Annotated in this window: 106 protein-coding genes and 23 pseudogenes (2 of these 129 running past the window's edge); 82 read left to right on the forward strand and 47 right to left on the reverse strand. The window is 67.3% G+C overall.

The features are described from left to right. Positions 1-40: pseudogene (locus OG395_RS55665) on the forward strand (tautomerase enzyme); it begins 389 nt to the left of the window's first position. A 79-nt stretch (positions 41-119) separates the two neighbouring features. On the opposite strand, the pseudogene OG395_RS55670 reads toward OG395_RS55665, so the two are convergent. After that, positions 120-649, reverse strand: a pseudogene (locus tag OG395_RS55670) (TetR/AcrR family transcriptional regulator). 99 nt (positions 650-748) lie between these two features. On the opposite strand from OG395_RS55670, the pseudogene OG395_RS55675 reads away from it, so the two are divergent. Together OG395_RS55675 and OG395_RS55680 are read left to right on the forward strand one after the other, a co-directional pair. Beyond that, positions 749-1,179 (forward strand): annotated as a pseudogene (locus OG395_RS55675) (tautomerase family protein). After that, positions 1,172-2,190, forward strand: a pseudogene (locus OG395_RS55680) (zinc-dependent alcohol dehydrogenase). Before OG395_RS55675 ends, OG395_RS55680 begins: the two co-directional pseudogenes overlap by 8 nt. A 78-nt stretch (positions 2,191-2,268) precedes the next feature. Here the strand turns inward: OG395_RS55680 and OG395_RS55685 are convergent. After that, on the reverse strand, positions 2,269-2,436 hold the full coding sequence (locus OG395_RS55685) for a hypothetical protein (protein WP_327249838.1): 168 nt from the start codon (positions 2,434-2,436) through the stop codon (positions 2,269-2,271). Positions 2,437-2,552: 116 nt separating this feature from the next. Between OG395_RS55685 and OG395_RS55690 the strand changes: the two genes are divergently transcribed. Further along, a complete protein-coding gene (locus tag OG395_RS55690) occupies positions 2,553-3,818 on the forward strand; it encodes an ISL3 family transposase (protein WP_327241578.1) in 1,266 nt (421 codons plus the stop codon). Positions 3,819-4,247: 429 nt separating this feature from the next. On the opposite strand, the pseudogene OG395_RS58975 reads toward OG395_RS55690, so the two are convergent. Further along, positions 4,248-4,340: pseudogene (locus tag OG395_RS58975) on the reverse strand (PadR family transcriptional regulator); the annotation flags it as partial. Positions 4,341-4,460: 120 nt separating this feature from the next. Here OG395_RS58975 and OG395_RS55695 point away from each other — a divergent pair. The 14 genes from OG395_RS55695 (at position 4,461) to OG395_RS55760 (ending at position 19,900) form a co-directional block, all read left to right on the forward strand. Next, on the forward strand, positions 4,461-5,108 hold the full coding sequence (locus OG395_RS55695; protein WP_327249839.1) for a Mu transposase domain-containing protein: 648 nt from the start codon (positions 4,461-4,463) through the stop codon (positions 5,106-5,108). Beyond that, entirely contained in the window at positions 5,105-5,878 is a 774-nt protein-coding gene (istB, locus tag OG395_RS55700; protein WP_327242966.1) for an IS21-like element helper ATPase IstB, read from the forward strand. Before OG395_RS55695 ends, istB begins: the two co-directional genes overlap by 4 nt. A 333-nt stretch (positions 5,879-6,211) precedes the next feature. Beyond that, positions 6,212-7,453 (forward strand): ParA family protein, encoded by a 1,242-nt coding sequence (locus OG395_RS55705; protein ID WP_442818817.1) that lies wholly within the window; start codon positions 6,212-6,214, stop codon positions 7,451-7,453. Then, entirely contained in the window at positions 7,450-8,628 is a 1,179-nt protein-coding gene (locus tag OG395_RS55710) for a ParB/RepB/Spo0J family partition protein (protein WP_327249840.1), read from the forward strand. The genes OG395_RS55705 and OG395_RS55710 overlap by 4 nt, the downstream gene beginning before the upstream one ends. Before the next feature lie 154 nt (positions 8,629-8,782). Beyond that, positions 8,783-9,232 carry a hypothetical protein gene (locus OG395_RS55715; RefSeq protein ID WP_327249841.1) on the forward strand — a complete coding sequence of 150 codons (450 nt, stop codon included), beginning with the start codon at positions 8,783-8,785 and terminating at the stop codon, positions 9,230-9,232. A 475-nt stretch (positions 9,233-9,707) separates the two neighbouring features. Beyond that, on the forward strand, positions 9,708-10,607 hold the full coding sequence (locus OG395_RS55720) for a hypothetical protein (protein ID WP_327249842.1): 900 nt from the start codon (positions 9,708-9,710) through the stop codon (positions 10,605-10,607). 53 nt (positions 10,608-10,660) lie between these two features. After that, on the forward strand, positions 10,661-10,927 hold the full coding sequence (locus OG395_RS55725) for a hypothetical protein (RefSeq protein ID WP_327249843.1): 267 nt from the start codon (positions 10,661-10,663) through the stop codon (positions 10,925-10,927). Beyond that, the gene (locus OG395_RS55730; protein WP_327249844.1) at positions 10,924-12,090 is read left to right on the forward strand and encodes a conjugal transfer protein; all 1,167 of its coding nucleotides are present in this window, start codon (positions 10,924-10,926) and stop codon (positions 12,088-12,090) included. The genes OG395_RS55725 and OG395_RS55730 overlap by 4 nt, the downstream gene beginning before the upstream one ends. 13 nt (positions 12,091-12,103) lie before the next feature. After that, entirely contained in the window at positions 12,104-12,391 is a 288-nt protein-coding gene (locus tag OG395_RS55735) for a hypothetical protein (protein WP_327249845.1), read from the forward strand. Next, positions 12,388-12,999: a hypothetical protein gene (locus tag OG395_RS55740; protein WP_327249846.1), complete on the forward strand. Its 612-nt coding sequence runs from the start codon at positions 12,388-12,390 to the stop codon at positions 12,997-12,999. Before OG395_RS55735 ends, OG395_RS55740 begins: the two co-directional genes overlap by 4 nt. 1 nt (position 13,000) lies before the next feature. Next, on the forward strand, positions 13,001-15,544 hold the full coding sequence (locus OG395_RS55745; RefSeq protein ID WP_327249847.1) for an ATP-binding protein: 2,544 nt from the start codon (positions 13,001-13,003) through the stop codon (positions 15,542-15,544). Further along, on the forward strand, positions 15,541-17,859 hold the full coding sequence (locus tag OG395_RS55750) for a hypothetical protein (RefSeq protein WP_327249848.1): 2,319 nt from the start codon (positions 15,541-15,543) through the stop codon (positions 17,857-17,859). Before OG395_RS55745 ends, OG395_RS55750 begins: the two co-directional genes overlap by 4 nt. Beyond that, a complete protein-coding gene (locus OG395_RS55755) occupies positions 17,856-19,010 on the forward strand; it encodes a C40 family peptidase (protein WP_327249849.1) in 1,155 nt (384 codons plus the stop codon). Before OG395_RS55750 ends, OG395_RS55755 begins: the two co-directional genes overlap by 4 nt. Before the next feature lie 536 nt (positions 19,011-19,546). Continuing rightward, complete coding sequence (locus OG395_RS55760) at positions 19,547-19,900, forward strand: SH3 domain-containing protein (protein ID WP_327249850.1); 354 nt, start codon at positions 19,547-19,549, stop codon at positions 19,898-19,900. A gap of 210 nt (positions 19,901-20,110) precedes the next feature. Here the strand turns inward: OG395_RS55760 and OG395_RS55765 are convergent, their stop codons facing one another. Next, a complete protein-coding gene (locus OG395_RS55765; RefSeq protein ID WP_327249851.1) occupies positions 20,111-21,121 on the reverse strand; it encodes a metallophosphoesterase in 1,011 nt (336 codons plus the stop codon). A 206-nt stretch (positions 21,122-21,327) separates the two neighbouring features. On the opposite strand from OG395_RS55765, the gene OG395_RS55770 reads away from it, so the two are divergent. The 8 genes from OG395_RS55770 to OG395_RS55805 all read left to right on the forward strand — a co-directional run bounded on the left by OG395_RS55770 (position 21,328) and on the right by OG395_RS55805 (position 30,070). Next, complete coding sequence (locus OG395_RS55770; RefSeq protein WP_327249852.1) at positions 21,328-21,576, forward strand: integrase core domain-containing protein; 249 nt, start codon at positions 21,328-21,330, stop codon at positions 21,574-21,576. A 1,300-nt stretch (positions 21,577-22,876) separates the two neighbouring features. Next, entirely contained in the window at positions 22,877-23,335 is a 459-nt protein-coding gene (locus OG395_RS55775) for a hypothetical protein (RefSeq protein ID WP_327249853.1), read from the forward strand. Beyond that, positions 23,332-25,509 (forward strand): ATP/GTP-binding protein, encoded by a 2,178-nt coding sequence (locus OG395_RS55780; protein WP_327249854.1) that lies wholly within the window; start codon positions 23,332-23,334, stop codon positions 25,507-25,509. Before OG395_RS55775 ends, OG395_RS55780 begins: the two co-directional genes overlap by 4 nt. Positions 25,510-25,523: 14 nt before the next feature. Beyond that, positions 25,524-26,468 carry a replication-relaxation family protein gene (locus OG395_RS55785; RefSeq protein ID WP_327249855.1) on the forward strand — a complete coding sequence of 315 codons (945 nt, stop codon included), beginning with the start codon at positions 25,524-25,526 and terminating at the stop codon, positions 26,466-26,468. Between the two features lie 27 nt (positions 26,469-26,495). Next, entirely contained in the window at positions 26,496-27,017 is a 522-nt protein-coding gene (locus tag OG395_RS55790) for a hypothetical protein (protein ID WP_327249856.1), read from the forward strand. 810 nt (positions 27,018-27,827) lie between these two features. Further along, on the forward strand, positions 27,828-28,349 hold the full coding sequence (locus OG395_RS55795; protein ID WP_327249857.1) for a hypothetical protein: 522 nt from the start codon (positions 27,828-27,830) through the stop codon (positions 28,347-28,349). Between the two features lie 45 nt (positions 28,350-28,394). Continuing rightward, on the forward strand, positions 28,395-28,808 hold the full coding sequence (locus OG395_RS55800) for a hypothetical protein (protein ID WP_327249858.1): 414 nt from the start codon (positions 28,395-28,397) through the stop codon (positions 28,806-28,808). A 272-nt stretch (positions 28,809-29,080) separates the two neighbouring features. Further along, complete coding sequence (locus tag OG395_RS55805) at positions 29,081-30,070, forward strand: pentapeptide repeat-containing protein (RefSeq protein ID WP_327249859.1); 990 nt, start codon at positions 29,081-29,083, stop codon at positions 30,068-30,070. Here OG395_RS55805 and OG395_RS55810 read toward each other — a convergent pair. Further along, entirely contained in the window at positions 30,053-30,256 is a 204-nt protein-coding gene (locus OG395_RS55810; RefSeq protein WP_327249860.1) for a hypothetical protein, read from the reverse strand. The two genes, OG395_RS55805 and OG395_RS55810, sit on opposite strands and share 18 nt — an antisense overlap. 161 nt (positions 30,257-30,417) lie before the next feature. Here OG395_RS55810 and OG395_RS55815 point away from each other — a divergent pair, with 161 nt between their 5' ends. The 5 genes and pseudogenes from OG395_RS55815 to OG395_RS58980 form a co-directional block, all read left to right on the forward strand. Further along, positions 30,418-30,867 (forward strand): hypothetical protein, encoded by a 450-nt coding sequence (locus OG395_RS55815; RefSeq protein WP_327249861.1) that lies wholly within the window; start codon positions 30,418-30,420, stop codon positions 30,865-30,867. 672 nt (positions 30,868-31,539) lie between these two features. Then, complete coding sequence (locus OG395_RS55820) at positions 31,540-32,577, forward strand: bifunctional DNA primase/polymerase (protein ID WP_327250147.1); 1,038 nt, start codon at positions 31,540-31,542, stop codon at positions 32,575-32,577. After that, positions 32,574-34,085 carry a DNA primase family protein gene (locus tag OG395_RS55825; RefSeq protein WP_327249862.1) on the forward strand — a complete coding sequence of 504 codons (1,512 nt, stop codon included), beginning with the start codon at positions 32,574-32,576 and terminating at the stop codon, positions 34,083-34,085. Before OG395_RS55820 ends, OG395_RS55825 begins: the two co-directional genes overlap by 4 nt. Before the next feature lie 241 nt (positions 34,086-34,326). Next, the gene (locus tag OG395_RS55830) at positions 34,327-34,713 is read left to right on the forward strand and encodes a DUF6009 family protein (protein WP_327249863.1); all 387 of its coding nucleotides are present in this window, start codon (positions 34,327-34,329) and stop codon (positions 34,711-34,713) included. A gap of 555 nt (positions 34,714-35,268) precedes the next feature. Beyond that, a pseudogene (locus OG395_RS58980) lies at positions 35,269-35,379 on the forward strand (hypothetical protein); the annotation flags it as partial. Here the strand turns inward: OG395_RS58980 and OG395_RS55835 are convergent. Then, the gene (locus tag OG395_RS55835) at positions 35,346-35,474 is read right to left on the reverse strand and encodes a hypothetical protein (protein ID WP_327249864.1); all 129 of its coding nucleotides are present in this window, start codon (positions 35,472-35,474) and stop codon (positions 35,346-35,348) included. The pseudogene OG395_RS58980 and the gene OG395_RS55835 overlap by 34 nt on opposite strands. Positions 35,475-35,962: 488 nt before the next feature. Between OG395_RS55835 and OG395_RS55840 the strand changes: the two genes are divergently transcribed. The 3 genes from OG395_RS55840 to OG395_RS55850 all read left to right on the forward strand — a co-directional run bounded on the left by OG395_RS55840 (position 35,963) and on the right by OG395_RS55850 (position 38,999). After that, a complete protein-coding gene (locus OG395_RS55840; RefSeq protein ID WP_442818818.1) occupies positions 35,963-37,078 on the forward strand; it encodes a bifunctional DNA primase/polymerase in 1,116 nt (371 codons plus the stop codon). Positions 37,079-37,185: 107 nt separating this feature from the next. Then, a complete protein-coding gene (locus tag OG395_RS55845; protein ID WP_327250149.1) occupies positions 37,186-38,601 on the forward strand; it encodes a DNA primase family protein in 1,416 nt (471 codons plus the stop codon). After that, positions 38,598-38,999 (forward strand): DUF6009 family protein, encoded by a 402-nt coding sequence (locus tag OG395_RS55850; protein ID WP_327249865.1) that lies wholly within the window; start codon positions 38,598-38,600, stop codon positions 38,997-38,999. Before OG395_RS55845 ends, OG395_RS55850 begins: the two co-directional genes overlap by 4 nt. Before the next feature lie 389 nt (positions 39,000-39,388). On the opposite strand, the gene OG395_RS55855 is transcribed toward OG395_RS55850, so the two are convergent. The 3 genes and pseudogenes from OG395_RS55855 to OG395_RS55865 all read right to left on the reverse strand — a co-directional run. Beyond that, a complete protein-coding gene (locus OG395_RS55855) occupies positions 39,389-39,862 on the reverse strand; it encodes an NUDIX hydrolase (protein ID WP_327250150.1) in 474 nt (157 codons plus the stop codon). Next, positions 39,859-40,479, reverse strand: coding sequence for a dTMP kinase (gene tmk / locus OG395_RS55860; protein WP_327249866.1), 621 nt, complete (start codon positions 40,477-40,479; stop codon positions 39,859-39,861). The genes OG395_RS55855 and tmk overlap by 4 nt, the downstream gene beginning before the upstream one ends. Then, a pseudogene (locus OG395_RS55865) lies at positions 40,476-40,997 on the reverse strand (B12-binding domain-containing radical SAM protein); the annotation flags it as partial. The gene tmk and the pseudogene OG395_RS55865, both read right to left, overlap by 4 nt. Before the next feature lie 19 nt (positions 40,998-41,016). Between OG395_RS55865 and OG395_RS55870 the strand changes: the two are divergent. Then, complete coding sequence (locus tag OG395_RS55870; RefSeq protein ID WP_327249867.1) at positions 41,017-41,226, forward strand: hypothetical protein; 210 nt, start codon at positions 41,017-41,019, stop codon at positions 41,224-41,226. A 231-nt stretch (positions 41,227-41,457) separates the two neighbouring features. Here OG395_RS55870 and OG395_RS55875 read toward each other — a convergent pair whose 3' ends face one another. Next, a complete protein-coding gene (locus tag OG395_RS55875) occupies positions 41,458-42,108 on the reverse strand; it encodes a hypothetical protein (RefSeq protein WP_327249868.1) in 651 nt (216 codons plus the stop codon). 239 nt (positions 42,109-42,347) lie between these two features. Between OG395_RS55875 and OG395_RS55880 the strand changes: the two genes are divergently transcribed. Further along, entirely contained in the window at positions 42,348-43,568 is a 1,221-nt protein-coding gene (locus OG395_RS55880; protein WP_327249869.1) for an IS110 family transposase, read from the forward strand. Between the two features lie 17 nt (positions 43,569-43,585). Here the strand turns inward: OG395_RS55880 and OG395_RS55885 are convergent, their stop codons facing one another. The 6 genes from OG395_RS55885 to OG395_RS55910 all read right to left on the reverse strand — a co-directional run bounded on the left by OG395_RS55885 (position 43,586) and on the right by OG395_RS55910 (position 46,547). Then, complete coding sequence (locus tag OG395_RS55885) at positions 43,586-43,786, reverse strand: DUF5999 family protein (RefSeq protein WP_327249870.1); 201 nt, start codon at positions 43,784-43,786, stop codon at positions 43,586-43,588. Between the two features lie 56 nt (positions 43,787-43,842). After that, positions 43,843-44,322 carry a DUF6302 family protein gene (locus tag OG395_RS55890; protein ID WP_327249871.1) on the reverse strand — a complete coding sequence of 160 codons (480 nt, stop codon included), beginning with the start codon at positions 44,320-44,322 and terminating at the stop codon, positions 43,843-43,845. Continuing rightward, on the reverse strand, positions 44,322-44,732 hold the full coding sequence (locus OG395_RS55895; RefSeq protein WP_327249872.1) for a DUF6415 family natural product biosynthesis protein: 411 nt from the start codon (positions 44,730-44,732) through the stop codon (positions 44,322-44,324). The genes OG395_RS55890 and OG395_RS55895 overlap by 1 nt, the downstream gene beginning before the upstream one ends. Positions 44,733-45,217: 485 nt before the next feature. Next, positions 45,218-45,703, reverse strand: a complete 486-nt coding sequence (locus OG395_RS55900) for a hypothetical protein (RefSeq protein ID WP_327249873.1) — start codon at positions 45,701-45,703, stop codon at positions 45,218-45,220. Continuing rightward, positions 45,697-46,095 carry an ATP-binding protein gene (locus tag OG395_RS55905; RefSeq protein WP_327249874.1) on the reverse strand — a complete coding sequence of 133 codons (399 nt, stop codon included), beginning with the start codon at positions 46,093-46,095 and terminating at the stop codon, positions 45,697-45,699. Before OG395_RS55905 ends, OG395_RS55900 begins: the two co-directional genes overlap by 7 nt. An 8-nt stretch (positions 46,096-46,103) precedes the next feature. Then, on the reverse strand, positions 46,104-46,547 hold the full coding sequence (locus OG395_RS55910) for a hypothetical protein (RefSeq protein ID WP_327249875.1): 444 nt from the start codon (positions 46,545-46,547) through the stop codon (positions 46,104-46,106). 190 nt (positions 46,548-46,737) lie between these two features. Here OG395_RS55910 and OG395_RS55915 point away from each other — a divergent pair, with 190 nt between their 5' ends. The 5 genes and pseudogenes from OG395_RS55915 to OG395_RS55935 form a co-directional block, all read left to right on the forward strand. Then, on the forward strand, positions 46,738-47,841 hold the full coding sequence (locus tag OG395_RS55915; RefSeq protein ID WP_327249876.1) for a helix-turn-helix domain-containing protein: 1,104 nt from the start codon (positions 46,738-46,740) through the stop codon (positions 47,839-47,841). 15 nt (positions 47,842-47,856) lie between these two features. Then, positions 47,857-48,525, forward strand: coding sequence for a YdcF family protein (locus OG395_RS55920; protein ID WP_327249877.1), 669 nt, complete (start codon positions 47,857-47,859; stop codon positions 48,523-48,525). Positions 48,526-48,544: 19 nt separating this feature from the next. Beyond that, a pseudogene (locus tag OG395_RS55925) lies at positions 48,545-48,730 on the forward strand (WbqC family protein); the annotation flags it as partial. Between the two features lie 143 nt (positions 48,731-48,873). Further along, complete coding sequence (locus tag OG395_RS55930) at positions 48,874-50,025, forward strand: ISAs1 family transposase (protein ID WP_327241110.1); 1,152 nt, start codon at positions 48,874-48,876, stop codon at positions 50,023-50,025. 27 nt (positions 50,026-50,052) lie between these two features. Then, positions 50,053-50,214 (forward strand): annotated as a pseudogene (locus OG395_RS55935) (group II intron reverse transcriptase/maturase); the annotation flags it as partial. A gap of 599 nt (positions 50,215-50,813) precedes the next feature. On the opposite strand, the gene OG395_RS55940 reads toward OG395_RS55935, so the two are convergent. The 5 genes and pseudogenes from OG395_RS55940 to OG395_RS55960 all read right to left on the reverse strand — a co-directional run. Next, positions 50,814-52,037 (reverse strand): IS110 family transposase, encoded by a 1,224-nt coding sequence (locus tag OG395_RS55940; RefSeq protein ID WP_327249878.1) that lies wholly within the window; start codon positions 52,035-52,037, stop codon positions 50,814-50,816. Between the two features lie 476 nt (positions 52,038-52,513). After that, positions 52,514-52,756, reverse strand: a complete 243-nt coding sequence (locus OG395_RS55945; RefSeq protein ID WP_327249879.1) for a hypothetical protein — start codon at positions 52,754-52,756, stop codon at positions 52,514-52,516. A 41-nt stretch (positions 52,757-52,797) separates the two neighbouring features. Further along, a complete protein-coding gene (locus tag OG395_RS55950; RefSeq protein WP_327249880.1) occupies positions 52,798-53,205 on the reverse strand; it encodes a DUF6221 family protein in 408 nt (135 codons plus the stop codon). An 821-nt stretch (positions 53,206-54,026) separates the two neighbouring features. Next, positions 54,027-54,416: pseudogene (locus OG395_RS55955) on the reverse strand (transposase); the annotation flags it as partial. A gap of 5 nt (positions 54,417-54,421) precedes the next feature. Further along, positions 54,422-54,891: pseudogene (locus OG395_RS55960) on the reverse strand (helix-turn-helix domain-containing protein); the annotation flags it as partial. A 111-nt stretch (positions 54,892-55,002) separates the two neighbouring features. Here OG395_RS55960 and OG395_RS55965 point away from each other — a divergent pair. Further along, a pseudogene (locus OG395_RS55965) lies at positions 55,003-55,431 on the forward strand (GNAT family N-acetyltransferase); the annotation flags it as partial. Positions 55,432-55,454: 23 nt separating this feature from the next. Here the strand turns inward: OG395_RS55965 and OG395_RS55970 are convergent. The 5 genes from OG395_RS55970 to OG395_RS55990 form a co-directional block, all read right to left on the reverse strand. Then, entirely contained in the window at positions 55,455-55,835 is a 381-nt protein-coding gene (locus OG395_RS55970; RefSeq protein WP_327249881.1) for a toxin Doc, read from the reverse strand. A gap of 4 nt (positions 55,836-55,839) precedes the next feature. Beyond that, positions 55,840-56,091: an antitoxin MazE7 gene (locus OG395_RS55975; protein ID WP_327249882.1), complete on the reverse strand. Its 252-nt coding sequence runs from the start codon at positions 56,089-56,091 to the stop codon at positions 55,840-55,842. Between the two features lie 88 nt (positions 56,092-56,179). Next, positions 56,180-56,377 (reverse strand): hypothetical protein, encoded by a 198-nt coding sequence (locus tag OG395_RS55980; protein ID WP_327249883.1) that lies wholly within the window; start codon positions 56,375-56,377, stop codon positions 56,180-56,182. Positions 56,378-56,384: 7 nt separating this feature from the next. Continuing rightward, positions 56,385-56,516, reverse strand: a complete 132-nt coding sequence (locus OG395_RS55985) for a hypothetical protein (RefSeq protein WP_327249884.1) — start codon at positions 56,514-56,516, stop codon at positions 56,385-56,387. 292 nt (positions 56,517-56,808) lie between these two features. Next, positions 56,809-57,069, reverse strand: coding sequence for a hypothetical protein (locus tag OG395_RS55990; RefSeq protein ID WP_327249885.1), 261 nt, complete (start codon positions 57,067-57,069; stop codon positions 56,809-56,811). Between the two features lie 405 nt (positions 57,070-57,474). Here OG395_RS55990 and OG395_RS55995 point away from each other — a divergent pair, with 405 nt between their 5' ends. The 13 genes from OG395_RS55995 to OG395_RS56055 all read left to right on the forward strand — a co-directional run bounded on the left by OG395_RS55995 (position 57,475) and on the right by OG395_RS56055 (position 69,297). Beyond that, complete coding sequence (locus OG395_RS55995; protein ID WP_327249886.1) at positions 57,475-58,089, forward strand: hypothetical protein; 615 nt, start codon at positions 57,475-57,477, stop codon at positions 58,087-58,089. Beyond that, positions 58,083-58,976, forward strand: coding sequence for an ATP/GTP-binding protein (locus OG395_RS56000; protein ID WP_327249887.1), 894 nt, complete (start codon positions 58,083-58,085; stop codon positions 58,974-58,976). Before OG395_RS55995 ends, OG395_RS56000 begins: the two co-directional genes overlap by 7 nt. A gap of 38 nt (positions 58,977-59,014) precedes the next feature. Beyond that, complete coding sequence (locus tag OG395_RS56005; RefSeq protein ID WP_327249888.1) at positions 59,015-59,704, forward strand: SAF domain-containing protein; 690 nt, start codon at positions 59,015-59,017, stop codon at positions 59,702-59,704. Between the two features lie 2 nt (positions 59,705-59,706). Then, positions 59,707-60,576 (forward strand): hypothetical protein, encoded by an 870-nt coding sequence (locus OG395_RS56010; protein WP_327249889.1) that lies wholly within the window; start codon positions 59,707-59,709, stop codon positions 60,574-60,576. Continuing rightward, positions 60,569-62,119 (forward strand): CpaF family protein, encoded by a 1,551-nt coding sequence (locus OG395_RS56015; RefSeq protein WP_327249890.1) that lies wholly within the window; start codon positions 60,569-60,571, stop codon positions 62,117-62,119. The genes OG395_RS56010 and OG395_RS56015 overlap by 8 nt, the downstream gene beginning before the upstream one ends. After that, positions 62,116-63,030, forward strand: coding sequence for a type II secretion system F family protein (locus OG395_RS56020; RefSeq protein ID WP_327249891.1), 915 nt, complete (start codon positions 62,116-62,118; stop codon positions 63,028-63,030). The genes OG395_RS56015 and OG395_RS56020 overlap by 4 nt, the downstream gene beginning before the upstream one ends. Beyond that, on the forward strand, positions 63,027-63,920 hold the full coding sequence (locus OG395_RS56025; RefSeq protein WP_327249892.1) for a type II secretion system F family protein: 894 nt from the start codon (positions 63,027-63,029) through the stop codon (positions 63,918-63,920). The genes OG395_RS56020 and OG395_RS56025 overlap by 4 nt, the downstream gene beginning before the upstream one ends. A gap of 17 nt (positions 63,921-63,937) precedes the next feature. Beyond that, positions 63,938-64,126: a hypothetical protein gene (locus tag OG395_RS56030; protein ID WP_327249893.1), complete on the forward strand. Its 189-nt coding sequence runs from the start codon at positions 63,938-63,940 to the stop codon at positions 64,124-64,126. A 34-nt stretch (positions 64,127-64,160) separates the two neighbouring features. Then, entirely contained in the window at positions 64,161-64,574 is a 414-nt protein-coding gene (locus OG395_RS56035) for a TadE/TadG family type IV pilus assembly protein (protein WP_327249894.1), read from the forward strand. Beyond that, on the forward strand, positions 64,571-65,029 hold the full coding sequence (locus OG395_RS56040) for a TadE family protein (RefSeq protein ID WP_327249895.1): 459 nt from the start codon (positions 64,571-64,573) through the stop codon (positions 65,027-65,029). The genes OG395_RS56035 and OG395_RS56040 overlap by 4 nt, the downstream gene beginning before the upstream one ends. 62 nt (positions 65,030-65,091) lie before the next feature. Next, positions 65,092-65,478: a pilus assembly protein TadG-related protein gene (locus tag OG395_RS56045; protein ID WP_327249896.1), complete on the forward strand. Its 387-nt coding sequence runs from the start codon at positions 65,092-65,094 to the stop codon at positions 65,476-65,478. A gap of 8 nt (positions 65,479-65,486) precedes the next feature. Further along, complete coding sequence (locus OG395_RS56050; protein ID WP_327249897.1) at positions 65,487-69,080, forward strand: LysM peptidoglycan-binding domain-containing protein; 3,594 nt, start codon at positions 65,487-65,489, stop codon at positions 69,078-69,080. Between the two features lie 37 nt (positions 69,081-69,117). Next, positions 69,118-69,297 (forward strand): hypothetical protein, encoded by a 180-nt coding sequence (locus tag OG395_RS56055; RefSeq protein WP_327249898.1) that lies wholly within the window; start codon positions 69,118-69,120, stop codon positions 69,295-69,297. Between the two features lie 215 nt (positions 69,298-69,512). On the opposite strand, the gene OG395_RS56060 is transcribed toward OG395_RS56055, so the two are convergent. From OG395_RS56060 to OG395_RS56070, 3 genes are all read right to left on the reverse strand, one after another. Further along, the gene (locus OG395_RS56060; RefSeq protein ID WP_327249899.1) at positions 69,513-69,926 is read right to left on the reverse strand and encodes a VOC family protein; all 414 of its coding nucleotides are present in this window, start codon (positions 69,924-69,926) and stop codon (positions 69,513-69,515) included. 95 nt (positions 69,927-70,021) lie between these two features. Further along, positions 70,022-70,438, reverse strand: a complete 417-nt coding sequence (locus tag OG395_RS56065) for an SgcJ/EcaC family oxidoreductase (protein ID WP_327249900.1) — start codon at positions 70,436-70,438, stop codon at positions 70,022-70,024. A 5-nt stretch (positions 70,439-70,443) separates the two neighbouring features. Then, entirely contained in the window at positions 70,444-71,022 is a 579-nt protein-coding gene (locus tag OG395_RS56070; protein ID WP_327249901.1) for a hypothetical protein, read from the reverse strand. A gap of 1,193 nt (positions 71,023-72,215) precedes the next feature. On the opposite strand from OG395_RS56070, the gene OG395_RS56075 reads away from it, so the two are divergent. From OG395_RS56075 to OG395_RS56100, 6 genes are all read left to right on the forward strand, one after another. Further along, positions 72,216-72,707 (forward strand): hypothetical protein, encoded by a 492-nt coding sequence (locus tag OG395_RS56075; protein ID WP_327249902.1) that lies wholly within the window; start codon positions 72,216-72,218, stop codon positions 72,705-72,707. A 605-nt stretch (positions 72,708-73,312) separates the two neighbouring features. Next, complete coding sequence (locus tag OG395_RS56080) at positions 73,313-74,977, forward strand: sensor histidine kinase (protein WP_327249903.1); 1,665 nt, start codon at positions 73,313-73,315, stop codon at positions 74,975-74,977. Positions 74,978-74,981: 4 nt separating this feature from the next. Beyond that, positions 74,982-75,392, forward strand: coding sequence for a roadblock/LC7 domain-containing protein (locus OG395_RS56085; protein ID WP_327249904.1), 411 nt, complete (start codon positions 74,982-74,984; stop codon positions 75,390-75,392). Then, complete coding sequence (locus tag OG395_RS56090) at positions 75,389-75,760, forward strand: DUF742 domain-containing protein (RefSeq protein ID WP_327249905.1); 372 nt, start codon at positions 75,389-75,391, stop codon at positions 75,758-75,760. The genes OG395_RS56085 and OG395_RS56090 overlap by 4 nt, the downstream gene beginning before the upstream one ends. Then, positions 75,741-76,343 (forward strand): GTP-binding protein, encoded by a 603-nt coding sequence (locus OG395_RS56095; RefSeq protein WP_327249906.1) that lies wholly within the window; start codon positions 75,741-75,743, stop codon positions 76,341-76,343. Before OG395_RS56090 ends, OG395_RS56095 begins: the two co-directional genes overlap by 20 nt. Further along, a complete protein-coding gene (locus OG395_RS56100; RefSeq protein WP_327249907.1) occupies positions 76,340-77,608 on the forward strand; it encodes a cytochrome P450 in 1,269 nt (422 codons plus the stop codon). Before OG395_RS56095 ends, OG395_RS56100 begins: the two co-directional genes overlap by 4 nt. A gap of 69 nt (positions 77,609-77,677) precedes the next feature. Here OG395_RS56100 and OG395_RS56105 read toward each other — a convergent pair whose 3' ends face one another. The 10 genes and pseudogenes from OG395_RS56105 to OG395_RS56150 all read right to left on the reverse strand — a co-directional run bounded on the left by OG395_RS56105 (position 77,678) and on the right by OG395_RS56150 (position 88,224). Beyond that, a complete protein-coding gene (locus OG395_RS56105; protein WP_327249908.1) occupies positions 77,678-78,709 on the reverse strand; it encodes a 7-epi-alpha-eudesmol synthase in 1,032 nt (343 codons plus the stop codon). 511 nt (positions 78,710-79,220) lie between these two features. Then, positions 79,221-79,433 (reverse strand): annotated as a pseudogene (locus OG395_RS56110) (IS630 family transposase); the annotation flags it as partial. 74 nt (positions 79,434-79,507) lie between these two features. Next, positions 79,508-80,539, reverse strand: a complete 1,032-nt coding sequence (locus tag OG395_RS56115; RefSeq protein WP_327249909.1) for a group II intron maturase-specific domain-containing protein — start codon at positions 80,537-80,539, stop codon at positions 79,508-79,510. Between the two features lie 132 nt (positions 80,540-80,671). Beyond that, positions 80,672-82,420 carry a group II intron reverse transcriptase/maturase gene (gene ltrA, locus OG395_RS56120; protein ID WP_327249910.1) on the reverse strand — a complete coding sequence of 583 codons (1,749 nt, stop codon included), beginning with the start codon at positions 82,418-82,420 and terminating at the stop codon, positions 80,672-80,674. Positions 82,421-83,004: 584 nt separating this feature from the next. Continuing rightward, positions 83,005-83,832, reverse strand: coding sequence for a reverse transcriptase N-terminal domain-containing protein (locus OG395_RS56125; protein ID WP_327250151.1), 828 nt, complete (start codon positions 83,830-83,832; stop codon positions 83,005-83,007). A 656-nt stretch (positions 83,833-84,488) separates the two neighbouring features. Further along, positions 84,489-84,773, reverse strand: a complete 285-nt coding sequence (locus OG395_RS56130) for a transposase (protein WP_327249911.1) — start codon at positions 84,771-84,773, stop codon at positions 84,489-84,491. After that, the gene (locus OG395_RS56135) at positions 84,665-85,378 is read right to left on the reverse strand and encodes an IS630 family transposase (protein ID WP_327249912.1); all 714 of its coding nucleotides are present in this window, start codon (positions 85,376-85,378) and stop codon (positions 84,665-84,667) included. The genes OG395_RS56130 and OG395_RS56135 overlap by 109 nt, the downstream gene beginning before the upstream one ends. 253 nt (positions 85,379-85,631) lie before the next feature. Then, on the reverse strand, positions 85,632-86,033 hold the full coding sequence (locus OG395_RS56140) for a DUF6009 family protein (RefSeq protein WP_327249913.1): 402 nt from the start codon (positions 86,031-86,033) through the stop codon (positions 85,632-85,634). Beyond that, a complete protein-coding gene (locus OG395_RS56145) occupies positions 86,030-87,553 on the reverse strand; it encodes a DNA primase family protein (RefSeq protein WP_327249914.1) in 1,524 nt (507 codons plus the stop codon). The genes OG395_RS56140 and OG395_RS56145 overlap by 4 nt, the downstream gene beginning before the upstream one ends. Continuing rightward, positions 87,550-88,224 carry a bifunctional DNA primase/polymerase gene (locus OG395_RS56150; RefSeq protein WP_327249915.1) on the reverse strand — a complete coding sequence of 225 codons (675 nt, stop codon included), beginning with the start codon at positions 88,222-88,224 and terminating at the stop codon, positions 87,550-87,552. The genes OG395_RS56145 and OG395_RS56150 overlap by 4 nt, the downstream gene beginning before the upstream one ends. A gap of 416 nt (positions 88,225-88,640) precedes the next feature. On the opposite strand from OG395_RS56150, the pseudogene OG395_RS56155 reads away from it, so the two are divergent. From OG395_RS56155 to OG395_RS56190, 10 genes and pseudogenes are all read left to right on the forward strand, one after another. Beyond that, positions 88,641-89,411 (forward strand): annotated as a pseudogene (locus OG395_RS56155) (IS256 family transposase); the annotation flags it as partial. 55 nt (positions 89,412-89,466) lie between these two features. Beyond that, positions 89,467-90,819: pseudogene (locus OG395_RS58985) on the forward strand (ISAzo13 family transposase); the annotation flags it as partial. 117 nt (positions 90,820-90,936) lie between these two features. Continuing rightward, positions 90,937-91,548, forward strand: a complete 612-nt coding sequence (locus OG395_RS58990; protein ID WP_442818819.1) for a hypothetical protein — start codon at positions 90,937-90,939, stop codon at positions 91,546-91,548. 7 nt (positions 91,549-91,555) lie between these two features. Further along, positions 91,556-91,765: pseudogene (locus OG395_RS56165) on the forward strand (transposase); the annotation flags it as partial. A 49-nt stretch (positions 91,766-91,814) separates the two neighbouring features. Beyond that, positions 91,815-92,024: a MerR family DNA-binding transcriptional regulator gene (locus tag OG395_RS56170; protein ID WP_327249916.1), complete on the forward strand. Its 210-nt coding sequence runs from the start codon at positions 91,815-91,817 to the stop codon at positions 92,022-92,024. A gap of 101 nt (positions 92,025-92,125) precedes the next feature. Further along, positions 92,126-92,806, forward strand: coding sequence for a response regulator transcription factor (locus OG395_RS56175; protein ID WP_327249917.1), 681 nt, complete (start codon positions 92,126-92,128; stop codon positions 92,804-92,806). A 461-nt stretch (positions 92,807-93,267) separates the two neighbouring features. Beyond that, positions 93,268-93,525: pseudogene (locus tag OG395_RS58995) on the forward strand (IS1380 family transposase); the annotation flags it as partial. A gap of 322 nt (positions 93,526-93,847) precedes the next feature. Further along, a complete protein-coding gene (locus OG395_RS56180) occupies positions 93,848-94,372 on the forward strand; it encodes an amidohydrolase family protein (protein WP_327249918.1) in 525 nt (174 codons plus the stop codon). Positions 94,373-94,447: 75 nt separating this feature from the next. After that, positions 94,448-95,920 carry an IS66 family transposase gene (gene tnpC, locus OG395_RS56185; RefSeq protein WP_327249919.1) on the forward strand — a complete coding sequence of 491 codons (1,473 nt, stop codon included), beginning with the start codon at positions 94,448-94,450 and terminating at the stop codon, positions 95,918-95,920. Between the two features lie 54 nt (positions 95,921-95,974). Next, positions 95,975-96,823, forward strand: a pseudogene (locus tag OG395_RS56190) (phosphotransferase); the annotation flags it as partial. A 398-nt stretch (positions 96,824-97,221) separates the two neighbouring features. Here the strand turns inward: OG395_RS56190 and OG395_RS56195 are convergent. Next, positions 97,222-97,716 (reverse strand): annotated as a pseudogene (locus OG395_RS56195) (IS30 family transposase); the annotation flags it as partial. Between OG395_RS56195 and OG395_RS56200 the strand changes: the two are divergent. The 8 genes and pseudogenes from OG395_RS56200 (at position 97,676) to OG395_RS56235 (ending at position 105,518) form a co-directional block, all read left to right on the forward strand. After that, positions 97,676-97,906 carry a hypothetical protein gene (locus OG395_RS56200; protein WP_327249920.1) on the forward strand — a complete coding sequence of 77 codons (231 nt, stop codon included), beginning with the start codon at positions 97,676-97,678 and terminating at the stop codon, positions 97,904-97,906. The pseudogene OG395_RS56195 and the gene OG395_RS56200 sit on opposite strands and share 41 nt — an antisense overlap. A gap of 349 nt (positions 97,907-98,255) precedes the next feature. Beyond that, positions 98,256-99,584 carry a type III glutamate--ammonia ligase gene (glnT, locus tag OG395_RS56205; protein WP_327249921.1) on the forward strand — a complete coding sequence of 443 codons (1,329 nt, stop codon included), beginning with the start codon at positions 98,256-98,258 and terminating at the stop codon, positions 99,582-99,584. Between the two features lie 49 nt (positions 99,585-99,633). Next, positions 99,634-100,536 carry a glutamine amidotransferase gene (locus tag OG395_RS56210; RefSeq protein WP_327249922.1) on the forward strand — a complete coding sequence of 301 codons (903 nt, stop codon included), beginning with the start codon at positions 99,634-99,636 and terminating at the stop codon, positions 100,534-100,536. A 38-nt stretch (positions 100,537-100,574) separates the two neighbouring features. Further along, entirely contained in the window at positions 100,575-101,264 is a 690-nt protein-coding gene (locus tag OG395_RS56215; RefSeq protein WP_327249923.1) for a glutamate synthase, read from the forward strand. A 53-nt stretch (positions 101,265-101,317) separates the two neighbouring features. Beyond that, entirely contained in the window at positions 101,318-102,652 is a 1,335-nt protein-coding gene (locus OG395_RS56220) for an FMN-binding glutamate synthase family protein (RefSeq protein WP_327249924.1), read from the forward strand. After that, positions 102,642-103,736: an FAD-dependent oxidoreductase gene (locus tag OG395_RS56225; protein ID WP_327249925.1), complete on the forward strand. Its 1,095-nt coding sequence runs from the start codon at positions 102,642-102,644 to the stop codon at positions 103,734-103,736. Before OG395_RS56220 ends, OG395_RS56225 begins: the two co-directional genes overlap by 11 nt. A 43-nt stretch (positions 103,737-103,779) precedes the next feature. Continuing rightward, positions 103,780-104,868, forward strand: coding sequence for an S-(hydroxymethyl)mycothiol dehydrogenase (locus OG395_RS56230; protein ID WP_327249926.1), 1,089 nt, complete (start codon positions 103,780-103,782; stop codon positions 104,866-104,868). Then, positions 104,865-105,518: pseudogene (locus OG395_RS56235) on the forward strand (MBL fold metallo-hydrolase). The gene OG395_RS56230 and the pseudogene OG395_RS56235 overlap by 4 nt, the downstream one beginning before the upstream one ends. Positions 105,519-105,631: 113 nt before the next feature. On the opposite strand, the gene OG395_RS56240 reads toward OG395_RS56235, so the two are convergent. Continuing rightward, positions 105,632-106,288, reverse strand: a complete 657-nt coding sequence (locus OG395_RS56240) for a helix-turn-helix domain-containing protein (protein ID WP_327249927.1) — start codon at positions 106,286-106,288, stop codon at positions 105,632-105,634. A 144-nt stretch (positions 106,289-106,432) separates the two neighbouring features. After that, positions 106,433-106,626, reverse strand: a pseudogene (locus tag OG395_RS56245) (carbohydrate ABC transporter permease); the annotation flags it as partial. Positions 106,627-106,703: 77 nt separating this feature from the next. Here OG395_RS56245 and OG395_RS56250 point away from each other — a divergent pair. Then, positions 106,704-108,398 carry an ISAzo13 family transposase gene (locus OG395_RS56250; RefSeq protein WP_327242656.1) on the forward strand — a complete coding sequence of 565 codons (1,695 nt, stop codon included), beginning with the start codon at positions 106,704-106,706 and terminating at the stop codon, positions 108,396-108,398. A 30-nt stretch (positions 108,399-108,428) separates the two neighbouring features. Here the strand turns inward: OG395_RS56250 and OG395_RS56255 are convergent, their stop codons facing one another. The 4 genes from OG395_RS56255 to OG395_RS56270 all read right to left on the reverse strand — a co-directional run bounded on the left by OG395_RS56255 (position 108,429) and on the right by OG395_RS56270 (position 110,763). After that, positions 108,429-109,259, reverse strand: a complete 831-nt coding sequence (locus tag OG395_RS56255; RefSeq protein WP_327249928.1) for a hypothetical protein — start codon at positions 109,257-109,259, stop codon at positions 108,429-108,431. A gap of 97 nt (positions 109,260-109,356) precedes the next feature. Beyond that, entirely contained in the window at positions 109,357-109,662 is a 306-nt protein-coding gene (locus tag OG395_RS56260) for a transposase (protein ID WP_327249929.1), read from the reverse strand. Between the two features lie 51 nt (positions 109,663-109,713). Continuing rightward, the gene (locus OG395_RS56265; protein ID WP_327249930.1) at positions 109,714-109,950 is read right to left on the reverse strand and encodes a hypothetical protein; all 237 of its coding nucleotides are present in this window, start codon (positions 109,948-109,950) and stop codon (positions 109,714-109,716) included. Between the two features lie 51 nt (positions 109,951-110,001). After that, complete coding sequence (locus OG395_RS56270; protein WP_327249931.1) at positions 110,002-110,763, reverse strand: DeoR/GlpR family DNA-binding transcription regulator; 762 nt, start codon at positions 110,761-110,763, stop codon at positions 110,002-110,004. Between the two features lie 267 nt (positions 110,764-111,030). On the opposite strand from OG395_RS56270, the pseudogene OG395_RS56275 reads away from it, so the two are divergent. Both OG395_RS56275 and OG395_RS56280 read left to right on the forward strand, forming a co-directional pair. Next, a pseudogene (locus OG395_RS56275) lies at positions 111,031-111,677 on the forward strand (transposase); the annotation flags it as partial. A gap of 337 nt (positions 111,678-112,014) precedes the next feature. Beyond that, a complete protein-coding gene (locus OG395_RS56280) occupies positions 112,015-112,905 on the forward strand; it encodes a hypothetical protein (RefSeq protein ID WP_327249932.1) in 891 nt (296 codons plus the stop codon). Between the two features lie 402 nt (positions 112,906-113,307). Here the strand turns inward: OG395_RS56280 and OG395_RS56285 are convergent. Continuing rightward, positions 113,308-113,573: pseudogene (locus OG395_RS56285) on the reverse strand (ISL3 family transposase) (it continues 959 nt past the right edge of the window).

Here is a 113,573-nt window from a genome sequence, read left to right on the forward strand (position 1 = left end):
GGAGAAGGTCAAGGCGATCCGCGCCGCGCTCTGCGCGTGACCCAGGGTCGGGGCGTCCCCCGATCAAATAGGGCGGACGCCCGGGCCAGGCGCGTTCTGCGCGGGCCCTGTCGCCCCGGTCAGCCCCTGGTCGCGGCGGAGATGAGGGCCTGGAGCTGTTCGGCGGCGTGGTCGAGGAGCTGCGTGCTGCGCTTGACGCGGCACATGGCCACCGTGCCCTCGACGGCCGCGACGATCAGTGTCGCGAGCTGCGCAGCCTGCTCGGCGTCGGCGCCGTACTCCCGCAGCGAGTCGGCGAGGAGGCCCTCCCACTGTTCGAAGACCTCGGCGGCGGCCGCCAGGGCGGGCGGGATCTCGTCGGCCGGGGGCTCCTCGATGGCCACGGCCAGGACGGGGCAGCCGGCGTTGAAGTCGCTCTCGACGACAATCCTCCGCCAGAGGTCCAAGAACGCCCTCACGCCCGCGGCCGGTCCCGCCTCAAGCTCCTTGCGCAGACTCCGCGCGACCCACTCGCCCGTGTAGCGGACCGCCTCGGTGGCCAGCTGCTGCTTACCCTCCGAGAAGTAGTGGTACGTCGAACCGAGCGGCGCCTTGGCGTGCTGGCCATCTCCCGAATGCTCGTCGCGCTCAGCTCGCGCCGGCTGATCATGTCCGCGGCGCAGGCCACGATCCGCTCGCGCGGCGGCGTGCTGCTCTTGGGTACCTGCACACTTTCCCTCTGAATATAACGGCCGTCATAGGACCTGCCATGCCCGTGAATCGATTGACCGCCCCAGCCGGTGCCCTCAGCAACCAGCGGCGCGCGACGATCCAGCGCGAACTTTCCGCTGTGCTGCTGCACTGGGAAGGTGCGCCCGACACGGAGTTCTTCCGCGCCCAGGCCTGGAGCTACCTCATCGAGCTGCCAGCGGACGCCCAGACGACCGCCGAGAACGAGGCGCCCCGCTTTCTCGTGGAGGTGACGGTGCCCCAGGGGACACTGTCCGAGCGGCGCAAGGCCGGCCTGATCGAGGAGGCCACGCCACCGTACTCACGGCTGCTGGACTGCCCTCGGCCGAGGCGCTACGCGTATGAGTGCTGGTGCACGAGCAGCCCGATGGCACCTGGGGCGCGGGCGGCTCCGTCGTCCGCTACGCCGGCCTGGTGGCCCTGGCGAAGGGCCACCAGGCCGATGCGTGAACTGACCTACGTCGCACGCCGCACCGTCGAGTGGCGCGAGGTTCCCGACCCCAAGGTCCAGTCCGATCAGGAGGCGATCGTCGCGCCGGTGGCCGCGACCTCCTGCGACGTGGACTCCTCGATCCTCGCCGGGCACGGCTTCATAGAACCGCCGCTCGCGCTCGGCCACGAGTGCGTGGCCCACGTCGGTGACGCGGTGACCGGCGTCGCTCCCGGCAACCTGGTCGTGGTGCCGTGGGCGATCAACTGCGGCACCTGCGCCAACTGCCGCGACGGCTCACCGTCCACTGCTCGTCGGTGCCGTACATGGCCATGTACGGGGCGCCGATTGGCGGCGACTGGGGCGGGCCCCTCTCCGACCTCGTCCGCGTACCGTACGCGGACGCCATGCTGGTCCCGCTGCCGACCGGCCTCGACCCGGTCACCATGGCCTCGGCCAGCGACAACTGGTCCCTGTCCTGACGCCTGGTCGCACCCCACCTGAAGGCCCGGCCGGGTGCGCGCGTCCTGGTCTTCGCCCGAGGCAGCATCGGCCTGTAGGTGTGCGACATAGCCCGCGCCCTTGGTGCCTCCGACGTCCTGTACGTCGACCCCGACCCTGAACACCGCTCCCTCGCCGAGAGCTACGGCGCACGCACCGCTGAGGCGATCGCCCCTGTCCCGCACGGTTTCGACCTCGCCGTCGAGGCCACCAGCCGCGTCGACCAGCTCGACCTCGCCGTCAGGTCCCTCGCTCCCGAGGGCGTCTGCGAGTCTGCCGGTAACCACTTCCGGCCCGGCGAACTGCCGCTCCTCGACATGTACCTCACCGGCGTCACCCTGCGCATCGCCCGCGACAACGTACGCGCCCGCATCCCCGACGCCCTCGACCTCGCCCTCTCGGGCACGGTCGCACCCGAACGCGTCGTCTCCCACGTCTTCGACTGGGAACAACTCCCCGATGCCCTGCCCGAGAGGCACCTCAAGCCCGTCTTCGTCCTCGACAACACCCCGCCCCAGGCCGCACGCTGACGACCGAACCGCGGCCCGCGGCCACACACGCCCGTCGTCGGCGGGGCTCGGACCAGCAGGATGAATACCTCTGCCGTATCACTTGATACCGAGGGCGTCATCCTGCCTGGTTAGGCAGATCAGCAGCGTGTACCGGTCCTCTGCTGCCAACGCGCCGGCCACGGCCGCGTCCAGGCAGGCGCGGTACGCGCATCCTTGACACACCGGAATCTGCCCGTAGAGCGGCATCGAGGTCGGGCTCCCCAATTGGGGCTCTCCTGCCGCATGTGTGGGTGCTGTGACCTGGGCTGATACGTGAAACACGCCGCTTCCTGTGATCCTTGAGGTGTCTAGGCTCAAGTTTGATCAAGCAGAGAAACGGCGTGTCTTTCTTCAGGATATGGAAGCGGACGCTGACGGCCGAACACACGGTGGTCGAGGGCGTCCGGATCGACGAGAACGAACAGTGTGTGGTCGTGTCGGTACGGCCTGACACGAGACGTCGGCAGCGGTGCGGCCGGTGCCGGCGCCCGGCGCCCTGGTTCGACGCCGGGCGGGGCCGACGTCGGTGGCGGGACCTCGACCACGGCGTGATGCGGGTCTTCCTGGAGGCCGACGCGCCGCGGGTGGACTGCCGCCGGCACGGAGTGACGGTGACGGCGGTGCCCTGGGCTCGTCACGCTGCCGGACACACCTACGCCTTCGATCAGCAGGCCGCCTGGATGGCCGCCGAGTGCTCCAAGAGCGCGACCGCACAGTTGATGCGGACTTCCTGGCGCACGGTCGGGGCGATCGTGGAGCGGGTGGTCGCCGACCGCGACCGGGCCGTCGACCGGCTGGCCCGCCTGTGGCGGATCGGCATCGACGAGATCAGCTACCGCAAGGGGCAGAAGTACATGACCGTGGTCGTCGACCACGACACCGCCCGCGTGGTGTGGATGAGCGACGGGCACGGCAAGGACGTCCTGCACCGCTTCTTCGACGCTCTCGGCGCTGAACGGGCCCGCACCCTCACGCACATCTCCGCCGACGGCGCCGGCTGGATCGCCGAGGTCCTCCTCGATCGGGCCCCCGGCGCGATACGGGTGATGGACCCCTTCCACGTCGTCGCCTGGGCCACCGAGGCGCTGGACGCCGAGCGCCGGGCCTCGTGGAACCGGGCCCGCCGCGAGCTCGGCGACCGCGACAGGGCCCGGGCGCTGAAGGACTCCCGCTTCGCGCTGTGGAAGAACGCCGACGATCTGACCGACCGACAGGCCGCCAAGCTCACCTGGATCGCCGCCACCGATCCGCGCCTGCACCGGGCCTGGCGCCTGAAGGAGGCCCTGCGGGCCGTGTTCGCCCTGGCCAAGTCCCGCCCCACCGCCGCCCTGCGGGCCCTGGACCGGTGGATCGGCTGGGCCCGCCGCTGCCGCATCGACGTCTTCGTCGACCTCCAGCGCAAGATCATGCGGCGCTACGAGGCCATCCGCTCCGCGCTGGCCACCGGCCTGTCCAACGGGCTGATCGAGTCCACCAACACCAAGACCCGGCTCATCATCCGACGCGGCTTCGGCTTCCACAGCGCCGACGCCATCATCGCCCTCGTCATGCTCACCCTCGCCGGCCCCCGCCCCACCCTCCCCGGACGCCAACCCGCCACAGAGTGACCCACTCATGCGGCAGGAGAGCCCCAATTGGGGAGTTCACGGCACAGCCCAGTTTCCCCAAGGGTTCTATCCACCCGTCGTCGACGCAGGACGAGTGACGTACAGTCACTCAGCCGTACACCGGCAGAGCCCAGTCCACACGGCTGAGGGGCTCATACGGGGTACGTCCGCCGTTGCGTACCGCCCTGTGACATCAGCTTGTCGTTCCGCCGTGCATCTCACTTCTCGGCCGGGCAGGCTCACGGAGCGGGGTGATATTACGGCGTAATACTTGGTGTCCTGTTCCAGATCAGTGTGGGCAAGCCTCTGGCCTGCAACCCCTGGAGATTTCCGGGACATGGTTTCCGGAATCCCTCCCCGGTAAGCCCGAGGATCTGCGCGTGGGAGGACATGACGCTCTTCGCCGCGTCAGCTCTGCAGTTCTTCGATGCCGCGCTCGGTGAAGTACACGCACAGGAAACTCTCCTCCAGGAGGCGGATCGCCTCATAGCCATGGCGTGGCGCCTCATCCAGGAGCGCCAGCCCGGTCGCCGGTGGCCGCGCTCTCGAACCCCGGGTTCAGCTCGACGGACACCGGCAGGCGATGAGTGGAGAGCCACTCGAAGGTGACCTCCTCCTTGCCGCACCTCTCTCGAGCGTCAGGTGACCATCGTCCGTGATCATGTGCTGGCCGGCCGGGCCTTCTCGGGCCTGGACGATCTGGACGGGGCGTTCATGGCCTGGGTCCCCCAGCGCCGGGCCCGCACCCACCGCACCCACGGCGAAGTGATCGGCGTGCGGGCCGGGCGGGATCATGCCGCGCTGCGGCCGGTGCCCGCTCGCCCCTACGTTGTCGCCGACCGGTTTCTGCGGCACGTGGCCAAGGACTGCCTGGTCGCTTTCGACGCCAACTTGTACTCGGTGCCCGCCGTCAAGGTCCGCCACCGGCAGTTGGTCGAGGTCAGGGCGTCGGCGGCCACGGTCGCACTGCATTCCACGGTGCCCGACGCGCAGGGCATCACGCTGCTGGCTGTCCACCCACGCGCGGTCGGCCGCGGCGCCCGCATCGTGGACGAGGCCCACTGGCAGTGCCTGCCCGACGGACATACCCGCGCCACCACCACCGATCCCGGCACCCCCGCAGCCAGGCCGGCCCGCACGGACACCGAGCCCGGCGGGCTTGTCTCCCTGCTGACCCGGGCCCGGGCCGCACAAGTCCACGTCGGCACCCGGCCGCTGGCGCTCTACGACCAGATCACCGGCACTCGCCCCTTCACCCCCGCCCCCATCGACCCCAAGGACATGCGTTGAGCGAGCTGGTCACCGCCCGGATCCGCACCACCGCCACCAAGCTCGGCCTGCCTCACCTGACCCAGTCGCTGGCCGAGTACGTCGGCCGGGCCGATGCCAGTCAGATGGCCTACCTCGACTTCCTCGACCTCGTCCTGGAAGAAGAACTCGCCGTCCATGAAGAGCGCCGCTTCCGTCATGCCCTGCGGCTTTCCCGGCTGCCGCACTACAAGACGATCGAGGAGTACGACTTCTCCTACCAGCCCGAACTCGACCCCAGGAAGGTCAAGGACCTGGCCACCCTCGCGTTCGTCGAGGCCAAGGCCAACGTTGCTCTGCTGGGCCCGCCGGGAGTAGGGAAAACACACCTCGCGGTCGCCCTGGCGGTCGCCGCCTGCCGGGCCGGCTACACGATCTACTTCACCACCCTCGACGACATGGTCCGCCAGCTCAAAGCCGCCGACTCCATCGGCCGCCTGGCCAGCAAACTCCGCACCTACCTGCGGCCAGGCGTCCTCGTGGTCGACGAGGTTGGATACCTCCCGCTGGAGCGTGACGAGGCGAACCTCGTCTTCCAGATGCTCTCCAAGCGCTACGAAAAGGGCTCCACCTTGCTGACATCGAACAAAAGTTTCAGCGAGTGGGGGCAGGTCTTCGGCGACGACGTCCTGGCCACCGCCATCATTGACCGCCTCCTCCACCACTGCGAGATCCTCGCGATCAACGGCGCCAGCTACCGGCTGAAGAACCGCCTCACCGCCATCGAAGGCGGCGTCACCGCCGTCAGCTGACACGGTCTCAAGCTCTGCGCATCAGCCCGTACATACCTCTGCACTACAGCCCGTACGCCGACAACAGGGGTCTCCCGTGTCGGATGGGTGGCACGGTGCGCGTTCACCGCACCCATCCGGCGCTGGAGCAGCTCGAAATTCGGGCGCCCTGCCGGGTCCAGGGCCTCTCAGGGCCCAGAGAGTACTGGGGCTGCCCAGACTTCGCCGGGGGCAGGACACACGTCATTACGCGGCGGGCATGCTCACGGAGCGGGTGGATATTACGGCGTAATACTTGGCAAAGCTACCGTGTTGATGCCGCATCTGATCGCGAACGTTAGTAAGGTACCTGGCATGAGTTTGTCATCTCCAGGTGGCGACCGCGAGAAGGTCGTCTCCAAGATCCCCGCCGCACTACAGCTGGACCTGAAGATCCGGGCCGCCCAGCACGGCATCGACATTCAGCACGCCGTCGAGGCCGGCATCGAGGCCTGGCTCGGGCTCGGGTCCAACCTCGCCCCCATCGACACGTCAGGCGCCAAGTCCTTCTCCACCTTCCTCCCTTCGGGCCAGTGGGACAGGTTCCGTGGCGACTGTGCCTCCCGCGGAGTCTCCATCATCCAAGGCCTCGCGCAGTCGGTGCAGATGTGGCTTGAGACCAATCCGGCTCCCACCGTGGTGCGACCCGAGCACCCCAAGCGGGTCGTCGTCTGCAACCAGAAGGGCGGCGTCGGCAAGACCGCCATCACCGCCGGCACAGGTGAGGCCCTGGCCGAAGACTCCAACCAACTCCACCCCGTGCGGATCTCCAAGCACTTCGCGGCCGCCCTGTCCGAGGACGACACTGACTCGCCCCTCGACTACGAGGACCTGCCGGGCCTCGGCCTGAGGGTGCTCCTGGTCGACTTCGACCCCCAGTGCCACCTCACCAAGCAGCTTGGCCAGGAACCTCTGCCACTCGAGGGCGACAGCCTCACCAAGCACATGGCGGGCGAATCCAAGGGCCAACTGCGTGACCTCATCGTGCCGATAGAAGACCCCCGGTTCGGTGACCGCCTGCACCTCCTGCCCGCGTGCACCGACGCGTTCCTCCTGGACGTCAAGCTCTCCGGTGTCCGCGCCCGAGAGGCCGCACTGGAAAGAGCACTGTCCGCTGTCGAGGACGAGTACGACGCAGTCCTCATCGACTGCCCGCCCAGCCTCGGCCTGAGCATGGACGCCGCCGCGTACTACGGGCGCCGCCGACCCGGAGAGGCACCCGGCAACTCCGGTGTACTGGTCGTTGTCCAAGCCGAGGACAGTTCCGCCGACGCGTACGGACTCCTCACCTCGCAGATCGAGGACCTACGCAACGACATGCACCTCGAACTCGACTACCTCGGCATCGTCGTGAACCACTACGACGCCCGACGCGGATACATCGCCACCTCATCCCTCGGATCATGGATGGACATAAAGGATCCCCGAGTAGTCGGAGTCATCGGAGACCTGAAGGAGCAGAAGGAGGCCGTGCGCGTAAAGCAGCCTCTGCTGGCGTACTCGCCCCGCTGTGACCAGTCCGTCGGAATGCGGGCCCTGGCCCGGGAGATCTCATGAGCAAGGCAGCCAAGCTCGGCGCTGGTGCGTCGTTCGGACAGACGCAGACCATCAGCGCACGCCGCGCCGCCATCAACGCCAACACCAGTGCCCCGACGGAAGGAGCACCGCCCCCCGTCAAATTGCCCGTTGACCTGATCAGCCTGAACCCGGACAACCCGCGGTCCGAGCTCGGTGACCTGACCGACCTCAGCGCCAGCCTCCGCGACCACGGCCAGAAGACCGCGATCAGCATCATGGGCCGGTTCGCCTACCTCGAAGGCAACCCCGGACGCGAAGACGACCTCGAGCAGGACACCAAGTACGTCGTTATCGACGGCAACTCCCGCCTCGCCGCATCACGGGAAGCCGGCCTCACCGAGATCAAGGTCATGCTCGACGACGACCTCGGCAGCAACCCCGACGAAATACTGGAATCGGCCCTCGTCGCCAACATTCACCGCCAGGATCTCGACCACCTCGATGAGGCCAAGGCCCTTGACCAGCTCCTCAAGGTGCACGGCACCCAGGAAGCTCTCGCGACGCGACTGCACCGTTCCCAGGGATGGGTATCACAGCGCCTCGCCCTCCTGACGCTGACACCCGAGCTGAAGGAGAAGCTGCAGTCAGGCGAGGAATCTGCAGCACTGCTCCGCCGGGTCGGCAAGAAGAAGGCCGAGGAGCAGGAAACTCACCTGCGGCGCCTGAAGGAGATGGAAGCCCAGGAGGCTGCTGAGAAGAAGGCCCGCGCCGAGAAGAGGAAGGCTGCCAGCCACAAGCAGCCCGCCGACAAGCCTGCGGAAACAGATCAGGCGGACCGATCTCATTACGGCGTAATAAACGGCGCCCCCCAGTCCCAGAGTGCCGAACCCCGGCCAGCTGCTCTCGAGCAGACCGGCGTCACCACACCAGTACTGCCCGAGCCACGCGTCCAGCCCAGCGCAGCCGACGATGCCGATGTATCCGAGAAGCGCGTTGATCCCCTGGCTCGGCCGCCGGTGAAGATGCCGTGGCACGACGGGGCGGCAGCAATGGAGATCGTCTTCTGGAAGCTCAACGAGGAGCAGCGGCGCCTTGCGATCGGCCGTTACCTCGAGATGGTTGGCAGCCCGGAGGCTGCAGCCGCTGACCTCAGGGCCGCGGCTTCGCCCAAGTACCGGCAGGCGCTCGTCGAGCACCTCAACAGCGACATGTAGCAGCGCCAGACAACGGCCCCGTTGGAGGGGCCGTTGTCACGCTCGGCCGTAACCGGTCAAAAAGCCTTGCTGTACCCATGAAGGTCTCCTCTTGATCAACGGCAAGGCATGGACTGACGCATCTGCGGACAGCCACTCCTTCTCCGGGACTGACTTGACTGAGCCGGCTGACGCCCCGCAGTCGTCCGCGGCCGAGCCGGTCCTGGTCCCGACTGCCTCGGTGGCAGGCGAGAATGTTGTCGGCGGGGGAGTGCCGCAGCAGCCTTCTCGGCATGTCCCGCCGTCGGGTGCGACTCCGCCCGCGACGGGCAACGCGGCCGTGTGGGAGGCCACGGTCTCCGACAGCGGCGAGGCAACTGCGCGGCTGCCCGAGAAGCAGACCCAGGAGGCCGATCTGAATCCCGTGCAGCAGCAGATAGCGACCATTGCCCAGTGGCTCACCGAGGCCGAGGAGGCTGGCCAGAAGCTCTGCGGAGCGGAGGTCGCACGCCGTCTGGAGCTGTCCCCGAAGACCGGTCAGCGGCGGGTCAACGCAGCGGCCGACTACCTGAAGGAGCAGCGGCGGCAGCAGGGCCGCGCGCATCTCCGGTCGGTCAGCAGCTGACCGAACCGCCCTGACGAGTGGCCGATGACCGATCCCGGTCATCGGCCCCAGTCATGTCCGGGCCCTGTCGCGTGACCGATTCCGGGGGCGTGACCGACCGGTGGCAGGTGACCGATGGCGCCGTGACCGATTCCGGCGCCCGTGACCGATGACTGATGGAACCCGGATCGGTCATCGTTCATGACCGGCAGAGTCCTCATCGGTCACCTCGCCGGTGTGCCGACGAGCCTCTCCAGGCGGGCACCGTTCCGCCTCTCCGGCAGGGCTTACCCACTGCCAGTGCGAGTTGCCCGGGGTTGCATCGACCGGTCACCGAGGCTTGCCCAGCCCCTGAGGAGGCTTGCCCAATCGGTCACTGGAGGCTTGCCCGCCACATGGGCAAGCCTCCCACCTGCTGTTTCAGGGAGTTGGGCAAGCCATTGGGCAAGCCGGTCTGAGGAGAGTTCACGGCACGACATCCGAAAGGAGAAGTGCCGTGCCGAACCTGCCGCCGACCGCCCCCACCGCCCGCGGAATCTTTGAACGCCTGGACGCGGAGTGGGAAGTCCTGTGCGCGGACACCTCCGCCCAGGCCGCGGTGACCGACTGGCTGGTGACCGATCGCCTGGCCGACGACGTCGCGGCCGTGACCGATTCCTGGGTGCGCGGTCTCGGCCCCGCCCAGCTGCTCGCCGCCCTTCAGCCGCCCAACGGGGCCGTGACCGATGCGCTGACCGATGCCGTGCTCCGCGCCCTGTTGGGCCGCGCGGCCGGCCGTGACCGATCGGCAACGCTCGCCGCCCGCATCATCGTCCAGGCGATGATCCCGGCCGCGGTCCGCATGACCCGCGGCCAGGTCCGCCCCTTCGGTGGCCGCACCTTCGACGACATCGGTCACATGACCATCGCCGCCCTCTACGTCGTCGCCCGGTCCGGTCGCATCCACACCCGGCCCGGCCGGCCCGCCGCCAACCTCGCTCTGGACACGCTGCATCACATCTGCCGGGAGCTCGCCGCCGACCGCGAAGAACACGGTGAAGACCTGACCGCCGCACAGGACCTGGCCGACAGCACGCCTGGCCCGGCCGAGATGGCCGAAGCACAGACCGTCAGCGCGGCCGCGGCCGCCGCCGGCCTTCAGCCCACTGGGGCCGTCAGTGAAGGCGAAGCCGGCCGCGCCCGCCTGGAGCTACTCGAGCTGGTCCTGGACGCGATGGGCAGCGGCACCCTCTCGCCGGCCGACGGCCGCGCCATCGCCTGGCACTACACCACCGACCCACTCCCCGACACCGTCGCCGCCACTTACACCGGCACGACCGCCACGGCGTGGCAGCGCCGCCGCTCCCGTGCCGTGGCGCGCCTGTCGGCCTCGCTGCAGCTGAGGCCTGCGGCATGACCCCGCCTCGTCCCCCGTCCACCGTCCGCCCACACCCAGAGAAGGACACCCGCATGCCCCAGACCGTCAAGGCGCCCCTGGATGCAGACGAAGAGCGCGTCACCCGCGCCCAGCGTCTGCTCATCCAGCTCGGCGCCGCGCTCGTGTCGCACCCCTTCGACACCCACACCCACGACCGGCTGCGCGCCTTCCTCGCCAAGGACGCCGACGGTGTCCTCGCCTCCCTGGAGACGCTGCAGCAGCGCCCGGAGACCGAGCTGCGCCGGCGGATCGCCGAACTGGCCGGCCACACCCTGCGGCCCTTCGGAGAGTCGGCATGAAGTCCGCATGGAACCGTCGCCCGGCCGAGGAAGCGGCTGTACCGGACACCGAACCGCAGGACTGGGACATCGACGAGGGGCCGCAGGATGTGGCTGGCTGGTCGACCGGCGCCCAGGCAAACACCGCCGCCGCCATCCGCTGGACGGCTTGGGGTCTGCTCGTCCTCGGCCCGCTGCTCGGCGCGTTCGCGTATCTGTCGGCACCGGCACAGGCCGGACCGGCACAGAAGAAGCCGACGCCCGTCGCTCCGGCTGCAACCGGAGCCCAGGGCGCGGCCGGCTTCGCCCAGCTCTTCGTCGCCGCCTTCATCTCGGCGGGGGAGGGCGACCAGGGCGAGCTCGCCGCCTACTACCCGGACGTCACGAGCCTGCGCCTGGAGGGGAATTCGGGCCGACGACACGGCGAGCAGCTCACCGTCGTTCGGTTGCGGCAGACCGACTCCCGGGTTTGGTCCGTCACGGTGGCCGCCCGCATCACCAACACGAAACCGGTCGCGAAGTCGGCCGACGGACATCAGCGTGACGACAAGGACGAAGCCAAGGCCGCGGCCGCGCGGGCCGTGCGGTACTTCCAGGTCCCGGTCGCCACCGCGACCACGGCTGGCGGGGCGAGCGGCTACACGGCGCTGGCCATGCCGGCCGAAGTCGCTGCCCCCGAGCGGATCAAGGCTCCCGGACTCGTCTATGGGCTGATGCGGCCTGCGCTTCCATCGGATCCGCGCACTCAGGCCGTCACCGAGTTCCTGACCGCCTACCTGACCGGCGCCGGCGAACTCGACCGCTACCTCGCGCCGGGAACGCACCTCGCCCCCGTCGCTCCCGCGCCGTACACGGGCATCGCGGTCGACACCCTCGCCATCGAGGGCGAGCAGGGCACCGAGCCGGTGACCACTGTGCCCGACGACGGCACCACGCTGCGGCTGCTGGTCGCGCTGCGCGCCACGGGCCACGACGAGGTCCGTGTCCCGCTCACCTACGCGCTGACTCTCAAGGCCCGGGCCGGCCGCTGGGAGATCGCCAGCCTCGACGGCGCCCCCACGACCGCCACCACTCCCACCGCGTCCGTCGCGCCGGCCGCCCCCAGCGCCGGCACGACCCCCTCGACAGCGCCCAGCACCGCCTCCATCCCCAGCGCCGCTCCCACCCCCACCGCCACCTCCTGAAGGAGAAGACGCCATGGACGACATCACGCTCGCCGCCGGCTGGATCCAGACCGGTACCGGCCTCGGCAATGACATCAAGGCCCTCATCTTCAACGTTGCCATCCCGGTGCTGTGCGGCGCCTTCGTGGTCATTGTCGGCTGGAAGACGAAGGCGCCCGGGCCGACGATCATGGCCGTGATCTTCGCAGCCATCGTCTGGGGCGGCGCCGCGAACATGGACACCCTCAAGGACAAGACAACCGAGGACATCACTCAGTACGACGGCGGCGGCAAGCAACTCACCGGGCCGGGTGACCAGTGACCACCCACCTTGTCGATGCGTCCGAGACCAGCGACGAGCTGGTCGGCCGCTGCTATACCAAGGCCCGTCGTGCCCCGCTGGTTCACGGTGTTATCCGCGACGTCAACGGCGGCCGTGGGATCCGACTGCCGGGCGGCCCGTACACGCTCACTCAGCTCGCGGCGATCGTCGGCACGTTCGTGGCGTTGATCCTGACCCGTGCGGTCTGGGGCGGGCACGGGCTGATGGACGTGGTGGTGCTGCTCGGCCTGCCGTTCGCGGCCGCGTTTGTTCTGCGGCATCTGCACATCGATGGCCGCAACCCTCTCGCCGCTCTGGTCAGCGTCGCCGTGATGGTGACCGGCCCCAGGTGGGGGCGGCTGCATGGCCGGCCTTTCCGCCCGGTCCGACCGGTGAGCGGCGACACGCTCATCACCGTCGCCGCCGAGGGTCCTGTGGCCGACAGCGCCCCCGCAGCGGCACGGCCGGCCGTCGCCGTCACCGACCCTGCGCGGCCGGCGCCGGCCACACCCGCCCCCGATGCGACTGCCGGCGCCCCTGTGGCGTCCGGTGTGCAGGCCCTGCTCGCCCGCCGCGCCGCGTCCGCACGAACCGACCCGGAGGAGTGAGATGCGCCTGCCGATCCGGCACGTTGCCAACAACCTCGTCTTCACCACGCACGGCACCACGTGGGCGATCTGGCAGGTGGCTGCGGCTAACTACTCCCACGCGCCGGCGACCGCGAAGCAGCGGCGGCTGAAGTCGCTTGAGTCGCTGTTCAAGTCGCTGACGGGCGAGCCGATGCTGATGTCGCTGTGCCCGCAGGTCGACCCGATCGCCGTGGTGCGCGCCATGGTCGCCGACGTCGACCTGAAGAAGTCACCGCGCTACGAACGGCTCGGCCACGCCGTGCTGGACCAGCTCGAGGAGATGGAGCTGACCGGCCGCACCGACTGGCTCGCGATCCCGCTGCCGCCGCTGTCCCGCAAGGACGCCGCCCTGTCCGCGTTCGCCGCGGCCAAGGCCGAAGTCGCGCTGCAGCTCGGCCTCATGCCCGCACCTATCACCGCCGGCGAAGTCGAGCGGCGCACTGAGCAGGCCAAGCGGATGCATGCCCAGTGGCCTACCGGGGTGTCGATGAGGCCGGCCACCGAGGCGGAAATCTTGTGGATCTACGGCCACAGCGCGCGCCGCGGGCTGGCGGAGCCGTTCCTGCCCGACGGAACCGAGCGGGGTATCCGCGGCCGCGGCCGTACGGTCGCGGCCCTGGGGGAGGTGCTGCTCGCCGAGGGCGGCGCCGACTTCACCAAGCGCCGCACAGCACCGGGCAACCCGTTCGAGCGGCGCTTCGTTCAGATCTCCTCCGAGTGGGGCGACTCCTACCAGGCAATGCTGGCCCTGTCCGAGATGCCGGAGGCCTTCGCGCTGCCCGGGGCGGCGTACCTGCAGCAGCTGGACGATCTGGCCTACCCCGTGGACTGGACCGCCCGGCTGGTCATCACCCCAGGCACCAAGGCGGAGGCGAAGACCCGCAAGCGCGCCCGGCACCTGAAGGCGCAGGCCGCGGAGTACCAGGGCGACCCGGCCGGCCCGCCGGCAGCGCTCGCGAAGAACGAGGCGGACAACGACGAGTTCCGCGACCGGCTCACCGCCTCGGCCCGCGAGGTCGAGATCCGAGCCATGGTCACCCTGGCGGTCTGGGGGACCACCGCGGACGAAGCCCAGGACCGCGCGGCCGCCCTGTCCAGCGACTTCGGCGCCACCGACTACACGTTCTCCCGCCCGGTGGGGGAGCAGACCAGCCTGTGGCACACGATGCTGCCCGGCTGCCGCACCCCGCGGGTGATGACCGGATACGCCCAGTACCTGCTCGCCCGGGACTTCGCGATGGCCATGCCCTGGTGCGGCTCCCAGCTCGGCGACGAAAGGGGCGGCCTGTTCGGCCTGCAGCTCGCCTCCGGCGGCGCCCGCCCCGTCATGGTCGACCCGGCCCGCGGGCCCCGGGAGAACGCGTCCGCGTCGATGGCGTTCATCGGCGAGCTCGGCGCCGGCAAGTCCGTCGGCCTGAAGTCGGCGGTCTACAACGTCCTGGCCCGCGGCCACCAGCCCGGCAAACCGAACAGCCGCGGGCGCGCCGTCATCGTCGACCGCACCAAGGAAGAGGAATGGGCGAGGTTCGCGCAGGCTTGCCCCGGCACCACCCAGGTCATCCGCATCGACCAGAGTGCCGAAGTCTCCCTCGACCCGCTGCGCCTGTATGTGAAGGACAGCCCCAAGGTCGCGGCCCGCTTCTGCGAGTCGTTCCTGACGCTGCTGCTCGGTGTGAAGCCGATGGACCTGGAAGGCGTTGCACTGTCCGAAGCGGTGCAGGCCGTCCTCGAGCGGCCCAAGCCCTCCATGCGCGCCCTGATGGACGAGCTCGTTGCGCGTGGGGGAGAGGACACCCTCGCCCGGAACCTGGCCCGCAAGCTCAAGGCCGTAGCGCGCAAGGACCTCGCTGCCGTCGTCTTCGACGACACCCTCCCGGTCGTGGACACGGCCCGCGCCGACAGCGTCGTGTTCCTCGTCAACTCCCTCGCCCTGCCCAAGAAGAGCGAGCTCGCCTCCGACCACCGCATCGAGCGCCTGGAGTTCGAGAAGGTTCTGGGCCGCTCGCTGATGTACCTGATCGCCGCCGTGGCGCGCGAGACCGTCATGCGGCACAAGGACGAGTTCGGCGTCGCCGTATTCGACGAATGCTGGTGGCTCACCTCCAGCGACGAGGGCCTGGAGCTGCTGCTCGAGCTCATGCGTGATGGCCGTAAGCACAATGCCGCCGCGTACGTCGGCTCCCATGACCCGGACGACATCGGGCCGGCCGACAGCGAGAAGGGCGCCATCATCCGCGGCCTGATCCCGCACCGGCTCCTCTTCCGCCAGACCACTCGCTCGCTCGCCGAGCGTGGCCTGGAGTTCCTCGGCGTTGATGCCACCGATCCCGAACTGCTGGACCTGGTCACCGCCGGCCTGTCGCCGCTGGACCTGCCCGAGGAAGAGAGGCTCGCCCGGGCGGGGGAGTGCCTGTACCGGGACCTGACCGGCCGCATCGGACTGATGAAGGTCCTCATCCCGATGGACCCGGCCATCATGCGCGTCATCCACACCACCCCCAGCGACTACCGGACCGCAGCATGACCACGCTCCTCACGTGGCGACTACGCCTGCGAGCGCTCGGGGCCGCGCGGCTGCGCCTGGCGCTGCTGTTCGCCGCGCTCGCCGCCACCACCTTCACCCTGCTCACGTCGCTGCCCACTCACGCGGAACCCAACCCCACCCCGTCCCCGACCTCGCCGGCCGCCGGCGCCCAGCGCACCCCGACGCCGCAAGAGATCGAGGCGATCGAGGAGGTCATGCGCGAGCAGGGCGAGAAATTCTCCAAGGCTGCGCAGGAAGCGATGCTCGACACGGAGAAGGAGCGACTGCGCAAGCTGCTTCCCGACGAGGGCGGTGTCCTCGGCGTATTCGACGTCACCGACTCCAACGGCCTGCCGATCAGCGTCTACACCGTCAAGTCGGATACCGGCGGCCTGACGGACTGGGACCTGGGTATCGAGAACCTGCTCACCGAGCTGTGCTTCATGGTCACCAAGTGGCTGATCGCGTTCTGCTGCTGGCTCATCGCCTGGTCCCTGTCCTTCGGCCTGGCCAAACTGCTGCTCGTCCCGGTGCTGTCGGTCGCCGACTCCCTTCACACCCGTGTCATCTTGGAGATGGGCCTGCCCGCGCTGTTCCTGTCGGTGTGCACGGTCATCTGCGTCGCCCGGATCTTCTTCGGTGACAAGGCCAGGGGCTGGGGTGACGCCGCCCTGTCCCTGCTTCTGGCGGCGCTGACCACCACGCTGCTGTCCTCCACCCCGCACACACTCCTCGGGGAACAGGACGGGGCGATCGCGGTGACCCGCGGCCTGGCCCTGGAAGTCGCCGACGTCATCCTGGACGCCAACCCGGCAACGCCGAACGCCAACGACGGCGTCACCACCCCGGCCACCAGCAGCACCCTGTCGCGGCCGCTGACCGACGCGCTCACGGACGCGTTCATCGTCAAACCCGCCATGCTGCTGCAGTACGGCCGCGTCTTCGAAGGCGAGTGCGCCACCGAGTACGCAGACACCCGGCTCGCGCAGCTGGCCTTCGACCGGCAAGTCCACTCCCGCACCAACAAGCTCAAGAAGCTCACCGGCCTCGCCGACTACCTCAGCCCCGTCGGCCTGCCCGTCTCCTCTTGGTACGACACACAGATCGACATGAGCACCCGGTGGGCCGTCGACCACTTCGGCGACCCGCCCATGGAGCGCTTCGAAAAGAACTGCGTGCCCGGCGACGCCGACGCTGCGAAGAAGGCCAGCCTCGACAAGCTCGGCGGCGGACTCTTCCTCCTCATCGCCGCCATCATCATCTGCGTCCTTATCTCCGGCCTCGCCGGCAGCTTCCTGGTCGCCCAGTGCCGCATCGCCTGGGACGCGGTCCGCGGCGAGCCCGCGCTCATTGCCGGCACCATCCCCGGCGCCGGCCGCGCCTTTCTGTGGGACTGGGCCGCCTCCGTGCTCCGCTCCCTGGGCCAGATGCTCACCACCGTCATCGCGCTGGCGGTGTTCGTCCTCATCGTCCAGGCCGTCCTCGACCCGGTGCAGGAAGACTGGGGCAGAGAACTGACACTGCGCTTCCTGGTCGTCGACGTCGTGTGCATCGGCGCGGTCAAGAAGCGCAAGCAGCTGTCCGCCCGCTCCAAGCAGACCGCCGCGAACTTCCGCGCCAAGATGTCCGCCGCCCGCATCGGCGGCACCCACGGCTCCATCTTCAGCGGGCCCGCCACCTCGGCCGTCCCCAAGAACCGCCACATCGTCAGGAAGACCGCCCGCGGCCTGATCCGCGGCGCACTGGCCGGCGTCTCCCTCGCCCAGGGCAACCCGCTCGCCGCCATCGCCTACTCCATGCCACGAACCGTCGGCGCAACCGCCCTGGTGACCCGCATGCAGACCGGCCGCCGACGCGGTCGGCCGCACCGCGCCCGCACCGCCAGCCGCCCCACACGGCGCCCGGGCAACCCGCCTGGTGCACCCGGTGGCCCGGGCACCTCACCACAGGGTCCGCAGCCGAACGGCCCCCAGGGCGGCCCGCCCAGGCCGACGCACCCGCCACGCTCCGCCGGCCCTATGCGTCCGGCCGGCTCGCCGCGCCGGACAGGACCTGCTGCCCGCACCCCTCGCCCGCGGACCGCTCCCGCAGCGGCCTCGTCGACGACGTTCACCACCGGCTTGCCCGCCGCGGACCCGACGAGCCGTCCCCGCCGGCACATCCAGGCCCACCGGGCCGTCTCGCGGCGTACCCAGCAAGCGGCCACCCCACCGAGCCCATCCGTGAGCGGGCCGGGCGGATTCGACGCCTGGCTCGCCGACCAGGAAGAGCGGGAACTGGCCCGCCGACGCAGGCCCCCGCAAGGACCATCGTGACGCAGAAGAACAAAAGGCGGCTGGCCAGCACCGCCGGCCTGATCGTGCTGGCGATCGTCCTCCTGGCGGCGATCGCCGCGCACGTCGCCGGCATCGGGCAGAGCGAAGCCGAAGCCGCGACCGCACGGGCCCAGTGCGCCGCCAACGGGACCGGCGGCATGGACGTGAACACAGCCCAGGTCGCCCAGCAGGTCAAAGCGGTGCTCGCCGGCAGCAGCAGCGACGTCACCGTCGCCGGCCTGCCCTCGCCGAAGGAACAGATCCCCAACGCGAGGGCCATCGTGGCAACCGGCGCACAGATGAACATTCCGGCACGCGGTCAGGTCATCGCGCTCGCCACGGCCCTGCAGGAGTCAGGCCTGCGCAACGTCGACCACGGCGACCGCGACAGCCTCGGCCTGTTCCAGCAGCGCCCTTCCCAGGGTTGGGGGACCCGCGAGCAGATCATGGACCCGGTGTATGCAGCCACAAAGTTCTACAAGGCACTGAAGTCCCTTAAGGACTGGGAGAGCATGCCGATCACCGTCGCCGCCCAGAAGGTTCAGAAGTCCGGCCTGCCCGACGCGTACGCCAAGCACGAAGCGCTCGCCACCGCCCTGCAGCAGGCCATCGCGCCAACGCTCGGCACCGTGGCCGCCATCCCCGGCATCATCCCGGCGGCTGCAGGCTTCGGGGCCGATTGCGTCACCCAGGCCGGCACCGACTACGGCGGCATCCCCGCGGGCACACTGCCCGAGGGATACCAGATCCCCGTCACCGCCCCCATCCAGGCGCGTAACGCGATCCGTTGGGCCCTCGGACAGCTCGGCACCCCGTACCAGTGGGGCGGCACCTGCACCAACCCCCACGGCAACAACGCCCGCAACTGGTGCGACTGCTCCTCCCTGATGCAACGCGCCTACGGGGTGGCCGGCATCGAAATCACCCGGACCACCTACACGCAGATCAAGGACGGGCGGGCGGTGTCGGCCAAGGCTCTACAGCCAGGTGACCTGGTTTTAACTAACGGCACGGCATCCCGACCCGAACATGTCGCCATGTTCATCGGCGACGGGTTGATCGTGCACGCCCCCCGACCAGGCCGAGTCGTAGAAGTGGCTGAGCTCGCGACCCACGGAACTATCCTGGTGGCCCGTCGCATCGCACCCTGAATCTCAGGCGGTCACGGTCTGCGGGGGCGGGCATCACCCAGCTTCGCGCCGCTCAGCGAAACGCGGCCGCGGGTTCCCGCTGAGGAGCCTTCAGATTTCGCGAACTGACGGGGATCTTGGGTTGCCGGTAGGAAACGTGTCATGCGCCCCGAACGGGCGGCTAGGCCGCCTTGCCGCAGCCGTCCGGGGCAGGCCGGCCGTTTGCTTGATGCGTCGCACGTAGCGCGCGAAGGGGCCCCGCGGTACGTGCGACGGACCCGCGGGGCCACATGAGTACCGTCCTGTCAGGGCACCCATACCGACCGTACGGGCAACCAGCACTGACCGCCCGCCGGCACCAGCCGCGAGGCGTTCGCCGAGGACGACGTCGAGGCCCCGCTCGCCGGACTGGCCGCGACTCTGCCCATCGGGCGGCGCCACGCGCTCGTCGCGCTCAGACTGCGTGTCTGACGAGATGTTTCGCGACTGTCGCACATACGGGTGATCAATTGGGGCGGCCCGTGACGAGAGCCTGGCGACGATCGGTTGAGCCGAGCATGCGAAAGCTCCTCCCGTATGCCCTGGCCGTATCCGCGCCACTGTGCACGCTGCTGCCCGCCCCCGCGGCCCATGCCCTGCCAGCCACGGCCTCAACGGCCGTCGTGGCCCGGGACTTCAACTCGTGCGGCTACCAGCCAAAGTCCGCGCTGCGGCTGCGGAGCGGCCCGAGCACGAAACACACGAAGCTCGGGATGCTCTACCCAGCGGACTCGATCAGCGGCGACGGGGCAAAGGGAGCGTGGTATCGGGTGAGCCTGCAAGACCGCTCCAAGTCCGGCCTGAAATCCGGCACCACGGGCTGGGTCGCAAGGTCCGGCCTCAAGCCGCAGGTATGTATGCAGTTGGACTGACCGAAATAGGTGACTCCTGCCCGCCCTGAAGGGCGGGGAGGAGTCACCCGGATCTCGTGCCGCTGAGCCGTGCCGATGAGGGCCGTAACAGGACCCCGTCGCCGCGCCCCGCAGACCACCATGCTGCGCACCCTCGGCGTCCGGCTCACCACCGCCGGGGGGCCACGCATTGGTCCAGCTGCTCCTGCGCGGACCGCGCCTGCTGGTTGGTCAGGAGGTAAAAGGCACCCGGGTCCAGCTCAAGACATTCTTGGACCGGGGGTTGATGGTCACCTTCAGCCAGTTGTCGACGGCGGTTGACCCGTCGATAGTGACCCGGGTCAGATTCGGCGCGGCGGAGGTGACCCCGTAGAAGGAGAGCCACTTGGAGCCGGCGTCCAGCGGCTTGTCGCTGTTGTGGACGTGGCTGTCTCCGTTGAAGAGGTAGACCGGGCCGTGGAACGTGGCCGACTCCTTGGCAATCGCCTCGACGATCGGCTTGAAGGCGGAGTAGTCGGCGAAGGCTGGGTTGGTCACCGTCGGGTCGAACATATCGGCCTGAGTGAGCAGGACAACGGCCTTGTTGCGGTCGTCCTTGGCCGCGTCGAAGGTCTTGTGGATCTCCTGCAGCACGGCGTCGACGCGTCCGGCAACCTCGGCGGCCTGCTCCTTTGTGGGCGCGGTGTTGCCGGTCCACGGGGCGAGGCTGTTGTTGCTGCCGACGATGTGCAGAGCGGCGAATGCCACGTCGGACCGGGTGTACCGGACGTTTTCCGGGTAGCCCTGGTCAGCCTGCGAGGCCACGTGCACACTGTGCTGCCCGAGCGTTCGACCGGGCCGAGGGAAGAAGACCTGCCGGATCGCGGACAGGCGCTCGAGCGGGTTGTACCCACCGTTGTTGGGCCGGTGGCAGTCGGTCCACTCGTTGTCGCCGACGGTGTAGACGAGCGGATCCTTGAACTGGTCGAAGTCCGACTTGATCTGCTGGAAGTAGGTGTCACTACAGACCGTCGAACCGTTCTTGATATCACCGAGGTGATCGACGAACTTCACGTCTGGGTCGGCATTGATCTGGTTGATGACGTTCGGGAAGTCGGTGATCTGGGCGTCGCCGTAGGGGACGTCACCGATCACGGCAAAGGTGAAGGGGTCGTCCTTGGCAGCTGCCGGCCCGGTCGAGAGAGTGATTGCCAGCGCACTGACGGACAGTACGGCGGATGCGGCGCGGCGCCACGATGTCATCGTGAGTCCTCCTGGTCATGGGTGGACCCATCCGAGTGTGAGCGCATGAACTGACGTGCGATGGTCAGGCAGAGAGTGGATGAACATTCGCCACCGTCGCGGTGACCAAGCCGGTTTGACGCCCCCGCCTACCGGCCGCAACCGTGCACCCTGTCGTCGGCGTCTGTCGTGGGCACAAGCGGAAAGTCACTGGCCGGATCACGGGCATGACTTCGAAGACCACCGGCGGCGCTGATTGCCTCCTCGCGTGCCTCGGCGCCACCAACGGCTCGTTCAAGGCTGAGCTGATCGAGCACCAAGGACCCTGGCGGGACGCTGACCGGGTAGAACGTGCCGTCGTCCAGTGGGTCGCCTGGTACAACACCGAGCGCCTGCACTCAGCCCTCGACTGCCTCCCGCCCGAGGAATTCGAGGCCCAGCATTACCGATCCCAGGCGACTACGAACGCCGCCTGAAACCATACAAACCGGCTGCTACGAAACTCGGAACAGCTCACTGTACGGTCGTGGGGACCGTCTGAGCGGTTTGCACACATGGGTGATCTCGCGGGTCTGATGCGTCGGCATGTTAGCTCTGCAAGGCGTCGCTCCAGCGAGAGCAGAGCCAGCAGGGAGCCCTCGACGGCTGAGTTCCATGACAGGGCGCCTGGATTCGTTGGCAAAGGACAAGCAGTGACCGTTCTCACCGAAGTCAGTCGATCGCGGACCGCTGACCAGGGCGGACCAAGTTGGTTGAGATAGGCGTCCTCGGCGCGACCGGACATCAATGTGCGTTTTAAGTCTTTACGAGCCGGAAGGGCTGTCCTTCCCGGTCAGCAATCACGACCCCTGACTGTCCATTGCAGAGCCAGTGCACTCCAACACGCCACGTGACATCTCCTGGCGTGCCGGAGGTCACTCTGAGGAAGAAATGCTCGGGGTCAAGGTGCGAGACCGTGTACGGGAAGTCCGGTACGCCGTGGGCTGGCCTCGGCACGGGCGTCTGGTCGCTGAGGTCCACATGGAAAGTGCGCAATTGCTCCGGTGACATAGGTTCAGCCATCGGAGGTGGCTCGACTTCGTCAATGCGGGGAGGGGCACATCGTGATTCCACGCGTATGTCCAGCTTGCTGAGGATCACTGCACGCTCAACGGTGGCTTCGACAGTCAGGTGCACGACGCTGCTCCCCAGATCTACCCAGCCGGTGGAGTTTCGCCGGGCCTCGAGGTCCTCGGGCACAGGGCCAATGTGCCCACTGAGGCCGGGGGTCTGGTAGGCCATCACGATGAGTGGGGCCGAGGGTGTGGGGGCCAGCACGGCGTCACGGCCACGTGTGATGACCTTGTCGGCACTGCGCGCCACGAGCCCGCCTAGAGCTGAGGCGAGCCCGGCGAGGACCGCTGCCACGATCCATTTGCCAATCCCCGGTACGGCGACAACTACAACGACTGCAGCTAGCAGTAAGACTGCTACGCCAGCCCGCACCATTCGTCGACGAGACCCCACAGCTCCCCCTTCAGCACCTCTCCGAGGTGCCATCATGCCTGCCCCCCAAGTCAGCCGACTGGATTGGATGAGACGGCGGCTGGCTTGGGTGAGAACGGACAAGCAGCCTCGAGAGCCAGACAGTCAGAGGTAAAGGAGAAGCAAAGTCCTGTGGTTGGTGTCTGAATCGGTCTTCCGGCCTGACTTGGTCCAGGTGAAGGGGAGTTCTTCCCGCACCGACCAGGAGGCCACCATGTACGCAGCGCTCCGTGAGACCGCCCGGCGGCCGGTATGAGGATCGACCTGCCAAGAGCCGACGTCTTCTTCGATGCCGTCGACTGGGCCGCCGCCACCCCGTACCTGGCCGCGCTCTCTCCGGTCGCCCTGGCCATCTGGATCTGCGTGGCCGTGCGGCGCGCCCGTCTCGTACGGGACACCCTCGCCGACCGCGTCACCGTGGAAGTCGTTCCCACCAGCACGTTCGACCCGAGCGAAGGCGAGGTCGGCCGCTGGGCGCGCCAGCTCGGCCGGGTCCACCACGCCGCCGACGGGGTACCGGCCCGCGGCTCGGCTGCTCGGCTGCGCTACAGCGCCGAGGATGGCACGATGCGGTGCTTCCTCGAGGGACCGGCCACCGCGGATGCCGTGCTGGCTATGCCCGGCTTCGCCGAGGTCGAAGTCCGAGCCCACCAGGCCCACAAGGACATCCAGCCGGTCCGATTCCCCCAGCAGACCCAGGGGGCGAAGTGACCGCCACCGTCGGCTTCACCAAGGTCGCCACCGGTGACGACCGCCGCCGTCCTTCCTACCGCTATGTGCAGCGCGTCGAGCTGACCCTGGCACTGCCCGACCAGAAGCCGCTCGCTTCCCTCGGCCTGAGCCCAGACCCGCTCCAGCAGCTGGCGGCTGCCATGGCGTCGGTGCGTACCGAGGCGAACGAGCGGGCCGACGTCGTTCTGGACCTGGTCCCCGTCCGCGAGCGACGGCTCGCCCGGCGCCGGCGTCGGTTGCTTGCACAGTCCAAGCGCCGCGGCCCCTCGGCGTATGGCGAGCGGCTGACTGGTGGCCTGGGTGGGGGAGGGGCGTGGGAATCGGTCCTCGCTGGCTGGTCCGGTGGCAAGACCGCCGGTGGCCGTGGCGAGCGGCTGCCTCGCATGACCGACTTGCGTGATGGCGTCGGCAAGTTCGATCCGGGTGCCGGTGCCGTGTTCGCTGTGCAGCTGCTGCTGCGGACTGAGGCCGGGCACCCGCAGGCTGCTCTCGCCCGTATGAATCAGCTGATCGCTGCGTTCTCCGCCACGTCCGGCGAGAATTACCTCAAGCCCCGTCGGCCGCGTACTCGATGGGGCATCGCGTCCTTCGAGAAACGGTTCACCACCGGCGAGTTCGCGCCTCGGAAGCGGCAGTGGCTGACCGTGCCCGAGTTGGCCGGCTTCCTCAAGCCGCCGACCGTCAAGTGCCGTGCCCCTAGCGTTGTGCGCTCTGGCGGCCTGGTCCCGCCGGCACCGTCCGATCTGCCTGTCTACACCGGGCAGCGGGACCTGGTGCCGCTCGGCGCTGTCGTCTACTCCGACGGGCGCGAGCGCATTGGCGCCGCCCGCGTCAACGATCTCCTGTTTGGCCTGCAGTTGGGCAAGTCGGGCCACGGCAAGACCGAGGCCGCGCTGGTGCAGTGCATCGCGATGGCCCACTCCGGGTACGGCACGTGGTTCCTGGACCCGCACGGTGAGGGGTGGGCCCGCGCGAAGCCGTATCTGGCACACCCCGAGATCGCGTCCCGCGTGTGGGAGATCAACCTGGCCAAAGCGGCATCGGACCAGCTGGTCGTTTCCTGGAATCCGCTGTCCATGGAGGGCCGTGCCCTCAGTGACGTCCAGGACGTCGTCCGCTCGGTGACCGAAGGGATTGCCGCCGCCCAGGAGTGGGGCGACAGGGCCCCGCGTGCCCGTACGATCCTGGCCCGCTCAGCCCAGGCCCTGGCCCTGCTCAACCTCCAGGCCGTCCAGGCGGGCGAGCCGGAAGCGCAGTGCACCTTGTTCCAGCTGCGGACCTGGCTGACTGATGAGGACTGGCGCGAGGCCCTGCTGCCCAAGTTGCCGCAGCGGGTGCGTGCCTACTGGGAAATGACATTTCCGAAGCTCGCGTCGGATGCGGTGCCGACCGTCACATACGTCCTGGACCGGCTCGATACGAGCCAGAGCCTGCAGGCGTTCTTCGGCAGCCCGCGCTCGGCATACGACGTCCGCGAGGCGATGGACACCAGCCGTGTGGTCTTCGTCTGCCCCTCCGGCAGTGAGAGTGACGCGCTGGTGTCCTGCTTGTTGATTCACGATCTGCACCGTGCCGGCCTGTCCCGGCAGGACACCCCGCGCGAGGGCCGCGCCACTTTCTGGGCCTGGGGGGACGAGCTGACCGCCCTGGATGCCTCCAGTAAGGGTTTCTTGGCTGCCATCGCCGAACAGTTGAGGAAGTACGAGGTCAGGTTCATCGGCATGACGCAGATGGCGCTGCGCCTGTCCGCGATCACCCGGCAGTCCCTGCTGCAGAACCAGTCCCTGCTCAGCACCTGCGCGGCCGACTATGACGAGGCCGCCTTCGTCGCCCGGCGCTGGAACGGACATGTCACGCCGGAGACCATCACCGAGCTCCCGAAATACCACTACGTGATGTCGATCAGCCTCAACAGCAAGCCGACCAGGCCCTTCCGAGTCCGCGGCCTGCCGGTCGAAGAGATCTTCGCCCACTACGACAACCCCGCCGGCGTCCCCGAGCTGGACCAGGCGATCGACACCAACCTCCAGCGCCGGCCTGTCGCCGAGATCCTCGCCGACCTTGAGGACCTGGATGCCGTCGTCCTCGCCCACCACACCGGCCGCCGCGTCGGCCCGGGCGCTGGAGGCGACCCCATCACCGTCATCGACTGAAACGGAGCACCGTGATGCCGTACCCCCATGCCGGCCCCACGGGCCTGGGCCCGATCGCCCGGCAAGCAGCCCAGGTCATCTACCAGCACCGCCTGGTCTCGACAACGCAGCTGCACCAGCTCATCACCCCGCACCACACCCGCGCTGAGTACCTTCGGCGCCAGCTCCACACCATGCGAGAGACGGGCCTGGCCGAGACCGTTGGCCGGCGCGTCTGCGGCCAGACCGAACTGCTGTGGTGGCTCACCGAGAAGGGAGCCAACGCTGTCGAATCGGTCGGCATGCTTCCCCAGCGCCCCTACCGCATGAGCCCCGAAGCGGCCCTCGGCCCGCTGCAGGAACACACCCTCGCCACCGTGGAGACAGGCCTGGCGTTCGTGGACTGGGCCCGTCGCCTGGACCACGAATGCGGGCCGCTCGACTGGACCCCCGAAACTGCGCACTACTACCGCGACGACTTCCGCCCGGGCGAGGAACTCAGCCTCATCCCGGACGCAGTCCTCAACTACGTCCACACCGACCCCAAAGCCAAACAGCGCGCCCTGCTCACCTTCTTCATCGAGGTCGACCGCACGCAGATGACCATCGCCCGCCTCGCCCAGAAACTCCACGCCTACGCCGCCTACTACGACTTCACCCCGCAGCAGACCTCCGGCCGCGGCGCCAAGACGTCCCGGCGCGCCGGGACAACACCGGCCTGGCGCTACCGCTACCCGGCCTTCCCACGCCTGCTCCTGATCCTCACCGGCGCCTCCGAAGCCCGACTGACCCGGCGTGTCGCCGACCTGCGAAGCCTCGCCGCCAGCGACCCGGCATTCACCACCACCGGGCTACGGGCCGGTGTCACCACGCTCGAAGAACTCCGCGACCGAGGCCCCTTCGAACCGATCTTCACCCCGGTACTCGGCCCCGCCGACCACACCGACGCCTGGCTACGCCCGCAGGCCATCGCTGCCTGACCAACGCCTCAACAGAAGGAAGACATCATGCTCTTCAGATCCAGCCGCCCATTCAAGGAGCCTGCCTCCGTGCCGGACACTGCGGCAATGCCGGGCGACTACCGTGCCTGCGACGAGCTTGGCGCCATCGCCCGGCCGTTCTCGCCACTGGTCAGGGAGCTTCTCGCGCTGTACTGCCACACCCGCCCTATCGGCGCGCTGTCCCAGACCGAAAACTGCCGCGACGAATACCAGATGACGGCTCGCTCGATCATCCACCACATCCTGGAGGGCTGGCAGAACCAGACCGACGGCCGCGGCACGATAGACGATCTCCTTCTCCGGCCGAGAACCACCCGCCTCTTACACCCACAAGAAGCCGCCGCTCGCCGAAAGCCCGACGCGGAGCAATACCGGCATGCCTCCCGACTTGTCCAGGCGACATCACTGAGCAGCACGCTGCCCTTCTGGCAGACCCTCACTGGCCCGCAAGGTGCGGTAGCTCCTCAGCCCTGGCGGGCTTGCGGTGCCCCGCAGGGTGCACGAGGCCGTCCTCGCGCCAACCGTTGACTGAAGGTGCGAAAGACCAAGTACCTGGGCTGGGCGCATTCGTGGTGCAGGTGGCCACTGATCGCCGTCGTAACAGCGACGTTCGTTACGGCTGACTTTCGATGGCACAGGTTTTAGGCACGGTTCGACTTGGGCTGCGAAACGGGGAGAACGTTCGGCCAGTTTCCCGCTGGGGGAAGAACCTCACCCGCGGCCCGGTGGCTCTTGTATAAGAGGCCCAGCCGCGTAAACCCGTTCTGACCTGCGTGTTTGCTGGATGCGTGTTGCCCTGTAGAGCACATTTCGCATGCTGAGATGTCAACCTGGCCGTCACGTTCGGCCCGAAAAATCAAGCAGCGCTTGATCGGTTGGGCTTCGCGAGATGGGCCGCGTCATCCCTGGTCAGCGAGGTGGGATGCGGGGAGCGCGATGCCGTTCCCCGCCGTGACGGTCCAGCAAATGTGCGCTCCATGCGGCACATGAAATCAAGTGACGCTTGATTTCATGGTCCTGTGTGGCATGAGAAACAAGCCTGAGTTGACTTTCTGTGCGACCGGACCGCTGGAGCCGCGAGCTTGACGCCGAAGGCGCGCCGGTGCGCCAAAAGACAAGCCCCCGTTGATTTTTCCGATAGTGTCTGTCACGCCTGAGTACTAAGGAGGTCTTGTGCCATCTGAGCAGCCGGCCCGGCGTCGTCCGGGCGGGCCACGAGCTGTTCCCTCGCGCACGCCTGACGATGCCGCATATGACGACATCCTCAGCGTCCTGGGGAGGCAGCTGGGCGAAGCGGCCCAGACCGCTGACCCTCGCAGCAGCCGCAAGCTGAAGGGCGTGACGTTCGAGTTCGAGAACGACGCGCGCGCCGTACACAACATGGCGGGCAACGCCGGCTACAGCCTGGCCAGCAACTGGTTCACCCAGCTCCTCGCGCAGCTGGCCGTCGCCAACTCCATCACGAAGTCGCAGCTGTGCGTCTTCCTCTTCGTGGCCGGGGGACAGGTCCCGGGCACCGGAATCGCCCAGTACACGCAGCAGGAGATCACCGACGGGCTGAACAAGCTAGCCGAGAAGAAGGGCGGCAAGAAGATCACCCGGTCCACAGTGAACCGCGCCATCGGGGCTCTGTGCGGCTACAAGTGGGTGGAGAGGGCCGGAAACGGCAAGATCCGTCTCAACGTCACCCTCTGGTTCCAGGGCAACAGCACAGCCCAGCACGAAGTGCTCGCAGAGATCGCCTCCGAGCACGACCACGACCCCACCGCCTTCCCTCACGACATCGGCCCCGAGCACCCGCACCAGGAGGAGTTCGACTTTGGGCGGGGCACCTACACCAGGGAGAAGAGAACCGGGTGATACTGCGTACGTACTCTGGCAGCCGACAATGAGGAGGGTGGCCTGATGGCTGAGGTCCTGTCTCCGATCGTCTCCGATCGCATCTGGGCTGTACCCGTCTCCGGGGCAGCTGTGAAGTTTCTCCACTACCTGGTGTTCCGCTCCGAGTTCGGAGGACACCTGCCCGTACGGCAGAAGGACATGGCGAAGGAATACAAGATCACACCACAGGCCGTCAGCCTCCTGATGGCACCACTGTGCGATCTGAACATCGTCCTGCGCCCCTCCAGCGAGGGACGAAAAGGCAACAGCTACCGGCTCCATCCCCTCGCGGCCAAGTACGCGAGCCACGACGACATGGAAGTGGCCTTTCGGCACACCCTGCAGGCCATCAAAGCGGGTGAGCTCCCGAACCTCAGGCTGCCCTCGTACGTCACAGCTCCACCCACTGAGGGCCGCCCGAACCTCCAGGTGGCATGAGGCAAAACAAGGGCCCCGCCAGATCTGGCGGGGCCCTTGTGCCTGAGTAAGAGGTACACCCGCACTATAACCCGCCAGCACTTGCGACGACAGCGGGAGCGGATCCGAGCCGACAGTGGCAACGGCGGCCAGCTACGTGTTCCATCAGGCGCGCCACCCCCTCAGCGCAGGGATCTCAACCTTCACCGCGCACGCCAAGGCCTGCCGCGCCTGATCCAGCGCATTCGTCCAAACGGGTCCTACAGGAAGCCCAGAAACCCCGCGATCAAGACGTGGCAAATACACCCCGGCGGACGAACGAGCCTTCAAGAGGCCGGTACACCCCGAAACTCTGGTCTGTCTGGCTCGTCGCCCCGCTCGCCGTCCTTGTAGTCGGCGCCGCCAGCTACGTGGTGTACCAGGGCGTCGACAGCCTCTTGACGCACGCGGCCGACAGGACGAAGCCGCCAAAGCCCGTCGACGTCAATGACGTCATCAAGATCACCATCACCATCCTGGCCCTGGGCGGCGCCGTCCTCGCCGGCATCTACGCCTACCGCAAACAGCAACTTGCTGAGGGCGATACTCACCGGGTCGGCGCCAGCCAGCTCGCCGAGTGCTACACCACCGCCGCCGATCAACTAGGCCACGACAATCCCGCCGTGCGCCTTGCTGGTGTTTACGCGCTTGCCCGGCTCGCCGACGACTGGGAAGAACAACGGCAGGTCTGCATCGACGTCCTGTGCGCCTACCCACGCATGCCCCACGAGACCGATCCGACGTCGGACAAGTACAAGGAGGGCGAACGCGAAGTCCGCCACACCATCATCCGAGTCATCCGAGACCACCTGCGAGAACCACAAGCACCGACCTTTTGGAGTGTCTGCCATCTCGACTTCAGCGGCGCGGTCTTCGACGGCGGTGAATTCTCAGACAGCCACTTTCACGGCACGACCTCCTTCGCCGGCGCGACGTTCAGTGGCACGGTCGCCTTCATCGACGCGACGTTCAGCGCCGACGTCGTCCGCGCCCTGCTGGGCCAGCGCCCCGCCCCGCCGGGGCAACCGCTCACCGCCTGCAGTCTCCGGGAACGGGTGGAAGACCTCTGGAGGATCTGGCAGACCTCGCCCACGCGCTTCACCGAAGCCGAGGCGGTTCTGCCCCGGCTGATCGACGATGTCGAAGCAACCGTCCGCGCCCGCCGGTACGGCACCGACCCGGCCGAGAGGCATGAGTCGCTGCGGGTAGCCACGGACCTGTACGGGCTACTGCGCTCGTACTGACGCCGTGCCGGCCGTCTCGACCTGTCCCTGATAGGTGCCGACCGTGGCCTGCACGCGGCCGAACACGCCGACGATCCACTGCGTATCGCCGCCGCCCAGTGGAACCTCGGCCACGTCCTTCTCTCCCAAGCCGGCGACGAGAAGGACGCCGCCGACGTCGCGCTGCGCGCCGCCGACGACCTCCACCGCGCGCTCGCCATCCCCGAGGCCGCCGCAGTCCGCGGCGCCCTGGAGCTGGTCGCGGTGGTCGCCGAAGCCCGCACCCGCCGCGCCGCGCCTGGGCCGCCCGCGACCGCCTGACCCAGCGCGTACTCCCCCTCGCCGGCCAGACGGGGGAGGGCAACACCATGTGGACAGAGTTCGGCCCCACCAACACCGAGCTGCACGGCGTGTCCGTGCAGATGCTGGACGGCGACGCCGTCGAAGGGCTGCGCCTGGCCGACCAGGTCGACATCGCCCGGCTGCCCTCGCGGGAGCGCCAGTTCACCTTCCGCCTGGAGGTCGCCCGGTGCTACGACCTGCGCCGTGAGGACACTGCCGTCCTCGTCCACCTCCTGGAACTCGAGGACCTGGCCCCCGAGGACCTGGAACGCAGCCCGCTCGCGCGACCTCGTCGTCTCTCTTGTCCAGCGCTCCCGGCCCACCTACCGCCGGCAGGCCACAGCCCTCGCCGCACGCCTCAGCCGGCCGGTCAGGGGGACTTTCTGCGCTGGGGGATACCCGTCGGAGCGGGAGTGCTTCGCCAATGGAGGACGGGGAGGTATGTACCGGCAGTGCCCCCTGATTTCAGTCCCTGACTTCAGTCCCTGGGTATAACAGCAGGTCAGAGGAGGTTCAGCGCCTGAGTCAGGGACTGAAGGGACTCAAGTTATGCATTATGACGCCACTAGGTGTGCGCGTATGCGCGGGCGTATGAATCTTCCCCAGGCATATGGAGCTAGCCCATAATTAGGGATTTCAGTCCCTTCAGTCCCTGATGAGCTACCTATACGTACTCTGACCTGCGTCTTCTGTCAGGGACTGAAGCCAGGGACCAGCAGGAACCCGCCCCTGGTTCTCAGTCCAAGCACGTTCTGGCTGAGGCCTGCCCGCGCCGCCCCCTGGAGCCTCGCTGCCTCCTGCAGGCTGTGCTCTACCGTCACTACTTCTTTCCTGCAGCCCCTTCAGCCTCTCGCGAAACGTCAGATACTTCGCATTTCACCCAGTGGAAGATCCTTTGCCAGGGACCGAAGGGACTCAAGGGACTCAAAAACTGATAGAACGGCACGCGGGGGAGTTCCCGGGCGGAGGATGACCCGAGCCCTAGACTCATTCCGAAAGACAGTCCCTTCGGTCCCTGAACGTGCAGGCAAGGCCCCCTGTGACCAGCCTTCTTGCCGCAGGGACTGAACCCCTACGACCGGACCGATAAGGACGACTGCGTGCCGCGCCACGGTAAGACGAGCCCGGACACTTCCCCGGCCAGCTCCGTGCCGTCGCTTGCCCTTGCACGCTGGTGCGCAAGCAACGGCTGGCCGGTCCATCCCCTTGCAGCCGGCCGCAAGACACCCGCCGCGAACTGCCCGGACTGCAGGGACCGGCACCACAATCCCAAGACCTGTCCCTGTCTCCCCGCAGGCAGGCCCTGCCATGGCTTCCATGCCGGCACGACGAACCCGTTGCGCATCGAGAAGTGGTGGACCGACAGCCCCCGCTCCGGTGTAGGAGTTGCCTGCGGACCGGCCGGCCTCGTCGTCATCGACATCGACGCCCACTCCGCCCCCGTGCCGGACCGCAGTCGCCTGCTCCCGGGCATCGCCATCCACGAATCCGTCAACCTGGCTGGACTCGCCTCAGGATTTGACACGATGGCACTGCTTGCCGCCTTTCGTCGGCAACCCAACCCTGCCGACGACGAGAACACCCTGCGCGTGCGCACTCCATCGGGCGGCCTCCACGTCTGGTACCGCAACACTGTTGCCGGAACCCGTTTCCGCTCCTCGACAGGCTCGAGCCCGAAGGTCGCGCTCGCCTGGCAGATTGATGTGCGGGCAGAGGGCGGCTACATCATCGCGCCCGCCACCCGCACAACCCAGGGCAGCTACGAGGCAGTCGGCCCCGCTCGTATGCCCGCCCCGTTGCCCGACTGGCTCGTAGCTGAGCTGATCCGCACAGGCCACACGGTCGCCTCAGCAACAGCGACCCCGCCCACCCCGACTTTGCCCCATAGCCGACAGGCGAGCATGCCCAAGTCCGCTCACCGGATCCTGGACCCCCACCTTGCTGAAGCAGCCCAGTGCGCGGCCACACCAGAAGGCGCGGGATTCACCGAGAAACTGAACCGGGCTGCGTTCACCGCAGGCGGCCTGGCCGCCGCAGGACACCTCAGCGAAACCACCGTCCGCGAACTCCTCACCGCCGCCGCGCACCAGGCCCGCCCCTGGCAGATATCCCGCAACGACAAGCTCATCAATGACGGTCTCGCCGCCGGGGCCGCCCGACCGCTCCACCTCAAAGGACGTTCATGAGCAGCGCCGAAAGCACCCGCTTTGACGCAACTGCCGCCGCTCAGCAGATGCTCGACCTCGAAGCCCTGCAGCCCGCCCCGGCCCTCCCTGTGCAGGCCGCTTCCGCGTCCACCTGGTCGGCTCAGAGCCAGCTCCCCAGCACTCTCACCGACCGCGGCAATGCCAAGTTGTTCGTCCGCCTCTACCGCAGCCAGTTCCGGCACGTTGAGGGCCTGGGTTGGTTCGCCTGGGACGGCTACCGGTGGAAGAGGACCGGCGGCGACAAAGCGGCCCTGTGGGCAGCGGGGGAGATGGCCGAGGAAATGCCGGATACCGACCCCCGCGGCATCTTCAGCGACCGCGAGCTCTACATCCACAAGAAGCGCACCCTGTCGACCACTGGCATGAAAGCCTTGCTGACCCAGGCGAAGGCGTCCCCAGACCTGTCCGTCGACCCCGACACCCTGGACGGCGACCCCTACGCCCTCTGCACCCCCGACGGCGTTGTCGACCTCACGACCGGCCGCCTACGCAAGCCCGACCCGACACGCGATTTTCACTCCCGCGCCACGAGCGTTGCCCCCCTGCACATGCCCACCCCTCGCTGGCACCAATTCCTGGCCGAGACCTTCGGCGACGACGCCGAAGGCCGGGAAATGATCGACTTCCTGCACCTGCTGCTCGGCTACTCCATCACCGGCGACGTCGGCGCCCAGGTCCTGCCCTTCCTTCACGGCCAGGGCAAGAACGGCAAGTCCGTTCTTCTCGACGTGATGATTCAGATCCTCGGCGACTACGCGGACGCAGCCCCGCCCGGCTTTCTCATGGACCGAGGCGCATTCTCCGAACACTCCACCGAGCTCACAGAGCTCCACGGCCGACGCCTGATCGTCTGCAGCGAACTCAAGCCGAACGACCGGTTCGACGAAGCCCGTGTTCGTCTTCTTACCGGCGGAGACAAAATCAAGGCTCGCCGCATGCGGCAGGACTACTTCTCCTTCACGCCCACCCACCACCTCTGGCTGCTCGGCAACCACCGCCCCGAAGTCTCCACCGGCGGCTTCGCATTCTGGCGCCGCATCCGCCTGCTGCCCTTCGAGCGGATCGTCCCCGACGAACGGAAGATCGACAACCTCGCCGTGGAACTCGTCGGCGACGAAGGCTCCGGCATCCTGCAGTGGCTCATCGAGGGCGCCCGCCGCTACCTCGCGACCCGCGACAGCCTCGCCGGCCCGGACCGGGTCCGCATCGCCACGAGCGCCTACGCCAACACCGAAGACCACATCGGCCGTTTCCTCGCCGAATGCTGCATCCACGACCTCGAGAAACAGGACCTCCGCGTTGAACAGGGCCTGCTGTACGCCTCCTACAGCACCTGGTGCACCGCCAGCGAAGGCATCCGCCCCGCCACCACCCGCACCTTCGCCACCCGCGTCCGGCAAGAAGTGGGCCTCGCCTCACCCGCCGACATGATCAAATCCAACGGCCGCAAGTTCTACCCCAACCTCGCCCTGGTAGCCGAGCAGTGAACCACACACCCCCGTCCGCCCCCGCTTGCCCCCGGCAACGCCCCCTAGGCCCTCGCCCCCAGCCCGTCTACGATGACGGCAAAGCCCACTGCCACGAGGCACCGCCTCACGCAGTGACATCACGGCCCCCAACAGGAGCCGACAAAAGGCAGGCACGGGACACCACCGCCCACCAGGCACGTGGGGAACAACCCGGGCACCACGCGAATCGGTGCCCTCAAATGAAAGAGAGGTCGCGGCCATGAGCTCGCTCCTGACCGACGGCGATCTCGCCCACGAAGCCAACGTGGTGTGGATTGAGGACCCCGAAAACCTCGACTACGTCCGCCAAGCCCTGGACAAGACCCCCCGTCGCCGCAACAAGCCCCGATACGAACGCGACGGCCGCATGATCGGCTACGTCGAGCTCGACGGCACAGCCGAAGCCGACCCCGACAGCGGCCTCTACCGGCGACGCGTTTTCTTCCTCCTCCCCCACGACCGCGACTCCGCCCCTGAAGGGGTCTACCGGCAAGGAGCACCAGGAGAAGCAGTCGACCCACGAACCATCCGGCCCAATCGAGTGGGGGAGAAGACACCACGCTCCCAGCGAGGGATCGCCTCCGCTATAACCCCGGCCAGCTCGTAGTCCGCCACCCGACTACCTGCGCCCGCTATGGTCGACCGGGCCTTCGCCCCACTACGGGCATCTTCGGGCAGGGCCGACGCTTGATACCGCCGACGATGCGAAGCCAACGACTGCCACGTGGCAGTTCGGAGGAATCTGTTCAACCGAGTCGTCGGCCAGCTCCGCCACTGCCGTCACAAAAAACTAGCTATTCGACGAGCAGTCCGTCTTCCCTGCACGATTCTCGTCGGCAGAGATGGGCCGTTCCTGCGCTGGTGCTGGACACCGGCCGCATGCCGCGCCTGGCCCTAAATACTGCAGGGGAAGGTGCAAAGCCGAATACAGGCGCGCGACTCCGGGTTGAGTATCAGCGGTCAGGTCGCGATCGTCGGCAGGCTCGGCAGTAGGTACACAGGGCATCGATGCGCTGCTCGGTCTTCGTGCGGAAGAAGCCGCGAAAGTCGGCGATGCATGCCACGGCGTCGTTGACAACGATCTTGGCCGCAACAACCCGCGTGTGCGGGTGGCTCGGTGGCCGTGGCGGAACGGGACGCGGACTCAACGTTCACGTGCTGAGAGCGGTTCCTGAACCCTGAGCGCATCACTCCGCCGGATGTCGACTTCGACGACCGCCACCGCGACCGGATGGTCCGCTACGTCGTCGAGAAGTACAGCGACGAGTACACCATGGCGCGCAGCTGGAAATCGCGCTGCGGTTCGTAGGTGGCGCCCCGGCGCAAACGCTCCAGCTCGTCACTGCACCGGCCGGCGACCGTCGTCACAGCGACTCAAGGGACTGGACCTCAGAGGCCCGTTCGCTGGCATCTTCCTTCGGTCGCTTGAGTCGCTGGCCAGTGGAGTCCTGGCCAGCGACTCAAGCCGGGCAGCCCGGAGGAGGCTCGGTCGCTGCCTCGGTATACGTCAAACCTGCAGCTCAGAGGACATCTTTCGACCGGAGCAGCGACTGAAGCGACTCACGGTGCCTGTATATGCCGTCATTCCTGAGTGTGCGTGTGTGTCATATATAGAAGACTTCAGTCGCTTCAGTCGCTTCCTGTCTTCCGGGAGGCTTCTGAACTGCAGTTTTCGGCGAGCGACGAGGTGAGCGACTCAAGCCCGCTGGGTCGCTGGCCATCGTTCTTGGTCGCTGGCCCCGCTGGCCTGCCTCGACACGGAACCTCTCCGTTTCCAGGGGTGTCCGCGCGTTGCCGCGTAATTCGCTAGTGTGTGTCCATTGTTGAGTCGCTTCAGTCGCTGATGGGGGAACCACATGCCTTCTGAGCTGCGGATTTCTCGCAGCGACTCAAGGCAGTCAGTCCCTGAACGTTCAGTCGCTGACTCCTTGATGCTGGCTACGGCCAGGTGGTGTGCCAGCCACGGGTGGCCAGTGCACCCGCTGACGCCTGGACGCAAGACCCCAGTCGGAAACTGCCCTCGGTGCCGTGAAGCAGGGCACTCCCACCACAGGTGCGACTGCCGGGCAGCTGGTCGTTGGTGCCACGGATTTCACGCAGCCACCCTCGACAGAGCCCGAATCGACCAGTGGTGGAGCCACACGCCCGATTTTGGTGTGGGCATCGCGTGCGGACCCGCAGGACTGGTCGTCATCGACGTCGACGCTCACCAGCAGCCGCTCCCGGACCGGGATCAGGTCCTGCCGGGCATCCCGATCCCGGAGGGCGTCGACCTCCGGGGACTGGCCAACGGCTACCACTCTCTTGCCGTCCTGGCCGCTTTGCGCGGCGTAGCGAGTCCCGCCGACGACGTGTCCACCCTGCGCGTGCGGACCCCATCAGGAGGGCTCCACGTCTGGTATCGCGCCACTGACGGACGACGCTGGCAGTGCTCGACCGGATCGAGCGGCGGCCGGGCGCTGGCCTGGCAGGTAGACGTTCGTGCCCACGGCGGTTACATCATTGCCCCCGGCACCACAACGAGTGCAGGAACCTACGCACCGCTCGGAGCAACTCGGGAGCCTGCACCGCTGCCGACGTGGCTTGCCCAAGAACTTGAGCGCACCGGGCACCTTCCGGCACCAAGTGTTCCTGCCCCGCGTCCTGTTCCGCCACGCGCCCGCCAGGCTGTCATTGCGGCCGGCGGCGGCGCCGACCGCGCCAGCCGCACTCTGGCGACCGTCCTGGGCGACGTCGCCGCCTGTTCAGCCGTGGCTGAAGGAGCGGGGTTCTCGGACAAGCTCAACCGTGCCGCCTTCACCGCAGGCGGGCTGGTTGCAGCGGGGCACCTCGCTGAGCAAGCCGCCGCCCAGGCCCTGCAGGAGGTAGCCGACGCGGCCCGCCCCCGCCAGACGCGCCGCATCGAGCAGATCATCCGCAGCGGCATGAATGCCGGCATGCAACATCCATTGGACCCGGGGAGTCGCTCGTGACATCCTCCGCCAGCGACGACGGCTTCCTCTTCAACTTCGATCCGCAGGCCGTAGCCGCCCAGATCCTCGCGCAAGCGCCAACGCCGCTGCCTGCTCAGGCAGGAGAAATGCGCTTGGCGGCGGTGCAGGACAATCCGGCCACGGCCGCCGGCCTGCTACCAGATACGCTCTCAGACCGCGGCAACGCCAAACTGTTCGTGATGTTGTACGCCAACGACTACCGCCACGTTCCCGGCCTCGGCTGGTTCCGGTGGGACGCAACCCGCTGGCAGATAGACGAGGACGACGCCGTCGTCTGGGCAGCCGGCGACCTCGCAGAGAACCTGGCCGTCAGCGACCCCCGGGGCATCTTCACCCCGGCCGCGCTACAGCAGCATCGACGCCGGGCCCTGAGCACGTCGGGCATGAACGCCATGCTCACCCAGGCCAGGTCCGCCCCGGGCATGGTCCTCAACGCCGCGCTCCTGGACGCTGACCCCTACGTCCTGTGCACCCCCGCAGGCGTGGTCGATCTGCGCACCGGCCTGCTGAGAACACCCGACCCGAACAAGGACTTCCACTCCCGCTCGACCTCGACCGGACCGACACACGGCCCTACCCCGCGATGGGACCGCTTCCTTGCCGACACCTTCGGCGACGACGCGGAAGGCACGGAAATGATCGACTTCCTGCACCTGCTGCTGGGCTATTCGATCACTGGCGACGTCGGGGGACAGGTGATGCCGTTCCTGTTCGGATCCGGCAAGAACGGCAAGTCCGTCCTTCTGGATGTGCTGATGAAGCTGTTGGGCGACTACGCCGACGCCGCCCCGCCCGGCTTCCTCATGGCCCGCCCCTACGAGGGCCACCCCACAGACCTCGCTGAACTTCACGGCCGACGCGTCATCGTGTGCTCCGAGGTCAAACCCGGTGACAAGTTCGACGAGGCACGCGTCAAACTCCTGACCGGCGGGGACCGCATCAAAGCCCGCCGGATGAGGCAGGACTTCTTCAGCTTCGCCCCCACCCACAAGCTCTGGCTGCTGGGCAACCACCGACCCGAAGTCGGCACAGGCGGTTTCGCCTTCTGGCGCCGCATGAGGATGATCCCGTTCGAACGCGTTGTCTCCGACGACCGCAAAATCGACAACCTCGCAGACATCCTGGTCGCTGAAGAAGGCCCCGGCATCCTCAACTGGCTCATCGAGGGAGCACGCCGCTACCTCGCAGGCGACAAAGACCTCACTGGCCCCCAACGAGTCCGCATCGCCACCACCGCCTACGCAGAAACCGAAGACCACACCGGACGTTTCTTCGAAGAGTGCTGCGCTCTTAACCCAGGAGACCGAGCCGAGCAGACCAGGCTCTACGCCGCTTACAGGGACTGGTGCCAAAATGAAGGAGCACCTGCCATCTCATCCCGAGCCTTCGCCACCCGGGTACGTGATCTGGTCGGACTCGCGTCGCCAAAGGAAATGAAAGTGTCCAACCAGCGCAAGTACTACCCGGGCATCGGATTGCTCGCCGACGAGGAGACAACGTGAGCTCCCTCATCACAGAGGACGAGATCTGCCACGAGATCGAACTCGTCTGGCTCGAGGACACGACCGACCTCGACTACGTACGCCAGAGCCTCGACCGGTTGCCCACCCGCCGAGCCAGGCCCGCATACCACCGGGACGGCCGCATGGTGGGGTACGCACTCCTTGGCCCCAACGCCAAACCTTCGCGCTCATCAGGCACCTTCCGGCGACGCGTCTTCTGGCTCCTGCCGCACGACCGAGACACCGACGCCGACGGTGTCTACGCCACCGGAGCACCGGCCGAGGCCATTGACCCCCGGACACTCGCTCCTGCAAGCAAGGGATGTAAGACCGAGCGGTCCGAGGGAGGCCCCCCCTCCAGCGCGATGCAAGAACTAGGCATAACACTCCCTCTCTGAAAAGCAGCACCATGCTCGCCATGTCGCAACGGAAGAACAGCCGCTGTCCGGCGAGGGCCGCGGAAGTCGGCGACGCGTGCCCGGATTCGTCGACGACGGTTTCGGCTGCAACAACCCACGTGTGCGGATGCTCGAGAACATTGGTGGAAGGGGACGTGAAGTCAACGGTCATGTGCTCATCTCTCCCATAAAGAACCGGGGCCCGCTCCAACGCCTTGATATTGGGAGAGAGGCGGCAGTACCGGAATCTGTTACGTCAACCCCATACCGGCGGGTCGAGGACGGCCGCCCGCGCAGCCCACGCCAGGACACTTTGCTGCCGCAGGATGTCGGCCCCGGCACGGTGCTTACCGCGAGGCCGGGGCAGACATACGCGTCGTGCTCCGGGACTAGTTCCAGCCGTGCGCTGCCAAAGTGCCGGCCTCTTGCAGATAGCCGAGAAGCCCCTCTTTCGGGTACTCGATGATGTCCTCGGGCAGTTCGTGCACGCTGAACCACTCCAGGCCGAGGCACTTCTCGGGTTCTTTGTTGACGGGCTCCCCCCTCCACTTGGTGGCCTCGAAGAAGAACCCGATCCGTTCCACGGTGTCGCTTTGCTTGTGGTGGACGATGTGCACCAGTCGCAGATGTTCCGGATCGACGGTGACGCCGGTTTCCTCCAGCAGTTCCCGCGCGGCCCCGACGCTCAGGGGCTCGCCCAGGTCGAGCTTGCCGGAGGGCATGTGCCAGCGGCCGTAGCCGTACGGTCCGCCGCGCTGGGAGAACAGCAGTTTGTCGCCCTCGCGGAGGATGGCGTGGGTATCGATGACGGGTTCTGCGAGTGGCGGTGTCGTGGTCCCTGAGAGGTTGTTGGTGGTGTTCAGGCAGCCGACGCTACCGACGAATCGGAGATCGCGTCGGCGATTGTGGCCGCAACCTCCGATGGAGTGGCTTCGCTGGTGTTCGCGACCAGCACCTTCACGTTGGCCGTCATGAGGGTCTGGGCGGTCTCGTCGTAGAGGTCGACTTCGCGGCCGGGCACGGTCGGGTCGAGGTGGAAGCGGTTGCGGGGGCCGCGCACGGCTATCCGTTCGGCGATGAGGCCGGAGGGCGCAGTCAGGATGACCGCCAGGTCCGGCATCAGGACATGCGCGTTGAGGCCGAGCAGGAATTTCAGCGGCACGGCGTCGAGCCGCTGCATGACGAGCGTCGAGGCGAGGTACCGGTCACAGATCACGGTGTCGCTGGCGCTCAGCCAGGGCTCGATCTCGTGCTCGACGTGCTCGTACCGGTCCGCCGCGACCAGGCAGGCCAGGGCGTGGCCGCGGATGTGGCTGAAGTGCGCGCTGATGAAGCGACCGATGTCGCTGGTGGTGGGTTCCAGGGTCTGGCAGACGGAGATGCCCCGTCTGGCCAGTTCGTCGTGCAGGGCCTGGATAGTGGTGGACTTCCCGACGCCGCTGGGGCCGTCGAGCGTAATGAACAGTCCGCGTCCGGTCATGCCGCTGCCTCCTGAGTCTTCTGGTTGCGCTGGTGCTGCTCGCGGGTGAGCGTGGCGAGGGTGGAGTCGCGCTGGCGCATGGACTCGTCGGCGCCGTCTTCGGTGAGGTCGATGTCGCCATAGGCGAGGAGTTCGTCGGGCTTGTGGCCGGCGTCGGTGAGGGTCGTCCAGACGGGTGTTCCGGGGTAGGGGCGGAACTCGAACACACTCGCGCGTACGTCCCCGGGGTTGCTGTCGGCGATGGCCCAGAGGTTGCGGATGTGGCGCACGGTCGCCTCGATGTCCTCGTGGGTCTCGCCGGGGAACCCGAGGATGAAGTAGCCCTTCACCCCGATGCCGTGAGCCACCAGGCGGCGGGCGACGCACGCGGTCATCTCTGCATCGATCCGCTTGTCCATCGCGCTCAGGATGCGGTCGCTGCCGGACTCGATGCCGAGGGCAACTTCCCGCAGACCGTTCTGGACGAGGAGGTCGAGTTCGCTGTCCGAGAGCCAGGCGCAGGTAGATTCCGCGGCCGTCACGAGCCGGAAGCGGCAGATGGGCATACCCGTGAGCCAGGAACGCACCGGCGGGCGCGCCGGGCAAGCCGTGCTCCATCAGGCCGGCCAGGCGGGCGACCAATGGCACGAGCCAGCCATCGGTGTCCGTCGCGAGGATCTTGGGTACGTCGTCCGGTTCTCGGCCCTGGCCGAGCAGCTGCTCGACGAAGGCGGGGAGCGCTACGTCCACAAGGTTCCCTTCAGGTAGTCGGATCGAGGGGAGACCCATCGCCCAGCAACCGGGGGAGGGGAAGCTGCCCGGCGCCGGGAGCTTGGAGCCCGGCCCTCCCACCGAGCCCCTGAGGCGTCGGGGGGAGGGCCGGAAATTGGTCAGCCGGAGCGGCGGGCGCCCGCTCGGCGGCGGCGATGATCAAGGCGATGGCAGCTAGGAAAACTGCTACTTGGCACACGCGACGGAACACGGGCCCCTCCAGGACGTTCAGGCAATCGAGTCGAGCGTCGTGAGGTCGTCCAGGTCGACGACCGTGAAGTCCCTCAATGTGCGGACAAGTTGCGAGGCCAGGAACCACTTCAGGGCCGGGTCTCGGTACGGCACGGGCGTGTCGTCACCGGCCAGCGCGTTGATCCCCTGGGCGGTCCACTCGTACGGCGTCCCAATGACCCCGTAGAGGGGGGCGCTGCGCACCATCAGGGCGGTGTAGCCCCTCTGGAGGTGCGGGCACTGCTCAACTGCGACGCGCATGTGCGCCAGACAGACCGGGGGCTGCGCGGTAGGTTCCCCGGGCCGCGGATCGCCTTCGGCGGCGCTTGCCAGGAATGGGTATCCCTCCGCTGTTCTGGTGGGGCCCGCGCAGATCTGACAGTTGAGCAACGTCATCGTCTCGCGCTGCCTGGCGGGGTGGATCAGCCGCCACTGCGGCTGTCCGGACGGCAACCCGTCAAGACCGATCGACTGCGAGCACCGACCCCACAGCACACCCCGCGGATCGCGGTCCTCTCCGCTCTCGTCCCAGTAGCCCAGAGCGGAGAGGCCGGCGCCGTCGAAGGAAGCGCGCAGGGCAAGGTACGACTCGGGTTCCTCGCCCTCGCGGGCAGTGATGTACGGGACCAGGCGGCTCACAGTGCTCATTAGAGGACCATCCCTTCTGCAGCCCTCTTCGGTAGGGTTGTGACCTCTCGGTCCCGGTGGGTGCATGGCCAGTAGTGCGAGCCGTTCGACGGCCAGCATGAGTTCCGCCAGCCCCGCCGGACCGAGGCCGTCTGATCGGCTTCAGGGACACGCCCCGCAGAGGGCCGATTAATGAGCTCCCGGCAGACGACCTCACCCCCGGGCAGGTGCTCCGTCGAAGTCACAGGAGTACGACCTTCGTGTTCATCGGATGGGACTGGGCGACCGAAACCCATGACGTGACCGTCATGGACGACGCCGGAAAGCACGTGGACCGGTGGGAGTTCGCTCACACCGAGGAGGGATTCGCCAAAACTCTGGCCCGGCTGGGCAAGCAGGGTCTCCCGGCGGATCTGCCCGTGATGATCGAGACCAGCCGCGGGCTGGCCGTGGACCGGCTGTTGGCGGCCGGCCACCCGGTGGTGCCCGTGCACCCCAACGCCTTCCACGCGATGCGCCCGCGCTGGGGCGCCAGCAAGGCCAAGACCGACGCGGGCGACAGCATGAAGCTCGCCGATTACCTGCGCACCGACGGACACCTGCTGCCCCGCCTGGAGCCCACCGAGCAGGCCACCCTCGATCTGCAGGCCCTCACCCGGACCCGCGCCGACCACGTCGAGGCCCGTATCGCCGCGGTCAACCAGCTCGCCGCGCTGCTGGACATGCACTGGCCCGGTGGCAAGGCCGTGTTCGCCAACCTCGACAGCGACATCGCGATGGCGTTCCTTGAGCGATACCCCACCCCGGCCTCTGCCGCCAGGCTCACCGCCGGACGGCTGGAAGCCTGGTGCAAGCGCCACGGCTACTCCGGCAGGAAGCCCGGAGCTGTCCTGATCGAGCATCTGCGGGCGGCTCCGAAGGCGGCCTCCCGCATCAGCGAGGCAGTCGTCGAGCAGCTGATCAGGGTCCAGGTCCAGCTGGTGAAGGGCATACGCACGACCATCCGCACGCTGGACAAAGCCATCGCCGAGGCGGTCGAAACCCACCCTTACGCACCGCTGTTCGCGACGATGCCACGCATCGGCAGGGTCAGCCTCGGCCAGATCATCGGCGAGATCGGCCCGCTTCTGGAACGCGCCCGCACCAGCGAACAGCTCATCGCCGAGGCCGGTGTCGTTCCCGTGACCCGGGCATCGGGCAAGTCCCGCACGGTCGCTTTCCGCTTCGCGACCAACCGCAGAGCCCGCGTCGCCCTGACCGCCTTCGCCGACAACAGCCGGCACAGCAGCGACTGGGCCGCGAAAATCTACAACGACGCCCGCGCCCGCCAGAAACGACACCCCCACGCCATCCGCATCCTCGCCCGCGCCTGGCTGCGTGTCATGTGGGCCTGCTGGCGCGACGGAACCTGCTACGACCCCGCCATCCACCAAGCCAACGGCAAGATCAACACGACCGCCGACACGCCCTTGGCGGCATAGAGGTTGACTCAGGAAACTCATGCGGCTGCTCCCGTCAGCGCGGTGGGGCGGTGCGGGGCAATGATCTGGCCGTCGGGCAGCAGCTCACCGGTGTCGTCGAAGAGCACGACGCCGTTGCACAGCAGGGCCCAGCCCAGGACGTCGTCTTGTGCGACGGTCCTGGCCGCCTCGCGATCGGACGCGTCCCCGGTGGGGCAGGGGGGTTTGTGCTGGCACATGTGCGTCGCTTTTCCTCTCGGGCCGTGCTGTGGTGGGGGGTCCTCTTCGGCGGGATTTACGACACCGCGGGGGACCGGAATCGGACCGCCGAAGAGGGAGATTTGGGGCCGCCGCTCGGGGCGGCATCGGTGTGCAGGCCGATGAACTCGGCTATCGCCGGGTCGCTGTAGCCGTGGAAGCGTCCGCGTTCGACGTCGTCCCACCAGCGCGCCGGCTCTTGCTCGCCCCACTCCACGACGTGGCAGGTGTCCGGGTAGGGCGACCACTTCAAGCGCAGGTTCGGGAAGCCGGGGAGGTCCTGCAGTGCGTCGCGTACCGCCAGGCCGAAGCAGAGACAGGGGACGCAGTAGTAGCCGCCTCGGCGCTTGCCGCCGACCGGTACGGCGAGGAACGGCATCCGCAGGGTGCGTAGGGCGACGCTCTTCTCCAGAAGCCACGCGTCTGCGAGGCGCGTCTCGAAGTAGTCGTAGTCGTCCCTGGCGGGCATCTCGGTGACGACCACGGGCGGATGGTTGAGCGCGTTGGGGGCGCGCATCAGTCGGCGTCCTTGATCTGCCGAGTGGCAATCAGACGTTCGATCAGGTCCGATGTCACCCAGGACAGACGACGGGCGAGCCCGAGAGCCGGCCGATAGCCGCGGGGCATCTGTTCGTCCCGCAGGCTTCGCCCTCGGTCGATGAGCTGCAACGTCGCGGTATCCGCGGGGAACTTCGGGTCGGCTACGGCGATGGCACTGAGCTGCTTGAGCGTGCTGCGTAACCGTTCGGCGAGTTCATCGACTTCGTCCGCTCCTGGCGTCTGGTCCCCTTGGGCCATGTCCAGGTCATCGAAGACGGCCTCGACGACGAGAGGGTCCCAGGCACGTACCCGGTCCAGCAGGCGCACCAGAGCATCCGCGTCGAGCGGGGGAGTCCACTGCGGTTCTGCCGGCCTGCTCGCGCTCACCCCGTTCTCCAAGACCGGAGCGGTAAGGGGCATCACTTGCTCTCAGGGCCGGTGAGGGCGCACCAGGCGGGTGTCCTTGCGAGCAGGGTGCTCATGCCGGCACCGGTCCCGGCATCATGCGTGACAGCCTTGCCGCCAAGCTCGCAGAGGTGCCACGTGAGTGCACCGCCAAGCCGGCCAACTTCCCAGAGGCCGCGGCCTACCTCGCCGGAGGACGCTCGCTCAACGTCCCGGAACTTGGGAAGCGGATCGTGGACTTCGGCTTGGGCAGCACCGCCCGCAGCCTGGAGAGGGAGGCGACCGCGCGGACGAAGCTGGGCCGCTCCGGCAGCAGGTGGGTGACCAGGAACGACGCGGCCTTCTCGTCGGGGGGCGAACTGGGCGGCGATCTTGGCGAAGTAGGCGTCCAGCCGGGCGCATTCGAAGGATTCCATGGCAGTTCCCTCTCATTGGGAGTGCGGGCCGTGCATGGGGCGGCTGGTGGTTCAGGTGGTGCGGGCAAGGCCGAACAGCAGCCGGTCGGCGGCGAGGGTGGTGTCCAGGTAGGCGTCGACGCGGGCGGCGCCGGCGGACTGCGGCAGCGGGTCCAGGCTGAGCAGAAGGACCGCCTGGCCGCTGCTGGTGAGGAGATCGGTCCAGGTCGGGTGGGTCGGCAGCCGCAGACCGTAGCGGGCGCCGTGGAAACGCAGCAGCACCCGGTCGCCGATGACCTGCAGACGCCCGTGAAGGTCCGGGATACGCTCGCGGGCTCCGGCCAGCCCGCCGAGCGATTCGGCGATGTGGCGTATGCGGGCCTCGATCACCTCGGCGGTGTCGTGGCTGGTGCGGCCAGGTGGATGGGCGAGCAGGATGTGCGCAATGCTCTGACCGGCCGGATCGGTGCCGGGCCAGGTCCAGGCCCCCAGCGAGACCAGCAGGCCGGGACCGGGACTGGAGCCGATGGAAGCCAGAGCCGCAGGGCGGGTCAGCACGGCGTCCCCCCGGCCTTGAAACGGGACCAGACGATCTTGCCGAACGGCCGGCGGTCCTCGACGCCCCAGTCGTCGGAGAGCGCCTCGAGGAGCAGAAGGCCCCGCCCGGAGGTCTCCGTGTCGGCCGGGTGCCGGACCGCGGGGCGGCACCCCCGGCTGTCGTGTACTTCTAGGCGTACGAAGTCGTCGTCGGCTTCGATTTTGACCAGGAAGCCGTGCCCGGGATCGGTGCCGTGGGCGAGTGCGTTGGAGGCCAGCTCTGAGACGCAGAGCCGGATATCCTCGGCCCGGGCGGACAGCCCCCAGGAGGACAAGGTGGTCAGGGCGAAGTCGCGGGCTCGTCCGACCGATTCGGGCGTCGTGGCGAAGAACTGCTGCGTGGGGTCGGGCATGGTGAGCCTCACGTCTCGGCGTCCAGGGTGGGAGCGGGCCCCGGGCTTCGGCGCCTGGACGGGCTGCCGGGCGGGCTGGAAGGCCGGTGGCCGGCGAGGCGGGGCTCGTGGGTCCCACGGACCAGCAGCAGCCGGGCCCCGACCGCCTCCAGCTGCCTCTCCCGTTCGGCCGCTATCGCCTTCGGTCCCAGGTGGGAGGCGGCGGGCAGCACGACGCCGTAGGTGTCCGGCAGCGCGAGCACGTCCAACAGCCCGGTGAACGCCGCAGAGGCCGGGCCGCTGGTGGCCGTGCGGTCGGTGAAGACGCCCGACAGCAGCAGCTCGTGCTGACGGCAGTACTCGGCCAGCGATGCAGACAGGGCGATCTCCCGGGGAGAGGAGACGTTCACCAGCCGCAGGAAGCCGTAAACGACCGGGCCGTTGACGCCGCGAGGTTCCGTGAGGGGTTCCATGCTCGTGACCGTCCAAGAAGAGTCGGGGAGGGCGGGGGTGGGGGGCCTCGGCCTGCGGCTTCGACCCCTGCCATTGAGCGTGAAGCAGACTCAACAGTCGGGAAATGACCGGGTGTTGTACTTCCGTTGCACTTGCGTCCCCCGCCTTGCGCGCTCCGTGCTTCCATGACGTCCAGGAAAGGAGCGACGCGTGGCGACCGTGCACCACTGGAGTGGCCTGGAGGCGCATGCGCTGCGTCTCGCGCTGCGGATGAGCGTTCGCGCGTTCGCCGAACACCTCGGCGTCGCCGTCCGCACCGTCTCCAAGTGGGACAAGCTCGCCGCCGCCACCGAACCCCGCCCGGACACCCAGGCCATCCTCGACACCGCGCTCGCCCGCGCGGACGCCGCTGTCCATCTGCGGTTCGAGACGCTGCTGTCCGAGACCGGCAGGTCTCTCGCTCCCGGCCCCGGGCGGCGGGCCAACGCCAGCGGCCCGAGGATGTGGGACTACGAGTCCTGGACGGACGACCTGGAGCGGACTGTGGTCGCGCTCTCCCGCCAGAACTTCACCTTCGCCTCCAGCCTGTTGACCCGGTGGATCAACCGGTGGAGACCGCCGGGGCTGGACGACAAGGGCCTGTACTTGTTCGCCCGCTCCACCGCCCTGCTCGGCGACCTCCAGCGCGACCAGGGTGCCGTCCTTGGGCCGCTGTCGGCCCAGCACTCCTATGCTGGAGCCCGTTCGGTCTTCAACCAGCTCGATATCCCCCGCCGCGTCGCCCAGCTCGACCTGTCCCTCGCGGTGGTCGCGGAGATGTCCGGGAAGCTGGAGATCGCCGCCCGCAACTACGAAACCTTGGCCGTCGACGACCGGCTCTCTCGCCGCGACCGGGCCCGTGCCCGGCTGTGGGTGGGGACCGCGCTGAGCAAGGACGGCAACCACGACTACGCGGCCCGCGTCATGCAGGCGGCGACCCGCGAGTTCGAAGACCTGGCCGAGCCCGACGACTGGTCGGTGGCCCACCAAAAACTTGCCCTCGCCCATCGCGGCGCCGGTGACCTCACCGGGGCCCTGCACTTCATCGACATCGCCCGCAGCAGTGGGACGGCTGACTCACCGATGCAATGTGTGCGACTGGACACCGCCCACGGTCACATCCTGCTCTCCGACCGGGACACCCGCGATGATGGACTGGTCGTCCTCGACCAGGCCGCCAAGGTGGCCGCGCAGTACGGACTCGTGCACCAACTGCGCAGTATCGAGGGCATCAAGGCCATGAGCGAGGGGCTGACCGGGCCTCGGCAACGGTGACCAGGGAGAGAACGCGTGAGCGAAAACCAGCAGGCCCTCACCGAGGACCAGTGGCAGCAGGCAAAGCTGATCTGGGACTACCACCAGATGCACCACGAGCCCCGACCCGCCGACGCGGCGATCGGCCTGGGCAGCCACGACCTCGGGGTGGCGGCGTTCTCCGCCGAGCTGTATCGCGCCGGGCTCTTCCCTCACCTGGTCTTCACCGGCGGCAACAGCCCCACCACCGCCAAGGTGTTCCCGCGCGGGGAGGCCGTGCACTTCCGCGAGCACGCCATCGAACTCGGCGTCCCCGCCTCGGTGATCCTGCTGGAGCCTAACGCCGGGAACACCGGCCAGAACATCACGCTGTCGCGCGACGTGCTAGCCGCCGCCGGGATTACACCGAAGACCGTGCTGCTGGTGTCCAAGCCCTATATGGAGCGGCGATCCTTCGCCACCGCCCGCAAGCTGTGGCCCGAAGTCGAGATCGTCTGTGCCTCGGAGCCACTGGAGTTTGACGACTACCTCAAGACCATCGGTGACGAGAAACTCGTCCTGGACATGCTCGTCGGCGACCTCCAGCGGGTGATCGAGTATCCGAAGCTAGGCTTCGCCATCGCCCAGGACGTCCCGGAGGCCCTGCATGCCGCGTACGAATCTCTCCTTGCCGCCGGCTTCGACAGCCGTCTCCTCAAGCCTTAACCTGCCGCCGGCGGGCGGGCTGTGTGCGATCCACCAGCCCAACCTCTTCCCGCGGCTGACCACGCTGGCCAAGCTGTTCGCGGCGGACTACTGGATCGTCCTGGACGACGTGCAGTTCACCCGCCGCGACTACCAGCACCGCGCCCGCCTGGCGGCCCTCGGCGACCCACTCCAACAACAGTGGCTTTCCATCCCCACCCACCTCAGGGGCGTTTCAAAGTCCCGATGATCAGGTGAGTCTGCAGGTCATGGTGCTGCAGGGTGTCGAGGGCGACCCGTCACGGAAGCAACGAAACTCCGGTTGAACGGGGTGACCTTCCCAAGTCGCCCTGCTTCGCCGGAGTTTCGATGTGTCGTCAGTCTGCCACCGTCTGTCTGGTCAAGCCGCCCACCCTGGCGGGTGTCGCAGTGCTTCCGCTGGTGGAGCGGTTGCGGTTGCTGCCTGATCCCCGGCGCCGGCGCGGTGTGCGTCACCCGTTCGTGGCGGTGCTGCTGGTCGCTGCCTCGGCGGTGGTGGCAGGCGCCCGGTCGTACGCGGCGATCGGGCAGTGGTCCACCAGCGCCCCGCAGCACACGCTGGCCCGGTTGGGCGCCCGGACCGTAGGCGCGCTGGGCGTGCGCGTTCCGCCGAGCGCTGCCACGATCCGACGGGTCCTCGGCCGTGTCTGCCCGGGCGGCCTGGCCGACCTGACCGGCGCCGATCCCGCAGGCGCACAGTCGGTGGCCGTGGACGGCAAGGCCGCCCGCGGGTCGCGTCACGACCAGAGCCCGGCCGCCCATCTCCTGGCCGCGATGACCGACCAGGGGCGGACCGTCACCCAGCTGCGGGTGCCCGACAAGACCAACGAGATCACCTGCTTCGCCGCCCTGCTGGAGCCCTACGACCTGACCGGGGTCACCGTCACGGCCGATGCTCTGCACACCCAGCGCGCCCACGCGCGCTTCCTGGTCGAGGAGAAGAACGCGCACTACCTGCTGGTGGTCAAGGCCAACCAGCCCGGTCTGCACCGACAGGTGCGGTCACTGCCGTGGAAGGACGTCACCGCACGCCGCTACGACCGCGAGAGGGGCCACGGACGCAAGGAGACCCGCGTCACCAGGGTCCTCACGGTCACCGACCTCGGACTCGACTTCCCCCACGCCGTCCAGGCCGTGCGGATCCTGCGCCACCGCACCGACCTCAAGACCGGCGCGTGCACCCGCCAGACCGTCTACGCGATCACCGACCTGACCTCGCATCAAGCCTCGCCCCAACGCCTGGGCCAACTCGCCAGGTCGCAGTGGACCATCGAGAACCGGCTGCACTTCGTCCGCGACACCACCTTCCGCGAGGACGCCTCGAAGGTTCGGACCGGCCACGGGCCCGACAACATGGCGAGCCTGCGGAACTTGGCGATCAACACGCTCCGCGACGCCGGGCACAGCAACATCGCCGCCGGTCTCCGCCACGCTTCCTACGAACCGTTCACCCGCCCACTCGACCTCTTGGGCATCGCCTGACCGGCGCACTCACAAGATCAAGAGACTTTGCAGCGCCCCTGGGTTGCCGGGGTGCTGGAGGCCAAGGCCGAGCCGGTCTTTCATCCCGACTCCTACGGTTACCGTCCTGGGCGGTCGGCGATTGATGCTGTGGGCCGGTGCCGGGAGCGCTGCTGGAAGGCGGACTGGGTCATCGACCTGGATATCCGCGCACGCCGTTCACGGCGGTGCTGGAGGCGCTTGAGGCAGTCGGAGGGGGGTGGTAGTGGGGATCGGCGGGACAACACAACCCGCCGGGAGCGAAGGGTCCCTGTTTCATCGATGCGATTCGCGAACAGGGAGGGATCCGGATGAGTGCCGTATCGGCTGGATCCATCGGCCGGGAGGAAGGCGCCGCGGGACCGGGTGGCCGTCCTTGGGACAAGGTCCGGGCCTTGCAGCGGACGCTCTGCCGGCTGTGCCGAGCAAGAACCCGAACGCCGGTTTCATGCCCTGTATGGCCATGTCCACCGCATGGACGTTCTTCGGCGGGCGTGGGCCGGTGTGTGCGAACCGGGGAACTTCACTCCCGGCGTCGACGGGATGACCGTCGACGCGGTGGCGGCCTCGGGGGGGGGTGCCCCTATCTGTTTCGTCAAGCCTGGCGGGGCTGGTTCGTAGGGGTTGGTCCTGGTTTTCGGGAACGTCCCGCGAAGCGGGATGTTCCCGGCGGATCGGGTGCCTGGTGGGCAGCTCGGTGGCCGGCAGGACGGGGGTGGCCGTGCCGGCGTGCGGACGTGAGGAGGGCTGAAGGGCAGACGGATGGGGTGTCAGGCTGCGAGGTCGACGTCGCTCGGAGTGCGTGGTTCGTAGAGGGCGCCGGTGCGGATCATCGCGTGGATGACGTTCACGCGTTGCCGGGCCAGGCGGAGGACCGCCTGGGTGTGGGTCTTGCCGCGTGCGCGCTGGCGGTCGTAGTAGATCCGGGAGGACGGGTCGCTCTTGCAGCCGATCGCGGCGAACGCGGCCTGGAACAAGGCACGTTTGAGGAGCCGGTTGCCGCGGTGGGGTGCGTGCTCACCGCGGATGGAGGTGCCCGAGGACTTCGTGGCGGGGGCGAGTCCGGCATAGGAGGCGAGGTGTCCGGCGGTGGGGAAGCCGGTGCCGTCACCGATCGCGACGATCACCGCGGCCGTGGTCCTGACGCCCAGACCGGGCAGCGACGTCAGGAGATGGAAAAGAGGGAGGGCCTCCAGCAGGACGGCGATCTCCTGCTCGGTGGCCTGACGCTGGGTATGGGCGGCGGCGAGCTGGGCGGCCAGGCCCGGCACGATCAGCGCGGACGCCTCGGTGCCGGGAACAACCAGGGTCTGCTCGGCAAGCGCGTCGTAGATCTCGGTGGTGAGGTGGTGGGCCTTGCGCGAGCCGTGTGCCTTCAGCAGAGCCTCGCACCGCGTGCGGCCGAGCTTCTTCAGCCTGGCCGGCGAGCCGTGCCTGGCCAGGAGGGCCAGGACGTAGGGGTAGGCCAGGCGCGGGCCGAGCACGCGCTCGAGGGAAGGATGAATCTGGGAGAGCAGACCGCGCAGCCGGTTGGTGGTGCGGTTGACCTCGCCGGCCAGGTCGTTGTCGTAGCCGGTGAGCATCGTCAGCTCCGCCAGCACCTCGTCGTCGCGGTCCACCGCGCGCAGGGTGTGCGGCATGGACCGGGCGGTCTCGGCGATCACGAACGCGTCGCGGGCATCGGTCTTGGCCTCGCCCGGGTGAAGGTCGGCTGCCCGCCGCATCGACAACCCGGGCAGGTAGGCGACCCGGCAGCCCGCCGCGCGGGCCACCGTCAACGGCAACGCGCCGATGTTGGCGACCTGGTCCACGATCACCAGTACGGTGCCGAACTTCGCCACCAGTTTGGTGAACAGCTCCAGCAGCTTCGGCTCGGTGTTGGGCAGCCGTTTGTCGTGCACGGTTCTGCCGTCCGCGGTCCGGCCGTGGGCGTGGTGGAACTCCTTGCCCAGGTCCAGACCGAGGAAGAGATCTGTCGCGGTCGTGTCGACCATGTGCGCGTGCCCCTCGCCTCTCGTCGCCTCAACTCCCAGCCGTCCCTGCGGCACCACACGCCGGCAACCACGTTACGCAGACATCCCCACCCGCAAAGCGGTCCGGCATTGCGCCGGACCAGGCGGTCGTCAGGCCCCTCATCAGCGGTCAAGCGGTGCCCCGAAGCCCGGCGGCAACACCCCCCAGGTCATCGACTTCGACAGGGGGCACACAGCCATACCGGACCCGGGGGCCAGGCACCCCATTGCGGGGCCACGAAAACGGTAACGGGGACGCGTTCCCCAGGACCTGGCGCAGAGACTGCGGACGTATACGTATCGTCCGTCGGTGCCGCGGCGGGTGCGACGATGGCTCTGCCGTAGTAGTCGTGGCCGTGGCGGGTCAGCTTGCCGCGTGGGAGCCGCTTGTGCATGGTGCGGGTTTGACGTTCATGCCGGGCTGGGCTGCTGCGGTGTCAACGAGTCTGCTCATATGTTCAGGATGCTGCTTTCCGTGCGTGGCGTGCTCTGCCGAGGCGGATCGCCAAGCAGATGGTGTCCTCGTCGGGGGTGGTGATGTTGCCCAGTTGTCCAGCCAGGCCAGTGAGGGCTTGCAGGATCTCGGTGAGTGCGGGGTCGGCTCGGTCGATGAGTCGGCCGGCCGGTTTGAGGTTCTCGAGGTCCAGGGGGCCGTTATGTGTGTCGGGGTCCAAGAGGTGACCGGGAGTGTTCTCGTACATGTCGATCTCCTGTGAGGTCCGTGGCGGGACTGACAACGGGGCTACGGCCGCCAGTCGTCGCGGTAGCCAGGGTGGTCGGCATAGGGCAGGGCGAGCATCTTGATCACGACGGCTCCGGCACCCTCGACGAGGAGGTACTCCTGACGGCGTTCCGTCTCAGCGAAGCGGCGCAGCTTCTCGTAGTGGCCGATGGCGGCCCTCTTGGCTTCGACCACGGCCAGGACGCGGGCCGGGTCATGGCGGACGATGTGCAGCGCGTCGGCCGTCGACTCGAATACCGAAGCCTCACCGCCCCAGCATCCACCACAGAGCACCGCAGACTGGTCGGCCCCGTAGACCAGTTTGGCGTAGTCCCCGTTGTCGACCGACCAGGGACCCTCGGAAGCAGTGCCCGACATCTTTTCGTCTTCGTCGAGGCGATCGCGGAGGAACTTCATCAGGTCGTCCACGGGGGTCATCCTCTCGTCAGTGGCTGCGGAGCGGGGCGGTCACGGCCTCTGTATGGGTGGGGTTCCTTCGGGGGAATGGTGGCCCCGCCTCCGGGTGCCTTTTCAGAGGCGGGGCCACCTCGGGCCGCGGGACTGGGGCGCGGCATAAACGTATGCGTGCCCCAACGGCCCGGCCTCGTCTCCGGTCGGGGCCACCGTCAGTTCGTCCTCGATGGGGAGAGGACGAACTGATTCAGGCGGGCGACGGGAGGAAGTTAGCCACCCTTTTTCCTGCCGTCCCCACGGAGTCAGGAGCCTTCACGCTTATTACGGCGGCTGCCTGTGCCGGGTTCAGGCTGTGAGGCTTGATTCCGGTGCCTTGGTGCCGGATTGAGACCGTGGCAGCCCTGAAGCGCTGTCAGTGGCTGAGGGGCGGGTAGTGAGGCAGGGACGGTCGCGACTTCGGTCTGGCCAGAGGCTGCCCTCTCTGTAATAGGGCGGCCCTGCCTCTGCGAGACGTGTCAGAGGCAGGGCCGCCAGGGGCCACCACCGAGTGGCCGCTGGCCTCGGCGGGGAGCGCGAGGACAACTGCAGTCCGACCTATACGTAGGGAGGGTGAACTCAGGCGGGCGGCCGGTGAGATTCGGCCGCTTTCCTGTCGCCGCCCAAGGTCACAGGGCCTACATCGCCTAACCTCGCCGTTTCGGTTGGGCTGAAGCGGCGTTGCCGATCACCAGCTGTGGGGCGGCCGAGGTGAATTTGTTGCCTGGGCATGGCGGAGTCCCGGCGCGGTGGTCGGGTTCTCCGGGGTCCTTCGGTCGTGGGTGGGTGGGGGCGGCTGGTCAGCCAACTGGTCGGGGCAGTGCGGCGAGGCGGTGGAAGGCCGTGACCAGTTCGTGTCTCCAGGGCCAGGTCGCCGATATCCGCAGGCGGAGGCAGCGTCCGCCGCGGGTGATGCGGGCGGCGACGTGCAGCAGTCGGTAGCGGAGTTTCTTGGGTTCGGCAGCGGCGAGTTCGCCGTCCAGCAGGAGGACGCGGGCCCAGGCGAGGAGATCGATTGCCGCGAGGCTGAGTTCGAGCCAGGTGGCGTTGATGGTGAAGTGGCGGGAGGGGAAGCGGCCGAAGCCGGTGCTCTTACCGCACCGGATGTGATCTTCGACGGTGGCGTGTCCGCGGTGGCGGACCTCCAGGAACTGCGCGGAGCCGCCGCTGGAGTAAGGGGTATCGGTAAGGAATACATCCGCGCGGTGATCACCCGGGAATAGCCGGACACCATCACCAGCACCGGCGGGCGCCCGGTCTGCCCGAAACCCAGCGGGATGTCCACCGGCGGGAACCACAGATCGCACTGGGGCAGCTCGCCGGGCTGATACGCCGTCCGCGAGACCGGGTCCGCCGGCAGATACACGGCCGCAGTTCCCGCACCCGCCGCTTCAGCACCGACAACGACCGTTCCCAGCCGATCCGCTCGGCGATCACCGTGGCGGGCATCCGCGGGTACTCCGCCAGCAGTTCGCGGATCGCCGGCTCCACAGCGTCCACGATCGAGCTCTTCGGCGCCCGCCGGTACTTCGGCGGATCGTCGCTGGCCACAGCCCGCCGCACGGTGTTCCGGGCAATCCCCAGATGCCGCGCGATCCCCTTGATCGACATTCCCTCCGCACGGTGGAGCCGCCGGATCTCAGCCCAGTCCTCCACACCGATCACCTCTTCCACCTGACTCCCATGGAGCCAGACTGATCACTCGATCACGGAAGGGGTCACTTTTCATCGACCGATAGGGGGTCACGGTTCACGGAACGGCGACAGTTTGAGCCGCGGACGCGAGCACAGGTAGGCCAGATCGTTGCTCGCTCCGTGGCCTCGGCCAGCGCGTCACCTCGCAGTGAGTACGCCCTCGCAATCGTCGAGCGCAACAGTGACGACCTGATCGGGTTCGGCCGCATAGCCACCGATCCCCACCAGCCCCGCGGCGCTACCTTCGGCTTCGCGCTGCAGTCCAAAGTCCGGGGATACGGATACGGAGTCGAGTCGGTGCGCCTCCTCCTCGGGCTCGGATTCGAGGACCTGCACCTTCACCGTATTTGGGGAGCACGATCGCCTCTCAACGAGGCGTCGGCGAGGACCATGGTTAAGGCAGGCATGTCGGAGGAGGGCATCTTCCGGCAGCACATCGAGAAAGCCGGTAAGTGGCGCGACTCGGTGGTTCACGCGATGCTCGAGGACGAGTGGGCTTCAGCAGCCTAGCCACTCCAGCGCCTCGGCCTCTCTCACAGCCCCATACGCAACGACCGCAGCCGCTCAGCGATGCCGTACGAGTCCACGCGAAGGGCGCGGATGTCGTTGATCAGGGCGCGCCATGGCTCGTACGTGATGTCGAGGGGTTCGCCGGAAGCCTGCAGGTAGGCGATGGCTACGCCGTAGCCGTAGGCCTCGTTGCGGGCGGGAAGCGGGCGCAGCAGTACGCACTCCTCCAGGAACACGGCGGCCCGCCAGAAGGCATCCGGGTCCGCCTGATCCAGGCGCGGGGTGTTCACCCGGTGCCGGGCCGCCATGCCGACGAGTACGGACAGATCATTTACGGTGAGGTCGGTGCGGAGGATGTCTTCCTGGCGGGCCAGGAGCCATCGGTAGTCGACGAGCAGTTCCACAGGTTCAGGCCGCCTGCGGGGTCTCGTGCGCGGCCGGTGCCGGGAGTCCGCCGAAGTCGGCGTCGAAACGGTCCAGGATGCCGGGCTCGCCGATGACGCGGCGGAACGCGGCCGTGGCGGTGTCGAGCAGCTTCTCGTGTTCCTTCTCCGCGGCCACCTTGGCGAGGTAGTCCTTCATGGACATGCCCGCCCCGTCGGCCAGGGCCTTGAGCCTGTCCCTGGTGGTGTCATCGATCTTGACGCTGGTGTCTGCCATGGTTCGAGTATGCCGCCAGGCATACCGCCCTGGCTACTATTACCGTAATGTGCTCCTGGCCTGCGCTTATTCGGTCGCGTCGAGACTTTCAGTGAGTCCTGCGGCAGCGTCGTAGGCAGGCATGGGTCGTGGAGTGCTTGATCGAGCGCGGACCGACCTTCTTCTGAGATAGGCCCGCCCGCTCTGCGACCGAGCGGATCGCGCCCTGCTGGGAAGGCTCGTCGAGCTTGCCGCCGGTGGCGGCGGCGAGGGTGTATCCCTCAGTACGGTCGCCGACCAAGGTCATGATGGCGTCATTCACCAACGACGGGACCGCTCTCTCCCCAGTCGCCGCCCTTGACCTGAACCTCCAGGATGTGGTGGCCGGTGCCGTATCCGAGACGTTCAATCCGTGCGCTCAGTGCGGTTTCGATGCGCAGGCACATCCCGTAGAGCATGAGCAGAAGGGGGTAGAGCTGGTGGGAGGTGCGCCGCGGACGCGGACGGTGCGCATCAGCTCCTGGGTCTGCTCCTCTGTGAACCCTTCGGTACGGGGGAACAACGGGTCGATGACCGGGTAGAGCGCCGCCTCAAACGGGTTGGAATCCAGTTCCTCCTTGGACGGGGCCTTCGTCTTGAGCACGAAGTCGTAGAAGGACGAGCACGAGGGGAGCACGTTGTACCGGGTGGCGTCGCCGCGCGGCGGGCCCTCGGGAACGCGCTGGCCGCCGTGCCAGGTCAGGTCAGGTGGAGAGTGAAGGCGTCGGCGAGCAGGAAGCGCACGCGGAACGGGTGTACGCCGTGGTCACGGGCGTAAGCCTCCAGCTGCTTGAAGTTCTGCGCGTACGTCTTCGCGGTGCCGGCCAAACGCCACCGCGCCTCTGCCGGGGCCAGCTGCACACAAATACCGGCGCGCTGCGCGTGGCGCTCTAGTGTGTGTTCGAGTAACGAGGAACGGCCCGGCTGGAGCTGGAACGACTCACGATGGATCAGATCCATGAGGTGAATTGCGCCCTGCGCGGTGCGCGGCCAATCAAAGACCGGTCGCTCGGTATGTTCATCGGGGATGGTGTTCTGCTGTCCGAGTCAACCGAGTTGTGGGCGTGCGCACCACAGTGTCGATGAATCGATATTCCTATGGTCCCAGCCGGGCAACGGCACTGGATTCATCAGTCTCGGTGAACATTCGGAGGCCTATTCCCTGCCAGTGCAACTGGATTGTGCCGAAATAGCGCCTGTGGGCTGAATGCGAACTGTATGAACGGGCTGTGTTGTTGGCGAAACTTTGCGTAACCTACAGATCAGACCGGAAGGTTGGCTTCTGAGGAGCGCAGTCGGTCCACGCTCGCTCCCAAGATGACAGGCAGGTCGGGAGACGTCGTGGCATATGCACGGGGAGGCGCAGTGACGCTGTCAGCACGAACGGACCACACCGGGCTTCGCGACCGAAATCACATCAGGTCGGCAGCCCTGCTTTTCGCAGCCTGCGCACTCACAGCGGTGTCCGCGTGCAGCTCCGGCGATTCCTCGACGAGCAAAGCTCCGAAGGAAACACCCACCCCGGCAGCGAGGCAGTCAAGCAAGCCGGCCGACCCCACCGACACAGCCAAGAACGAAGCCATCGATACCTACAAGCAGTACTGGCACGAAATGCAGCGCTCATACGCGCAGGCCAGCACTGATGGCACCGATCTCAGCAAGTACGCGGCCGGCGTGGCACTTGTCCGGGTTGAGCAGGACACAAAAGACCTCAAGAAGGCCAGCCAGGTGTTCACTGGGAACGTGACGGTAGGCAGCCCGACCGTGACCCGTCTCGACACCGACCGCAAGGTACCCAACGCCACCATCTCCAGCTGCCTCGACGTCTCGAACTGGGACCTCTTAGACCAGAAGACGAAGAAGAAGGCGGTCATGCCCACCGACCGCCTGACCAAGTACGTCAACATCAGCACCATTGAACGCTGGCCCGACGGCTGGAAGGTCATCAAAGACGAGCCCCAGGCGGGGAAGCCGTGCTGATTCGGCGCCGCCCTCTCGTGGTCGCTGCTCTGCTGCCGATGGTCCTCGTCGGTACGGGGACGGCACTCGCTGCCGATGGGCAGGGCACCGGCGTGGACAGCTGCAGGAACCAGTTCGTTTGCGTCAGCGCCAATGACTCGGGAAGACCTGGCAACTCCCACGGATCGTGGCCAGCGGGCGGCAAGACCGGCAGACACACCGGCGGGAAAGCGAAACCGCTCCAGTGCACACCACCGAAGAAACTGGACCCGCAACCCCCAGCAGCCAGCGAACTGTGGGACGGACATGACCCTGCAGACGGCGGTGCCGTCTACGTACGCAAGTGCCGCTACTTCATGGCCGACGGGTCATCCACCCTGATCACTGAGTCGGTTTACGGAGGGTCGGGCGGCGCGCCCCCCGCCCCGGCCGTCGATCCTGCAGTCCTGGCGCAACAGGCCGTAGACAAGATGCTGCTGAAAGGCCCTCGGATTGGCATCACCCCCAAGCCCGGCGGCAAGGGAGTCGTCGGCATGCCGGTCTACATGTGGACGGGGAAAGGCGCCGAAACGTACGGGCCGAACACGGCCTCAGCCACCGCTGGCGCCGTCACGGTCACGGCCACCGCAAAGGTCAGCAAGATCGTGTGGTCGATGGGCGACGGGAAGACCGTCACCTGCACCACCGCCGGCACCCCCTACTCGGCGGAGTACGGCAAGAATCCGTCCCCGGACTGCGGCTACCGCTACACCCAGCCCTCCTCCACGCAGGAGTCCGGGAAGTACCACGTCACCGCGACGTCGACCTGGACGATCGACTGGGCCGGCGGCGGCCAGACCGGCCAGCTCACCGAGATCCGCACCAGCGCCGTGGACATCGCCGTCGCCGAGGTCCAGGTCCTCAACTAGCTCACCCCGTGCACGAACTCGATAGGCACACCAACCGCATGGAATCCCCCGCCGCGCCTTCGGTGCCGTGCCCGGCTGCCCCGGTCCGCCCCGAGGTGCCCATCACCACCACCGCCCCGATCAAGCGGGAGCGCCGCTGGTCGGTGGCCGCGCTGTGCATCGTCCTGGCCGCAGTTGCCGGTCTCGGCGCCGCCGCGGCAGTCACCTCCGCCAGCGACCGCACCCAGGTCCTGGCCATCGCCCGGGACGTTCCCGCCGGACAGGCACTGACCGACTCCGACCTGGCCATAGCCGAGATCTCGGCCGACGCCGCGCTCTACCCAGTGCCCGCCTCCGCCAAGTCCTCCATGGTCGGCAAGCGCCCCGCCGTCGACCTGCGCAAGGGCGGACTGCTCACCACCTCCCAGCTGGCCGGGGGCACCGGCCTGGGCGACGACAAGCAGCAGGTCGGCGCGCAGGTCAAGCGCGGCCAGGCCCCGGCCGGCACCCTCGCCCCCGGCGACAAGGTCCTCGCCGTCACCACACCCGTCCAGGGCGAGCAGACCAGCGGCAAGGACACCGACGCACCACCCTCGACCCTCAACGCCGTCGTCGTGAACGTCTCGCGCCCGGACGCCTCCGGCACCGTCGTCGTCAACCTGGCCGTCGCGCAGACGGACGGGCCGCTGCTCGCCGCCCGCGCCGCACAGGGCCGCATCTCGCTCGTCCGTGAACCGCGAGGCCAGTGACCATGCCCGTCACCGCACTCGTCTCCGCCAAGTCATCCGGCGTCACCACCGCCGCCCTCGCCCTGGCCCTTGCCTCGAAACGCCCCTCGCTCCTGGCCGAATGCGACCCGGCCGGCGGGACCATAAGGGCCGGATTCCTGGAGGGCCAGGTCGGCGCGGGCTTCGGTCTCTACTACCTCGCCGCGGCAGAACGGACCGGATCCAACGCCCTCGCCCAGGCCTTCGCGAATCACCTGTGGGGCATGGACCAGGCCGGGCACCGCAAGCTGCTGCCCGGCCTGACCGACCCGGCCCAGGCCGCCGCCCTCGTCAGGACCTGGCCCGCCCTGTCGGAGGTCATGCACGTCCTGGCCGACGAAGCCGGATACGACGTCTTCATCGACGCCGGCCGCCTCGTCCTGGAATCCGGGCACCTGCACACCACACTCACCCCGGCCCCGTTGCTCCACCAGGCTGACCTGGTCCTGATGGCCGTACGCGGCACGGAACAGTCCCTCACCCTGGCTCGGCATCTGATCGACCCAGTGCGGACCGAGCTGGCCGAGCGCGGCTCCGGCCCCGACGCGCTGGGCCTGCTGCTGATCGAGGGCGGCCCCTACCGCGCTCACCAAGTCTCCGAAGCACTCAAGACGCCCGTGCTGGCCGCACTGCCCTGGGACCCGGACACCGCCGACTACTTCACCAATGGCGGTCGCCCGCCCCGCGGATATGGACGCAGCCCGCTGCTGCGGCACGCGCGTACCGCCGGCGAGCAGCTCGAGGCGGCCTCATCACGCAGGCGGATCCAACAGCAGTACCCGCCCCGACCGGCGAACCTCCAACTGGCTGGCGTGCTGCAGCGCCTGACGGAGAGAGGAGGACCGCGTGGCTGACACTCACCAGCGCCCCGGCAGGAACGGCGCCCCGGCAGCGATGGGCCGCGAAGACATCGCCGGCCTCCTCGCCGGACGGCTCAGCCAGCGCTACCCGGCCGAACCGGCCCAGTCACCGGCTGCAGCAGTACCGCCGCCGGCCTCGGCCACGGCAGCCGCCGTCCCACGACTGGCCGGTCTGCCCGGCGAGCTGCCGGTTGGATGGGACGTCATCGAGGACCTGCAAGCTCTCGTGTCCAAGCAGCTCAGCGCCGACGACCCCGACAAGCTCCTCGATGAGACCGACCGCAGAGCCCTGGCGAAGTCCCTGGTACGCAACGCCGTGGCTGACTGGGCGACCAAGCACGCCCAGGGCAACACTCCGCTCACCTCCGTGCAGGAGAACGCGATCGGCACCGCGGTCTTCGACTCCATGTACCGGGGAGGGCGCCTGCAGTTCCTGCTCGACCAGGACGGTGTCGAGGACGTCATGGTTGACGGCCTGCGTGCTCATGTCGAGTACCACGACAGGCCGCGCCGCACTATCGGCTGCGTCGCCGACAGTCATGAAGAGCTGATTACATGGGTCAACCGGATGGCGAGGTTGTCCGGCGACGGTGAGCGGGCCCTGACTCAGGCCACTCCCATGGTTGGTTTCCGCATGCCTGACGGCTCCCGCGTGACCGCTTCCTTGCTCACGACCCGCCCGTCGGTCGTCATCCGAAAGCACCGCATCCGCCAGCACGGCATCGCCGAGCTCGTCCAGTGGGGTTCCATCAACCCCCTCCTGGAAGCGTTTCTCACTGCCTGCGTCCACGCCAAGATGAACATCCTCGTCGTGGGCGATATGGGCGCCGGGAAGACCTCCCTGCTGCGCGCGCTCGGCCGGGAAATCCCGCCCGCCGAGCGACTGGTCACACTGGAAACGGACCGCGAGCTCTACCTGGACGAACCAGGCCCCAAGCCCGGCCCCATCACCTACGCCTTCGAAGCCCGCCAGTCCAACGGTGAACGCCACGGCGACAAACTGGCCGGCGAGGTCACCATCTCCGACATGTTCGCCACCGCGCTGCGCTACAACGCGACCCGCATCATCGTCGGTGAAGTCCGCTCCACGGAGATCGTGCCGATGCTGCAGGCGATGTCCGCGGGCGGTTCCGGATCCATGTGCACCCTCCACGTCCGCCGGCCGCATGCGATCGTCTCGCGCCTGGTCCAGCTGTGCACCGAGGCCGGCATGGCGACCGAAGCCGCCCACCACCTCATCGCCTCCTCCATCGACGTCGTCGTCTACCTCACCTACCTGGACGAGACAGCGATCGGCGGCAAGAAGCACCGCTTCGTCTCGAACATCTACGAGATCCACGACGTCGTCGGCGAGGGCGGCCGCCCCACCACGACCGAGCTGTTCGCCCCGCACGGCACCGAAGCTCGGGCGGTGTACAAGAACATGCCGACCTTCATCGACGAGCTGGAACGCACCGGCAAGTTCGCCCGGCAGTGGCTGACCGACAACCCCCACGGCTGGTGGGGACCGGCCCTGCAGACAGTGGGCACGCGATGACCACATCCCAACTGGCCTTGGTCGCGGCCTGCTGCGCCGTCCTCGCCCTGCTGGCGATCGTCGCCGCTGTCCGCGAGTTCCGCGGCCGCGTACCCGACCCCGTCAAACCCACCTCCCGCATGGCCGACCGGATCCAGCGCGCCAAGTCCGACCTGCCGGAGAAATGGCAGAACCGCTGGCGGCACCTGGTCACCACGGCCGCCATCGTCACCCTGATGGTGTGGGCCTGGACCGGCTGGCCCGTCCACGGCCTCCTCGCCGGAGCCGCCGTGCTCGGGCTGCCGTTCATCCTCAACCCGGGCACCGCCGCGGTGCACCGCATCGAACGCCTCGAAGCACTGGGCCAGTGGCTCAACCATCTCGCCGGCGTCCACACTGCGGGGATCAGCCTGCCGCAGACCATCCTCGCCTCGGCGAAGAACGCCCCGGGTCCGATCGCCCCGAACGTACGAGGGCTCGCGGACCGCCTGAGGTCCGGGATGGGCTCCCACGACGCGTTCGCCCTGGTCGCTGACGAACTCGCCGACGGGGTCTCCGACCACGTCGTGCTGCTCTTCCAGAGCCACGCCGTCTACAAAGGCCCCGGTCTCTCCCACGCCCTGGAAGCGCTCACGGTCACAATCCACCAGCAGGCCGCCGACGCCCGCGACATCGAAGCCGACCGCGCCAAGGTCCGCAAAAGCTCGCGCATGGTCTCGGTGGTCATCTCCATCGTCGTCGTCGGCTGCATGCTCAACGAAGGCTGGTCGGGCTGGTACCAGTCCCCGGCCGGACAGATCGTCCTGGCCGTGCTCGGCATCATGTTCGCCTGGACCCTGACCTGGCTGCGCCGCATCGCCCGCACCAAGCCCGACCCGCGACTCCTGGACCCGCTGCCCCCGACCCACCTCACCACCGGAGGGGCCGCATGATCCCCATGCAAGCCGTCCTGCCTGCCGCGGCCGCCGGCGCCCTGATCGGCCTGGCCGTGCGCGCAGCGCTGCCCGCACGACGCGACCTCACCTCCGCCCTGGACCGCCTGGACGCCTCCAAGACCCGGCCCTTCCTGCCCTCCGCTGCCGCCGTCCCGACCGGATCACTGGCCGAACAGCTCGGAAGCCGGCTGCTCACCGAGCTCGGCGGCTGGCTGACCCTGCCGCTCAAAGATCTGGAACTCCTGCGCATCAGCCCCGCCCAGCACCTGGGCAAGCGCGCCCTGTTCGCGCTGTACGGGCTACTGTTGCCGCAGCTGATGCAGGCCCTGCTCGCCCTGGCCGGTGCGGCGTTCCCCTTTACAGTGCCGGCCTTCGTCTCGTTGGTCCTGGCCGCCCTGTTCTGGGTCCTGCCGGGCCGGGAGGTCACCCGTTCCGCGGCAGCCGCACGCCTTGTCGTCCGCCACGCGGCAGCCTCCTACCTGGAGCGCGTCGCGCTGGCGAGGATCGCGAACTCGGGTGCTGCCCAGTCCCTGACCCAGACCGCAGAAGTAGGCGACGGCTGGATCTTCGTCAGGATGCGGCAAGTCTTCCACCAGGCCGACCTCGCCGGCATCACGGTCTGGGACGCACTCAAGCAGCTCGGCGAAGAGCTCGACATCCCCGAACTCACCCGCCCCGCCGACACCCTGGCCCTGGCCGGTGACGGCGCAGCCGTCTACGCCACCCTGCAGGCGCAGGCACGACAGCTACGGATCGCGATGCTGTCCGACGCGAAAGCATCAGCCAACGAGGCGTCAGCGGCGATGGTCCTGCCCGTCACGTTCGGCGTCGTCCTCATGCTCGTCTTCGTCATGATCCCCCTCACCTTCACCATTCTCGTCAGCTGACCCGAAGGAGAAGACCGATGAACATCGAAGCACTCACCCTGCTGCTCAAGGCCCACTGGGGACGCCTGAAGACGGCCAGAGAAGAAGGCCAGGGCACCACCGAGGTCGCCGTGATCACCGCCGTCGTCATCGTCGTGGCCGCCGGCGTCGCCCTGGCCATCAAGACGAAGGTCGCCGAGAAGGTCGGCATCATCAGCGGCGGCTGAAACAAGACCAGAACGGCGAGGGGAGGGCAGTGGTGTGAGAACCCAGGTGCGCAACCGTCGGCGAGCATTCGCCTGGCGGCGCGAGGACCGTGGCTTCGCCAGCGTCGAGTTCGCGGTCCTGGCCTTGGTGGTGCTCGGCCTGGTCTTCACCTGCATTCAGGTCGGCCTGTACTTCCACGCCCGCAAGGTCGCCCAGTCCGCCGCACGCCAAGGAGCCGAGGCAGGCCGGGCCTTCGGCTCCCGCGAGGGTGACGATGTCGCCCAGGCCCAGGCCTTCCTCGACCGCTTCGGCGACAGCGTCCGCGGCGCAAGCGTGTCCTCAGCAGGCAGTACCGCCCAGGAGATCCGGATCACCGTACGCGGTAGCGTCGCAACCCTCGTCCCTGGACTGGAACTGCACATCACCCAGCACGCCGACGCCCCCATCGAACGCTGGACGAACCCATGACCGCCCGCACACACCGGCAGCGAGCGGCGCGCGCCCTGCGCCGCGACCGGGGCAGCTACGCCGTGGAGACCGCCGTCCTCGCACCCGCGATGATCGCCCTGCTCCTCCTGATGATCGCGTTCGGCCGAGTCATCGACGCCGACGGCGCCGTGGACTCCGCCGCCCGCGCCGCTGCCCGCGCCGCCTCCCTGGAACGCGACGCTGGCAGCGCCCAGACCAAGGCGCAGGCCGCGGCCGACCGCAGCCTCGAAGGCGAGGGCATCACCTGCCAGACGTCCAGCGTCGTCGTCGACACCGCGGGCTATTCCCTCGATATCGGAGCGGACGCCAACGTGACGGCGACGATCGCCTGCACAGCGGACCTGTCCGACATCGGATTGCCCGGCCTGCCCGGCAGTAAGACGCTCCGGGCTTCGTGGATCAGCCCCATCGACACCTACCGGGGGCGCCAGTGATCCGGCAACTCCGACGCCTTGTCTGTCGACGCACCCCAGACCAAGAGCGCGACCGGGGCTCGATGTCCATCTTCTTCGCCTTGTCCGCCCTCGCCATCCTCATGGTGATGGGACTGCTCGTCGACGGGGGAGGAGCTCTCAACGCCGGCAACCGGGCCACCTCGCTCGCCCAGGAAGCAGCCCGTACCGCGGGCCAGCAACTCGACCCCGCGCAGGCCATCGAAGGCACCGCCATCACCATCGACCCGGACGCCGCTGTCGGCGCCGCCCAGGACTACCTCGCAGCCGTGAACGTCCAAGGAGACGTGCAGATCACCAACGGCGGACAGACCCTCACCGTCACCGTGCGCGACACCTACACCACGCGCTTCGCCACCTTCGTCGGCATGTCAACGATCAACGTGACCGGCACCGCACAAGCACATCTGCAGACCCAAGCTGGAGGCTGAGCCACACCATGGCCCACCGCACCCCCGCGCCGCTGCGCGCCATCGGAACCCGGCTGCGGGCCCTGCTCGGCCTGGCCCTCCTCGTGGCCCTGGTCGGCGGCGTCCCCTACCTGCTCCTCAAGGTGGGCCACCAGCCGACCGAACTCTCCGACAGCTTCAACCTGATGCAACAGGACGACGGATCCCTGTTCCTGGTCGTCCTCACCTGCATCGGCTGGGCGGCCTGGGCCGCGTTCACCTTCTCTGTCCTGGTCGAGATCGTGGCCGTGCTGCGCCGCCGCTCCGCACCCCGCATCAAGGGACTGGGCGGTCTACAGTCCCTCGCCAGCTTCCTCATCGGCGCGATCGTGCTGCTCGCCCCCACCGCGGCGTCGGCAGCCACCGTGACACCCGCGGTCGCGGCGACCGCCGTACACACAGTGGGCGAGGCGAGCACCAGTGCGACGCCGAGCGGGCAGGCCTTTGCGGCCGCCGAGGAGACCGACTGGCCGCGCCACACCGTCTCATCCGCCTCGGAGTTGCCGTGGGACCTGGCCGAGGAATACCTCGGTGACGGGAAGAGGTGGAAAGACATCGCCGCCCTCAACCCTGAGATCCCCCAACTCGCCGCCGGCGACCAGTACCTGCCCAAGGGCGCGGTCATCAAGCTGCCCGCCGATGCCCGACCCGTTGCCCCCGCCACCAGCCCCACCCCGCAAGCCGCCAAGACCTCGGTCGCAGACGCTGACCCGGCCGCCACCACCCAGGCCCCTGAGCAGAACCAGACCGACGTCCAGGAAAAGGCCGACCAGGCCGCCGACTCCGCAACCAGTGAGGCCGACGAGGCCCGGCCCAAGAGCATCACGGTCAAGGAGGGCGACAGTCTCTGGTCCATCGCCGACACCTACGGCGACCCCACCCAGTGGCCGGACATCTACGAGGCCAACAAGGGTGAAGAAACACCGGACGGCGGCCGCTTCGACAACCCGAACCTCATCTACCTGGGCCAGGAACTGAACCTGCCTCAAGTCGGCGAGGCGCCGGACAACCCCGCCCCCTCCGACCAGGAGAGCGACGACAAGAAAGCACCTGACACCACAGACCAGACCCCTGACCAGGCGCCGGACAAGGACCATGACGAGCAGCAGGTGCCGCTGGCCGCGACGCCGACGCCATCGCGTACGGCCGAGCCGTCCGCCGACGGCAACAGCACCCCCGCCCCCACGCCGACGCCGAGCGACTCCGGCCGCGAGCGGGCGCCTGCCGCGCACCAGCAGGACGCCAGCGAGCTGGCACTCGCACCGGCCGCCCTGTGGATGGGGGCCGGCGCGCTCGCGGCTGCGCTGGTCGGCACACTGGCTACCCGCCGGATCCTGCAGCAGCGCCACCGCCGACCGGGCCGGCGCATCCCCATGCCCCGGGGCCGCGCCGCTGCGACCGAGCAGGGCCTGCGCACCGCACAACACCCCACAGGCTTCGACCTGCTTGGCACCGCACTGCGCTCCCTCGCCCTGAACCTCGCCTCCACTGAGCGGGAGCTGCCGGTCATTGAGGCGGTTGTCCTGCACGAGTCGAAGGTTGAGCTGCACCTGGCCGAGGACACCGCGCCGATGAAGCCATTCACCGCCGCGGCCGGTCGTAGGGATCTGTGGACCTGCGCCGCGAGCAGTCCGGACCTGGCCGACGAAGAGGCGCTGAAGGACGCGGACGCCCCCTACCCTGCCCTGGTCTCGATCGGCTGGGACGCGGCGGGCCGACTCGTCCTGGTCGACCTCGAGCACGTAGGCATCCTTCACCTGGCCGGCGACGCCGACTTCGCTCGCCACGTCCTGCAGGCCATCGCCGTGGAGCTCGCCAGCACCCCGTTGCCGGGCCACCTGGAAGTTACCGCCCTCGGCGATACAACACCTGGCCTGGACGACGCCGCGCCCGAACGAGTTGCCCGTATTGCGGACATCGCCGCAGCCACCACCGACATCGCCAGCCACACGGCCGACCAGCGCCGCGCCCTGGCCGCCGTCGGAGCGAGCAGTCTGCGGGCCGCGCGGCTCAGCGACGACGCCGGCGGCGCCTGGACCCCGCACATCCTCCTGGCCCAGGAGCTGCCCGACGACGACCATGTCAGGGCGCTCTTCGACACGCTTACCGAGAAGCCCCGATCCGCCGGCGCCGTCATCACGTGCCGCACCAACACCGAAACACCGGCCGAGGCATGGACGCTGGAGTGCCAGAGCCCCGACGGCACGATCATGCTGCCCGGCTCCAACCTGCCCATCAAACTGCAGGGCCTGAGCGACCCCCACTTCGCCGACGCCATCGAGCTGCTCACTCTCGCCGCGAGCGACAGCGACGTCCCCGCCCCCGACTGGCCCCGCACAGACCCGGACGACGACAACGCCGACGAAGACGCAGGCGCTCCCCGCGAGGAACCCGGCGAGGACGGCCTGCCCGCGGAGTACGCCGAACTCGAGCAGGAAGCCCTGGACGAAGGCGATGAAACTGGCGCCGGTGAATCCGCAGCAACCGTAGATCCGCAGGGCAAGAACGAAGCACCGGCTCCGGCTTCGTCGGTGGATCTGATCAACACGTACGCGGACGGGAACAGCCAGACTGAGGAAGTAGCGCCCACTGCTGGGCCCTCGCTCGCCGACGTGCTCGCCGCTGAAGACGCCGACCCCGACGCCGACCCCGACCCACACATCCCGACCGCGCCTTCGCCAGCACGCGGCAGCGCCGACGGCGCGCTCGCACTGGCCACGCCCTGCGCAGCTCCCGCTCCGCCGGCCGTCGACGACACGATCCCCGCGCCATCCGCGGAGCCCGAGCCGCCCCCACCCCCGGTCAGCGAACAGACCGCCGCAGACGGCCCGGCCGTGCTCGTCCTCGGCCCCATCAGCATTGAAGGCGCCACCGGGCGCATCGACTCCAACCGCGTACGCACCGCCACCGAACTGGTCACCTACCTCGCGCTCAACGCTGGTGTTGACCATCACGCCATCGACGACGCCCTCTGGCCCGGGCAGATCGTCAACAAGACCATGCGCAACGCCGTCATCAGCCGTGCCCGCTCGTGGCTTGGTAAGGACGCCGATGCCAAAGCCTACTTCCCGCGTGTGCAGGACACCGGTGACAGCCGGTACCGCCTCGGGCCAGCCGTCACCTGCGACTGGACCCGATTCCAGCGTCTCGCTCGCACCGGCCTGGCCCGCCACGATGAAGACGGCGATCTCGCCCTGCGCCGCGCGCTCGCGTTCGTCCGCGGCCGCCCCTTTACCGGCACCGACCCCCAGCGCTACGCGTGGGCCGAACCGGCGATCCAGGAGATGGTCTCGGCGATCGTGGACGTCGCACACGAACTATCCAGCCGCCGCTGCGACGCCGGCGACAGCACCGGCGCACTGTGGGCGGCCCGACAGGGCCTGCTTGCCGCCGAAGAGAGTGAGATGCTGCACCGGCAAATCTTCCTCGCCCACCACGCTGCCGGCGACATCGACGCCCTGCGCGAAGCCGCCGCCCGGCTCGCACGCATCAACGAGCAGCTGGGAGGCGGCGTCGACATGGAAGCGCAGACCGTCGAACTCCTGCGTAACCTGCTCCCTTGCAGCGTCACCCGGGCCACGTGAGGGGCGCCGAGACTACGGAAGCGGCTGCTCCGCCCGCGTGCCATCAGCATGGGAATGGGCGAACGCGCTACTCAAAGAAGAGATCGGCACCCGCCTCAGGCCCGACCGGGCCACCGCCCGCGCCGAGGTCTTCAACTTCATCGAGTCCTTCTACAACCGTCGCCGCCTGCGCAAGCACAAGGTCTTCGGCTACCTCACCCCAGCCGACCAGCTTTAGCGGCATCAGCACATCCTCGCGGCGTAGACATTGAGTGTCCCAATCACGGGGAAACTTCATAGCCGAGCTGGCAGGTGAACGGGACCGCGACGGCCGCCGCCTGGTCGTGCGCAACGGCTACTACCAGCCGCGGAAGGTCACCACGACGGCCAGCGTCATCGAGGTGCGGGCGCCGCGGGGCGGCAGGTGCGGCACCGCCCCGTGTGGGTGCTGTTCTACACCGCCTGCTCGTCGCCCGCAGCCGGGCGGGGACCGCCGAAGCCGTGGGCAGACAAGTCGAACCAGTTGCCCTCAGGGTCCATGGCGCGGTATTCGGCGAAGGGGCGGTTGGTGAAGCGCTCGGCGGGCTTCTCGGCTCCGGTGGCCACCAGGGCGGCCGATATCTCGGCCGTGTCAGTAACGTGGAAGCCGAAGTGGTTCATGCCCACTGGGGTTTCGCCGTCGAGCTGGTGCTTGATCAGGGCGAGGCTGAAGTAGCCGTCCGAGAGGAAACAGCTGCCGTCAGGGTCCCGGTGGAACAGCTGCATGTCGAAGATGCCGCTGTAGAACTCGGCCAGCTTCTCGGGGTCCCGGGCGACGATGGCCAGGTGCCGCAGCTTGGGCTTGGCCGGGGTGGACGCGTCGGACATGAAGATCTCCTTCGGTGCGATGGGGTGAGAGCGGGTGTGGTGAGGAACGGCGACCGGGGGGACGGCGGTCGGGAAAGGTCGCCGGGAAGGGGTGATCAGGAAGCCAGCGGGGTGGCTGGCCGCGGGGCGGGGATCATGTTGTGGAATGCGGTTATCAGCCAGGCGCCGTCGGACGCGGCCCGTTCCACCACGGCGAGGGCGTGCGTACTGGCAAGGATGGTGCCGTCGGCCGCGACGACGGCTGATTCGGCATTGACTGTGGCCAGGTCCGGACGCAGGTGGCGGATGGACCGGACGCGCGCGTCGAGCAGCGTGGCACGGAAGGCGGCGCGGAAGAGCTGGTCGTGGCCAGCGGCGATCCCGGCACGACCGGGCGGCTTTTCCCCGCGTACCGTGGTGAAGTCGCAGTCCTCGGCGAATACGGCCGCGAAGGCGTGGGCGTCACCCGCCGCCCAGCCCTGAGCCATGGCGTCCCAGAGGCTACAGATCCGCTCGTCGTCGGTGGCGGTCACCGGCCTCACACCCCCGCCACGACGTTGGTCCGAACCCGCAGCGGGAGTTCGGAGCATCGGGCCCCGGGGCCGCCCACCGCAGGTGGCGCCCAGGCGGCGAGGGCGTGAAAGATGACGTCGCCGCGGCGCTCCAGATAGCAGATGAGGTTGACGGGCCAGGCGGTGTTGACGAAGACGTGCTGGTCCATCGGGGTGGGGTGCTCGCTGAGGGTGAACCCTCGCTCGGCCGGCGGCCCTATACGGTGCCAGTCGGGGTGCATGTGAATGGACCCCAGGATCTCCAGGCCGTCGGCCTCCGCCTCTCTCGCGACCCTCAGCAGGTCCCGGGAGTCGATCCACCAGCCCCGCGTCTCGTTTTCGTACGCGGGTCCGAACCTGGGCACGATCGACTCGGCGAACTCGCGGCGCGCGGCCGGGTCGGCGTTACGGGCGTTGCAGGCGAAGGCGACACGCTCGACGGTGAACGTCGTGCCGTCGACCGATCCGAGCAGCAGGGCGAAGCACGGAATCGGTTCGTCCGGAGTGATGAGCTGGTATTTGCTGACAGCCGCGGCAAGGAACTCGTCGAGCGCCTTGTTCTCCATCAGAACGGTAGGGAGATCACACGATAACGCTCTGGACGTATACATGACAAAGTATTCCCGTGGGGGCGACGGTGACAACCGTGAACGGAACGCTGCTCGCGGACGGGCGCGGGTCTGACTCGCAGTGAGACTTGTGGCCGGACCCGCGCCCGGGTTGGGGTGCGACGGTATTGCGATTGAATGACCCAGATGCTTTCGGGAGGCAGCGAACTGATGGCCGCACCCGATATCCTTGATCACTCTTGTCTGCCGCGAACTGGTTTTTCCGCTAAATGAAGAGCCATGATATGGCGGCCACTTGGATAGAGCATTCAATGAGCGCACTTCGCAATGCCGTCGCTGCCGATGTGGTCAGAAGTCGAATTCCGTGAAACCTCCGTAGTCGTTGAAATACCTGGTGGCGATGGCCAGCCAGTTTCCCTTGACGCTTCTGTAGCCGACGGCTTCGTCGTGGGTCAGCCCAGACAGTGAGGTCGACGCACGTGCCGGGCTGGATGACGGTCGAGGAAACCCAACCTCGGTAGGGGAACTTGACGACTTCCCGGTAGCCCGTGTGGTTGCAGGACCGAAAATTGGTGATGCTGGCGTGAGCTGCGGGTGCCGACATCAGCACCGCTGCGAGAATGCCCGCGGCGGTGACGCCGAGCGTGGATTTGGTGCGAGTGCGCACGGTATTCAGTGTCTTCCGTGTCGGAGGAGACCCGACCGTGAGGTGGTCGGTCACCTCTATCGACGCATGGCATCGACGGAAGTTCATGCGAGTTTTCAGCCGTAGAAAAATGCGACGGTGCGAGTGTGGATATTTTGGAAACCTCTGGTTCATTGTGGGTAATGGGTTGCTCAGGTGCTACGGCGCTGGTGACGGTCGTCCGCGCGGCCGACAGCCGAGGGCACCGAAGGAGCTGCCGTCGGCTCCGCTACAGCCGGCGGAGAGCAGGGCAGAAGCGACGACGGCGGCACCTATGCGGGCGGTGGTGACTCCTCCCGCCCCTTCAGGGCGGGGAGGAGTCACGTAGAGCCGTGACGAGACGGCGCTACGGGCTGAAGCGGCGGCCTGGCGTGATACGGCGCACTCGCTCGAACCCATCGTCGAGCGGGTCCAGACCGCCAGATCACTGGCGGCAAACGCACTGTCCGGCGCCGGGAAGGATGCGGTCGATACGTTCCTGGCCCAGCTCGTCGGTGGCTGAGGTGTGGGAGAGGCCGACGCGGTGCTGCCGGTCCTCGTTGCGGCCGCCGAGTCCACAGCGGAGGCGCTGGAGGAGGAGGCCCTCCAGATCGAATTGCTGTGCATCGAGATCATCGGTGCCCTGGTGGTGCTGTTTCTGCAGCTCATCATCGACTCGGCGCTGTGGATGTTCGGCGGAGCGGCGAAGGCTGCGGAGGACATCGTGGCCACGAGGGTGCTGTGTCTGGTCTTCGTACGGCAGGCAGTCGCACACATGCTGACGCGCCTGGCCGAATCCGTTGTCGCGATGGTCGGCATGGCGCTGCTCGCCCAGATCCAACTCGGCGAGGGCCACAGGAAGTCTCTCGACGGTCATGAGCTGGGTGTGGCCGCTGTCAACGGTGCGGTGGGCGCGCCGGTGGGCTTCGGTATGGGGCTGATGGGTGGCGCAGCGGCGTGCGGCGCCGGCCCGCACGCCGGGGGAACCTCAATGCGTGACGTCATGCCCGGAGAGTAGAAGCTGTGCAGGCGGAGCTCTGCCTGCACAGCGAAGTTCACCCCTCGAGCCATCCGATCTGGCAGTGCTCCTCTCCTCCGCCGTCGTCCACGGCTGCCCCGCTCCCGATCTGGCCCGCGCCATCTGCGAGGCCGACGTCGAACGCGTCCTGGACCGGCTGCCGCATCTCACATTCGCTTGCCCGCGGAACCAACTGCACCGCCGTCCTGGCACCTTTCACTCCGGATGGGCGACTGCACCTGTCGCATTCACAGCGAATTGACTGCCACAGATCACCAAGAGGGCGAGGCTAAACCGTCTGGAGTGCGGCCGGTGTTCGTTGAGGGGCGATCGCCCGGTCATTGCTTGGAACTTGGCTGGAACTTGGCACGAACGGACTGCGCTTCCCAGTAAGGCCGGTAGGCACACTCCGTTGATCCACTCGGAGTGTGACTCGATACGAACGGGCATACGGAGGGAGTTGATCCTCTTGATCTCAAACCCGATAAGCTTCCCTGCGACGTGTCGAGTTGACGCGAACACACTCGGTCGTCTCGCGCTGCGTGCTCGACGCGTACGGCGCCTGCACACACCCCCTGTTCGATCGTTTGCTTCGAAGGATGCAGATGGAACTTGCCACTCCGCCCCCGGCGGCGCGGGCACCGGTCGCCCAGCACAGCTGGTGGCTGATGCCGCTCGCCTTAGGAGCCGGAACCGTCGCCGCCGCGGTCGCGGGCCCCGACCAGGTCCAGATACCCGCGACGTTCGCCGGCGCCGCAGCCACCGCGGCCAGCGCCGTCTGTGTGCGGCTCCTCGTCCGCGCCCAGTCCCAACTGCGCCGTACCAGCGCCGACTTCTGCACCTCGCAGGCCGAGCACTCCCGGCAGTGGGAGCAGCATGTGGCGGGCCAGGAGAGGAATTTCGCGGCCGAGCGCTCCGGCCTGAACGCGAAACTGAACGAACAGGCCAAGAGCTTCGAGGCTCGGATCGCCGAGCAGTCACAGGCCCACGAGACCGGCATCGCTGCGCAGACCCGGGTCTGGAAGGAGCAGCTCACCCTCCAGCTGGCCGTCGTCGGCAGGCTCGGGGACACGTATCTCCCCGACGCACTCAAGCAGCTGCGGGACGGCGAGGCCATCGACGACATCCTGCTGGAGGTCGGCCAGGAGACGGATGCCAGCCCGGAGCTACGCGCCGAGCTGCGCAAGGTCCTGCGGACCGCGCTGATCGGCGTGGAGGAGGAGTTCGATCGCTCCACTTCGGCCGAGCAGGCCGTGATCAGTATCGGCAGCCGGATCCACGTACTGACCAGCAAGCTGCGCGGCCGGCTGCACGAGATGCAGGGCGAGCACGGGCGGCTGCCCACGGTGGCCCAGGGCCTCATGGAGCTGGACCAGGAGATCGGCCCTGCCGACTGTCTCGCGGCCAGCATCGGCGTGCTCGGCGGTTCCGACCGGCCCGGACGCCAGTGGCAAGAGCCTCAGCGACTTCTCAGCGTCGTCCGTGGTGGCATCGGCCGCATCAAGGACTTCGATCGCGTCCAGGTCCGTCACCTGCCCGAACTCGGCGTCGACGGCGGTTTGGTGGACCACCTCACACTCATGTTCGCCCACCTCCTGGACAACGCGGCGCGATACTCACCGCCCACCGAGACCGTGGTCGTCTCCGGCAAGGAGGTCCCCAACGGCGTCGGCATTGAGATTCAGGATGCGGGCAAGGGCCTGAGCGAGGAGAAGAAGCGCGAGGCGGAGCAGTCCCTCGCGGGCACCTCCAAGGGCCCGGGCCTCGGCGGCATATCAGAGGACGCCAACCTGGGCCTGCGCGTGGTGGGCGCCCTGGCACGCCGCTACGGCATCCGGGTCACCTTCGCGGATTCGCCCTGGCTTGGCACCTCGGTGGTTGTGGTCGTACCGCACAAGTTCTTCAGCCAGTTGCCCGCCGTCGTCACCGAGCCGGCCCCGGGCGCCGTGGCCGCGTCGGCCCCCAAGCCCGTCCGGACCGCACCCGTGGAGACCACCGAAGCAGTGGACACCACTCCCGGCGGACTGCCCAGGCGCCGCAGCATACGGAACGACATCGCGGGACCGCAGCCCAGTCCCGCTGACCGCAGCAAGGAGAGTGTGGCCCCGGTGCCGCCCGACGCGTCCTTCACCGGCCTCGCCGCCTTTGCCACGGCCGGACGGGAAAGCGACCCACCGCGCGAGACCACCACGGACCGCGACCCGGCCACAGACGGCGAGACGACTGCCATACGCGCGTTCAACGAGCACCGCACTGAAGAGAGCGACTAGTCCCATGACGCAACAGGGAACCGATGTGAGCTGGGCGCTCCGCGACCTCACGGAGAGCATCAAGGAGATCCGCTTCGCCCTCGTGGCATCGAGCGACGGCAAGGCCATCACCTCCTATGGCGCCGAGGACCCCGACGACGTGGACCGGTTCGCCGCCGTGGTCGCGGGCCTGCAGGCGCTGGCCCAGCCAGTGGCCAAGCAATTCCCGCAGTACGCCGGGCAGCTGCGGCTCGCGATGATCGAGGTTGACGGCGGCCACCTATTCGTGGTGCGGGCCGGCGTGGAGACATACCTCGGAGTGCTTGCCAAAGAAGGCCTCGACCAGGGTCTTCTCGGTCACCAAATGAGGGATCTGGCCCGCAGGATGGGTGAGCTCCTCGGCACCACTCCGCGCCTGGACGAGCACTCTGGATGAGTGCTCCCCGCTGGCCCACGGACCCGTCCGGTCTCGAGCGCTACTACGTCCTCACCGGTGGCCGCAGCGGACCGGACGGTTCTGCGTCGAGTCTTGACGTAGCGACCCTCATCGTCACCCGGGCCGCAGCCGTCCCGGGCATGCAGCACGAGCACGAGGAGATACTCCGTCGCTGCCGCGATCCACTCTCGGTGGCCGAACTCGGCGCCCACCTCGGATTGCCCTTCAACATTCTCGCGGTGCTCCTGGCCGATCTGCTGGACGCAGGCCGCGTCGAAGCCCGCAATCCCATCCCGGCGTCAGGCGCCGGCCGCGGGCCCGACCTCGCGCTCCTTGAGGAGGTACTCAGTGGACTTCAAAGGCTTTGACCGTCCCGACCGGCCGGTCAGCGGCACCCGCTCGGTGAAGGTCATGATCGCCGGCGGTTTCGGCACCGGAAAAACCACCATGGTGCGCTCGGTCAGCGACATCAAGCCGCTCACCACCGAGGAGACGCTGACCCAAGCCAGTGCCGACGTCGACAACCTGATCGGCGTGGCGGACAAGACGGAGACCACCGTCAGCCTGGACTTCGGCAAGATCGGCATCAATAACGAACTGGTTCTCTACCTCTTCGGGACGCCGGGCCAGGAGCGGTTCTGGTTCCTGTGGAACGGCCTGTTCAAGGGCGCCCTCGGAGCGGTAGTCCTGGTGGACACCCGCCGCCTCGCCTCCAGCTTCCGGGCCATAGAAGAGATGGAGCGGCAGAACGTCCCCTTCGTCATCGCTCTGAACGTCTTCCCGGATTCCAAGGAACACCCCATCGAGGAAATCCGCGACGCCCTGGACATCTCCCCGCACACGCCGGTCGTGGCCTGCGACGCCCGAAACCGAGCATCCAGTCGCGACGTCCTCATCACGCTGATACATCACCTCAAGGAACGCTCTGCCGCCGCTCTGGAGCCCCGATGAACGACCAACCCAGAAACGGCCCCGCCGCCCCCCGCGGCTGCCCCGTCGCGCACGGCGCCGACGACCTCACCCGACTGTACCGGCCGGGCGACGCGGCACTCGACCCACACAGCATCTACGAACGGCTGCGCAAGGAGCACGGAGCCGTGGCGCCGGTACTCCTTGAGGGCGACGTCCCGGCCTGGGTGGTCCTCGGCTACCGCGAAAACCGGCGGGTACTCGACAACCCCCGCCAGTTCAGCCGGGATTCGCGCATTTGGCGGGACTGGAAGGAAGGACGCGTCGAGGCCACCTCGCCGCTGATCCCGATGCTGGGCTGGCGCCCCGACTGCGTATCCCAGGACGGCGAGCCGCACCGCAGGCTGCGCGGAGCGGTCACCGACAATCTGCAGACTCTCGCCGCTCGCGGCATCCGCCGCCATGTCACGCACTTCGCGAACAAGCAGATCGACGCCTTTGCCGACGACGGCAGCGCCGACCTGGTGGGCGACTACGCCGAATACCTGCCGATGCTTGTACTGACCAGACTGTTCGGGCTCCCGGCCGCCGAGGGACACAACCTCGCCGTCTCCTGCGCCCAGGTCATCAAGGGCGGTGAGGGAGCCCTCGCCCACAACGACCGCATCATGCACATTCTCGGGGAACTCGCCGAGCGCAAGCGCGTCGAGCCCGGCCCCGACTTCACCACCGGGCTGCTCAGACACCACGCCGACCTCGACGACGACGAGATCCTCAGCCATCTACGCCTGGTGCTGATCACCGCGCACACCACCACCAGCAACCTGCTGGCCCGGGTGCTGCAACTGATCCTCACCGACACCTCCCGCCTCGCGGGGCTCGTGAGCGGACAGCTCAACATCACCACGGTCGTCGAAGAGGTGATGTGGAACACTCCGCCGCTCGCCGTCCTCCCCGGGCGCTTCGCCACCGCTGACCTCGAACTCGCTGGTCACCACATCAAGGAGGGCGACCTGCTAGTGCTCGGGCTCACCGCCGGCAACCTCGACCCGGAGATCCGTCCCGACACCGGGGTCTCCATCCAGGGCAACCAGTCGCACCTCGCGTTCAGCGGCGGCGCGCACGAGTGTCCGGGCCAGAACATCGGCCAGGCCATCATCGAGACGGCCGTCGACGTCCTGGTCCACCGGCTGCCAGGACTGCGCCTCGCCGTGCCGGCCGACGAACTCACCTCGACCGCCTCCACCTGGGAGGCGCGCCTCGACAGTCTCCCGATCGAGTTCGCGGCACAAACCGCCGCGCTCTGACCAGCACAGACCACTGGTCTCTGATCCGTCTCTGCCCGGCCGGGTGTTCCGGCCGGGCAGAGCCGTACGTCACACGGCGAGCAGATCGTCTAGCGAACCCTTGCCCGCCAACTCGGCGGTGGCAGCCGGGCCCTCCTTCGACGCGGCATACCGGCCCGAGGTCAACGCCCACTCGTAGTTGCCGTTGATCCAGTGCTGGATGGCCTCCACACCCATCCACACCGGGACCCGCTGGTCGGCGCCGAGACCAAGCTCATCGCACATCTCAGGCACACGCGCCTCAAGTTCGAGGTACTCCTCGAGGCAGTCCGTGGTCATCCGGTACGCCTCCGCCGCGGCGTCCTCCCAACTGCAGCCGCGCTCCCGGTGGAGCACGGCTATCAGATTGTGGCCGTCCCCTCGACGCTTCTCGCGCTCGAAGGAGTGGATGTCGTTCATGAACCCGATGGTGTCCGCGGCCAGATCCCGCATCCTGACCATCAGATGGTGCGCCTGCACCTGCGGCGGCACCTCGAAGCCACGGCTGCGCTCGCCCGCGTCGATGCTGTGGTGGATGCCCACCGTGCGGCGGCGGAACTCCGCGTACTCCGCCAGGCCGAGCGTTCCCGCCAGGCCCCGGGCCGCCAGGTCCACCTCCTCGGTGTGTGCCACGAGGAACCGCCCCCAGGAGGCAGCGAATCGCGTACGCCACGTCAGGGACATGCCATCCGAGAGATGGGCCCAAACCTCGGTCCAGGCCACGGTTATCGGGCAGACCACTCGAGGAGCGGTCCCTGCGGGACGCAGCGGAGTGGCGATCAGCTCCCGCGCGACCTCCGCAATGCGGTCCGCGCGGTCGGGACTCCCGGAGTCAAACTGGTCATCGAACAAGAACGCCAGGGAGAACCAGTTCATCAGGACGACCATGTCGTCGGCCGAGGCGTAGGGGTAGGTTCGCGCCGCTGCCTGGGGGAGGTCCCAGGACTGATATTCCTCGAACCCGGCCTGGCTGCGCACCAGGCCCATCTCCCACACCCAGAGCAGGTGGCGCTCTCGGGCGTACTGGAGATGCGCGCTGACGGGGGTTTTGAAGGGGAGGTCGAATGTGACGTCCTGCGGCATTGCCGTCCTCTCTTGAGACGATTCACAGGCCCCCGCCCCTGCGAAAGGGCTATCTGAACTGACACCCACTGACTCGAACTGCACCTTCTGAGGCGGAAGTTGAGACTCAAGCGCCGTTCGAGACTGCCCAGAGCCTAAACGATCTATGGTGTGAGATCCGCGACGCGTGATGCAGGTGTAACTTCGCCCAGGACGCGGCTCAGCTCACGCCGTTGGGCAGGCTGGGCGCGTCAGCAAGCTGACGTCCAGGGGGGTGGGGATCGATGCTCGCCGACGATCACGGAAGTGGCGGACGGCATTCAGTAACCCCGCTTCCGTGGAGACCTGCGGTCGAGGGAGCCGGACCGAGAGTTCGTCGATCTCCACCAACGGTTCCGCGGAATCCCACGGAACCCCGGACGGAAGCACCACAGTCACCGGTGAAGGCCATGACCAGTCCCACGGCTGGTCGGCCTCCGCTATCACAACCAACTCCACGGCGCCTCGCTAGTGTCTCGTGATCCTGATTGCGTCATTTCGCATTGTTATTGACGATTTTCTTCACGTTGGTCTGGACGAGCCGGACCTTGGCGAGAACCTCGTCGGCGGTCGCGGTCCAGGTGAAGGGTTTCGCCGTCTGGTTCCAGGAGCTGATGTAGTCGCGGATCTGCTTGACCAGGACGTTGACGCTCGAGAACGTCCCGCGACGGATCGACTGCCGGGTCAGGATGCCGAACCAGATCTCGTCGGGTAGGACCGCTGCATTGCTGCAGCGGTCCCCCCTCAGAACCGGCCGTGCCCGATTTCCAGGCAACCGGCTCAAGCAAGCTCTATGGCTCGCGGGTTGGTCAGAAGTGCTGGCGTCTTGCCGGTGTCGGTGGTCAGCCGACGGTGGCAGTGGGTGTGGATCAGGCGTGGGGCGGCGGGTTTGTCCGGCTTGCCGTTGCCCGCATCAGCGGTGATCGCGTGTTTGCGGATCGCGGTGCGGGTGACCTTGAGCCACTGTTCCCACTGGTCGGGGGTTTGCGGCTCGTGGTCGGCGTGCAGCAGCGGCCCTCCGCAGAGTGGGCATCGGCCTTCCTGCTTCTGCAGCAGGTGCAGGGTGCTTTTGCCCAGCGGGGGTTTGCCGCGGCGGCGCCGCTTGGCCCAGAGGTCTGCCAGGGCGGGATCGTCGGTCGACGCCGTTCCTGGCACCATTCGGTGCCGGACGATCGGCGTCCAGGCGAACTTGTAGAGGTAGAAACCGCTGGTGCGGTCCCCGAACACCCACCTGTCCTGCCTGAACGGGTTGAACATGCCGAAGTACCGGTCGGTCACCCAGCGCTTCGACTTGTTCGCGTGGGAAAACTTGGCCCACTTGTAGACCAGTCTCCACACGTAGGCGTCCAGCGAGTTGAACGCCCGCTTGGACACTCCGATCCGGTAGTAGGCAGCCCAGCCCTTGATGATCGGGTTGAGCTTGGCGATCACCGCGTCGGCGTTGGCCCCTCGCAGGGCCAGCACCTCGGCGGCGAGCCGTTCCCGGATCCGCCGCAGGGCCGCGTTGCTTGGCTTGGTCAGCAACTTGCCGCGATAGCGTCGGATGTTGAACCCCAGGAAGTCGCAGCCCTCATCGAGGTGGACAACGCGCGTCTTGTCCTCGTTGAAGGCCAGTCCCCGGGGCGCGAGCCACGCGGCGAGCTGTGCCTTGACCTCCTCGGCCTGTTCCTGTGAATGGCACAGGGCGAGGAGGTCGTCGGCGTAGACGACCAGGACCGGGGAGTCGCGCGCCAAAATCGCGGCATCGCTGCCGAGAGTCTGGTAGCGGACTCCAGCGGCCTTTCCCATTCCGTGCAAGGCGATATTCAACAACGCGGGACTGATCAGTCGGGTAGCCGGGACGCATTACTGCGTCCCGGCCCCCTAAGAACCGTACGGGCACGTTTCCGCGCATACGGCTCAAGCAAGTCCTGAAGGCATTCAGGCATACAGAGCTACTGGCCCTCAGTCGCCACCGAAGGGAATCCGGCGGCGACAAGAAGCGTGGATGAGACGGAGTTTGTCCTTAACGCCGTGCGTCATCGTGGCGATGTGCTGTTTGCGAATCGCCAATAGGGTGACGCGCACCCACTGTTCCCATTGTTGCGGGCTTTGCGGATGCTGATCGGCGTATAGCAGCAACTCGTTGCAGACCGCGCACCGGCCCTCTTGGATGCCCAGAAGGCGTCGGACCGGTTCGCTCAGCGGCGGAGGAGGCTGCTTGCGGCGGCGTTGCGCCCAGTAATCGGCGAGCACCGGGTCATCGGGGGAGGCAGTCCCGACGACCATTGCATGTCGGACGATCTTCGTCCAGGCGAACTTGGGAAGGTAGGCGCCGGAATCCCGGTCGCCGAAGACCCACCGGTTCTGCCTGGACTTGTTGAACTGGCCGTAGTAGCGGTCAACGACCCACCACCGTGACTTGTTCGGATGACTGTGTCTGGCCCACCGGTAGGTAAGCTTCCACATGTAGTCGTCAAGCGCGGAGAAGACCTCGCTTGACACCTCAGTCCGGTAGTAGGCGGCCCATCCCCGGATGATCGGGGTGAGCTTCTTGAGCACTGCGCCGGAGTTTGACCCGCGCAGTGCACGCATTTCCATGCGTAGCCTCTTCCGGATCCGTCCCACGGCCTCCTGGCTGGGTTTGATCAGCACGATCTTGTCGTGATACCGGCGAACGTTGAACCCGAGAAAATCGAAACCCTCATCGAGGCGGACTATGCGCGTCTTGCCCTCGTTGAAGGTCAGTCCTCTCGGCGCCAGCCATTCGGCAAGCCGTGACTTGATCTGTTCCGCGTGCTCCCGACTGTGGCACAGGGCCACAAGATCGTCAGCATAACGGACCAGCACAGGGGAATCAGGAGCAGTCTGAAGACCTCCCCGACTGCGGTTGTGATACCTGACCCCTGCGGCCTTCTCCATCCCGTGCAAGACGATGTTCAACAGCACGGGGCTGATCACGCCGCCTTGTGGAACTCCTTCATCGGTCGGCGCTAATTCTCCCTTGTCCATCACGCCAGCTTTCAGCCAGTCTCGGACGAGCCCGCGCGCGGGAAACGTTCCGAGAGCTGCGAGGAGATGGTCGTGATCGATGCGGTCGAAAGCCGCTGCCAGGTCGGCATCGAGAATCCACCGGCGTTTGGGGTCACGCCCCTTCACCACCTGATAGATCGTCTCGATGGCATCATGACAGCCACGGCCCGGCCGGAAGCCGTACGACTTCGGCTCAAACCGCGCCTCCCACTCCGGCTCCAGTGCATTCTTCGCTCGCGCTTGAAGCACGCGATCGAAAATGACCGGAATACCGAGAGGGCGCCGTTTTCCATTCGACTTGGGGATGAAAACCCGCTTGACCGGACGAGCATGCCAAGGCTTCACCTGGTGGTGTACCCAATCCGCCAGTGCCGCCTTGCCTGGGGAAGTCAGTACGACCTTCCCATCCACGCCCGCCGTCTTGCGGCCAGCGTTCTCCTCCGTCACCCGCCGCACGCTCACCAGCGTGTTGGCGTGTGAACGGAGCATCAACTTCTGCAAATTACGGACCCGTTTGAGGTCCCCTGCCTTGCTTGCCGTGAAGATCCGCTGCCTCAAACGCCGTACGTCCTCCTCAGCGGCACGCCAGTGCACGGCGTCCCATTCCACAGGAGCGTCCGCAGGTCCGTTCACGTCAGCGGTAATCGCCTCAGCGTCCAACTTGCCCTCCGGTTCCGGCATCCGAATATCAGAGTTCCTTCACAGACTCACCTGGTCCACGTCAGCTCCCTTGCGGGTCGGGCATCAACATCCCGTATCCGGCCAGTTATGCGGGAGGCCACTGGAAGTAGTGGCATTCCTCCCGGTTTCCTGCTGCCTTTCGGCCGCCGGCGTTCGCTTCTTGAACCATCCTGTCCCACTGGGGATATCCGCCTCCCTCACGGTCGGCCTACCAAAATCGGCTCACGCCGCCTTGGACCCCAGCCAGGGTTTCCGCGTTCCACACGTGTGAGATACGACCGGGGTGGGTGCCCTCTTTATCCCGGGGCGGTGGTGTCCGTCCGAGCGAACGGGAGTGGCCCGCCCGGCACCTGCCGCTTCTCAACGGCCAGCCCTACTGCCCAACTCAAACAACCCATCGACAGGCATCCTCAGTCACGAGACATCATCCAAGGGTTCAGTCACCTTCACCCGTCCGGTCTTCCCCTCGCCCGTAACTCCCGGATGGAACGGGAGCCCTCTGGCTTTCCCCCGAGCTCCGCACCCTGCCGTTACCAGCAACGCACGTCGGGGCGGGGACTGATCACATGGACACTGATCAGGATCTACACCATCGACATCGTCGAACCTCCAAAGGTGTACTCACTCACAAACGTGCGACCTCGCGTCGCACCCCCGCCCTGGGGAGTTCCCTCCACCGTGGGGGTGAACCAACCTTTCTCCACCACGCCCGCCTTCAGCCATCCGGCGATCATTCCCCTTCCGGGAAATGAACCCAGCGACGCGAGTAGGTGATCGTGGTCGATTCGGTCGAATGCCGCTTTCAAGTCGGCGTCGAGCACCCACAGGCGTTTGGCGTTCTTGCCGCACGCCGTCGTGTGGATGGCCACGATCGCGTCATGACAGCCACGGCCGGGACGGAAACCGTAGACCTTCGGCTCCAGCCGTGCCTCCCACTCGGGCTCCAATGCATTCAGTGCCAGAGCCTGAAGGCATCTGTCGGCGATCACGGGAATTCCGAGCGGACGCTGTTTTCCATTCGCCTTGGCGATATACACCCGCCTGACGGGCTTTGGTTTCCACGGGGCCGCGCCGTGCTGCATCCAGTCGGCCAGCTCGGCCTTGCCCTGGGGCAGTAGGACGACTTTCCCGTCGATCCCCGCCGTCTTGCGGCCAGCGTTGACCTCCGTGACGCGCCGCACACTTGCGAGTGTGTTGGCGCGGGAGCGGAGCATCAACTTCTGCAGATTCCTGACCTTGGCCAGGTCTCCTGCCTGCGATGCCGTGAAGATGCGCTGCCGCAGACGCCGTACGTCGTCCTCGACCTTCCGCCAGTCGATCGACGGCCAGTCGGTGATCTCGTCCTCCGGTCCGTTCGCCATGCCGAGGTCGGTCGCTACGGCTGGAGCCGCGTCGGCCGTCTGAATCGTCATGGCGTCCAACTTGCCCTTCGGTTCCGGTGTCTTCGGTCATCGTGCCTTCACAAGCTCACCAGACCCACGTCAGCACCCTTTCAGGTCGGGGCATCGGCCCCTATCCGGCCAGTTATGCGGGGACCGCCGACGGAGGCGTCGGCACGTGGTTCCCGGTTTCCTGCCGCCTTTCGGCCACCGGCGTTCGCTTGCTGGGTCTTCCTGCGCCCGCTGGAGAGTTGGGCCTTCCTTGCGGTCGGCTTACCAGGCCAGAATTGCATTGCCTGGACTCCATCGGGGTTGTCACGTTCCGCATGAGAGAGATACTGCCGGGGAGGGTGCCCTCTGCACCCCGGGGACGGCGGTGGACTCCCGACCGGTCAGATATCTCCGGTCGGCGCCTGCCGATTTACAACGGCCAGTCCCTATCTCCCGCTGGAACAACCCATCGGCGGGAGTGCTCATGACGAGGCATCATCAAGGGTTCATTTGCATTCACCCGTCCGGCATTTCCCAGCCTGTAACCCCCGGATGGAACGGGAATCCTTGGGCACTTCCTCAGGCTTCGCACCCCGCGATTACTCGCAACGCACGCTGAGGCGGGAACGAGCCCTGCGCACTGGCTCGGGTCCTACACCTTCGACATCGTCGAACCTCCTTGGTGATTCCCACTCTTCTCAAGCGACCTCGCGTCGCACGATCTGGTTCAACCAGGAGGAGCCGACGGGAGTCAAGTGGAAGTGGATATGCGGGTTCTTGGCCAGCCACGCCTTCACCTCCGGCGTGGTGTGCGTGGACAGGTTGTCCAAAACGACGTGAATCTCCTTGCCCGCGTGTGGCTTCACCGCCTTCTTCAGGAAAGCCAGGAAGGTCGCGCCGTTCCGGTTCGGCTTGCACTCACCGATGACTTCCCCGGTGCCGACGTCGAGGGCGGCGAACAGGTTCGTCGTGCCATGCCGCACATAGTCGTGGGTGCGCTTCTCGGTGGCCGCGAATGCCACGGCAGCACCGGCTGAGTCCGGTCCAGCGCCTGCACCTGCGTCTTCTCGTCGATCGACAGCACCACCGTGCCGCCCGGAGGGTCCAGATAGAGACCGATCACGTCGGCGACCTTCTGCGCGAACGCCGGGTCCTTCGAGATCTTGAAGGTGCCCGAACGGTGCGGCTTGAGATTCTCCTCCCGCCAGATCCGCGCGATGTAGTGCCAGGACACGATGACGTCCTCAGTCCGCTTCAGGTACTTCGCCAACTCGCGTGTGGACCAGTGCGAAAGACCAGTGCCGTCCGGCGGCGTCATACGCGACAGCGCAATCACCCGAGCCCGTACCCGTGCCGGCACTTGCTCCCGGGCCCCGCCGGGCCGGTCGCCTTCCAGCCCGGCCACGCCGTGCTCGGCATAACGGCGCTTCCAGCGGTCCACCGTCGGCAGCGACACTCCCAGCAGCTCGGCGATGTCCTTGCGTCGACGCCCCTCAGCCGACCACAGCACGATCCGGCCCCGCGTGGCTATATCCGCAGGCACGTCCCGACTGCTCACCAGCTCCCGTAGCTCGGCGGCCTGTTCCACAGAAAGCTCCATGCCAATAGAACGAGACACACAAGATCAAGTAATGCTAACAGGGTCACGAGACACTAGAGGAGAAGCTGCGTGATTTCCGTGCCGACCTCGTCGGCTGCCGTCCCAGTTGGAACGCAGATTAAAATTGGCCTCGGTGTGGGGCGATCAGCAAGAGTAGGAAATACTCAAACCGCGCCCTCTGCCACCGCATCCTCTTGGCATAACCTCCCGCACCGTCACCGCCGAAAGTGTGACACAGCCTTCACAAGGGTAGTGTAATGCCGAGTTCCGACATGGCTGTTGAAGGCGGGCCGCCCTCTGACCGTTCCGTCTTGTATCCCTTAATGCCAGCCGCCAACGTGCGTGGGTCGACTGCCTCGGCTGGCGCGCCCTTGGCGTATAGGCCGTCCGGTGCGCTGTCGCGGTCATGCGGTAGCAGCCAGAAGACGCGACGGCGAAAAGTGCCAGATGAACGGGACGGTTTGGCGGCAGAACTGAGAAGGGCATATCCGACCATACGGCCGTTGCGGTGATAGGCGGGCTTGGTCCCACGGTTCGGCAGTCGGTCCAAACTCTGGCGGACGTAGTCCAGATTTTTGACATCTTCCAACCATACGATGTCAATTTCGTAAGTAATTTCTTCTTCGGTGATCAGGGAGCTCATGCGGTGGCCTCTCTCTCCTGGTTGAGGACCAATCCGATACCCGTGTAGTGCTTGCGCTGATTCGACAGAACCATCTCCTTCGGCGAGGCCAAACCAATCAGTTCGCGGGTGCGGGCGGCGAACGCTCTTGAGGACATCGTTGGTGCGCCCTCATGCTGACACCAAGTTCTGTATGCAGCGTACAGCGCGGTCTGCTCAGCTCGGAGAGAGGGACCGAGAATGCAGCACTCCTCATAGAACCGGCCGGTGTGGTCTTCGGTTTCCGCGTACGCTGTCGTGGCGATGCGTACACGCTCGGGACCGGTGAGGTCCTTTTCGCCGGCGAGATAACGGCGAGCACCTTTGATCAGCCAGCCGAGAATTCCCGGGCCTTCCTCTGTAACCAGAATGTCGGCCAAATTATCGATCTTTCGGTCGTCCGAGACAACCCGTTCGAAGGGGATTAAACGCATCCGGCGCCAGAATGCAAACCCACCACTGCCCACTTCAGGGCGGTGGTTGCCTAGTAGCCAGAGTTTGTGGGTGGGTTGGAAGCTGAAAAAGTCCTGCCGCATCCGACGGGCCTTAATCCGATCACCGCCTGTGAGTAGTTTGACGCGGGCTTCGTCAAACTTGTCATCCGGCTTGACCTCAGAGCAAACAATGACGCGTCTGCCGTGCAGCTCGGCAAGGTCGGTGGGATGGCCTTCGTAGGGACGGGTCATCAGAAACCCAGACGGGGCCGCATCAGCGTAGTCACCAAGAAGTTTCATGAGCACATCCAGCAAAACGGATTTACCGTTCTTACCGGAACCGAATAGGAAAGGAAGAACCTGCCCGCCGACATCTCCTGTGACGGAGTATCCAAGCAGCAACTGCAAGAAGTCGATCATTTCCTGACCCTCGGCATCATTGCCGAAAGTATCTGTGAGGAAACGGTTCCACCGGGGCGTAAGCATACGTCGGGGGCCGACGCTGGTAGAACGAGAATGGAAGTCCTCGTTCGGATCTGGCTTCTTGACTAGGCCCGTACGCACGTCCACCACGCCGTCAGGCGTACAGAGAGCGTATGGGTCGGCGTCTAGGCAAGCGGCATTGAGAACCATACGCGGGGCGGACTTAGCTTGGGTAAGCATGGCGTTTATGCCAGTGGTCGACAGAGCACGTCGGCGGTGCTGCTGCAGGGCCTGGGTGGTGAAGTAGCCACGGGAGTCGTATGACGCGATGCTTTCTGCCAGGTCACCTGCTGCCCAAAGAACAGTGTCGTCCTCGTCGACCTGCCAACGAGTTCCATTCCACCGATACCATCCTATGCCCGGTACGTGCCTGTAGTCGTTGGCATAGAGCTTGACGAACAGCTTGGCATTGCCTCGGTCGGTGAGCGTGTCGGGCAACAAACCACCTGCAGTCGCCGCCCCGGCGGCAGCGGAAATCGCATTGCTTCGAGTCGTAGCCGGGATCGCAACCTGGTGCCGGACCCGGGTCGTGACGGCGTGAGGGGTAAAGTCAAAGAGAAGACTCTCATCACTCGATGAACTCATGGGTGGCTCCCCGAGTAAAGGGGCCCTTGCAGACCGGAAGCGAGGCCGCTGCGGATGAATTGTTCGATCCATCGGACTTGCCCTGGCCTCGCGCCAACAGCGGCCGACAGCAGATCACTCCATGCCTCGGCCTCCATCAGACTTCCTGCGACAACCAGTCCGCCCACGGCGTAGGCAGCACAGTTGAGGACCTGGGAAAACCCTGCTCCCTCCGAGATCCATCCGCAGGCCTCAACTGATGCGAGAACAGAGGCCAGCACCCGACAGCTGAGGTCGCGTCCAGCACCTGCAACCAGGACGGCTTGAAAAGCGGGACGCGCATCGATATCGACAACTACCAAGTTCGCCGGACCACATGCAACACCGCCTCCGAACTGACGACACTGACCCCACCATCGACTGATACGCCGCCGGCCGAGGGCGGCGGCGTGGAAGCTGTGGCCCCGGCGACCGACGCGGAGACAGGGGCAGTTCACATGGGTGTGTTTGGGTCCGCTACAGCCGATGCAGTTGCCCGGGGGCGTCCTGCGTCCAGGCGTAAGTGGATTCACCGACCACCCACGGCCGGCGTACCAATGAGCTGTGGCCAGCGATAGCTCAGCTACTGATGAATCCAATGCAGAGCACCTGGAATCTCCGCGAGAAAAGCGCAGCTCAACAGGCATCTGCATCCCCCTATGAGCGACCGAAGCGCCTCATCGACTAACTCTCTGCGAAGATAGCGAACTTGGTCTCGGACCATACCGGATGGATCGCTGTCGCGAACCCGGGCGTCACCCTCCTATACGTTCTGGAGAGTTTGCAGTTCAACCTAGTTGATACTCGAGATTAGCGACCGAAGCGACTGTACTTCTAGAACCTCGCACGCTTACACAGCTTCTCACTCAGAAACCCAGAGACACGCAGGGGAACTGGAATCCTGCCCTAATGGGAAAAAGTCCTGCACTAGGTTGCGTCCAGGGAAGTGGTGTATGGGTTTCCACCTAAATCGGGGTTTTGATCCCGTAGTTGGGTGAGAAGCCTGAACGTAAGACGGCCACCGGCTGATCCTTCGAGAACGACCAAGCTCTTGAAGGAGACCAGCACGATGACCGCACCGGACAGTCTGCCGTTTGCCGCCCTGTTGGAGGAGAACCTCGCCTCGGCGAGTCCCGATCTGCTGCGGCAGATGGTGAAGACCTTCGCCGACGCCATGATGTCCGCCGACGTCGACACCGTCTGCGGCGCGTCCTACGGCATGCCGAGTGAGGAACGCGTCAACTCCCGCAACGGCTACCGGCACCGCCAGTGGGACACACGGGCCGGCAGCATCGACCTGGCCATCCCGAAGATCCGCTCCGGCTCCTACTTCCCCGACTGGCTGCTCGAGCGCCGCCGCCGCTCCGAACAGGCCCTGATCTCCGTGGTCGCCACCTGCTACCTGCTCGGCGTCAGCACCCGCCGGGTCGAGAAACCCGCCGCCACCCTGGGCGTCACCCAGCTGAGCAAGTCCCAGGTCAGCGAGATGGCCAAGGTCCTCGATGCCCGGGTCGCCGAGTTCCGCAACCGACCGTTGGACGCCGGCCCCTACACCTTCGTGTGGGTCGACGCCCTGACCCAGAAAGTCCGTGAAGGAGGCCGCGTCGTCAATGTTCATTGTCTGGTTGCCGTCGGCGTCAACAACGAGGGCAAACGCGAGGTCCTCGGCATCGACGTCGCCTCCAGCGAGGACGGCGCCGGCTGGCTGGCGTTCCTGCGCTCCCTGACCGCCCGCGGTCTGACCGGCGTCGAGCTGGTGGTCTCCGACGCCCACGTCGGCCTGGTGGGCGCCATCGGCGCCGCCCTGCCCGGCGCCGCCTGGCAACGCTGCCGCACCCATTGAAGGCGTAAAGAAACTACCCGTTGCTTTCATAGGACAAGTTCGTTGCTCTGGTATGAGCTTCGCCGACGACGTTCTGGATCAGCTTGCGCTGCGGTTCCAGGTCGTGTTGCCGCATCTGAACGAGCGTCAGCGGCGTCTGATGCTGGCGCAGGAAGCACGGCTGCTCGGACACGGTGGGGTACGGGCCGTGGCGCGGGTGGCCGGGGTGAGCGAGAGCACGGTCCGCAACGGGGTGTTCGAGCTGGAGGCTGGTGGGGATCCGCTGCCGGACGGCTGCGTCCGGCGCCCCGGGGGTGGCCGCAAGCCCGCCGAAGAACAAGATCCTTCCGTGGTTCCGGCGTTGCTGAAGCTGGTGGAGCCGGACGAGCGGGGTGATCCGATGTCGCCGCTGCGCTGGACCACCAAGTCCCTGCGTAATCTCGCAGAGGAGCTGACCCGGCAAGGGCACCCGGTCTTCGCTCCGACCGTCGGCCGGCTTCTGAAAGGGCAGGGCTTCAGCCTGCAGGCCAGTGCCAAGACGCTGGAGGGCAAGCAGCACCCCGATCGGGACGCGTAGTTCCGTTACATCAACGAACAGGTCAAGGAGCACCAGTCCGGCGGTCAGCCGGTGATCAGCATTGATGCCAAGAAGAAGGAGTAGCTGGGTCAGCTGCCGAACCCCGGGCGGCAATGGCGCCCCGCCGGCGATCCGGTGCAGGTGGAGGACCACAGCTTCCACCTCATCGGCCCCGACGTCGACGTGGCGCCTTCGGCATTTACGACCTGGCCAACGACAGCGGCTGGGTGAACGTCGGCACCGATCACGACACCTCTGTGTTCGCCGTCGAGTCGCTCCGCCGCTGGTGGCGGGCCCGCGGGCGGGTGGACTACCCGGATGCCGACAGATTGTTGATCACCGCGGACTGCGGAGGGTCCAACAGCTACCGCTACCGGTTATGGAAGGTCGAACTCGCCGCGTTCGCCGCCCAGATGGGTCTCACAGTGACCGTCTGCCACTTTCCGGCCGGGCACTTCGAAATGGAACAAGGTCGAGCATCGGCTGTTTTCTCACATCACTATGAACTGGCGTGGCAGGCCCCTGACCAGCCACGAAGTCGTGGTCAACAGCATCGCCGCGACCCGCACCCGCACCGGCCTGCGCGTTCACGCCGAGCTGGACAACGGTACCTACCCGGTGGGAATCTCCGTCAGCCGCGAGCACCTGCGCTCACTGCCGATCACACCCCATGACCAGCACGGACCCTGGAACTACACGATCGCCCCGGCCTGCGCCGCCGGCAACTTCGCGATCAACACCAGCGATCGTGACCGGACCAGGTCGCAGGTTCTGGCGATGCTCGCCGACCCGCGTCTGAGCGGCATGACCTCATCGGACCTGGACGCACTGTGCGCCCAACTGGCTCCCGCGCAAGCCGCCCAGGCCGAATAACGCAAGTTCCAGCAGCGCGGCGGCCGCCGTCTGAAGGCCCCCGGAGCACACGGCAGACCCCTGCTCTCGAACGCCGACCGCATCCTCATCACCGTGATCTACCTACGCCGCGTCTGCTCCCAGAAGGTTCTGGTCGATCTGCTCGCCATCAACGCGGTCACGATCGGCAAGGTCATCAGTGAGAGCCGCACACTCATGGACGCCCAGAAGGTCACTGTCTCGCAGACCGCGCACTACTTCTCCTCCGCCCAGGAGCTGCGCGACTGGGCGGAGGACGGCGCGACCACCAGCCGGATGGAACTCTCCCAGACCCTGTCTCACCCCACCCTCACCGGCATGTCCCGCCCGGACTTCCAGGCGCTGATCGACCGGATCACCGTGCCCTACCAGGCCGCGCTCGAACAACGCCGGCATCGCCAGCGCGGTGGTGATCGACGCCCGGGAACCCGTGGCGGCGTTTTCCGTCAAAAGATCACCGACGCCGACAGGATCCTGGCGACGGTCCTTTCCCAGCGAGATCTATGCGACCAGCAAGCCCTGGCTGCGTTGTTCGGTGTCAGTCGCGGCACCATCCGCAACGCCATCGAGGACGTCCGTCCCCTCCTCGAACAGGACACCTACGTCCCGATGCTCGCCGAACGACGCTTCGCCACGGCCGCCGATGTACTCGCATCCTTCACAGAAGACAGCGAACCACCATGTTGAATCCTTACGGCTTCATTACGCCCGCAACCTGCTCTCCCAGGTTCCAAAATCCGCCCAGCCATGGGTGGCGACCCTGCTGCGGACCGTGTTCGATCAGCCCGACGCAGCCGCCGTCCGCACGCAGATGGCCGCCGCCATCGCCGGCCTGGACGAGAAGTACCCCAAGGCCGCCGAGCATCTCGAAGCCGCCCGCGAAGACCTCCTGGCCTTCGCCGCCCGGCACGGGCCGGCCGTTCGACACGGCGGCGGTGCGCTGGGTCCGCCACGTGCACAAGATCCCTTCGCCGTTCACGGTCCCGCTCCGCGACGGTGAGATCGCGGTCAAGGACGCCGCCCGGCGCCTGGGCATCACCGCCGACGCCGTCTACTACTGGATCAACCACGGCCAGCTGGCCGCTCGCAAGACCCCCAGCGGACGCTGGTGCGTTTCCTGGGACGAGGCGACCGAGGCCGCCTGCCGACCACCACGGCGGTGAGTTCGTCTTGTCTGTGTGATGAGAATCATAAGAAAGAGGTCGAACTTTACGGCATGGACTGCGTGGGGATGTTGACGGTACCTCGGAGAAGCGAGAACTCCATGCGCGATAACACCACATTCGCCCAGCAACAGGACGTGGAGGGGGGCCGGGAGAGCGCCCCCATCTCGGTCGCCCTAAGAGCAAGCGACGCCATCCTTGAGCATGGAATCAATGCCTACCTGACATCGTCTCCCCGCGTAAGTCTGCGAGGGAGCCTACTTGAGGCAGACGTCTCCGTGTTGGTGCTGAACAATATGGACGATGAATGGCTGAAGGTGCTGAAACACGACGCCGCTCGAACTTTCCATTACCCTATCCCTGTTGTCATCGTGGCCAACGCAATCAGCGAGAGCCAGCTCACTTTGGCGATCGAGTATGGAATGACTAGTTTTTTGCCTCGAAGTCAAACAAATCTTGATCAACTTGTTGATGCGATTGTTGAGGCGAGCGTCGGGCATAGTCAAATGCCGGAGATGCTGGTGTTTCAGCTGGTTGCCGAGCTGCGCCAGCGGAAGCGGAAGGCAACCCTAGCGGAGGTACTGCAAGATAGCGGAATGTCGGCACGCGAGGTAGAAGTGCTACGCATGCTATCGGAGGGAATGGACACGGGTGAGATCGCCGCAATAATGAGTTACTCAGAGCGGACGATTAAAGGAATAATTCATGATGTTGTGAAGCGATGGAAGCTCAGAAACAGAACTCACGCTGTTGCGTATGCAATGAGGGTTGGTATCCTCTGATGTGCTCTGTCTCCATCGGATTCGCCCAGAAAAATCGGCGGCAGGCGAAAGCGGTAAATCTGATTCTGCGTCCTGCTCTGCATGGTTGGTTTGAGCGTTTGTAGTAGCAGTTGCGGCCAGGCTGAAAAGGGTGAAGCAGCTGCCTGAGCGGTGCTCGTAGCGAAGTGACGGGCGGTGGCAGCTGAATCAAGAGGACTCACCGCCGTCGTCCCTGCCGTTTATTGGAGGCGATGCCTTAAGCCTCGCACTTTCACGAGCTGGGCTGTCCAAGGCTTGATCACAAACACGGGGAGCGCTCCTGTTCTGCAACGATAGAGCCTGTGGAGAGTCCCGTTGGCTGCGAGAAAAGGAGCACTCTCAAGTGACGATATCGGGTACTGCCCGTGTCCGCGACGAGGACGGTGGCCATGGAGTGGTCGGCCAGGCGGCTGGCCTGCTGCTGGTGGAGACTGCGCAGAACCGGGGATCAGGGAAAACCGTTCGGGGGCCTGCTGCGGCCTGGGGGCGCGGGCAGCTACACCACAGCCGGTCACATCACCACCATCCAGCGAGCCTAGGCGCAGTTGCCCAGAGGTCTCTGGAGTGGGCGGAGCACGCTGATTCGTACCGATTCCGGTGATGATACGCACGAGTTCCTGGCCTGGCTCGCTCTGCGGGGGCGGTGGCTCTCCTGCTCTGTCGGTATGACCATCGCCGACGTTATTCACCAGTCGGTTTTAGCGCGAGTATCTAACAAGACTAGGAGCGAATCGGAAGGCCCTCACATTCTGTCCCTTCGGGTATTTCAGGATCCTTATTGCGGATCGAATACGCCGATTTTCATGTACTCATGTCAGGCTGCACTCGCCCAAGCTTGGTAGATGTCATTAAGGTTGGGCATGGTCCGATCGAGAGCCCTTGGCCTGGCCGAGGGTTCGTCCACTGGGCCGCGCGGAACGCGAACTGGGGACGCCAGTATCAGTGTCAAGGCTAACTTCGTCGCCGGGGCACGAGTAAGGAATTCCCTTTCCGAGACACCGACTTGATGGGCTTGCTCCTGTGATGATAGTGCAACGCTTCTTTGCCCCGGTGGTTCTGCCGGCTGATCCGGACTGTTCCGTACTTCGGGACGCTGTGGTCGACGTAGGCCCAGATGGGCGCATAACCTACTGTGGTGCAGTATCAGCTACTCCTTCGATCACTGAAAATGTCGCCTGTAGCGTCTTGCCCGGCATCCTTACGCCTGGACTGGTCAATACCCACGCTCACTCTCCAATGACACTTCTGAGGGGTATAGGCGGCGACCTGCCGTCGATGGCGCGGCTCCAGAACGTAATCTGGCTGGCTGAGGCGCGGATGCGGGCACGCGATGCTCGCGCAGGAATGCTGCTTGGGTGCATTGAAATGTTGCGGTACGGCGTGACTACCAGCGCTGAGATGCACGCTCATGCCGAAGAACTGGTGGAGGCAGCGCTTCAAGCGGGGAGTCGTGTACTCGTCGTGCCTGCCTACATCCACAGGCAAGGAACCGACTGGTACAGAGAGATTAAAGCTATTGGAAAGTGGATTGACGCAGATGGCTTGTAAGCATTCAGAAGGTCGGCTGTGCGTCAGTCTCCTGACGATGTGACAGGTGTGGTGTGGGTGCGGCAGGATCCGTGCATGTCGTCCGCTCTGGAGTCCGCATCGCGTGAGGATCTCCTCATGCTGATCGGGCTGCTCCAGCGGCAGGTGGCAGCGGCGGAGGCGCGGGCCGATGCGGCGGAGGCCCGGGCGGCCGAACTCGCGGTGGCCAACGAGCGGTTGACGGCTCGGGTGGCGGAGCTGGAGCGGCGTCTTGGCCGCAACTCGGGCAACTCCTCGATGCCGCCCTCCTCGGACACCTTCGGCCGTCCGGAGAAGAAGCCGCAGCCCAAGAGCGGACGCAAGCGGGGCCGTCAGCCCGGCTCCGGCGGGTCCGGTCTGGCCATGACCGACAGGCCCGATGCCACCGAAGACCATGTCCCGGCGGCCTGTACCGGCTGCGGAAGCACGTTGGGCCAGGGCGACAGCGTCGGCTTCGAGCGGCGCCAGGTCCGGGACATTCCCCTGTCCACGGTGAAGATCACCGAGCACCGGGCTCACCGCTGCCGGTGCGCCTGCGGCACCATCACCGCCCAGCCGATGCCCGGACGGATCGCCGGGTCCCCGTCCTCCTACGGGCCGAACCTGCGCGCGCTCGCCGTCTATCTGCTGGTCTTCCAGCACATTCCTGTTGAGCGGACCGCGCAGCTGGTCAGGGATGTGACCGGGGCGGAGGTCTCCACCGGCTGGGTCGCCTCCCTGCTTCCCGAGGCCGCCGGCCTGGTCGCGGACTCCGTGAACCTGATCCGGGCCCTGCTGGTGATGGGGCACGTCCTGCACGCGGACGAGACCACCACCCGGATCGGCTCCGTGCGGCGCTGGCTGCACGTGGCCTGCACCGACCTCCTCACCCTGCTCCATCTCGCCCCGCGCTCGCGCGCCGGGGCGGACGCGGGCGGGGTGCTGCCCCACTACCGGGGCGTCCTGGTCCACGACTCACTGTCGCTGTATGCGGGCTATCCGCACTGCAGCCACCAGTTGTGCGGTGCCCATCTGATCCGTGAACTGACCGCCGCGGAGGAGGACTTCCCCCACCAGAAGTGGCACCAACAGATCCGCTGGGCCCTGGCCGGGCTGAACATCCAGGCCCTGCGGGTACGCGCCGGCGAGATCGGCGAGATCACCCCCGAGGCCCTGCTGCTGCACCAAGGCGCCTTCCACCACGGCATCACCGTCGGACTCTCCGAGCACCCCCGAGCACCGGGCCGCAAACAGTCCCCGGCCCGCAACCTGCTCGAACGCCTGCGGGACCAGGCCCACTCGATCCTGCGGTTCGCCGACGACCCCCGACGTACGCCCTTCACCAACAACTGCGGCGAGCGAGCGCTGCGGCCCGTCAAGACCCAGCTGAAGATCTCCGGCTGCCACCAGTCCGAACACGGTGCGACGGCCTGGCTCGCCGTGCGCTCCTACCTCGACTCCGCCCGCAAGCACGGCCTGAGCGCCTTCGAGGCCATCCACCACGCCTTTACCGGCAACCTCTGGATGCCCCCGATCGAACAAGCCGCTTGACCAGCACGTCTCACACACCGTCATCAGTCAGCCGCATTCCTTCTGAATGCCTACGATGGCTTGCGGTTCGGGCCAGGGGATCGCATCGAATTGTGTTATGGGCCTCACTCCGCCTACACCTTGCCAACCCAGGCGTTGCAGGTGACGGCGGAAGAGTCAGCGGGCCGCGGAGCTCCTGTCCACATCCACCTCGCTGAAACCCTTGATGAAGATCTCGCGCAGCGGTGGGAGCACGGATCGACCATCCAGCTGCTGCAGAAGACAGGACTCTTGAAGGGGCGGCTACTCGCAGCCCATGCCGTACACCTCTCCGACAATGACATACGTCTGCTGGCTGAGTCAGACGCTGGTGTAGCTCACTGCCCTGGGTCGAACGCCAAACTCGCTGCTGGAACGGCCCCGCTTCATGCGCTCCGTTCAGCCTCGATTCCTGTCGGTCTCGGTACCGATGGGCCTGTGAGTCGGCAGGTGCGACGCTGGCGCGGACAGTGGGACAAGGTCGCGACGCGGGCGCTGCCCGACCTCGACGCGCTGCACGGCAGGCTCGCCCGCGCCGTGCCCGCGAGCGGCGCACCGGCGATCGTGCACGGCGACTACCGCCTGGACAACACGATCCTGGCGCCCGGCGACTTCGGGCGGATCGCCGCGATCGTCGACTGGGAGATGGCCACGCTCGGCGATCCGCTCGCCGATCTCGGCATGCTGCTCATGTACTGGGACCCGACCTGCGAACCGGTGCTCGGGGCGTGCCACGTACCGACGGTCCATCCGGCCTTCCCCGTCGGCCACGAGCTGGCCGAGCGGTACGCCGCGCGCTCCGGCCGGGATATCACCGTGCTGCCCTTTTACCAGGCCCTGGCCTGTTTCAAGCTCGCCGTGATCGCGGAGGGCATCCACGCCCGCCGGTCCTCAACACGCTGGGCGGCGACGCGTCCTGGTACGAGCCGGCCCGCGGCGGGCTGTTCGGTCTGCAGACGCTGTACGAGGGCCAGGCCGCCGCTGGGAGTCGCAGGGCGACTTCTTCACCCCGCCGACCCGCGACTGACACTCGATCACGTCGCGCACGGCCCCCTTCGGCAACTTCCTGCCCGTCGCCTACATCAACGTCTTCTCCGGGGTCGGGTGGGCGGCGGTCACGGTCATCCTCGGCGGCAAGGCGTTCGCGGAGCTGACCCATCTCCTGTACTGGCTCTGCGCCGGCCTGCTCACCGCCGTTGAGCTGGTCGTGGCCGTGTTCGGCTACAACATGATCAACTTCCTTCAGCGGGTCCTCACTTACGTCCTCACCTCGCTGCCCGGGTTCAAGGAGTCGTCGCAACACTTCCGTTTTGTGTTGACAGTAGATGACTGTTGAGAGTCTCGGAGGGTGTCCTCCAGCCCAGGGTTTTGCGGGGGCGGCCGTTGAGGGCAGCTGCGACGGCAGCGAGATCCTCGCGGGTGTGTCTGCTGAGGTCGGTGCCCTTCGGGAAGTACTGCCGTAGCAGCCCGTTGGTGTTCTCGTTCGTGCCGCGCTGCCAGGGGCTGTGCGGGTCGGCGAAGTAGATCTCCAGGCCGGTGTCGATGCGGAGTTCGGCGTGCTGCGCCATTTCCGAACCCTGGTCCCAGGTAAGGGACTTGCGTAGGTGGGTGGGTAGGCGGGTGATCGCTTCCGTCAGGGCGTCGCGTACGGCTGCGGCTCCGTGGCCGGCCAGTGCGGGGCCGTTCTTGGCCCGTGTGCCGTCGTGGCCGGGCATGGGCGGTAGGTGCAGCAGCATCGTGAACCTGCTGGTGCGTTCGACCAGGGTGCCGATCGCGGAGCTCTACGACCGCTCCCGAGTGGTGGACTGGGGCCTGGTGGCCTGGGCCGGCGGTGTCGCGGCCTCCGTGCCGTTAGGGCAGTCGTCGCTCTGCACCGGCCCGTTCGCCGCGGTCCATCCCGGCGCCGGAGACCTGAGCATGTTCGTCGCAGCCGGGGGCGCACTCGTCCTGCACCTGCTCACGTACTGACTCAAGCCGCTCTGGAGGCGGACCGGCGCGACCTCTGTCCCGACTCCGGCCGGCGAGGGAGAGAGGTCCGTACACGCGGCGGACCTGGCAGGGCACAGTTGACCTCCCGCTGGAGAGCGTCACGAAGGGGCCCGGGCTTGCGCCCAGGCCCCTTCAATGCCTTCAACTGCCCTTCCGTGCCCGGGAGTTCAATCGGACGGCAACTGACAAGACATCGAGCCGACGAGCCTTGTTTCCTATCAAGCAACAGCGTTACTCTACAGGAGAAACGTCGTGGCCTCCGGCTCCTCAGCACGCACGACAGAGGCCCCTTTCCGCTCCGATGCCCCTCTGAAAGGCCCTGATCGCCATGCCCGAAACAGCTGATCTGGCCACCCTGGCCGCGAAGTTCGACACGACGTTCGTCCTCGCCCTCTTCGTCGACCTCACCGGAAAGCCGTGCGCCAAGCTCGTCCCCGTCGAGGCCATCGACGAACTGGCGAGGGACGGGGTCGGCTTCGCGGGGTACGCGGCCGGCGCCCTCGGCCAGGAGCCCAAGGACCCCGACGTCATGGCGCTCCCCGACGCGTCCTCCTTCACGCCCGTCCCGTTCCTCAAGGAGGGCCTGGCGATCGTCCACTGCGACCCCCACGTCGAGGGTGAGCCGTGGCCGTACGCACCCAGGATCATCCTGCGCACGATGCTGGAGCGGGCGGCCCAGCGAGAGATGTCGGTGCAGGTGGGCGCAGAGGTCGAATACTTCCTGGTACGCAAGAACCAGCAGGGCGCGCTCACCACCGCCGACCCCGGCGACGACGCGGCGCGCCCCTGCTACGACGCCCGCGGCGTGACCCGCATGTACGAGCACCTCGCCGCGGTCTCGCGCGGTATGAACGACCTCGGCTGGGGCAACTACGCCAACGACCACGAGGACGCCAACGGCCAGTTCGAGCAGAACTTCCTGCACGCCGACGCCCTGACGACCGCAGACCGGGTCATCACCGCGCGTTACCTGATCTCGATGATCGCCGAACAGCGCGGCATGACGGCCACGTTCATGCCGAAGCCATTCACCGACCGCACCGGATCAGGCCTCCATCTCCACCTGTCGCTCTGGAACGGCACCACTCCCCTGTTCCCCTCGGAGAACTCCGGAGACGACGGGCGCGGCCTGGGCCTTGCCAACTTAGCCTACGAATTCATCGGCGGCATCCTGGACCACGCTGGGGCCCTGCAGTCCGTCCTCGCCCCTTCGGTCAACTCCTACAAGCGCACGGGTGCGGTCAGCACGGCCTCCGGCGCTTCATGGGCGCCTCGCGTCCCCACGTACGGCGGCAACGACCGTACGCACTATGTGCGCGTCCCCGACCACCAGCGCATCGAACTGCGCGGCGGGGACGGCTCGGCCAACCCCTACCTCGCCATCGCCGCGGCGATCGGGGCGGGCCTCGACGGCGTCGAGCGGCACACCGATCCCGGTACTCCCGGCGGGAACAACGGCGCCGCACGCGCCGTCCTTCCGCCGACCCTCCTGCATGCCGTGGACGCCCTGGAAGCCGATCCCGTGGTCAGCGGGGCGCTCGACTGTGCGGGCTCCGGAGTGGCCCGGTATTTCGGCGGCCTGAAGCGGGAGGAGTTCTTCCAGTGGCACTCCCAGGTCACTCCGTGGGAGATCGACCGGTATCTCACCGCCTTCTGACACCACACCAAACACCAAACACGACACAGACACAGATACGAGGAGCGCCATGTGTGGAATCGTCGGACTCCATCTGCGCAATCCCGCGCTGTACCCGCAGTTGGGCGGCCTGCTGACCACTATGCTGTGCGAGATGCAGGAGCGCGGCGCCGACTCCGCCGGTGTCGCGGTCTACGGCGACCCGAGCTGGTCACCGCCCGGGCACGCGACGGTGTCGGTCGTCGACAGCCCCTTGCCTGCCCTCGAGTTGAGCACGGCCCTCGCCCGGTTGCTGCCGGACGGCTCCCGGGCCGATGTCGTCGACGCCTCTCCGACCCTGGTGGTGCACGCGCCGGTCGAGGTCGGCGTGCTGCGCGAGGCGGTCACGGCGGCCGCGCCCGAGGCTCTGCTGGTCGGCTTCGGTGAGGACGTCGCCGTCCTCAAAGGCGTCGGACGCCCCCGTGAGCTCGCCGACCGTTTCGGCCTCGCGTCGGCACAGGGCTGGCAGGGCGTCGGCCACACCCGGATGGCCACCGAGTCCGCCGTCACCCCGGGCGGCTGCCACCCGTACGCGGTGGGCCCCGACCAGTGCCTCGTACACAACGGGTCGTTCTCCAACCACGCCACCGTTCGCCGCCAACTGCTAGCCCGGGGGGTGCAGTTCGACAGCGAGAACGACACAGAGGTCGGCGCGCGCTTCGTCGCCGACCGGCTAGCCGCCGGGCTCGACATCGAGACCGCCCTCAAGGAGCTGTGCGCCACCTTCGACGGCTTCTATACCCTCCTGGTCTCCCACCGGGACTGCTTCGCCGTCGTCCGCGACGCCATCGCCTGCAAGCCCGCCGTCATCGCCGAGACGGCCGACTGGGTCGCCATGGCCAGCGAGTACCGCGCTCTGACCGGCCTGCCCGGCATCGAGGACGCCTTGGTGTACGAACCCGAGCCCGAGCGGATCTACGTATGGACACGCTGACGCCATCCCCGACTCCCTCACAGAGGGGCAGCAACACCATGCCGGAGGTACTCGAACTCGATCTTGCCGAAAGGGAATTGCGCGAGGTCAACAGCCTCCTCCACCAACCCGAGCTCGCCAATGACGAGGTACACATCCTCCACCCCGCGGGCGCGCACAGCGTCGCGGTGGCGCTGAACCGGGCAATGCGGGTGACGATCGACGGGCATGCCGGCTACTACGCGGCCGGCATGAACCAACTGGCCAACGTCGTCATCAACGGCAACACTGGCGTCGGCGTCGCGGAGAACATGATGAGCGGTTCCGTGATCGTCCACGGCAATGCCTCCCAGTCCGCCGGGGCCACCGCGCACGGCGGTCTCCTCGTCATCGAGGGCGATGCCGCCGCCCGTTGCGGCATCTCGATGAAGGGCGTCGACATCGTCGTCGGCGGCAACGTCGGCCATATGAGCGCCTTCATGGCGCAGGCCGGACGCCTGGTTGTCCGCGGTGACGCGGGCGAAGCGCTCGGCGACTCGATCTATGAGGCACGGATCTACGTACGTGGCACCGTCGCCTCGCTGGGTGCCGACTGCGTGGCCAAGGAGATGCGCCCCGAGCACCACGAGGAACTTGCGGCCCTGCTCAAGAGTGCCGGCTTCGAGGAAGACGACACTTCCGTCTACACCCGATACGGCTCTGCGCGTCAGCTCTACAACTTCAACGTCAGGAACACCGACGCGTACTGACACTGACAAAGCCGGCCGGCCGACACGGCCGATCCAGGGGACGGGGACACCACATGAACCAACCCTCCGTAGAGGAGCGCGGGCTGCGTGAGTCCGCCACCTTCGACCGCCGTACCATTCACGCGATCCAGCGCGCCGCCCGGACCGGCGTCTACGACATCCGAGGCTGGGGCGCCAAGCGTCAGCTGCCGCACTTCGACGACCTGTTGTTCCTCGGGGCAAGCATGTCTCGCTATCCGCTGGAGGGCTACCGTGAGCGCTGTGGCACGGATGTCGTGCTGGGCGACCTCAACGCCAAGTACCCCCTCCACCTCGACATCCCCGTCACCATCGCCGGTATGAGCTTCGGCGCGCTCTCCGGCCGAGCCAAGGAGGCGCTCGGCCGGGGAGCCGGCGAGGTCGGCACCTCCACCACCACCGGGGACGGCGGCATGACGCTGGAGGAGCGCGGGCAGAGCAAGCACCTCGTGTACCAGTACCTGCCGTCCCGCTACGGCATGAACCCCGACGACCTGCGCAAGGCCGACGCCATCGAGATCGTGCTCGGCCAGGGCGCCAAGCCGGGCGGCGGCGGGATGCTCCTGGGCCAGAAGATCACGGAGCGGGTCGCCGGTATGCGGACGTTGCCCCAAGGCGTGGACCAGCGCAGCGCCTGCCGCCACCCGGACTGGACCGGCCCGGACGATCTGGCCATCAAGATCGCCGAACTCCGGGAGATCACCGACTGGGAGAAGCCGGTCTATGTCAAGGTCGGTGCCACGCGCACGTATTACGACGTCAAGCTCGCCGTGCACGCCGGCGCGGATGTCGTGGTCGTCGACGGGATGCAGGGCGGGACAGCCGCCACGCAGGAGGTGTTCATCGAGCACGTCGGCATCCCGACGCTCGCCGCGATCCCGCAGGCGGTCCAGGCGCTGCAGGAACTCGGCATGCACCGCAAGGTCCAGCTCATCGTCTCCGGCGGCATCCGCACGGGGGCCGACGTCGCCAAGGCCATGGCCCTTGGCGCCGATGCGGTCGCCATCGGCACCGCCGCCCTGATCGCGCTCGGAGACAACGACCCCAAGTGGTCCGCCGAGTACGAGGCGTTGGGCTCGGCGGCCGGTTTCTACGACGATTTCCAGGACGGCAAGGATCCTGCGGGCATCACCACCCAGGATCCCGATCTGCAGCAGCGGTTCGACCCGGTCGAGGGCGGGCGGCGCCTCGCCAACTACCTGCGGGTGCTCACCATGGAGGCGCAGACCATCGCCCGGGCCTGCGGCAAGGCGCACCTGACACACCTGGAACCCGAGGATCTCGTGGCCGTCACCATCGAGGCGGCTGCGATGGCCAGAGTTCCGCTGGCCGGTACGTCCTGGATACCGGGAGCCCCCGGTGGACTGTGACGTCGTCGTCATAGGGGCCGGGCTCACCGGCTCCTCGGCAGCCTGGCAACTGGCCGTGCGGGGCCTGTCGGTCACTCTGGTCGAGGCCCGCGGCATCGGCCACGACCAGGGCAGTTCGCACGGCACCTCGCGGATCTTCCGGCGTGCGTACGCCGACCCGTACTACGTCGATCTCACCGGGCAGGCCGAAGCACTGTGGGAGGAACTGGAGGACCGCTGCGGGGAGTTGCTCCGCACGCGCACCGGTGGCCTCGACCACGGGGCCGAGCGCAATCCGCGGGAACTGGCCGCCCTGATGATGGAACGGGGCGTCGCTGCCGAACTACTGAGCCCCGAGGAGGCTCAGGAGCGTTTCCCGGGCATGGCGTTCGCCGGGCGGGTGGTGTTCCACTCCGACGCCGGACACCTCGACGCGAACCGCACGGTCCGCGCGGGCATCGAGGTCGCCGCGGGACTCGGTGCGACGGTCCTCGAACATACCCCGGTGACATCCGTCGAGCGGATCGCCCAGGGTGTACGCGTCCACTGTGAAGGCCGGGCGATCAGCGCCCGTCGGGCCGTCGTCGCGGCCGGGCCATGGCTGCCCGAGCTGCTGCCCTCGATCGGAGCCTCGCCTCGGCTGCCGCGCACCTGGGTGACGCAGCAGCAGGTGTTCCATTTCCGGCACCGCGATCCCCAGGCCGCGTGGCCCACCATGGTCTACAAGGAAGGCATCCAGCTGTTCGGCCTGCCATCCGGCGCGGACGGCGGACAGGCTCCGGCGATGAAGGTCGCCCAGCACGACAGCGGCACGCCGACAACGGCTACCACGCGGGACGGCCGCATCGACCCCACGTCCCGGGACACCGTCACGGCCTGGGTCCAGCGGTGGCTGCCGGGCCTCGCCCCCGATCCGACCGCCGAACAGAGCTGCCTCTACACCATGACGGCCGACGAGGACTTTGTTGTCGACCGCCTGGGCCCGGTGGTCATCGCCTCCCCGTGCTCCGGACACGGAGCGAAGTTCGCGCCGCTCATCGGGGCGCTCGTCGCCGACCTCGTCCAGGGGTCCCCGGCCCAGCCGCGCTTCGCGTTCCGCGACTGAACGTCGCACGCCCAACTCGCCGTTGTAGTAAGGAAGTACGAGCATGCAGCAGGTGAAGGCCGTGGTCGCCCGAGGGCAAGGGCAGCCGGTATCCATGGAGACGATCAACGTTCCCGATCCGGGGGCAGGCGAGGCACTGGTGAAGGTGCAGGCCTGCGGGGTCTGCCACACCGACCTGCACTACCGAGAAGGCGCCATCAACGACGAGTTTCCGTTCCTCCTCGGCCACGAGGCAGCAGGAATCGTCGAAGCCGTCGGAGACGACGTCACCAGCGTCACGCCGGGCGACTTCGTGATCCTCAACTGGCGTGCCGTGTGCGGGAACTGCCGGGCCTGCCGCCGTGGCGAACCCGCGTACTGCTTCGCCACCAAGAACGCCACGCAGAGGATGACGCTCGACGACGGGACCGAGCTGATCCCGGCACTCGGCATCGGGGCCTTCGCCGAGAAGACCCTGGTTGCGGCCGGCCAGTGCACCAAGGTCGACCCGAGCGCCCGGCCCGCCGCCGTCGGCCTGCTCGGCTGCGGGGTGATGGCCGGGCTCGGGGCGGCCATCAACACCGGCGGGGTGACCCGCGGCACATCCGTCGCGGTCATCGGATGCGGCGGGGTCGGGGCCGCCGCCATCGCGGGCTCCGCACTGGCCGGGGCCGGCCGGATCATCGCGGTCGACATCGACCCGAAGAAGCTGGAGACCGCGCGGAAGATGGGCGCGACGGACACCGTCGACTCCACCGCGACCGACCCGGTCACGGCGGTGCGGGAGCTCACCGGTGGCTTCGGCGCCGACGTCGTCATCGACGCCGTCGGCCGTCCGGAGACCTGGAAGCAGGCCTTCTACGCCCGGGACCTGGCGGGCACGGCCGTGCTCGTCGGCGTACCGACTCCGGACATGCAGGTGCCCGACATCCCGCTCATCGACGTCTTCGGTCGCGGCGGCTCGCTCAAGTCGAGCTGGTACGGCGACTGCCTGCCCGACCGTGACTTCCCGGTGCTCGTCGACCTCTATCAGCAGGGCCGCCTGGACCTCGACGCCTTTGTGACCGAGGAGATCGGGCTCGGGGACGTCGAGGAGGCGTTCGAGCGAATGCACGGTGGCGATGTGCTGCGATCAGTGGTGCTGTTCCCGTGACGTCGTCGCAACCGACCGGACGGACGCGGGTCAGCCACGGACGATCGAGTGGCGCCTTCAGCCTCGACAGGCAGACCTTCGAGGTCGACAACAACGTCTGGGTCGTCTGTGACGACAGCGAGTGCGTCGTCATTGACGCACCGCACAACGTCGACGACATCATGGCGGTCGAGGGCGATCGCAAAGTGAAGCGATCCTGTGCACCCACCCGCACGACGACCACGTCCGCGCGGCACCCGTGTTCCGGGAACGGACCGGCGCGCCGATCATGCTGCACCCGGACGACCGGCCGCTGTGGGAACTGACGCGCCCTCAACGGCTCTGGGACGCCCTTCTCGTCGACGGAGTCGACATCCTGATGGGAGGCGCCAGGCCGCGCGTGCTCCACACACCGGGACATGCGCCGGTGCGGTCTGCTTCCACGCCCCCGAACTCGGGCGGGTGTTCACCGGAGACACCCTCTTCAACGGAGGCCAGGGACGACGGGTCGGTCATACAGCGACCGGGCGCTCATCGAGGGGTCCCTCCGTTTGCGGCTCTTCGCCTTGCCAGGCGACACGGTCGTGCACACGGGGCACGGTGAGGACACGACGATCGGAGCGGAGCCGAGGCTGCTTAGTCAGCGGGCGGAGGTCTGCGAAGTCTCCTGATCTTCACGGCAGGTCAGGCCTGTGTCTGGGCCAAGGGAGCGTGCCAAAAGGCTCCCGCGGCCCAGACGCACGCCGTACGGTCCGCGCCCTCGGTGGCGCGGACCGTCGCCGCCTCAGACGGTCGCATCGCCGTACGCGACCACGGACAGGAAGCGAATGGGGAGCGTCACCAGCTCCTTCGGGCCATGTACGCCTTCGCCGTCCAGTTGCAGTGCGTCGCCGGGCACCATGCGGTAACTGGCGTCGCCGTGGCCGTAGACCATTTCACCTTCGAGCATGTACAGCAGCTCGGTGCCGGGATGCTGGAAGAGCGGAAAGACCTCGCTGCGCTCGGTGAGGGTCACCAGGTGCGCTTCCATGCGCTTGTGCGGGCCGCGCAACGCGCCCAGGAGGCTGTAATCGTGCCCCACGCGGGAACCGCGCTGCACGATCCGTGCCCCGGCGCCGGCCGGCGTGAAGACCGCCTCCCGGCCGGTGTCCGCGCCGCGGAACAGCGCGGTCACCGGCACGTCCAGGGCATCCGCGAGCCGGGCGAGCGTGGTGAGGCTGCAGGAGATCCGGGCGTTCTCGATCTTCGACAGCATGGCCTTGGAAATGCTCGCCCGGGCCGCCAGCTCTCCCACGGTCAGCCCGATCGCCTGCCGGTTCTGGCGTACCTGTACCGCGATCACGCGCTCCAGTTCGCCGTCGGCGGGCGCAGGGCGGTCGACCTCCCTGGCCGCCGGGCCGCCGGGCCGCTCATCCGGTTCCTGCGCCTGCACTTCGCTCATCGGTCCCCGTCCCTTCGCACGACCCCGTCACCGTACCTGGAAGCGCCCGTTCGACCGTGAGACGCTCGCGACCGCCGGAGCGCGCTCTCCCGCGGCCTTCCCCCGTAACGAGACGCCCCCGACCGCGTCCGACGGCGACGAGAGCTACTTGCCGAACCCGGCGGTGAGACCGGAGATTGCTGGCGGCGGCCGACGATGTAGAGGGCCAGGATCGGGAGTGTGGAGAGGATCACGGCGGCCAGGACCGCGGGCACGTTGATGGTGAACTCGCCCTGGAAGCTCCACAGCGCCAGCGGCAGGACGCGCTGGTCGGGGCTCTGGGTGAGGATCAGCGTGAACTTTCCCCAAGGCCGGGTAGTTAGGGCTTGCCGGGAAACAAGCCGTCGCTTCCGGGATCGTGCCTCGTTGTTGTGGTATGGGGATTCCGGAGGGGGCCGATTCGGTGCTGACGGCGAAGTTCCAGGCGTTGTTCCCGCACTTGGACGAGCGCCAGCGTCGGCTGGTCATAGGGGCGGAGGCGCGGTCGCTGGGACACGGCGGGATCAGGCTTGTCGCCCGTGCGGCCGGGGTGCGTGAGGGCACCGTCTCGCGCGGGGTAGCTGAACTGGAGTCCGGGGAGGCGCCGTTGGGGCGGGTCCGCCGGGTGGGCGGGGGTCGCAAGCGGGCGGTGGACCTGGATCCGGGGCTGCGGCCCGCGCTGCTGGCGCTGGTCGAGCCGGACGTGCGCGGGGATCCGATGTCGCCGCTGCGATGGACGGTGAAGTCGACCCGGCAGTTGGCCGAAGATCTGACCCGGCAGGGCCACCGGGTCTCGGCGGACACGGTCGCCGTCCTGCTGCGCGAGGAGGGCTTCAGCCTGCAGGGCAACGCCAAGACCGTTGAAGGTGCACAACATCCCGACAGGGATGCGCAGTTCCGCTATATCAACGAGCAGGCCAAGGAGTTCCAGGCCGTGGGAGACCCGGTGGTGAGCGTCGACACGAAAAAGAAGGAGCTGGTCGGGAACTACAAGAACGCCGGACGTGAGTGGCATCGCGAGGGCGTTCCGGTCCGGGTCCGCACTCACGACTTCCCCGACGCCGATCTCGGCAAGGCGATCCCGTACGGAATCTATGACCTGACGGCGGAGGCCGGCTGGGTCAGCGTCGGTACCGACCACGACACCGCCGCCTTCGCCGTCGCCTCGATCCGCCGCTGGTGGCATGCGGCCGGCCGCATTGCCTACCCCGCCTCCCGGCGCCTTCTGATCACCGCGGATGCGGGCGGGTCCAACGGATACCGCACCCGCGCCTGGAAGTTCGAGCTGGCTGCCCTGGCCGTCGAGACAGGCCTGGAGATCACCGTATGCCACTTTCCTCCAGGCACTTCAAAATGGAACAAGGTCGAACACCGGCTGTTCTCCCACATCACAATGAACTGGCGTGGCAGGCCCCTGACCAGCCACGAGGTCATCGTCAACAGCATCGCCGCGACCACCACCCGCACCGGGCTGACCGTCCGCGCCGAACTCGACACCACTGCCTATGAGACCGGCATCCGCATCAGTGACGGGCAGATGACCGCGCTGCCCCTGAGCCGCCATGACTGGCACGGCGACTGGAACTACACCCTGCGCCCCGAGGAACACCGTCGCGACGGGGTCCCACCCATCCCGCCACAGAACCAGCCCGGCCCCGGACGCGACTGGCTGACTCACCCGGCCCTGACCGGCATGCGGCTTGACCAGTGGGAACAGCTGGTCAACGAACTGGCAACGGCCCGACAGCTCCAGCGGGAAGAGGACCTTCACCAACGACGCGGCGGCGACCGGCAGAAGACCCCCGCCACCGGCCTCTACACCGGTCGGCGCCCCGGCCTCACCCTCGTCGACCGGCTCCTGGCCACCATCCTCTACGAGCGGTTCAAGCTCCCCCAGGTCGTCATCGCGCCGCTCTTCACCATCACCCCCGTGACCCTCAACCGGGCCATCAGCCAAACCCGTCGGCTCCTCCACGACATCGGGCACGCCATCGAACCCGCCGAAACACAGCTGGCCACCCTCGACGATCTCACCGACCTCGCCGCCCACCTCGGCATCACCCCGACATCAGAGATCAAGACGGCGAGTTAATGTCCGGCAAGCCCTTAGCGTTTTCGCAGGTCACGCAAGGGGCTGGTCGTCTGCGTGATTGCCGTGTAGCGGCCCGTGCGGACTCTCTTGATCATTCCTCTCTCGGTCCATCGAGCGAGTTGTCGATAGGTGGCGACGAGGGTGACATCGCCGAGGAGCTCGGCGATCTCCCTTGCGCGTCACAGCCGTTCGGGTTCTGTCTGCAGGATGGCCAGGACATGTGCCATGCGGCTGCCGGTCTTGCCGTTGCCGGTGTTCTCCCGGACGGTCGTCGCGGGCAGTGCGGGCTCTGGCGATGGGGGGCGGCAGGAGAGTGATCGTCGTCGGGGTCACGACCTTGCTGCTGTCGGGGCGGCCGTCCAGTTTCCTTTCCGCGTAACGGGAGATGGGTGACTTCACCTTGCGGGTGCTGACGCGGGTTCGCCGTGCGGGCGACAGTGCCGACAGGACTCGGCGGCCGATCTCTCCGATGCCCTGCTCGAAGACTCCTTCCGCGCATACCAGCAGGTCGCGGGCAGTTTGGAGGGCGATAGTGAAGCCGCAGCGGTCGGGATCGGTGCCCGGCCCGGACTCCGCAGCCTCGACCATGGTGCGGCGCAGGAGTTGGTAGAGGGTGAGCAGGGCCCACATCTCCTGCTCGACGCCGACTGGGTCGTGCGAGCGCAGGACACGTCCGTGCAGGATGGTGTGGCGCAGGGCGTAGTAGGCGCTCTCGTGCTCCCAGCGCTCGTGATAGAGGTGCACGAGGCGGTCGGCGGGGTGACGGCGGGCGTCCAGGAGCGTGGTTGCCAGACGGTAGGAGCCCTCGAAGTTGCTGCCGTCCGTGCAGGTGACGCTCACCCGGGCTTCGATGATGCGCACCGGGACGCCGCCGATGACCGAGAGGTAGGAGGAGTCAGCGAGCGGTTGGAGGACCGGTGGGTGGTCTTCTCCGCCTCGATGAACGCGTACACCTCGCTCATCGATCGCTCTCCTTCGCGAAGAAGACCGCCGCTTTTCGCAGCACCTCGATCGTCTCGGCCTGCTCACGGTTCTGCCGCCGCAGCCGACGCAGCTCTTCCCGCTCCGCGCTCGTCAGCTCGCCCGGCGCCCCCTGCCCGCGGTCGATCCGGTCCTGCTTGACCCAGTTCCGCAGTCCCTCGGCGCTGACCCCGATCTCCCGGGCCACCTCGGTGACCGTCTTGCCGGAGGACCGGACCAGCGCGACCGCGTCGCGCTTGAACTCCTTCGTATACCGCCTACTGCGGTAGCTCTTGCTTTCCACCTGGCACTACTTCCTCTGGAACCTCACGTCCCAGTCTCCAGGTGTCCAACATCAAGGGGAAGCTTCAGTCGTGTCGTTGCCCCAGGAAACGTTGCGGATGCCGTCGGTCGTCGGGTTACTGGAACAGCACGAGCTCGCTGCTCGCCGTCGCGTCGTCGGCTGCGGGCGGAGGGCAACCGTAGCCAGGCCGATCTCGTCGCCCTCGAGCTGGGGGAACGGCAGGAGTGGGCGATCGCCTGCAGGCGCGTCGATACGGTGCTGGACCTGGACAAACAGCAACTCGGCCATCTACGTATCAGGCCGCCGGTGGGCTTGCCGTCGGTTACTTCCTGGCACTGATCAGACCCGGATGACCTGGGGGCCGAGCAACGCATAGCGCTGGGCTTCCGCTCGGGAGAGTGAGGTGTCGGTGATGAGCGCCTCGAAGTCCTCCACCTTGGCGAACCGGCAGAAGCTCACTGCGCCGAACTTAGTGTGGATTCCCGAGAAGATCCGGCGTTTGGCCGAGTGCATGGCTTGCGACTTCACATGACTCACTGCCGGGTCAGGCGTGGTCAGCCCGAATTCGCGAGAGATGCCGTTCGCGCCCACGTACGCCAGGTCGATGACGCATTCTGCCAGCATCTCGGTCAGCCAATGATCCACCGTGGCAGCCGTGTTGCCCCGCACTCGGCCGCCCAGCAGCATCACCTGTGTGTTCCTCCGTCCGCAGATCATTCCCGCAGTGGTGAGCGAGGACGTGATCACGTTCAGCGGCCGCTCTTCGGGCAGCGCTGCTGCGACCAGCTGGGGGGTGAAGCCCTCGTCGATGAAGACCGTCTTCGCGTCCCCCAGCATTTTCGCGGCCGCCGCCGCGATCCGGATCTTCTGAGGGACAAAGCGGGTGGCGCGAGAGGTGAGGGTCGTCTCGTAACCCGCGCTCTCCGCAGGGTAGGCGCCTCCATGCGTACGCCGGACGAGACCTCTCTCCTCCAGCGCCCGCAGATCGCGCCGCACGGTCTCCACCGACACTCCAAGCTCAGCCGCGAGCGCAGAGACTGCCACCGCACCGTCGCGGCGCACGACCGTGAGCGCTGTGTGTCGACGCTTGTCGGAACTCACAAACTACTCCCCCTCACCCTTCGGGGCGGCGCCCCTCTCCCGCGGAAACCCCTGAGAGGGAGGGAGGATTCTCCACATGATCAACGGTGGCGGTCCAGGATGACTGCGTCAGGCAACAACATGACGTTCATATGTCCCATACGTATCGCCAGTTGTCCCAGTTCAGGCCAATTGGGCGGCGCGTGGGATCGCAAGCCTTGCGAAACGGCACGTGGCTGTTTCTTTTTCGATCTTGAGTAGTGCACGTCGAACCTGGGGATCCCCGGCCTGAACCTCGCACTGAACACGGTCAAACGCTAGGCACGCATCGACGAGTCCCAACGACTCATCCGCGCCCCCAAGTACCGGCCCATGCAGGTTGATCCCTACCGCGACCACCTGCGCCGACGTCGCGAGGAAGACCCGGCCGTTCCGGTCATGCATCTGTTCCGGTAGATCAAAGAGCTCGGCTATTTACGGCAGCCTCAACCTGCTCCACAAGTACATCAACCAGGGGCGTGTCGAGACCGACCGTCCGGCGCTCTCAGCGCGTCGGCTGGCCGGCTACTTCCTCACCCGACCTGATCGCCTCAATCACCACCAGCGCGAACGGATCGAGGCCGCTACCGCGGCCTGCCCGCGATGGCCGCGCTCGCCGCCATGATTCACACCTTCGCCATTCTGCTGAGGCCTGCGGAGGAGAACGACGCCCTGTTTAACACGTGGATCACCTCGGTGAAGGCCGAAAACCTGCCCCACCTGCATCCCTTCACCCGTGGCCTCGAGCGAGACCGCGACGCTGTGACTGCCGCACTCACCTGCCCGTTTCGCAACGGTGGCACCGAGGGAGTCAACAGCAAAACCAAACTGATCAACGCCAGATGCACGGCCAGGCAGGATTCACCCTTCTCCGCCATCGCATCCTCTTGGGATAACTTCGCCCTCCGCAACCACCGCAAGTGTGACAGATCCGTTAACTGGACATTCTCCCATCCGGGCGCACAACAGCAGATTTCGCGGCGCCGTCCGCGCCGGCGACAGCCAACGGACAACCTCCCCTCATCTTGAGGCGATTACCACACTCCGCACTGTGCATCGTCACGACAGGCCGCGGTCGGCGCGAGCGGGAGTCTCAAGTGTCCTGTCGTGCAGATATTTCCCTGGAGCCCGGCTTGGGTCGCACACCGTTCGTACAGTCGTCGACAGCGCTTCACCGACGCAGCGCTCCTGCCGGGCGCCGCCACCCTCCACGTTCCAGGGAGAACCGACGCGATGAGTGTTGCCAAGCAGTTCCCCGACACAGACCCGGACGCGCGCTCGGCATCCATTCTGCAGGAGCTCCGGGGCGACACCGAGGTCCGGGTACAACCAGTTCCCAGAGCCCTTGCCCGGATTGTACCGACGGGCGGACGCGGCATCGCCCGAGATCGGCTCCAGCTGTGGAGCCTGTACGGCAGGCGATTCCGCCAGACTGTGTCGGATATGGCACGGGCACTGCCGGAAGTCCGGAGCCCTCAGGGCCGTCGTCCTGACGACCGGCTCGCCGTTCTCGCCGACCTGGCAGCAGTCCACCTGCATCTGGCCGAGGAATGGGCATGGCTTGACGCGGCTCTACTCAATGGGACGCCGGGTGCACATTTGCCCCTTGCTCGTTGCGTCGCCTCGGGCCTTCGCAGGCTGCCTGCCTATCGCGGTCCCGCGATCGTGCGCACCAGCATGAGCGCCAGTTTGACAGACTGGTATCGCGAGAACCGAGTCGTCGTCGACCAGGGCTTCTGGAGTGCGACGGCGTCGGCAGTCGCAGTCAGCGAGGGTGGACCCGGGTTTCTGGTCTGGTCGCTAACCGGGCGTCGTACGGGAGCAGTCGACCCATATACCCCGGAGAGGTTGGTCTTCCTTCCTGGTACTCGTTTCAAAGTACTGCAAGTGTTCGAAGAACAGCGGCCTGTCGTGTTGATGCGCGAGATGTTCCCGCAGGAGCCCTATGAGCACCGTCGTGCGGATTCTGGCAGCGGCCATGGCGAGTGGCTGGACGAGAGCACGGTGGCAGAGATGCACCGGGCAGCGGTAGAGCTACACCGGGCAGCGGCGGGGCCTTCCGTCCGCCCTGTCGAGCTCATGGGACCGCGTGGCCGCCCCCCAGGGCTGATCGTGGCGAAGTAGGCGTTCGAGGCCGCAGTATGTAAAGAACGCGCTGGGTGTTGAAGACGATGGCTTGTCGAACTTCTTGTGGCTGGCCAGGCAGTGGTGGAGCTGGCCAAGCATGAGATTCCGCGCCGGTCCCCCGTGCCACTGGCAAGGAGCACTACGTCGGTTGCTGCTGGTCAAGGACGACCGTCTCAACCACGCTGGGTACCTGTGGGTCTTCACCTCCGCATGAGCCTCCGAGGGGGCCGACGCCCACTACCGCAGACGACGCGAGCACAGCGATTGGCACGCCCCAGGTCTAGTCGCACCTGTTCAACCGCAAGCACGGACAGCTCTACCACTGCCGCAAGCACGCGAGTTGTTCGATGAGCACTTGGCGTTTGCCTCCCTTTGGGGCTCTCCTGCCGTATGTGTGGGTCATCCTGGGGCGGGTTGGCGGCCTGGCAGTGTGGGGCGGTCGCCTGCGAGGGCGAGCATGACGAGGGCGATGATGGCGTCGGCGGTGTGGAAGCCGAAGCCGCGTCGGATGATCAGGCGGGTTTTGGTGTTCGTGCTCTCGATCAGTCCGTTGCTCATGCCGGTGGTCAGGGCGGCGCAAATCGCCTGGTAGTGGCGGCGGATGCGACGTTGGAGGTCGACGAAGCTGTTGATGCGGCAGCGGCGGGCCCAGTCGATCCAGCGGT

Origin of the sequence: Streptomyces sp. NBC_01320, assembly GCF_035974375.1 — a bacterium.
Classification (GTDB): domain Bacteria; phylum Actinomycetota; class Actinomycetes; order Streptomycetales; family Streptomycetaceae; genus Streptomyces; species Streptomyces yanii.

Excerpts from the sequence above, each read along its gene's own strand:
- OG395_RS55705 (WP_442818817.1), top strand. The coding sequence starts at position 6,212 with ATGAGTTTGTCATCTCCAGGTGGCGACCGCGAGAAGGTCGTCTCCAAG.
- OG395_RS55710 (WP_327249840.1), top strand. The coding sequence starts at position 7,450 with ATGAGCAAGGCAGCCAAGCTCGGCGCTGGTGCGTCGTTCGGACAGACG.
- OG395_RS55725 (WP_327249843.1), top strand. The coding sequence starts at position 10,661 with ATGCCCCAGACCGTCAAGGCGCCCCTGGATGCAGACGAAGAGCGCGTC.
- OG395_RS55730 (WP_327249844.1), top strand. The coding sequence starts at position 10,924 with ATGAAGTCCGCATGGAACCGTCGCCCGGCCGAGGAAGCGGCTGTACCG.
- OG395_RS55735 (WP_327249845.1), top strand. The coding sequence starts at position 12,104 with ATGGACGACATCACGCTCGCCGCCGGCTGGATCCAGACCGGTACCGGC.
- OG395_RS55745 (WP_327249847.1), top strand. The coding sequence starts at position 13,001 with ATGCGCCTGCCGATCCGGCACGTTGCCAACAACCTCGTCTTCACCACG.
- OG395_RS55750 (WP_327249848.1), top strand. The coding sequence starts at position 15,541 with ATGACCACGCTCCTCACGTGGCGACTACGCCTGCGAGCGCTCGGGGCC.
- OG395_RS55760 (WP_327249850.1), top strand. The coding sequence starts at position 19,547 with ATGCGAAAGCTCCTCCCGTATGCCCTGGCCGTATCCGCGCCACTGTGC.
- OG395_RS55765 (WP_327249851.1), bottom strand. The coding sequence starts at position 21,121 with ATGACATCGTGGCGCCGCGCCGCATCCGCCGTACTGTCCGTCAGTGCG.
- OG395_RS55770 (WP_327249852.1), top strand. The coding sequence starts at position 21,328 with ATGACTTCGAAGACCACCGGCGGCGCTGATTGCCTCCTCGCGTGCCTC.
- OG395_RS55775 (WP_327249853.1), top strand. The coding sequence starts at position 22,877 with ATGAGGATCGACCTGCCAAGAGCCGACGTCTTCTTCGATGCCGTCGAC.
- OG395_RS55785 (WP_327249855.1), top strand. The coding sequence starts at position 25,524 with ATGCCGTACCCCCATGCCGGCCCCACGGGCCTGGGCCCGATCGCCCGG.
- OG395_RS55790 (WP_327249856.1), top strand. The coding sequence starts at position 26,496 with ATGCTCTTCAGATCCAGCCGCCCATTCAAGGAGCCTGCCTCCGTGCCG.
- OG395_RS55800 (WP_327249858.1), top strand. The coding sequence starts at position 28,395 with ATGGCTGAGGTCCTGTCTCCGATCGTCTCCGATCGCATCTGGGCTGTA.
- OG395_RS55815 (WP_327249861.1), top strand. The coding sequence starts at position 30,418 with ATGTGGACAGAGTTCGGCCCCACCAACACCGAGCTGCACGGCGTGTCC.
- OG395_RS55825 (WP_327249862.1), top strand. The coding sequence starts at position 32,574 with ATGAGCAGCGCCGAAAGCACCCGCTTTGACGCAACTGCCGCCGCTCAG.
- OG395_RS55830 (WP_327249863.1), top strand. The coding sequence starts at position 34,327 with ATGAGCTCGCTCCTGACCGACGGCGATCTCGCCCACGAAGCCAACGTG.
- OG395_RS55840 (WP_442818818.1), top strand. The coding sequence starts at position 35,963 with ATGCCTTCTGAGCTGCGGATTTCTCGCAGCGACTCAAGGCAGTCAGTC.
- OG395_RS55845 (WP_327250149.1), top strand. The coding sequence starts at position 37,186 with ATGCGCTTGGCGGCGGTGCAGGACAATCCGGCCACGGCCGCCGGCCTG.
- tmk (WP_327249866.1), bottom strand. The coding sequence starts at position 40,479 with ATGACCGGACGCGGACTGTTCATTACGCTCGACGGCCCCAGCGGCGTC.
- OG395_RS55870 (WP_327249867.1), top strand. The coding sequence starts at position 41,017 with ATGGGCATACCCGTGAGCCAGGAACGCACCGGCGGGCGCGCCGGGCAA.
- OG395_RS55875 (WP_327249868.1), bottom strand. The coding sequence starts at position 42,108 with ATGAGCACTGTGAGCCGCCTGGTCCCGTACATCACTGCCCGCGAGGGC.
- OG395_RS55885 (WP_327249870.1), bottom strand. The coding sequence starts at position 43,786 with ATGTGCCAGCACAAACCCCCCTGCCCCACCGGGGACGCGTCCGATCGC.
- OG395_RS55890 (WP_327249871.1), bottom strand. The coding sequence starts at position 44,322 with ATGCGCGCCCCCAACGCGCTCAACCATCCGCCCGTGGTCGTCACCGAG.
- OG395_RS55905 (WP_327249874.1), bottom strand. The coding sequence starts at position 46,095 with ATGCCCGACCCCACGCAGCAGTTCTTCGCCACGACGCCCGAATCGGTC.
- OG395_RS55910 (WP_327249875.1), bottom strand. The coding sequence starts at position 46,547 with ATGGAACCCCTCACGGAACCTCGCGGCGTCAACGGCCCGGTCGTTTAC.
- OG395_RS55930 (WP_327241110.1), top strand. The coding sequence starts at position 48,874 with ATGTGTCGTCAGTCTGCCACCGTCTGTCTGGTCAAGCCGCCCACCCTG.
- OG395_RS55940 (WP_327249878.1), bottom strand. The coding sequence starts at position 52,037 with ATGGTCGACACGACCGCGACAGATCTCTTCCTCGGTCTGGACCTGGGC.
- OG395_RS55945 (WP_327249879.1), bottom strand. The coding sequence starts at position 52,756 with ATGTACGAGAACACTCCCGGTCACCTCTTGGACCCCGACACACATAAC.
- OG395_RS55975 (WP_327249882.1), bottom strand. The coding sequence starts at position 56,091 with ATGGCAGACACCAGCGTCAAGATCGATGACACCACCAGGGACAGGCTC.
- OG395_RS55980 (WP_327249883.1), bottom strand. The coding sequence starts at position 56,377 with ATGACCTTGGTCGGCGACCGTACTGAGGGATACACCCTCGCCGCCGCC.
- OG395_RS55985 (WP_327249884.1), bottom strand. The coding sequence starts at position 56,516 with ATGTGCCTGCGCATCGAAACCGCACTGAGCGCACGGATTGAACGTCTC.
- OG395_RS55990 (WP_327249885.1), bottom strand. The coding sequence starts at position 57,069 with ATGGATCTGATCCATCGTGAGTCGTTCCAGCTCCAGCCGGGCCGTTCC.
- OG395_RS56005 (WP_327249888.1), top strand. The coding sequence starts at position 59,015 with ATGGAATCCCCCGCCGCGCCTTCGGTGCCGTGCCCGGCTGCCCCGGTC.
- OG395_RS56010 (WP_327249889.1), top strand. The coding sequence starts at position 59,707 with ATGCCCGTCACCGCACTCGTCTCCGCCAAGTCATCCGGCGTCACCACC.
- OG395_RS56020 (WP_327249891.1), top strand. The coding sequence starts at position 62,116 with ATGACCACATCCCAACTGGCCTTGGTCGCGGCCTGCTGCGCCGTCCTC.
- OG395_RS56025 (WP_327249892.1), top strand. The coding sequence starts at position 63,027 with ATGATCCCCATGCAAGCCGTCCTGCCTGCCGCGGCCGCCGGCGCCCTG.
- OG395_RS56030 (WP_327249893.1), top strand. The coding sequence starts at position 63,938 with ATGAACATCGAAGCACTCACCCTGCTGCTCAAGGCCCACTGGGGACGC.
- OG395_RS56040 (WP_327249895.1), top strand. The coding sequence starts at position 64,571 with ATGACCGCCCGCACACACCGGCAGCGAGCGGCGCGCGCCCTGCGCCGC.
- OG395_RS56045 (WP_327249896.1), top strand. The coding sequence starts at position 65,092 with ATGTCCATCTTCTTCGCCTTGTCCGCCCTCGCCATCCTCATGGTGATG.
- OG395_RS56050 (WP_327249897.1), top strand. The coding sequence starts at position 65,487 with ATGGCCCACCGCACCCCCGCGCCGCTGCGCGCCATCGGAACCCGGCTG.
- OG395_RS56060 (WP_327249899.1), bottom strand. The coding sequence starts at position 69,926 with ATGTCCGACGCGTCCACCCCGGCCAAGCCCAAGCTGCGGCACCTGGCC.
- OG395_RS56070 (WP_327249901.1), bottom strand. The coding sequence starts at position 71,022 with ATGGAGAACAAGGCGCTCGACGAGTTCCTTGCCGCGGCTGTCAGCAAA.
- OG395_RS56080 (WP_327249903.1), top strand. The coding sequence starts at position 73,313 with ATGGAACTTGCCACTCCGCCCCCGGCGGCGCGGGCACCGGTCGCCCAG.
- OG395_RS56085 (WP_327249904.1), top strand. The coding sequence starts at position 74,982 with ATGACGCAACAGGGAACCGATGTGAGCTGGGCGCTCCGCGACCTCACG.
- OG395_RS56090 (WP_327249905.1), top strand. The coding sequence starts at position 75,389 with ATGAGTGCTCCCCGCTGGCCCACGGACCCGTCCGGTCTCGAGCGCTAC.
- OG395_RS56100 (WP_327249907.1), top strand. The coding sequence starts at position 76,340 with ATGAACGACCAACCCAGAAACGGCCCCGCCGCCCCCCGCGGCTGCCCC.
- OG395_RS56105 (WP_327249908.1), bottom strand. The coding sequence starts at position 78,709 with ATGCCGCAGGACGTCACATTCGACCTCCCCTTCAAAACCCCCGTCAGC.
- ltrA (WP_327249910.1), bottom strand. The coding sequence starts at position 82,420 with ATGCCGGAACCGGAGGGCAAGTTGGACGCTGAGGCGATTACCGCTGAC.
- OG395_RS56125 (WP_327250151.1), bottom strand. The coding sequence starts at position 83,832 with ATGACGATTCAGACGGCCGACGCGGCTCCAGCCGTAGCGACCGACCTC.
- OG395_RS56140 (WP_327249913.1), bottom strand. The coding sequence starts at position 86,033 with ATGAGCTCCCTGATCACCGAAGAAGAAATTACTTACGAAATTGACATC.
- OG395_RS56145 (WP_327249914.1), bottom strand. The coding sequence starts at position 87,553 with ATGAGTTCATCGAGTGATGAGAGTCTTCTCTTTGACTTTACCCCTCAC.
- OG395_RS56150 (WP_327249915.1), bottom strand. The coding sequence starts at position 88,224 with ATGCAGATGCCTGTTGAGCTGCGCTTTTCTCGCGGAGATTCCAGGTGC.
- OG395_RS56175 (WP_327249917.1), top strand. The coding sequence starts at position 92,126 with ATGCGCGATAACACCACATTCGCCCAGCAACAGGACGTGGAGGGGGGC.
- OG395_RS56180 (WP_327249918.1), top strand. The coding sequence starts at position 93,848 with ATGATAGTGCAACGCTTCTTTGCCCCGGTGGTTCTGCCGGCTGATCCG.
- tnpC (WP_327249919.1), top strand. The coding sequence starts at position 94,448 with ATGTCGTCCGCTCTGGAGTCCGCATCGCGTGAGGATCTCCTCATGCTG.
- glnT (WP_327249921.1), top strand. The coding sequence starts at position 98,256 with ATGCCCGAAACAGCTGATCTGGCCACCCTGGCCGCGAAGTTCGACACG.
- OG395_RS56210 (WP_327249922.1), top strand. The coding sequence starts at position 99,634 with ATGTGTGGAATCGTCGGACTCCATCTGCGCAATCCCGCGCTGTACCCG.
- OG395_RS56215 (WP_327249923.1), top strand. The coding sequence starts at position 100,575 with ATGCCGGAGGTACTCGAACTCGATCTTGCCGAAAGGGAATTGCGCGAG.
- OG395_RS56220 (WP_327249924.1), top strand. The coding sequence starts at position 101,318 with ATGAACCAACCCTCCGTAGAGGAGCGCGGGCTGCGTGAGTCCGCCACC.
- OG395_RS56230 (WP_327249926.1), top strand. The coding sequence starts at position 103,780 with ATGCAGCAGGTGAAGGCCGTGGTCGCCCGAGGGCAAGGGCAGCCGGTA.
- OG395_RS56240 (WP_327249927.1), bottom strand. The coding sequence starts at position 106,288 with ATGAGCGAAGTGCAGGCGCAGGAACCGGATGAGCGGCCCGGCGGCCCG.
- OG395_RS56250 (WP_327242656.1), top strand. The coding sequence starts at position 106,704 with ATGGGGATTCCGGAGGGGGCCGATTCGGTGCTGACGGCGAAGTTCCAG.
- OG395_RS56265 (WP_327249930.1), bottom strand. The coding sequence starts at position 109,950 with ATGGCCGAGTTGCTGTTTGTCCAGGTCCAGCACCGTATCGACGCGCCT.
- OG395_RS56280 (WP_327249932.1), top strand. The coding sequence starts at position 112,015 with ATGAGTGTTGCCAAGCAGTTCCCCGACACAGACCCGGACGCGCGCTCG.